Genomic DNA, 115,343 nt, shown 5'->3' with positions numbered 1-115,343 from the left:
CGGTCCGACCAGCATGATATCTGTTGCCCGCATCGAGTGTTCCCACGACAGAAGCGTGGATAGTAATGGAGTAGTTACGCCGCGGTCGGACGAATCGACGCGTCTCGCGCGCCGTCGGCCGAGCGTTCGGTCGTCGTCCGGCGAACGAACGGCGGCGTTACAACCGCGGTAACGCCGCGCGGTCGGACGAACTCAGTCGGTCGTGTTCACCAGTCCCTCTTGGTCGACGTAGTACAGACGGTAGTCGCCGTTCGTCTGCACGCGGGAGAGTCGCGGCGTGACCGCCCCGTCTATCTCTCGGAAGTCCTCCCGCTGATAGCGGATGCCGTGGAACCCTTTCACCTCGCGGCCCTTGTCGCGTTCGGAGACGACGAGGTAGTATCCGGGGTGGTCCGTCCGTTCGTTCTCCCGATACTTCGTCAAGTTCTCGATGCTGTCGAACTCGGTCTTGTTCGGACTCCACAGCAGTCGGCCGGGAACCGTCGTCGTGAGCGCGTCGGTGAAGCGCGAGGCACCGATGCGCACCTTCGCCACGGGGACTTCTTCGGCTTGATGTTTGAACGTGGCGTCGTAGCCGACGAACTGCGATTCGGGCGTCTCCGAGGAGGGGAGGTAGATGTACGGCGAGGGGTAGAACGCCACGAGCGACCCCGTCAGGACGAGAACGGCGAGGAGGACGCTCGCGACGCGCGCACCGCCGCTCAGGGCGGATCCGTACTCGGTCACCGCCTTGTAGAGGGCGATAGCGCCGAGAACGCCGATGAGAACCATCGCGAAGCCGAGGTGGCGGAAGAAGTACGACGACACGTTGCCGACGAACTGCGCGGCGAAGAACGGCCCGAGGGTTAGCGCCGAGAAGCCGATGTACGTCACGGCCATCTCGGAGTCGTCGCCGCTCCGGTCGCGGAGGACGCCACCAAGTACCTCCTTCAGCACCAGACCGCCCGCCAGCAGGGTGTACAGGAACGAGATGCCGAACAGTTTGACGAACAGCACCTCGAGGCTGATGTTCAGCGAGTCGGCCGATTTCCCGCGGTCCTGCGCTATCTGTCCGGCGCCCTCTCCCGTCTGGAGGAACCCCGTGACGGAGTTCGTCAGGTTCTCGGCGAAGATGAACGTCTGTTGGTGCTGGACGGCCCACGCGGTGAATATCACCGCGAGGGCGAGAACCTGCCCGGTGAGCAGTCGATGATCGAACGTCCTGGTGGTCCCGGTGGCCCCGGCGGCCCCGGCGGTCTCCGTGCGGCGGCGCAGGACGTACCCCACGGCGAACACCGTGAACAGTAGGATGAGCACGTCGATGGCCACCTGCGGGTGGTAGAACACCGTCGCGCCGAGTGCGATGGGCGCGACGAGACTCACCGCCGACGCCCACTCCGGGAGCGTCTCGTCCTCCGCCCCCCGCGTGATGTGTTTGAACGTGAGATAGAGGACGAACGGGAAGTACAGCGTCGTCAGCGTGTAGCTGTGGAAGCCCGGATGGGTGCTGATGTTGTTCATCGGCAGCATCAGCATCGCCGTGAACACCGCCAACCCGACCGCGCGACCGTCGGGGACGACGGCCCACACGGCGAGGGGGACGAACACGAGGCTGACCACCGACGCGGTCATCATGGCGTACATCAACCCGTGACGGAGCGGAACGCCCATCGCCTCCGAGAGGAAGATAGCCAGCGAGTGCCCGCCGGGATAGATGAGGTCCATGAACGCGAAGTCGGTCCGCAGGAGCGACTTCGCCAGTCCGAGGTGGGTCAACGCGTCGCCGGACCCGTAGAAGTACGTCCCTCGGAGGAACGGCAGACCGAGGAAGGTGAGCATGGCGAGTCCGGCGAGTGCGACGCCGAGCGCTCGCGTCACTCGTCGGCCGAAGACGGCGACGCCGAGGCCGAGTGCGACCGCGAGGCCGAAGCCGGCCCAGTAGACGAACGGCGTCGAGGCGTATATCGACGCGTCGTACCCGGGCGAGGGGTTCACCCTCGCTACGACGACTCCCGCGGCGAGAGCGAGGTAGCCGACGACGAGTGCGAGGCGCAGAGCGTCGTCGCTCACCGCCCGTGACTGCGACCACCCCGTCCGAGTCGCACTCATCGATCGAGGGACGGACAGCAACCGTGTCTGTCCGCCCCGATAGTGCGTACCGCTGTCGATACGAATTTCACACTCACCACCACGAATACCGCTCCTTTCGTTATGTCTAAAGTAACGCCCGCGAACTCCTGACCGTCGGCGCGAAAGACCGGAGGCCGACGGCGTCCGCCGGAAGGAATCGCAGACGCAGACGCGGCGCGGATGGGTGATCGTGGAACGGCCTTCACTTCGGGCAGAATAACGATAATGGTTCGAATCGTACGGGTACTCATGAACCGACGTACCGGAGTGGGCGCGACCCGCCCCTCCCGACGGGACTGCGCACTGACCGACTTCGCGGACTCGAACGATGAGTGACGACGCGCCGGTGGAAGGCGACGAGTACAGCCACACGGACGGGACGACCGAAATCGTCTACCTGACCGAAGACGGCCGGGTGCTCACGCTCCGGGAGTACCCCTCGACGAACGCCTTCGAGGACGCCGTCGAGACGGCCGCGTACCGCGGCATAAACGAAGCCGTGGCGGCGCTCCCCGGCCGAGAGGAGTTCTTGGACACGGAGCTTCCGGGGGACGCCGACGAGGACGACGGACCGGCCCGAAACGACGCTCCCGAGGAGTGACACCGATGTCGGCTGCTACTTCGTCTCGCGTCGACGAACTCCCGGCGCAGTACCGCGAGATGGTCGGCAGTTCGACCGAGCGTCCCCTGTCCGCAGCACCCTCCGCGAGCGTCGTCATCGTCACCTACGGGACGCCGCGGGCGGTGCTTCGAGAGACGCTCGACGCCCTCGACGAACAGACGGCGGACGACTTCGAGGTGATCGTCGTCGACAACGGCGTCCGGTTCGACCTCGACGAACTCGTCGAACGGACCGAACGAGTGAGCGCCCTCGTCCACCTCGACGGCAACTACGGCGTCACGGTGGCTCGGAACGTCGGTGCCGAGGTGGCGGCCTCCGACCTCCTGATCTTCCTCGACGACGACGGCATCCCGGACGGCGACTTCGTCGCCGCGCACCGCGCCGCACACGACGACGGGGCGGTGGCCGTCCGCGGCCGGGTCCTCCCGCGGAGCGACTCGCTGTACAACCGCCTGCAGACGTGGTACGACCTCGGCGACGAGCGGGTTCCCTTCACGCTGAACATCGAGGGCAACGCCTCGATCCGACGCGCGGCTTTCCGGGAGGTCAGCGGGTTCGACGAGTCGCTCTCCGGGCGGGCGGGCCACGAGGGAATCGAACTGACGTACCGACTGCTCACAAGCGGCTACGACCGCGAGGATATCGTCTACGACCCCCGTCCGGTCATCTACCACGATTACGCGACGGACGTGCGGTCGTACCTCCGAAAGCGCGCCGCCGGACGGCGGCGTCGGCGACTGCTGGCGGCGACCCGCCCCGAGGTGTCCAAACTGGCGAGGGAGTACTCGAAACCGACCTCGTCGCGCTCAGACCGGGCACGAGGCGACCGGTTCGCGCTCGTCTGTCTGGACGCGATGGTCCGACTGACGCTCGCGTTCACGTCGCTCCGAAAGAAGGTGAATCTCCCCGGCGGCCGCGCGGGCGGCGGCAGAGCGTAAGAGCGGATTTTCCGCGCGAAAACGGGTTTACGGCTCGGTCTGCGTCGCCGTTTCGGTCGCAGTCTGCGTCGTCCCGTCCGTCGCGGCTTGGCTACTGCCGTTCGCCCCGTTTCCGTTGCCGACCGGAACCACGTCGAACCAGATGTTGACCGAACGGTACGCCGTCTCCTCGCGCGCGTCGGCCGGCGCGTCACCGCGGTAGACGAGGTAGACGAGTCGGAGGTCCTGCCCCTCCATCGTCGGCGTCACCCGGTGCCCGTACTGCCACGATTGGCCGGGGTAGAGCGTCTGAGACTCCCGATTCAGCTCCTCGCGCTCGACGACTTGGCCGTCCTCGACGCGCTGAAGTTGGACCACGGCGGTGTACTTCGTCCGCTCGTGTTCGTAGTTCTCCACCAGCAGAACCATCTCCGAGGACGTTCCGCTGGTGAACTGCTCGGGGTACCCGCCGGCGGTGAGGTTCCCGTTCTCCTGTTCGGTGAGAATCGACACCTGCGTGAACTCCGACCCGTCGGCGGGCGCGGCGAGACTGAACGTCACCGCCCCGACCGCGAGGAGTATCGCCACCGCGAGAGCGGCGTTCACGGCTCGGTTTCCGTTCGATCCGTCGAACGCGTCTCGGACGCCGGCGACTCCGTGAGCGAACGGAACGACGTACCGCGTCCCGTCGGGGGTTCTGGCGCGCCGAACGGCGCCGAGAATCGTCGCCACGGCGGCCGTTCCGGTCGCGATGCCGATAATCGCCGGTCGCTGGTACTCCAACATCCCGACGTCGAGCGTCCACGCGAACACGGGGACGAACGCGACGCTGAGTCCGAACCCGAACGCGAGGCGTTCGAGGAACGGAAGCCCCGCGCGTTTCGGTCCGCTGCCGCCGCCGAGTTGCCACCCGGCGTTCCCGCGTCTCGACATCACGTCGGACGGAGACCGGCCGGACTCCGTGGCCGGAAACACGAGCGTCGAAACCGCGTACCCCGGAAGGAACAGCACGAGAACCGCGCCGGCGACCACCTGCAACGGACCGCCGATGCCCGAACTGACGACGAAGGCGGTCCCCGCGACGAGGGCGAGGGTCACAATCGCGTCCGCCGCGAGTCCCTTCCGACTCACGGCTCCCTCCCCTGCCTGACGGCTTCGAACGACACTCCCCCTCGGATGGTCGAGTTGCGGGTCACTACCGGCTGTCTACTCCGTATCACCTTCGTTACTATCAGAATAACAGACATCCCGACCGGAGACGCCGCCGCCTCGGCTCTCCGACCGGTTCCGAAATCGCGCTTCTCGCCCTCGGTTCGAGCCGTCGTCGCGGAACGCTCCCTATAACAAAACCCGCTTCGGTGAATGTTCCGACAATGGACGCGACATCCGAGTACGCCCCCGAAGTGAGCGTGGTCATCCCGACGTACGGCCGGCCGGACTACCTCCCCGACGCCGTCGAGAGCGTCGCGGCGCAGACGTACTCGAACGTCGAACTCGTCGTCGTGGACGACCACTCGCCCGAACCGGTCGAACCGGTCCTCGAGGACCTGTCGCTCGACGGCCTCTCGTGGCGGTGTCTCCGCCACGAGGAGAACCGGGGCGCGAACGCCGCCCGTCGAACCGGCATCGAAGCCACGGACGGCGAGATAGTCGCCTTCCTCGACGACGACGACTACTGGGAACCGAGACTCGTCGAGCGATACCTCGAGGCGTTCGACGCGGGCGGTTCCGAGGTGGGCGTCGTCGCCGCCGGCGTGCAAATCGTGGACGCCGACGGCGAACAGATCGGCAGCGTCGTTCCCGAGTACGCCGGCGACGTGACCGAACGACTCCTCCGCGGAACCCTCCAAGCGGCGACGTTCTCCCGATTTGCGGTCCGCCGCGAGGTTTTCGACGACGCGGGCTACCCCGACGAACGACTGCCGAGTCTGCAGGACCGCGAGTGGCACATCCGCCTCTCGCAACACGCCCGCTACGCCTCAGTGCCCGAGGCGTTGGTCGTCCGGCGCGTCACCGACCACGGCCAGATAACCGACAACTTCGAGAAGAAACGCGACGAGTCCGTCCCCCTCATCGTCGAGAAACACGAGTCGCTCGCGGCGTCGTACGGCGAGGACTGCCGCCGGGAGTTCCTCTCCAACTTCGACCGCACGCTCGGGTTCTCGGCGCTCAGAAACGGCTACTACCGCGACTCGGTTCGACACCTCCTCCGGTCGATTCGGCGCGACCCGACGCAGGTGTCCGCGTACGGCTATCTGGCGTTGGCCATCGGCGGTCCGTTCACCTACGGGTCGGCGCGCCGCGCGAAGCAGTGGCTCTCCGGGCGAGTCTCGGTCTGAAGCGTCGGAAAAACGTTCTCTTAGCGGAGGTCGTTCCGAGTCCCTCGCGGGACTACTCCCGCGTCGCGTTCAGTCGTAGTTCGTCTGAAGCCACTGCTCCAGCGTCGTGAGTCCGGACACCGCGCCGATGTGGTCTACCTCTTGGGTCTCGAAGTGTTCCTCCGCGATAGTCTCGACGGCGTCGGCGTCGAGGAACTCCCTCTCCGCGGCGTCGTCGAGTAGGTCCACCAGCATCGACCGCATCTCGTCGTCGGAGATGGACCAGACGCTCTGCATCCGGCGGCCGCCGTACGCCGTCGTGCCGCGGAGGCGTTGCACCGACGTGCTGGTGACGAACCCGGCGACGTGCTTCCAGAGGGGTTCCTCGGGCGGCATCTTCGTCCGTTCGTACGGGACTTCCGCCATCCCGTAGCCGATTTCGCGCGCGAGGTCGAGTTTCGCCTCGGCGGTGCCGGAGGGAATCTTCCCCCTCGTCCCGGGAATCCAGCCGACGCGCTGTTCGAGGGGCATCTGGGTCACCGCGCGGAGGAACTCCCCGTGGGCGAACGGGACGCGCGTCCCGGCGCGACTGCGGACGAGTTTGTTGCTGGCGAAGTCGCCGCGGGGGAAGTAGTTCCGGTAGTACGCGTCCATCACCGTCTCGGCGTAGCCGTCCTGTCCGCTCTTGGCCACCTCCTCCTCGTAGGTTCGGTCGAGGTCGATTTCGCCCGAAAGCAGGTCCGACACCGTCCCCTTGTCGGTCTGGTGTTTCGCGCGGTAGAGGGCGTCCTCGCGGGAGTCGCTCAGTTCGATGGAGGAGCGTCCGATGCCGTCGCCCATCATCCCCCCCTGCCCGCACGCTTCGAGGAGGATGTCCGTCGGTTCGGGGACGGAGAAGGTGGCGGTGAGGTTGAGGAACGTGTTCCACCCGAGCATCCCGTCGGTGATGGTCACCGCGTCCTCGAAGTTCTCGACGAACGGTCCGGGGGTGAGGTCCACCTCCTCGTTCTCCAATCCGAGGATGTCGCAGATCTCCCGCGCGAGTTCGATGTTGCCGCCGCCGGCGGGGTTCGCGTCGTACGTGTACGTCCGCATGTCCGGGACGTACTGGCTGAGTTCGCCGGCCATCGTCCGACTGTCGAGGCCGCCCGAGAGCCACAACCCGACGGAACTGTCGTCCATGGTCGCCGCCGAGTCCCGAATCGCGGTCCGGTACGCCGAGACGAGGTTCGGCGTGAACGACGACTTCGGCCGGGTGTCGAACTCGAAGTTCCAGTAGCGCCGCACCCTGGGGTCGTCGCCCTCGTACTCCAGCGCGCTCCCGCTATCGAGGAACGTCACCTCCTCTAAGAGCGTCTTGTCGCCCCAGACGTGCCCTATCATCAGCAGATCGCCGACGGCGCGTTCGTCCACGGTGGGGTCCTCGACCGTCTCTGCGACTTCGTTGAGGTTCGACCCGAACACGAAGTCGTCCCCGTCTTCGGCGTAGTAGACCGACCGGGTGCCGAGTTTGTCCGTCGCGACGACGAGTCTGTCGCCGTCGGTGCAGGCCAACACGAACGGTCCGTCCACGTTCGGGAGGGTGTCGGTGGGGTTCTCGAAGGCGCGTTCGAACAGGTCCTTCGCGTCCCAAGAGAGCGCAGAGAGGTTCGAGACGGCACCGTAGACGACGCCGGTCAGGCCGTCCTCGTCGTACGTCTCCCACCCGCCGGGGTCCCTGTCGGCGAGGTGTTCGACGCCGAGCGCGTAGTCGCCGCGAGAGAGCGTCACAGTCTCGCTCTCCGCCTTCGTCGGGGTCTCCCCGAGGAGGCGGCGGAGCGTCGATTCGGAGTAGCTTCCGCCGATGAGTCCGGTCATAGTTTGAGAGCCGCGCGTGCTACGTGCGCGTTATCTTTCCGTCGCCGTACGTGATATTCGTTATAGTGAAACTAAGGGCCTCAGGAGGCCGCGAACGCCGGTTCGGCTCACCGAGACCGGGACGGATTCCCGTCACGTCGGCGCTCGTACCGCCGCGTTCGAACGCCGCGCCCGCCCGCGTCCATTATCACTCTAATAACAATGTCCACGGAGTGGTTCTCTCCGCTCGATACACGCATGTACTCTCTCTCGCAACTGAAGCGAGGACTCGACTCGCCGCACCTCCTCGTCCGCGAAGCGAACCGTCTCGTCCACACCCGCGGAAACCGTCGGCACAACGACGGTATCGACGTCTTCTCCGAGGACTGGGACAACCTCTTCATCCTCGACGCCTGCCGCTACGACATGTTCCGCGACCAACACGACCTTCCGGGCCGGCTGGAGTCTCGCGTCTCGCAGGGGGCGCACACGAGCGAATTCCTCGAGGCCAACGTCGCGGACCGCGACCTGCGCGATACGGTGTACGTGACCGCGAGCCCGATGTACTACCGCAAGCGCGACGAACTGGACGCCGAGTTCCACGACGTTGTCAACGTCTGGAAGGAGGGCGGGTGGCACGACACGTACCGCACGGTGATGCCCGAGACGGTCGTCGAGTACGCCCAGACGGCGGCCGAACGCTACCCGAACAAGCGCCTGTTGGTCCACTTCCTCCAACCGCACTACCCGTTCGTCGGCGAGACGGGGCAGAAGTACTTCGACCTTGACGACCTCGCATTCGAGTGGGACGCCGCCTTCGGCGACGAACTCGGCGTCTCCGACGAGATTCTCTGGCGGGCGTTCCGCGAGAACCTCGACGTGGCGCTTCCCCACGTCGAACGACTAATGCAGTCGCTTCCGGGAAAGACGGTCGTCTCCGCGGACCACGGCCAGATGATCGGCGACCGGTCGCGTCCCGTGCCGAACCGGGAGTACGGCCACCCGCCGGGCATCTACACGACCGAACTGACGAAAGTGCCGTGGCTGGTGTTCGAGAACGGGCCGCGAAAGACGATTCACCACGGCGCGGCCGAGGGCGAGGCGGAGACGGACAGAGAGGCGTCGTCCGAGGATATCTCTCTCGGAGACGGAGAAGAAGAAGAGACGGAAGCCGACGACCTCGTCGAAGACAGGTTAGAGAGTCTCGGCTACCTGTGAGCGTGAACCGAGGAGCGGTGACCGAAACGGGTGCGTCCGGGTTTACCCGTCGTTGTCCTCGAAGGAGACCGACGCCTTCCCGTTGACGTTCAGCATCTCGATGTCGCCCGAGAAGCGGAACCGGTCGATACCCTCGTCGACGACGCCGACGACGGTGCTGCCGTCGACTTCGTCCGTGAGGTCGTCCCAGGAACTGGCCGACACGCTGTTTGCGGTGTCTTTCTCCAACTCGCCGGTGACGGTTATCTCGTAGCCGGTGACCCGCTTCGTCTCGCTTCCGTCCATGGTGATGACGTTCGGGAGCCCAGTCGTGTCCGTGCTGCCGTCGGAGGTGGAGTCGTCCGTGGACCCGTCCGACGTGCCGTCGTTCGACGTCTTGGAGACGAGCGTCGAGGGATCGACCTGTTCGCCGTCGAGGTAGAGCGTCGCGCCGCCCTCGACGAAGGAGAAGGCGGTCACTTCGCCGGAGAACTGCACGCCGTCGCTGTCGTTCGTCACCCATCCGTCGAGGACGTTCCCGTTGAGGGAGTCGTACTGCGTGAGGGGGGTGCCGAGGTCGGGGTGGTCCGCGATTTCGCCCGACACTTCGAGGAGGTAGTTCGTCGAGGTACCGTCGGGGACTATTTCGAGCGCGTAGTCGTAGGCGCTGTCCGTGGTACTGTCGTTGGTCGTGTCGTCCGTGGAGCCGTCCGACGTACTGCCGTCGGAGGTGCTGGAGACGAGCGTCGCGGGGTCGACCTGTTCGCCGTCGAGGTAGAGCGTCGCGCCGCCCTCGGTGAAGGAGAAGGCGGTCACCTCGCCGGAGAACTGCACGGCGTCGATGTCGTTGGTCACCCAGCCGTCGATGACGCCGCCGTCGATAGCGTCGTACTTCGTCAGCGACGTGCCGAGACCCGGGTGGTCCATGACGCCGCCCGAGACTTCGAGGTGGTAGTTCGTCGAGGTGCCGTCGGGGACTATCTGGAGCGTGTGGTCGCACGCGGCGTCGGCGACGAGCGTCGCGGGGTCGACGACCGTCCCGTTGACGGAGATGTCGGCGTCCCCTTCGAGGATGTTGACGGGGCCTAACGCCTTCGAGAAGGCGTAGGTGTCCGTGTCGCCGTCGTTCGTGATCCACGCCGAGACGTTCCCGGAGTCGACGCTGTCCCACGACTCGACGTCGCTCTGCCCTTCGAGGCCCCCGGTGGCGGAGAACTCGTAGTTCGTCTTCGTTCCCTTCCCCGTCACGGTGAGGGTGTTGGGGTGCGAGGAACTGCCGTAGGTGTCCGTCGAGGGACTCGTCGTCGTCCCGTCGCCGACCGTGAACGAGTCGTCCGGCACCGGGCACGAATCGGAGTGCGTGATGCCCGAGGTGGAGACGCTCGACCCGTCGAAGATGGTCGCCTGTCCGGTGACGTTGATGTTCGTGTTCTCGATGACGCTGTTGTCCGAGTTGCGGAGGTAGATGCCGTCGCGGTTCCCCGTCAACTGGAGACAGCTGTTTCGGATGGTCGAACCGTTGCGGTTGTCGATGCGGATGGCCGGAGCCGACCCGGACGACGACCCGGTGACGCTCACGCCGTCGAGGGTGACGCCCCACGGTCGTTCGCCGGTGGTGCCGAGGCGCGGGTCGCGCGGGTTGTCGATGCGGACGGCCGCGATGCCGTCGACGTCCATCTGGAACCGGCTGTTCCGGATGGCCATCTCGCCCGCGGAGCCGTCGACCCAGACGGCCGCCGTCGTCTTCGAGGGCGCGGACTTGTAGATGAAGTCGCAGTCCTCGATGTAGCCGCCCTTGTCGCCTCGCCTGCCGGTCTCCCACGTGATGGCGTGGGGGTTGATGAACTCGCCGCCGTTCTCGTCGGTCGCGTTGTCCGTGTCCACGACGAACCGGCAGCCCTTCACGTGGCATCCGTCGCCGCCGATGCGGAGCGACGTCTGGTTGTTGTTGACGAAGAGGCTGTCCTGTATCTTCACGGCGCCCTGCGCCGCGCGGGCGTAGATGGCGTTCGTCCCGGTGTTCTCGATGTGGGAGTTCCGGATGACGAGTTCGCCGACGTGCTTGCTCCCGAGCCAGATGCACCCCTCGTTCGCGTCACCGTCGAGGTGGCCGTGCGAGGTGATGTCCGTCGGGCCGGTGCGGACGAGTCCGTCGACGACGACTCGGCCGTCCGAGTCGAGGGCCTGCGGACTGAGGTTGTCCACCGCGCCGTTCCCCTGCGTCGGGTTGAAGCCGACGAAGTGGATGTCCTGCACGCGCATGTTGTCGTTGGCCTTCAGGAGCATTCCCAGGCTCCCCTGCCGGTCGAAGCCGTAGTCGATCGCGAAGTTCTCGACGAGTATGCCGCGTCCCCCGTTCACCTTCAGGAGGAACTGCGAGGCCCCCTCGTCCGAGACGAACTTGACGTCGGTCGGGTGGTCGCCCAGTCCCCGGATTCCCCAGTTGTTGACCCCCGATTCCGCGATGGTGTCCTTCCAGTAGTACGTGCCCGGCGGGAACTCGATGAGGGTGTCCCCTCGGTCGATGGCCCGGTTTATCGCGGAGTCGATGGGCTCGTTGCCGTTCGGGTCGAGACCCAGGTCGTCGACGGCGTTGACGACGCGGTTGAACGAGATTCCGTATCGTTCGCTGGCGGCGGCGGCCGAACCAGCTATCGTCCCCACACTGCTCAGCCCGACCGCGGCCGCGGCCGCCCCCATCTTCAGCGCGTCGCGTCGGTTAAGGAGACGTTTACTCTCCTCCGTCCCCCGGTTTTGGTCATCCCCGTTCCCCTTTTCGGTGCGAACCGTGTCTTCTGCCATTCCGGATGATTCACACCACCTCCAGAATATATACTTTTCGTATATTTCTCGATATTAGTACAGAAATGTGCTGTGGGACAACAAAAAATAAACGAATGTACTCTTTTCCTGAATGTATTTACTTCCTACTTGTATCGACGATTCTCGGCTCTAAGGCTCTAAAACGGCCGTTAATGGGTAATTTACGGACGTGTTAACCGAGTGGGAACGGGAATAACGGCGTATGAAAGTGTAGTCCGGCCGTCAGTTCGCCCCGACCGATTCGGTCAGCGACGCGCAGACGTTCTCTCTCGTGACGTTCTCCGTAACCAACTTGTTCGTCTTGGCTTTCAGCCAGTTTCCGGAGCCGCTCACGTTGATGTTCTTGAACGAACTGCCGGGCGACCCGACGAGCCTGACGATGCCCTCCTGGTCCGGGACCGAGAGACAGCAGTCCGAGAGAATCGAGTTCGGTCGGCCCTTTATCTCGATGAGGGGCGTCGTACTGGTCGCGACTTCTCCCTCCACGACGATGTTGGTCAACTTGACGCCCCACGGTTTCGCCGCCGTCGTTCCGAGGCGCGGGTCCTTCGGGTCGTCGACGCGAATCGCGCGGGCGTTCGGGACGTTGATGACGAACCGACAACTCCGAACCTCGAACGCGCCCGCGGACCCGTCGGCCCAGATGCCCGAGAGGATGCGGCCCTTCGGTGCGGATTCGAATACGAACGTGCAGTTCTCGATGTATCCGCCTTTCAGCCCGAGGTTACCGGTCTCCCAAACGATTCCGTTCGGGTTTATCAGCTTCCCCTTGTTTTTCCTCGCGGCGTTCTCCGTATCGACCTTGAAGGTGCAGTTCTTGACGAACGACCCGCGTCCGCCGATGCGTATCGACGCCTGGTTGTTGTTGACGAACTCGGAGTTCCGTACCTCGACGCCGCCGGGGGCGCGCGAACAGTAGATGGTGTTCGTCCCGGTGTTCTTGAACAGGCTGTTTCTGATGACGAGGCGTCCGACGTGGTCCTCGCCGAGCCAGATGCATCCGGCGTTGGCCGTCCCGTTCAGGTGGCCGTGCGAGACGATGTTCGTCGGTCCGGTCCGGACGAACGTATCGACGATGGCCGTCCCGTTCTTCGAGAGTATCTGCGGGCTGAGATTATCGACCGCGCCGTTCTGCCTCGTCGGGTTGAACCCGACGTGCTCTACGTTCTGGACGCGGAGGTTGTCGTCCAACCGGAGGATGTTCCCGATGGATCCCGGGCCGTTTCCGTGGTCGAACGTGACGTCCGCCAACAGAAACCCGTTACCGCCGTTTCGGACGTTGATGAACTCCCGTCCGTCCTTCGCGGGCGTCCAGAAGGTGACCTTTCCTCTGTCCTCTCCGATGCCGCGAACGCCCAACGTGTTCGCGCGTTCGACCTCGTGGGAGTTCTCGAAGCGGTAGCGTCCGGGCGGGAACTCGAGGAGGGTGGACTTCCGGCCGAGAAACCCGACGAACGCGTCGTCTATGGGTTGTTCCCCCGTCGGGTCCATCCCGAGGTCGTCGACGGCGTTGAGGACGGTATCGAAGTCGAACCCGTACGGTTTCGACTCCGTCTCGGACTCACCGCTCGGAGTTCGAGCCGATTCGCTCGACGGCGTGGAGGTACCGGTGGGCGGCGACTCGGTGGTATCTTCGCCGCCGCACCCCGCGAGTGCACCGGCGGCCGCGGTCGCACCGAGCAGTTTGAGATACCGACGGCGGTTCATTCTATCTCGTTCCTTGCCCGCTTGTCGGTATGGTTATATTCACCGTAAAGACACAATCTGGGAGTTCGACACCAACGGGGACCGTCCGCGGCGCGCGGAGAGGGGACGCCATCTCACTCGAGATATCCCAAATCGCGGAGTCGTTCGGTCGCTTCGTCGGCTGACTCTCCGGTTTTCGATTCGTCCGACCTCTCCTCGGCGAAGACGGTCCGGCGACTCTCGCCTTCGACGACTAACCACGGCACCTTCACGAGGTTGTCGGCGTACACGCCCGGCGGGTGGCCGTACATCTTCATCGGCACCGGACAGGGTTCGGGACGTTCGCCGACGAGGTTCCCGTGGTCGGAGGTGACGACGCTCTTACCGCCGAGTTCGTCGATAAGCCGTTCGACGTGGGGGAGGGCGATGCGGAGGTTCTCCTCGTACGCTTCCCAGAGGGTAGACTCGTCTATCTCGCCGCGTTGGAGCATGTCCCACACGTTCATGTGGTCGCTTTTGGCCTCCTCGCCGTCGGCCATCCGCCGCGAGAGTTCGATACCGGCCTGTTCGCCGAACAGTTCGCGGCCCCGCGGACCGATGAACGGGTAGTGCGGTTGGACGAAGTGGCTGACGATGCGCTTGTTGGGGTACTCCTCCTTCGCGCGGAGGGTCGCTTCCACCATCGCCTCGGGCGTCACCGTGTTGAACTCGTCGTCCCACGCGTCGCGCCACACGGAGACGGTGTCGTGGAACGGCGAGTCGAGTCGGACGTCCACCTGCGGGTTGGCGGTCACGTACACCACGTCGTCGAACTGCCCGCCGCGGAAGTTCCGCTTGAGGAACTCCTCGGTGTTCGACCCCTTCGAGATGCGGTGTTCCAACTCGCCCTCGATGGTGTTGTTCTCGGCGAACATGTCGTAGCGGCAGGCGTCGAGGATGACGAGGTTGTCCCAGTCCTCGTCGAAGTACTCGACGCCCTCCTCGCGCGGTTCCACGTACTCGAAGTACGGTTGGACGACGCCGGCGCGGACCCCGAACGGGAGGGCGATGTCGCGCCACCATTCGGGGTCGTTCCAGTACCGCTTGAGGTTGTTGAGTAGTATCGATGTGTCCATTTAGATTCCCTCCGTCGCGGGCGTCTCCGCGGTGTTTCCGCTCGTCTCCTCGCTCTCCTCGGCTCGCGTTCCGGCGGCGATTGCTCCGTCCGCGACCGCATCCGAGTCGGCGGTCGCAGAGAGGTACTCCGCGAGGGCGTAGGCCATCCACGCCTGACACCACCGCATCAGCGTGAAGTTCTTGGTGTAGAGCCGGCGCTTCTGGTAGTAGAACTGTCCCTGACCGCCGTAAAGGTTCGCGAGGGTCCAGTCGATGATGCGCCGCGCGAACGCGGTGTCGCCCGACTTCGAGAAGACGATGATGCCCTGCGTCGCGTGGTGGATGTCCTTCGGGTACGACTTCGACTCGTCCCAGTTCGGGCCGCCGTCCGGGTCGAAGAGGACGGTGCGGTAGAACTCCAGCGCTTTATCGAGCGTCTCTTCGTAGCGCTTCTCGCCGGTGACCTCGTGGTAGTGCTGGTACGACTCGATGATGAAGCCGTTGTGGTGGTTGTCCATCGAGAGGTGCGACGCCGACGGCGGGTCGCGGTACTTCCACCCGCCGAGGTCCGTCTGCTTCGTGGCGATGTAATCGAGGAGTGCGGCGGCGCGTTCGCGGTACTCCTCGTCGCCGAACTGGTCGTAGAGGTCCACGAGGAGGCGCGCGCCTATCGCGCCGCCGTTGAGCGTGTAGAACTCCCCGTCGTACTCCGGTTGGTAGACGATGCGCGCGCCGCCGTCCACCTCTTGGTACCGGAGGTCGTCGACGAGGAAGTCCGCCGCAGATTTGGCCGCCTCCTCGTACCGTTCGTCCCTGTCGGCGAGTCGGCAGAGCGCTTTCACCGCGAAGGAGGTGGGAATGACGTTCGGCGTCTCCGCCTCGCGGAACTCGCCTATCTGCTGCATCGCGTGGCGGTGACCGCCGCAGAACCCGCTGTACCCCTCGCTTTGGTTCTCCAGCAGCCAGTTCGCGAGGTAGTCGGCCTCGTTCGCGTACAGTTCGTCGCCCGTGAACCGGTGGGCAGTCTGATTCGCCATCGCGAACAGCGCGCTCCCTTTGAAGTTCTGACGCTGTTCGACGAGGAAGAAGGGACGGACGTTGACCGGCGCGCGCTTGATGCTCTCTTGGACGGCGATGTTCACCCACTGGTCCTCGACGGGGAGCGCTCGCAGGAGTTTGCTGCTCATCCCGTCGAAGTAGTCGTACCCGGTGTAGTCGCGGGCCCTCGCGTACGCGAGCGTGTCTTCCAGCAGGCCGACGATGAACTCCCGGTCGTCGGCGCCGCGCCGCGAGTCGAGAGAGAGACGATGCGCCCGCTTCAGCCGACGCCGCCGGCGTTCGCGCAGCGGTTCGAGAACCGATGTGACGATATCTGATGAGGGAATCATTGGTTTGAAATCCTCGCCGAGCGACTCGCTCGGCCGTTTGCGTTCACGAGCAGAGACAGGTCACCGGGGCTTTGTTATACGGCGTATGACCGCCGCCGTCGCGTCGTTCCGCCGACTCTCCGCCGACGCCCATCGCCCCGTCCGCCGCCCGCGGCCGTCCGCCGCACTCCGCCTCCCTCCGTCCCTCTCGCGCTCCGCTCGGCCGCCGGATTCAGAGGATTCGGTCGGTTAGGACGGGTGTAATCGGCGTCTGCGCGCCGAGCGTTCTCCTCTCGTTCGGGCGCGCGCCCGTCCTCCGCGTCCCGCGCGGCGCGACGATTCTCCGCGTCCGTTCTGCTTAATAGATACATAACAAACTTTGAGAGTAGCGTCGAAAAGGGCAATGGACGAGGATACGCCCCTCTCGCGACGATCGATGCTGGGAACCGGCGCGGTGGCGCTGGCGACGCTCTCCGGTTGTCTGGGGGGCGGCGACGAGTCGACGCCGACGCCTATCGTCGAACGTCCCGCGGGGCAGGAGATAGGCGGGACGACCGACGAGACGTGCGAGAGACCCGAGACGCGGGACTCCGACGACCGCCTCGTCGTCGAGTTCGACAGTCGGGAGGCCCTCCGCTGTCAGGGACGACTCCTCGACGGGTTCGAAGAACTCTCACAGTGGAAGACGTACGAGGGGTCCGTCGGCGGCGACCTCTCGACGGTCGCCAGCGGGACGCAGTCCGCGCGCCTCACCTCGAAAGACGGGTCCCGCGCGTGGATGTACCGCCGGTTCGAGGACGGTATCGACCTGAGCGACCGGGACGTGTCCCTCGCGGTCCACCCCGGGCAGGGCGACACCCGCGTCGCGCAGTTCCGCCTGCAACTTCTCGCGCCCGACCGGGAGAACCGCGTCGAGATGTGGCACGGCGTCGACGGCGTCGCCGGATGGGTGCGCCTCGACTCCGGTCCCACGGAGTTCGTCGGCGACCCCGACCTCGGCGACGTTCGAGAGGTGCGCATCCAGTCGCTCGCCGGGGAGGCGGACGCGGTGTCGTGCAACGTGGACGGACTGCGGACGACGCCGAAACTGTCCGACCCCGGTGTCGTCGTTACCTTCGACGGCGTGCACACCACGCAGTATCAGCACGCGTTCCCCATCATGCGGAAGTACGGGTTCTCGGGGGCGGTGGGAGTGACGCCGCGACTCCTCGGGACGTTCAAACACCTCGACGAGTCCAGACTCCGAGAGATGCAGGACGAGGGGTGGGACGTCGTGAGCAACCCCCGGCGCGAGAAACCGCTCCCGAACTACTCGCCCGAGAAACAGGAGGAGGCGCTCAGGAACGTCAAACGGTGGCTCCTCGACAACGGGTTCGAAGAGGGCGCGCGGTTCGTCCACTGGCCGGGGGGTCGGGCCGACGCGGCGACGCTCGATTTGGGCGCGAAGTACCACTACATGGGCTTTCTCGACGGGCAGTCGCCGACCGGACGCGTCACCGGCCCGATGACCGTCGGCCGCGTCAACGGCGACGACGTGGAGCGAACGCTTCAGGCGCTCGAACGCGCCGAGCGAAGCGGTCAGGTCGTCGTCGTCGAGTACCACACCGTCGGCGCAACGAACGACAACAGGGCCACCGTCGAGGAGTTCTCCCGGACGATGCGGCGAATCGACGAACTGGGACTCCGCGTTCTGACGCCGTCGGAACTCTGGGAGATGCAATCGACGGGCATGTAACGTCGACTTAGCCCGTAAACGACCGAAATCGGTTCTCTATTCGAGGATACGCGGTGTCAGTCTGCACTCGAAGAATGTCACGTGTTCTCACTTAACACGCATATAACAACAGTCGGTACCGCACTCTATACTATCGATGGACGGGAACACGTCCTTCTCACGGCGGTCGGCCCTCCGGGCGGGAGCACTCGTCGTCGGCGGCCTCGGAGGGTGTCTCGGGGGATCGGGTGAAACGACTCCGGAACCCGTCGTCGACCACCCCGCGGGGCAACAGATAAACGGGACCACCGACGACTCGTGCGAGACGCCCGAGAAGAGGGACTCGAAGGATCCCCTCGTCGTCGAGTTCGACAGCCGGGAGGCCCTCCGGTGTCAGGGGAAACTCTTCGACGGGTTCGAGGACATCTCGCGGTGGAATACCTACGACGGCTACGTGGGGGGTGACCTCTCGACGGTGGTGCAGGGGGTGCAGTCCGCGCGCCTGACCGCCAAGCCGGACCAGTCCCGTGCGTGGATATACCGCCGGTTCGAGGACGGACTCGACCTGAGCGACCGCGACCTCTCGCTTGCGGTCCACCCCGGAGAGGGGCAAAGCAGGGTTACGCAGTTCCGCCTGCAACTCCTCGCGCCCGACCGGGAGAACCGCATCGAGATGTGGCACCCCGTCGGCGGCGTCCGCGGGTGGGTTCGCCTCGACTTCGGCCCCACGGAGTTCGTCGGCGAACCCGACCTCGGCGACGTTCGGGAGGTGCGCATCCAGACGTGGGTCGGCGCGGAGCAGGCCGCCTCCTGCAACGTCGACGAACTCCGGACGACGCCGAAGTTGTCCGAACCGGCCGTCGTCATCACCTTCGACGACATCAACGTGACGCAGTACCGGAACGCCTTCCCCATCATGCAGAAATACGGGTTCTCAGGCGTCGTGGGGGCGATTCCGTGGGTCGCGGATCAACGGGGCCGAATCGGCCCGAAGCGACTCCGGGAGATGCGGGACGCGGGGTGGGACGTGGTGAGCCACCCACAGGACGAGAATCCTCTCCCCGCGTACTCCCCGGAGCATCAGGAGAAACTGATTCGAGCCTCCAAGCGGTGGCTCGTCGAGAACGGGTTCGAAGAGGGCGCGCGGTTCGTCATCTGGCCGTTCGGCCGTACCGACGCGAAGACGCTCGATTTGGGCGCGAAGTACCACTACATGGGCTTTCTCGGCGGCAGATGCCCGTCCGGACGCATCACCGGCCCGATGACCGTCGGCCGCGTCAACGGCGACGACGTGGAGACGACGCTCCGCACGTTGGAACGGGCGAAGCGGAGCGGTCAGGTCGCGGTCATCATGTACCACACCGTCGGCGGGGGCGGTGACCGAATCACGACCGGGGAGTTCGAGCAGACGATGCGGCGAATCAAGGAACTGGGCCTCCGCGTCGTGACCGCGTCCGACCTCTGGGAGATGCAATCGACGGGCATGTGACCCCGAACCGGTCGGCGAGGGCGTTCTCGCCCGACGCACCCACGCCTAGATTTTTGTACACTGCCGAGTCGATTGTCCCTATCAGATGCCCCGGCATCGCCGTTCGACCGCGCCGGAACCCCTCTTCTCGCCGGCCACGCTCAGAGTCGACCTCCCGGCGGCGGTCGAACCCCGGCGCGACGCCGCCGACCCCGATTCGTCGGGTGACCGAGCCACCCTCGGCGACACCGCCGAACGGGTAGCGAACGCCGTCGAACGGGCGAGTCGGGCGGAGGCGGTCGAATCGGTCCGGGGCGCACTCGGGTACGACGACACCGCGGACGGCGCGCCCGCGTCCGTCGCGTTCGAGAGCGTCGCCCCCGGCGAACTCGAACCGCACGGGCGCGGGCGGACGACGCGACGCCTCGTTTCCCGCCTCGCGTCCGACGGCGGCCCCGAGTGGGGCGTCGCGACGGACGGCCGGTACTGGCGACTCCACGGCGGGACGCCCGACGAGGAACGGTACCACGAAGTCGACGTGACCGCCCGGGCGGCCGCCGGTCCGGAAGCGCTCGAACCGTTCGTCGCGCTCTTCTCCCCCGAGGCGTTCGCGGGGGCGGCCGACGGAACGGGCGGGGGAGCGTCGGGGGCGGCGGACGCTCTCCTCGCCGCGGACGGCGACCGGCGGCGCGCGGTTCGCGAACGCCTCCGCGCCCGAACCGTGACCGCCGTCGAGGAAGCGTCCGAATCGGACCGCCTCGGGCCCGCGGCGGCACTCGTCGCGCGCCTCTCGTTCGACCTGTTCGTCGCCGACCGTACGGGACGGTCCGCCCTCGTCGGCGCGGACGAACTCGTCGCCGCCCGGCGTGCCCTTCGTGACGCCGCGGCCGCGGCGGGCGAAACGGAGGACGCACTCGCCCGGACGCACGCCGAGACGTTTCGCCGGTGGACGAGGGCCGCCGCGCGGGCGGACCCGATGGACGCGTTCGGCCTCCCGGAACCTCTGCCGATACTCTCGGCCGACGAACTCGCCCGCGTCGCCGACGCCGTTCGCCTCGCCGCACTCCTCGCGGCGGTTCCGGTCGAGGGGGCAGTCGTCGAAGCCGACTACCGGACGGTCGACGCCCGCCTCCTCGGGGCCGTCTACGAGCAACTCGTCGCGCGCGGCGCGTTCACCGCCGAGTCGGACCCGTCGGTCGCGGGTCGCCGGAAGGACGAGGGGTCGTTCTACACGCCGGATCCGGTCGTCTCGTACGTCGTCGCGCGGACGGTTCGCCCCCTCGCGGCGGCGGCGCACCGAGACGCCGAGGCGGCCGGCCGCGACTCCCGGAGCGACCCGGATTCGGACCGAACGTTCGAGGAACGCGTCCGCGAGAGGCGGGTTCTCGACCCGGCGATGGGAACCGGGAACTTCCTCGTCGCCGCGGTGGGGTGTCTGACCGACGCCGCGCGCGAGGCGGCGAGAGACGACGACGCGCCGGTCGTCCCGCGCGCGACGCGGCGCGCCCGAATCGTCTCCGACTGCGTCTACGGCGTCGACCGGGACCGGCGGGCGACCGACGTGGCGAAGTTGACGCTCTGGGCGGAGACGCTCGGCGAGGGACTCGACCGGACGGAGCGTCCCTCCCTCTCGGACCGACTGGTGACCGGCGACTCCCTCCTCGGGTCGGCGTCGGAGTTGTTTCCGGACGCCGTCGCGGCGGCGGGCGACCGAGTCGAGTTCGACGCCGTGGTCGGGAACCCGCCGTGGAAGGGCACCGCCGGCCGCGCCGACATCAGCGCTCGTCTCTCCGAGGACGTTCGGTCGTCCATCCGCGAGGCGTTCGAGTCCGCCGAGGGTACCCAACCGAACCTCGCCGCGGCGTTTCTCGAACGCGGGCGGCGACTCGCGCCGGGGGGCCGCCTCGGGTTCGTCGTCCCCGACGCCGTCCTCGTCCGCCTCGGCGCGGAATCCCTCCGGCGGTATCTCCTCCGCGACGGCGGACTCACCCACCTCCTCCGCGTCGGGTCGGTGTTCTCGGACGCGAACGAGGGGGCCGCTATCGTCGTCGGCGCAGACGAGGGACGGGACCCGATTCTGACGTGGCACGGCGACGCCGAGGAGTTCGCGGCGGCGGCGGCGACCGACTCGTTCGAGTACCGTCGCCTGCGGCGGTCGGTGGCCGAAGGCGAACGCTACGCCCGGCTCCAACTCCTCCGCGACGACGGCGCCGACGAGATACTCCGCGAACTCGAAGGACTCGACGCCGTGTCCGCGCGCGCGTCGGTGGGCCGCGGCGAGGAGTTCGGCAAGCGCGACGACCGAATCGCCGACGAACCGGGCGAGGGGCGCGTCCCCATCGTCTCCGGGGCGGCGGTCAGACCGTACGGAATCCGCCCCGACGCCGTCCGGTACGTCGAGGCGGACGCGGTGGCGAAAGACGTGTACGACCCGCCGAAACTCGTCGCGCGACAGACCGGAAGTTTCCTCGTCGCCGCCGCGGACGAGGCGGGGCGGACGAACCTCAAGTCCGTGTACGACCTGCACGTGGACCACGACGACCCGAAGGCGGCGTTGCATCACCTCCTCGGGGCGGTCAACTCGACGGTGTGTAACTACTACCACTACGTCCGGCGGAACGCCTACCCGGCGCAGTTCCCCCAGCAGAACCAACGGAACTACGAGACGCTTCCGGTGTGGTCCGGCGAGACGGATTCGGAACTCGTGGCGTTGGTCGAGTCGCGCGTCGAACTCGCGCGGACGCGACTCGCACTCGATTCGGACGTTCGTTCGCACGTCGCGTTCGAGGAGGCGGATGTTCCCCTCGCCGCGTTCGACCCGACGCCGGCGGACGACCCCCTCCTGTCCGCCCACCGCGGGACGACGCCCGGACTCCGAATCGACTCGCTCTCCGTCCGCGCGGACGGTTCCGACGCGGTCCTCTCCGTCTCCTACGGCCGGGAGGGCGGCGGGGCGACGCCGCCGCGCGAGGCACTCCGGTTCTCGGACGCCGCCGCCGACGTTCGAACCGTCCTCGACGCGTGGATACCCGCCGTCTCCGGGGCGTCGTTGGCCGACCGGCGGGCGACCGGACTGCGCCGCGTCGGACGGAGCAGTCGGACGACGCCCGCCGCGCGTCTCGGTTCGCTCCGCGTCCCGGACCCCTCGAAGTACGCCGAGACGATGGCCCGCTATCTCGCCGTCCGCGACCGGCACTCGTCTCTGACCGACCGCGCCCGCAGACTCGACGCCCGCATCGACCGGCGGGTCGCGGAACTGGTCGGACTGACCGACGACCAACTCGCCGCAGTCCGGGCGACGATGGCCGACGTGGACGGGTGGTCGTCGCTCCGCCCGTGACCTCCGGCCGGTTCGCTCCCCGTTCTCTCGACGGCGATCTCCACTCGATAGAACAAATATTCTTGGACTAACGCTCGTGGAGGACTGGAGTGACTGACTCCTACCGGGATCAAATACAGGGGTTATCAGGCTCTGTGGGTTAGAAATTCCAAAAATTCTAGAATCTTTGCAAATTCTACTCGCAGAGCACCGGTTTCCGCAGTTAGCGGCCTTTTTCGCGCGTGGATTCGCGTATAGGAGCGTTCTATTCCGGGATGTGATATCGGATACACGAAAAAGTGCATTACGATTATTTATATTCATTTTCTCTCCACGACGAACGTCGCTTCGCGTTTCGTCGGGGCGCCGAACTGTCCACGCGGGCTATAGGCGGCCCCGCAGTTTATGCACGAGAGCGAACAAGCCCGATGCGATGCCCACGAGCGACGCGGACGACTCGTCCGTCCGTCCCACGCCCCTCGACGATATCCTCGTCCCTCACGACACGAAAAAGGAGTCGGTCGCCGCCGCCGGACACGCCTTCCGAATCGCGCAGATGTTCGACTCGACGGTTCACGGACTCTACGCCGTCGAATCGTCGAACGTCCTCGACGGTCCGTCCTCCGACGACGCCGAGTACTCCCACGAGGAGATAGACGCCATCGTCCGACAGGAACTCGAACGACAGGGAGACGCCGCCCTCACGCAGATGGCCGACCGCGCGGAGTCCCGCGGGGTTTCGTTCGTCCGGGAGATACGGACGGCGTCGGCCACGCAGGCGATTCTCGACTACGCGGAGGAGAACGACATCGACATGATAGTGATGGGGAAAGGTCGGCGGAAGATAGACGGCCCGTCGACTATCGGCGGCGACCTCCTCCACGTCCTCCAGTGGACGGACATCCCGGTTCTCACCGTCTCTAACCCCGTCAAACTGTAGCGTTCCTCCGAGAACGAGAGGAGACTTCCTCGTAAAAGCCGATGGCACCCTGCCGGTCGGAACTAACCTGATGCGCGGAGACGTGTCGAAGCCCGCACCGACGAACTGCTGTCTCGGCTCGGCTTCTCACAGGACGGCCCGGCTAGCGGAGTAAGAGGCTACTGCCTGCAGTTCGGACGACGGCGGCGGCGTCACCCGTGCGCTTAATGGGCCCAACCACCAAGCACGAGTAACGGAATGACCGACGAAGCCGCATCCCTTCGCGGCCCCTCTCCGAGGGTACACTGCGGTTGTAAGGTCGGTAGCGTCGCCGACCGATACGGTCTCGGGGACGTGTCGCGGGAACTGGGTGTTCTCTGGACGACCGACGAGGAGGACCGCTACAGTCTGCGCGAGTTGGCGGACCACTTCAACCAGCGAGTGGTGGAGTCCGCCATGTTCGACGCCGGAATGAACCCCCTCGAAGGCGAGGTGGAGAACGTCTACCGCCTCCTGACCGACGAGGAGTCGAGCGCCGGCCACCGCGTGCAGGCCGAGAATCGACTGGAGTTCGAGGGCGTCTCCGTCGCGGAGGTTCGGGACGACTTCGTCACCCATCAGACGGTGTACCGCCACCTGAAGAACTGTCTCGAGGCGGAGTACGAACGGGAGACGGGCCCCTCGTCGAGAGTCGAACGCGACGTGGACCGAATCGAAGCGCTCCGGAACCGAATCCGGGTCATCGTGGACGAGACGGTTCGGAGACTCTGCGACGCCGGTCTGTTCTCGATAACGAGTCCGAGCGCGTACGTCGAAATCCGGATTCTCTGCGAGGAGTGCGGCGCGCGGTACTCCCCGCGGGAACTCCTCGAACGTGACCGCTGTGACTGCCCGGTCGAACTCGACCGGTAAGGGGGTGAGGCGTTGCGCCGACGCCGTCACCGTTCGGTGACGGACGACGAGGTTTCGACCGAGTCGGTGGTGTCGATATCGACCGTGTAGTACTCCGCTTCCTGCGGAACGTCGGTGATGAGCGTGACCGTCTCCTGTACGTTCGCGCCGAGGCGTATCGACTCGCCTCTCACCCTCGTCACCTCCTCGTCGTCGCGGTAGAACGGTATCTCGACGGTGACCGAGCGCTCTTCGCCGTCGTTGGCGAGGACGACCCAGAACTCGACTTCCTCGCCCGCCGCGTCGTCCTCGATTTTGTCCGTCCCGGCGTCGGCGAACCGCGTCTCCACGTCGATGACGGAGACGCCGTCGACCGCCCCGGACCGCGCGTTCCGAAAGAGGTGAATCCGATTGCGGGCGGCGTGTAACTGCTCTTCGACCGCACCGTCGGCGCGCGTCTCCAACTTGAGGAGGCGGTTGTCTACGGTGTCGAGGACGCCCTCCTCGTCGGTTCCCTCCGTCTCCGTTCGCTCCGTGTACTCCGCTATCTGTTCTTCGACGGCGTCGAGTTCGTCGTCGATGTCCCCGTCGCTCTCCTCGCGGGCGCGTTCGAGGTTGTCTCTGATGTCGATAATCCGCGGTACGGTTGCCATCGCTGTTCCGCGTTCGGTCGGTAACGTAGGTAGTTGTTGTGGCCCGAACGGTCGATTTCGGCCCGGTGCCGGTCGCGGACGCGTCCGTCTCCGCCGGACGCTCTCCCCTCTCGTTCCGACGTCGATTCCTCCGGAATTTTATCGGTAGCGGCTTTGAAACGTCCGGAACGGCTCGGATTGGCCCCCGCGCATAAGGCAGTTCGCACCGAACATGAGTGTGAGTGTCTTATGTCTAGAGAAAACGATACCGGTCGCGAGAGTCGAATGACAAGAGACCACGACACGGTACGAGGATGGATAGAGGAGGAGGACCACGACGCCATCCCGGTCCGTTACTCCGGCGTCGAAGGCGAGTCCAACGAACTCCGAATCGTCCCGGAGTCCGAGGTGACGGACACGCACGAGGAGATGACGTGGGACGACTTCGGACGGGAACTGGAACAGTCCGAACGCGTCGTCGTGTACCACGGTGAGGGCGACTTCGAGGTCATCGACCGCGACGAGGCGGCCACACGCGCCACGGTCGACAGCGAGGGCTTCGAGGAAGCCCTCCTCGAAGGCGAGACGGTGACGAGCGAAGTCACCGAGACGAAGGTCGTCGAGCGAACCATCGTCGAAGAGGCGACCATCGAGAACAAAGTCGTCGACAGGCGAATCATCGACGAGGAGATCGTCGAGGCGGAACTCCTCGACCGCGAACTCGTGGAGTTCGGACTCCTCGTCGACGATCCCGAGACGATAGAGGTGAGCAACATCAACCGGTACGACGCCAGCTTCCCGCCGAACGAGGACATCGGCGTCGAGGCCACCCTCGACGAGGAGTGGCGACTCACCAAGGAGCGAACCGAGGAGTTAGTCGTCGAGAGTCGAGTCGTCGACACCGAAGCCGCCGAGACGGACGCGACCGTGTCCGACGATATCGAGGCGAGCGTCGACACCGAACACGTTCAGCGGTCGGTGCTGCAGAGCGGTATGTTCGGCGACGAGGTGGGGGCCAACGAGATAATCGAACGCGGCGACATCCGAAGCGAGTACCACGAGGGCGCGGTCGTCCGCACCCAACTGCCGGTCCGGACCATGGTCGAGGAGGATATCACCGTCCAGAAACTCCTCACCGGGACGTTCACGGAGGGCGAGACCCTCGAATCGGCGACCGTCCGAGAGACGGAGCTCTCGAGCGAAGTCGTCTCCAACTACGAGTTCCAGTCCGACCTCCTCGCCGCCCAAGAGTCCCGTGAGGGGACCGAGGTCGAAGGAACCGGAACCGTCGAGGGAGGCATGACCGAATCCGAAACCTCCCGCGAGGGAATCACCGGGTCGGAAGGCTCCCGCGAGGGAATCACCGACGACTCCGACGCGGGGATGACCGAGTCCGAAGGCTCCGTCGAGGGCATGGTCGGGTCCACCGACGAGGGGTCCGGTCAGCGTCCCGACGACTCCGTCGCCGCGACGCCCGAACGGTACCCCTCCGAGGAGGACGAGGGCAAGCAGGTCGTCAACCAAGACGGCGAGAACGTCGGGAAGGTCAAAGACGTGCGGGGAGACACCATCTACGTCGAACCCGACCACTCGCTCACCGAGAAAATCGCCGAGTCCCTCGGATGGAGCGACGAGGACGAGGACACCTACCCCGTCGAAGCCGAGAGCGTGACGAGCATCACCGACGACCACGTCTACGTCTCGACGTCCTCGTCGCCGTCCACCGCGACGTAAGCCCGTCCGTCCGCCGAGTATCCCGTTTTCTTTCGCCGTCCGCACCGACAGCCCCGGGTACGGCGTCGGCATCGAGGGAGCCGGAGTACCCAAGTGCGTTCCGTCCCATCCCCCGCACACCATGTCGAACGAACCCGACGACGCCGACGTGAGACGCACGACCGAACCGACGCTTGCACGGACGGTCATCGAGAATCACGGCGGGTATCCGGCCCACGAACCGCAGAGCGAGGGGCAAGGCGACGGCGGACTCCTCCGGGTCGGCATGCGCGACGAAAACGAGGACCTCAAGGAGATAAGCTGGGAGGCGTTCGAAGACGAGTTCGAGGAGAAGGACCTCGAGTTGGTCTACGCCGAAGACGCGGAGACGGACGTCGGCGGCGACAAACCCCTCCGACTCGTCGAACGCGAGAGCGACCAGGAGTGAGCGAACGGCCGGTCCGTCGCACCTCCGTGCGATATCTCTCGACGGACGCGGCGGGCCGTTTCGAGTCGGTAGTCGTCGCGGCCGTCTTCTTCTCGGCGACCGTCAAAAAGAGAGGTCGCCCGTTTCGTCCGCTTCGATCCCCCGTCAGTCGTCGTCAGACGGTTGCGTCTGCGGCGAGGGCGTCGAGTTGGACGCTCGACTCATCCAGCGGTCGATGTTATCCGAGACGTACTCGTGACCGCCCACCCCGACGGAGATGCCGACGCCGAGGGCGATTGCCGCGGCGAGTCCCCACGCCAGTGCGCGGGCGAACAGGTACAGTATCTGCACGTCCACGCCCATCGTGTCCAGGCCGATGACGACGACGGTGAAGTAGAGGAACATCCTCGTTCCGAGGGCGAACCACGAGGTGTAGGCCGTCTCCGTCGCCGCCCGCGTCCGCATTATCATGTCGCCGACGAAATCGGCGAAGATGAACCCGAACAGGATGATGAGCAGTCCGGCCACGAACGTGGGCAGGAACGACACCGCGCGCGAAATCCACTGCGAGAGCAGCGGGATCGCTAACACGTTGGACATCGCCAGCACCGCGAGTGCGACGATGAACCACTTGGTCAACGAACCTAGCGCCGATGATATTCCCCGTCCGCTTCTCGTCGTGTCGCCGTCGCCGAACATCCGTCCGAGAGGCGTCCCGCGCGCCCGTTTGTCGAGGTCCGCCCCGTCGGCGAGTCGCTGTACCGCTTTGCCCACCACGATGCCGATTAGCCACCCGATGATGAGGATGACTATCGCGCTGACGAGTCGCGGTAGGAACGCGACTATCTGCGATATGGTCTGTTGCAGGAACTCCGGTACCGCTTCTAACTGTAGTACTGTCGGAATCATGTTGCACCCTCCCATTGCTATTCGCTCATGATCGATTAACTTCGATGCCTGTGTGTGCCGGGACGCGCAGTCCGGTGTGCGACGAACGCGCGTTACAGGGATACCTCCGTAACAACGCGGGGGGAGAACCCGCCGTCCGCACGGCTAGCGATTTCGGACGCCGTTCGACGAAAAGACGGTCCACAGTGGTCGAGATGGCGTGTGCTCGCGGCGGCCGGCGGCACGCCGGACTCGGTCAGGAACCGAGAACGCCGGTCGCGCCGGGCGCGATGAATCCGATGGTGGCGAGGACGTACAGGATGACGAGCGAAATCAACCACGCGATGAGCGCGATTCCGCCGGCCTGCATCCAGCCTCCGGGGTAGCGCCAGTTGATGACGCCGATGTACGCCACGAGCGCAAGTAGCGGCCCGAGAAGCGGTATCCACCCGACGAAGAAGGCGACGACGCTCCACACTATCGACGCGATGAGGGCCGAGACGATAGCGTACGTGAAGTCGCTTTCGTCGACGATGATGCGCGCGCCGACGTAAATCGCGGCCGCGCCGATGAGCAAACTGACGACGAAAACGATAGCCGTGTCGATGAGCGCCATGCCATAATTGTTAGACCCGTGTCAACTATGCGCTGTGCCTTCCTATTCAGGTACGCTCCCCCTCCCCCAATCGAACTCCTTCGAACGCTCTCTCTCCACCCAACCGGCGCGTTCGACCCCCAGACGCCGTTTTCGCCCCGCGTCCGCCGGGACCACCCTCCACTAAATGCAGGCACTATCTTGGTAACCCCTCGGGCGGAAGTGACAACTGCAATGCCTATCGGTAAACTCGCAACCCAAGACGCAGTCACAGCAAGCAAAGACACGAATTTCAAGGAAATCGCCGGGAAGATGGAGTCCGAGATGGTCGGGTCGATAATCATCGAGGAGGACGAGAAACCGGTCGGCATCGTCACCGACCGCGACATCGCCTTCGCCGCCGCCGACGGGATGGACGTGTCGTCCACCGCCGCCGAGGAGATAATGAGCGAGGACGTACAGACCATCGACGCCGACATCGAAGGCTACGAGGCGATAGAGCAGATGAGCGACACGGGCGTCCGCCGGTTCCCGGTCGTCGACGAGAACGACGAACTCGTCGGAATCGTCACCGTCGACGACGTCGTCGCGACGGTCGGCCGCGAACTCGAACAGATAGCCGACATCATCGAGAAGCAGTCGCCCGAGTACTCGCCCGCGTGAGGCGACCGGCCGCGGACGACTGCGCTGTCCCTCGGCGGAGACGCGCCGTCGGTGCCACCCGGACCGCCCGAAGATACTCCTCTCTCCCGGCGGTACACCGCGTATGGCGCACCGTTCGGGGCCGACCGTAACCGACCGCCACGAGTACCTCCTGACGCGGTTTCTCCAACTCGCTCTCGCCGGACTGGCGGTCTTCGGCGTCGTCCGCGGTAACCTCGGCGTCGCGTTCAACGCGGGCGTCTCCTTCGCCGTCAGTTGGCTTCCCGCGGTCGTCCGCCGCGAAATCGGTCTCCGGATGGACCTGCACATCGTCCTGTTGATAACCGCCGCCGCCACCCTGCACGCGATCGGGACGCTCGGTCCGTACCGGAACATCTGGTGGTGGGACTACGCGACGCACGCGTTCTCGTCGTTCACGGTCACCGGCGTCGCCTACGCCGTCGTGGTCACGGCGAACCGCCACGCCGACGGCGTCTCCCTCCCGCAACCGTACCTCTCCGTCGCTCTCGTCCTGTTTTCTCTGGCGGCGGCGGTCCTGTGGGAAGTCGTCGAGTTCGCGGCGACGAAACTCGGGCACGCCTTCGGCACGCAGTCGGTGCTCGTCGTCTTCGGCGTCTCGGACATCGTCACCGACATCGTGTTCACCGCCCTCGGGGGCGTCGCCGTCGCAATCGGGGGGACGCGGTACTTCCGAACGCTCGCGCGGAAACTCGTCGCCCGCCGCCCCTTCTCCTGAGTCCCCTCGGCCGTCCCGGACGCGTCGTTTTCGAGTGCTCGTCCGAAACCCCTCTGTCGGATTATCGTTCGAGTCGGCCGTTCGACCGCGCTGTAATGCGCGTAACCGGGAGAAAAACGAACATCGTGTAATCCGTATTAGGAAATTAAAACCAACAAGAACTTATACCAGAACGCGTATTTCGCGACAAGAGATAACACATGGACGAAGAAGATTTCACGTGGCTGATTCAGGAGTTCAACATCACCGCCGAACGGGCCAGCGACCGGGGAATATCGCCGAAGGAGTTCGTCGTCGCTCTGGAAGCGTACGGCGACCGCGCCCGAAAGCAGTGCGAGGAACCGATTCCGGAGTGACGCCGTTCGGCCGGTAGGGACGCGACCCTCGGCCGCCGAGCCGTCCGGCGAACACGTATTTAGGAGTCGGTTCGGAACTGTCTCTCGATGAGGGAGACGCACGCATCGCTCCTCCGGGACCAAGGGCGAGGCATCGCTGGAGCGCTTCTGGTCGTCGGCCTCTCGCTCCTGTACACGATGGAGACGTGGTGGCTCGCCGCCACGCTTCCGATGAGCTACCTTCTCGTCTACGCAGTCGGCGGGCTCGCGGTGGTCACGGTCACCACCAGACACGTCAACTTCCGCGTTCAGGGCCGGGACCCCTCCGAGCGGAGGTGGTGGGGAGTCGTCGTCGACTTCTCCGAGTTACTGCTTCAGAGTTTCGTCACGGCGTACCTCGTCTTGCTCCTGTTCGGCATCCTCACGCTCAACGACCGGCTTCCCGTCGTCGTCAGGCACGGTCTGATTCAGGTCGTTCCGCTGGGGTTCGGAGCCTCCGTCTCCAACCTTCTCGTCCAAGAGGGGGAGACGTCCGGCGGCGAGGCGGACTTCCCGAAGAACGTCGCCGTCTTCACGCTCGGGGCTCTCTTCGTGGCGTTCCCCGTCGCCCCGACGGAGGAGATGGAGAAGATAGCGAGCCACATGGGGTGGGCCCACGCGCTACTTCTCATCGTCGTCAGCCTCCTCGTCTCGCAACTCATCCTTCACGAACTCGGCTTCCGAGACCAAGAGGGGCGCGTCTCGACCCGTTCGCGCGTCCACCAGTGGGGAATCGCGTTCGTCGCCTACGCCGTCGCCGCAACCGTCTCCGTCGCCCTCCTCGCCGCCTTCGGACACTTCATCGACACGACGCTCTCGGAGGCGGTCCAACAGGTCGTCGTCCTCTCGTTTCTCGCCTCCGTCGGGGCCAGCGCCGGGGAGGTGGTCATCTGATGAGCGAGTCGGCCGACGGCGCGAAGGACGGCGGACCGGACGGCGGGATGTCCGCCGTCGAGAAGGCGATAATCCTCGTCAGCGTCGCCTTCACCGTGTCGCTGTTCGCCTTCGCGGCCGTCCAGATGGTCTCCACGCACTCGGCTACCGCGCCCACGGTGGACGTCGTGAACCGACAGACGATGGAGAACGGCGACGTCGTCTTCGTGGTCAAGTTCGCCAACGACCAAGACGCCGGCATCGAGTCGGCCACCGTCGAGGCGAACTGCACGTCGCCGCCGACGACGTTGGAGTTCACGAACGTCCCCTCGGACGGGACGCGATACGGTCGAATCGTCTGTCCGCCCGGAACGGAGGACCCGGGGGTGTCCGTCGCCGCGTGGAAGGAGTAACGGAGCGCGCTCGTTCGTCGATACCTGAGTGACGCCTCCCGTTACCCGTTCCCGTTACAGATATATCGGTGTAATGGAATACCCGGACGTTCGGACCGACGAGGGACGGGCGAGAATCGCCCGACGGGGACGCCGCCTGCTCGAAGTTCGCTACGGGGAGTCGGCCCAGTTGTACCGCATCACTAAGTCGTCCTCGTCTATCTCGTCGGCCAGGCCCTGCACGACTTCGTCGCGCGAAAGGTCGCCGAACTGTTCGAGTTCGTACGGTTTGACGACGACGGGCGAGGACTCGCCGTTGGCGATGCGCTCTTGGAGTTTGGCGACGCCGTAGACGAGCGCTTCGGGGCGCGGCGGGCATCCCGGAACGTGGATGTCCACGGGGATGGCTTCCTCCGCGCCCTTGACGACGTTGTAGCCTTCTTGGAACGGGCCGCCGGAGATGGTGCACGACCCCATGCCGACGACGAACTTCGGCTCGGGCATCTGGTCGTACACGCGCTTCATCCGCGGTGTGAACTTCGAGACGATAGTACCGGGGATGATTATCACGTCTGCCTGTCGCGGCGACGCCCGGGGGACGCCCGACCCGAAGCGGTCTAAGTCGTGTTTCACCGCGTACGTGTGCATCATCTCGATGCTACAGCAGGCGATACCGAACTGCAGCATGAACATCGAGGACCCGCGAACCCACTCCATGAACTTGTCGAACTTCGTGAGGATGAACGGCGTCGAACCGAAGGCCTTCCGAAGCGGCGAGTTGAAGCGGGTATCGACGCCCGTGTTCCCTTTCCGGGCGTCCTGCGTTCCGGTCATTACCTCGTCTTTGTCCGGCGTAACGAACGGTTTCTCTTGTTTCTCGCTCATGATTAGTCTGGTTGGTAGGAGGAACGCCCCGCCGGTGACGGTGCGACTCCCGAAGCCGTCTCACTAGGGGTAGTGGCCTCGTCGTACATAGGCTTACGGCCTAACGAGGACGTCGTGACGGTGCGGGCCGCAGACTTTTGTGGCTTTGCCGAGAACAGAGTTGGTGATGACCGACGACCTCGAGACGACGGGAGAGCTTCGCTCTCTGGAGATGAACCGAATCAACGAGATGTTCAGCGAACAGGAGTTCCCGGTGACGACGGAGGAACTCCTCGAGGAGTTCGACGACGTGATCGTCAACTACCCCGGCGGCGACTCCGAGATGCTCAGACCCATCCTCGAAACGTCGGGAAGCGAGACGTACGACACCTCGAAGGACCTCCAACTGGCCGTCCTCAACGGCGTCAGTCGGAACGCGGTCGGCCGACCCCGGTACAGCGACCGGGACCCGCCGACCGTCGGCGACGAAGAGGACTTCCAACAGTCGTTCTGAACGCTCTCGATTCTGTCGCCTCGTTTCCCACAATAGTTAACCGAATTCCGTCCGACTTCGTACCGTACATGAACATCGAAGACGCCGGAGACCTGTTCTTCTACGAACTCAAAGGCGCGTACTACATCGAGACGAAAGTCGCCGAGGAGTTGGCGGAGTTAGCCGACCAGGCGAACATCGAGACGCTGGACGAACAGGCCGACGAGTCGTTCCGCGAGGACGTCCACGACGCGTTCCGGACGCACCACGACCAGACGGAGACGCACGTCGGGCGGTTAGAGGAGGTGTTCGACGCACTCGACCGGCAACCCGAGACGCACGAGATTCGGGCGGTCGACGAGATATTCGCGGAGAAAGAGCAGTTCAACAACGTCGTACTCAACGACGCGGCGCGGCCGCTTTACTACCTCGACGTGGGCGCGAAAGTCGAACAACTCGAAGTGCAGTGTTACGACTCGCTACTGCAACTCGCCGAGGCGTTGGACCTCGACGACGGCGTCGTCGATACGCTGGCGGCGAACCGCGAGGAGGACGAGGAGGCCCGCAGACGCATGACGGAACTCGCGGAGGGCGACGGGGCCGACGAGGTTCTCGCCCACCTCGTAGACGAGACGACGGTCGTGTAGGCGGCGAACGCGCCCCCTCTCCGACTTGTGAGTTTCCTCGACGAATCTGCCATATCGTTTAACAATCGATAGGAGATATACTCATCCATGGAGTTTCCCGAACTGACGTCCCCGGACGGTGCGTTCACGTACCTCATGGCGGCGATTATCGCTGTCGCCCTCGTCATCGCCGTGTACATCGTCGCAGTGTACGCCGGCGTCGCCCCCGCCGTGTGAACAGCCGTCACGATTTTGTCGGTGGTGGCGGTAGAAGCCCTCAGACGAACCTCGAAACTCTCCCATGACACTCACTATCAACCACTGTACGGTCGGGGGCGAATCGGTCGGAGAGAGCGGTCTGCTCGGTTTCCCGGCGGTCAGACCCGAACGATGAGGAGGGACGAACGCGTCCCGCACGGGTGGCAGACGAACCCGTCGAACCCCTCGAAGCGACGGCGGAGCGTCGCGCTCTCGATGCTCGGTCTGGCGACGACCGTCTACCTCGCGTCGTTCCAACTCGGCGTCGTCTCGTCCGTCTGGGACCCTCTCTTCGGAACCGCGAGTCGGACGGTTCTGACCTCGTCCGTCTCGTACGTGCTCTCGGTACCCGTCTCGGCGTTCGGGTCGCTCGGGTTCGCCGCCGCCGCCGCGACGGCGACGCTCGAAGGACCGGAACGATGGCGGACGCAACCCTGCGTCGCCATCCTCTTCGGGGCCACCGCGCTGATTCTCGGGGCCGGGAGCGTCTCGCTTCTCCTCGCGCAGTCCGTCTTCGTCGGCGCGTGGTCCGCGCCGTGTCTCCTCGCGGCGGCGGCGTCGCTCGCTCTCGTCGGAACGGCCACGGACGAGACGCTGGCCTCCCTCCAGTACCTTCGGCAGGTGTACGACTACCGAGGGTCGCTCTGGCGCGCGTTCTGGAAGGGGTCGCACGTACGCTCGCGGGCGAACGAGTCCGAGGGGTAGTCGTGGTTCCGAAGGTTCGGAACGCGTGGGCCCAGTCTCTGAGCGTTCTCGTCGGCGCGTGGTTGGTCGCCTCGCCGCGTCTCGTCGGGTACGACGGTTTCGCGGCCGACGTCCACCACGTCGTCGGCGTCCTCGCGGCGAGCGTTTCCTTCGTCGCCCTCTGGGAGCACGTGCGACCGCTCAGGCTGGTGAACGCGCTACTCACGCTACCGCTCTTCTCCGCGCCGTTCGTCGTCCCCCACCCGCCCGCCGCGACGGCCAACGCGTTGTTCTCCGGCGCGTTGCTCGTCTGTCTGGCGTTCGTCCGCGGGCGCACCTCCGAGTCCTTCGGCGGCGGGTGGTCCTCGCTTTGGACCGGCGACGTCGGCGACCGGTCGAGAGACGAGTGACTGACGCGCGCTGTCGCGTTAGTGTGTAACACATTTGCAAGCACGTCCAACCAGCTCATACCGCTAAATATGGCGTATTTCGCCACGTGAGGCGGTATCTTCGGCAGTTACCGCTCTCGGCGAACGCGCTCACCCTACACATACAGGCACAGGGTGTATCACCGAGGCCGTTCCCATTTGGAGTACCACAACGATGTGTCCCCCCCCTTCCCGACTCCGACCGGAGCGTCCGTCAGTTCGTCTCCGTCTGCTCTCCTCCCTCGGTGAGCGACGCTTCCCCGCGAACCCGACGACGAGACGCGCCGGTCGGAGTCTCTCCCCCGGTCACCGCAGCCGTCACTCGGCGACTTCCGTGTCGCACGAACATCACCGTTCCCTCACCCCACTAGCCCATGTTATTCGACGAACCCGAGCGTAGGATCGAACTGCCGAAACGACGCTCCCGGCCGCTCCTCTCGGCCGAGCGACGTGTCGCCGACTACTGCTCGATACGCGCGACGATGCGCGAGGTGAACCGACACCTCACGCTGGACGACGAAATCGAGTCGATGATGCCGATGCACGGCTAACGAGTTCGGCATCGATACGGCCTTTCCACCTCTTTTCGCACGTCACACCGACGGTTCGGACGCGACGGCGAGTCACCGACCGTCTCAACCAGCTCGAAAACGAGAGAGCGGCTCGTCCGCGGTGTCAGGGCGTCTCGGTCGTCTCAGCCGCCTCGTCGTCGTCCTCTTCGGTGCTCGAGCGTCCGCTCTCGTCCGTGTCGACGCCTTCGGGCGATTCCATCCCTTCACCGTCCGTGGTACCGTATCCGGTGTCTTCGTCGTCCGAGAGGGTGCTCTCGTCGCTTTCGCCCCCGGAGGACTCGTCGTCTCCCTTCCACTCGGTTATCGACTTCTGGACGCCCTTCTCGCCCGACATCTGTCGCCGCCAGAGGTAGACGGCGGCGACGCTGATGCCGAGAGGCACTATCCACGAGAGCTTCGAGGACGAAGACGAGGACTGATCGGACCCGGACGATTGGTCCGACTCGGTCTGTTCCGTCTGGTCCGCGGAACTGCTCTCCTCGGGTTCCTTTCGTTCGTAGCGGTCGGCCTCCTCTATCGCCTCGACCATCGCCTCCTTCAGGACCTCCTTGAGCATCGTCCGCCCGCGGTCTTTCACCACGTCCGTGGCGATAGACTTGCCGCGGGATTTCAACGAGGGACTCTGTCCGCTACTCGATCCGTCTGCCGACTGCGACGCTCTACGAGATGCCATCGAGTGGGCTACGGACACACCGTCCAAGAGGCCCATGCTTGCAAACTAAGGCGGAGATGCCCGTCCGCGCCGCCACTCGACGCTGACGGTCTGCGAACTGCCGAACTCGACTTCCGTTCACCTCGAAAAGCAGACGGTTCGCCTCGCGCCGTTCAGTCCTCGGTCCAGTACATCAGGTTCTCCTTCTCCGTCCCGCAGTTGGGGCAGGTCCCGGGGAGGCCCTCGTCTATCTGTCCCATCTCGCCGCAGTCCGTACACCGCCACATGAGTTCCGCCATCCCGAAGTTGTGGCCCGAACGGGCGTGTTCGACGGAGAGTTCCTCCGCACCCTCTCGCACCGTGACGAACACGCCCGCGTTCGTCATCCCGCGAATCGTCCCCACCTTCGTTCCGTCCTCGGTGTACAGAGCCGTACCGAACGAGAGTTCATTGACCTCTGCCCGGTCTTCGTCGTCGGGAGTCTCACCGTAACTGCTCATGGCCCTCTGTTGGACGCTTTCGTACTTAGTCCCACCTGCCGTTCGCCGAACCGCCGCGAACCGCCTCCGAACCGCCGAGACTGTCCGTTCGAGCGTCTCACCCTCGCAGGCACGATACTTTTGAGCCGATGGTGAGACGCCCCGACTAGCTTTCACGGTCGAGACTCCTATCACCATGAGCGACACAAACGCACCGGACGACGCCGAATCGCACCCGACCGAATCGGTCTGGATGTCGACGACCGAGCCCACGTCGTACCCTCCGTTGGACGGCGACGGAGAGGCGGACGTCGTCGTCGTGGGCGGCGGCATCACCGGACTGACCGCGGCGACGAGACTCTCGGAGGAGGGCGCGGACGTCGCCGTCGTCGAATCGGGGCGCATCGTCGAGGGAGTCACCGGGCGGACGACTGCGAAGTTGACCCTCCAGCACGGACTCATCTACGACCACCTCCGCTCCGAATTCGGCGCGGAGAAGGCGCGACGGTACGCCGACGCGAACCAAGAGGCCATCGAGACGGTGAAAGAGAGGGTCGACCGGTACGACATCGACTGCGACTTCGACCGGACGGCGGCGTACACGTACACCGAATCGACGGAGAAACGCGCGAAAATCTCCGACGAGGTGGACGCCGCGACGGCCCTCGACATCCCCGCGGCGTTCGTCGAAGACACCCCCTTGCCGTTCGACGTGGAGGCGGCGATTCGCGTCGAGGACCAAGCGCGCTTCCACCCCCGAAAGTACCTGCTCGCACTCGCGGAGACCGTCGAAGACGCCGGAAACGACATCTTCGAGGGGACGAAGGCGACGGAGATAAAGTCGGGCGACAGGAACCGCGTCGTCACCGACCGCGGGACGCTGACCGCCGACGCCGTCGTCGTCGCGACGCACTTCCCCATCCTCGACCACCGCCTGTTCTTCTCCCGCCTCTACCCGCACCGCTCGTACGTGGTGACGATTCGTACGGACGACGCGCCGACGGAGGGGATGTACTACCGCGCCGAGGAGCCCGAACGGACGATCCGGACGAAAGTCGCCGGGGAGGACGACCTACTCATCGTCGGCGGCGAGGGACACAAGACCGGCCACGGCGACAGCAAAGAGCGGTACAGACGCCTCGAACGGTACGCCGACGAGCAGTTCGAAGTCGAGTCGATGCCGTACCGGTGGTCCACGCAGGACTACGGGACCCCCGACCGGATTCCGTTCGTCGGACGCGCCGGCCCGGGAACCGACGGAGTTTACGTCGGAACCGGGTTCGGCGGGTGGGGGATGACGAACGGGACGGCGGCGGGCGAACTCCTCGCCGACCTCGCACTCGGTCGCTCGAACCCCTACGAGGGGGTGTACGACCCGACTCGCGTCTCGAAGTCGAGCGCGAAGAAGGCGGTCAAGGAGAACACCCAGGTCGCAAAGGAGTTCGTCGAGGGGTGGGCCGAGGGGCTACTCGGTTCCGGGACGGTGACGCCGCCCGCGGGGGAGTCCCGAATCGTCCGCCACGACGGCAAACCGTACGGCCTCTACCGCGACGAGGACGGCGAACTCCACGCCGTCTCCGCCGTCTGTACGCACATGGACTGCATCGTCAAGTGGAACGCTGCGGAGAAGTCGTGGGACTGCCCCTGCCACGGGTCGCGGTTCGAGGTGGACGGCGACGTCATCGACGGCCCCGCAGTCGAGGGCCTCTCGAACCCCGGTACGCAGGAGTGAACGTCCCGGCCGCGTGACCCGGCCGGACGACTTTTTCCCGGGCCGAGCGAACGTCCCAGCATGGCCGAGAACCACTCCATCGAGGCCGTCGAAGAGGGTGACGACTACTACCACGTCCGCTACGCCGACCCCGACGAGTTCGACGAGATTCGGACACCTGATTGGGCCGAGAACGCCGCGGGGTCGGTCCTCGACGGGAGCGAGGTCCGCACCGGTCACCAAGAGGGCGGCGGCGACGACGACTGGGAGACACAGAGCGTCCTCGTGCCCGTGGACGGGGTAGACGGCGAAGACGAGGCACGGAGCGTCGCGGACGACATCGTCGCGAAAATCAGCGAGTGAATCGGCGAACGCGCGAAGTAGGCGCGGGCGAGGCGACGAGGTGAGACGGTTACCGGGACCGTCTCCGCGTCACCGGTCCACGCTTCCGAGGACGATGTCGAGGCTTCCCAGCGACGCGATGAGGTCCGGCAGGTACTCCCCGTTCGACATGATGGGGAGCGCAGAGAGGTTGTGGAAGCAGGGGCTCCGAATCTTGAACCGGGCGGGCGAGTCCGTCCCGTCAGACCGGATGTAGACGCCCAACTCGCCCTTGGCGATTTCGACCGCTCGGTAGATCTCCTTGTCGTTCTCCGGGCGGAGCGTCCGCGGAACGTTCGCCTGCAGGGTGCGGTCGTCCTCCGGCCAGTCCTGCAGGAGGTCCACGCACTGTTCGACGATTCGGGCGGACTCCTCGACCTCGCGCATGCGGACGAGAACCCGCGCGAAGTTGTCGCAGGTGTCCTCCGTGACGACGTTCCAGTCGAGTTCCTCGTAGTAGCCGTAGGGGTCGTCGCGGCGCAGGTCGTAGTCGACGCCCGACCCGCGGGCGACCGGTCCGGTCACGCCGTACTCCTTCGCCACGTCGTACGGGAGGACGCCCGTGTTGACCGTCCGCTTCTGGAATATCTCGTTGTTCGTCATCAGGTCGTGGTACTCCTCCAGCGTCGGCGGGATATCCTCCATGAAGTCCCGAATCTTCTCGAAGAACTCCTCGCGGGGTTCGGGGATGTCCCAGACGACGCCGCCGACGCGGAAGTAGTAGAACATCATCCGCTGGCCGGTCAGGTCCTCTAAGATGTTCTGAACCTTCTCGCGGTCCCGCATCGCGTACTGGAAGATGGCCGTGAAGTCGCCGTACACGTCCAGCGCGAACGTGCCGAGGGCGAGGAAGTGACCGAGCATCCGACCGAGTTCGACCGACATCGTGCGCAGTACCTGCGCGTACTCGGGCACGTCTACGTCCACGAGATCCTCTATCGCGCGCGCGACGGCCCACTCGTTCGGCATGTTCGCCGTGTAGTCCCAGCGGTCCGAGTACGGGATTATCTGGTGGCGGTACGTCCCCTGTTGAGCCATCTGCTCCTCGCAGCGGTGGAGGTAGCCGATGTCGGGTTCGACGTCCACGACCTGTTCGCCGTCGAGGACCGTCTTCAGGTGGAGGACGCCGTGGGTCGCCGGGTGGTGCGGCCCGACGTTGATGAACAGGGTGTCGTCGTCCTCGGTCTGCGTCTCGGACTCGAAGAGCGCCGCGTTCTCCCGAAGCGAGACTATCTGCGGCCGGTCCTGGTCGTAGTCCATCGACAAGGGGTGGCCCTGCCACGTCTCCGGGAGGAGGATGCGGCGCAGGTCGGGATGCTCGTCGTACCGGATGCCGACGAGGTCGTACGCCTCCCGTTCGTGCCAGTTCGCCGTCTCGTAGACGGGCACCGCCGTCTGACTGTGCGGGTCGTCCTTCGCCGCCGGAACGACGATGCTGACCTCGCGGGTCCGGTCGTCGTAACTCGTGAGGTGGTAGATGGACTCGTAGCGGTCGCCGTACTCCTGCGGCGTCAGACAGGAGAGGTGGTCGAATCCGGCCTCGTTCTTGAGCGTCGAGAGAACGTTCTGCACGTCGTCCGGGCGGATGACGTACGCGGGCGCGTTCACGTGGTCCTCTCTGTCGATGACGTACTCTTCGAGTAGCGCCTCTACCTCGCTCTGACTGGCAACTGCCTCCTCTCCGGTAGTCTGTGTGGGTCGTTGTGAACTCATGGTGTATCGTCCTCGTCGGACCGGATGCGCCCGACGAGTAGTTCCGTGCCGGGAGTCGTCCGTCGGCGCTTCAGTCCCCGCTCTACCCGGCGTATGTAGGTAGCTCCGTGGACGAAGCTATTCAACCTTCGGCCGATGGACTGAAACGGACGCGGATGCGGACGGGTCGCCGAACGCTGCTCGGCCGACCGAAGGGGCCGGAAACGTTTATCGGATACGACGCGAACTCCCGGTCGAGAGGTACGCCCCGAGTACGATGACTTCACCAGAACGCGCGCAGGCGACCGACTCAGACGACGAGGACGCGAAACTGTTCGAACCCACGCTCACGAGCCTCTTCGAGCACCGTCGAGTGAGAGGGGGCGTGAAGGGCCTCGCCGCCGGCGGCGTCGCGACCGTCGTGATGTCCTGCTTTCGGATCTCGATCTCGCAGTCGCCGCCGCCGACGTCGTGGTTCTGGGCGAAGTACGTGAGCGGGGGCGAACCGGAGGACCACCTCGTCCCGGGGGCGATACTCCACCTGTTCTACGGCATCGTCGCCGGGGGGGTGTTCGGCGCACTCGTCTCCGCGCCCTCGGACTCGTCGGACCCGCGGGACGGCGGGGAGGCCGACGAACGGAGTCAGGTCACTACGGAGCAGAAGACGACGGCGTTGGGCCTCGTATACGGTATTCTCATCTCGGTGTTCGGCACCGCGACGCTGATCCGCCGGGTCCTGCAGTTGGACCTCGACGAGGACGAACGGTTCGTCTTCCACGCGAGTCACGTCGTGTACGGACTCGCACTCGGCGCGTGGTTCGGTTCCGATCGGTGACGGGGGGTCCGCCCGGCCGAACTCCCGGCGGCCTCCGAACGTGCACATCGCAAACCGATTTTTCATTAGCCTCGAATCGAGTACCCGCCCGTCGGCGGAATCGTCTTGCGCCTATTTGCCTCGTAGACTGTGTGGTCCGGTGGGAATAACGCATATACGCGAGCCGTACGTTGGTCCGAAAAACTACTATGAGTCTCGTGACAGTCCGCATCCCTGCTTGCGATTTAGCCTTCGAACACGCGTTCGAGGTAGTACCGAACCTCCGGTTCGAGATGATTCAGTCGGTCGCCGCCGACCGGTCCGTCTCGATGGCGTACGTTCGGGTGTGGGGCGCACCCCGGGAGGAAATCGAGGCGGCGTTCGACGGCGATCCGACCGTCGACGACTTCGAGGCCGTCTCGCAACGCGCCGAGAGCTGGCTCTACGAGATAGACTGGGACTCTCCGCGCCTGTTCGTCCTCCGGGAGATAATCTTCCAACGGGACGGACAGATTATCTCCGCCTGCGGCGAGGACGACGAGTGGGTCCTCCGACTGTTAGTTCTGGACCGCGACGACATCTCGAAGGTCGTAGACGACACGACGGACCACGACTTCTCGGTGGACGTCGCCCGAATCACGAAGATGGACTCACAGACCGCGAGTCCGGGCGAACTCACCGAGGAACAGTACGAGACGCTGCTGAAGGCCGTCGAGAAGGGATACTTCGAGATTCCGCGTCGGACGACGATGGAGGAACTCGCCGAGGAGTTCGGAATCAGTCACCAAGCGCTCTCGGAACGCCTCCGGCGGGGCCACCGGATGCTCATCGAGTCGGCGCTGGAAGGCCAGACGCTCAACTTCGACTGAACCGCCTCACTACGCGAGACTCGCGACACTCGACGCCCGTCGCGGCGTCGGGAGGGCCGACGAATCTATCCGCGGGTGCGCCGAACTACGACCGTGACCGACGAAATCGCTCGCGCCCGAGAGGAGATGGAACGCGCCGGCGACGAAGCCGAGAGCAACGTCAGAGAACCCCTCATGTCGCTCTCCGAGGGACTGATGGAAGTCGTCGGCGGCGACAAGACGCAGGACACCCGCCCTCACGACGACCGCCTGCGCGAAGTCGAGCACCGGTTGGATGAACTGGAGGAGGAAGCGGAGGGGTCGCCGCGAGAGCGAATCCGCAGAGCGAAGGCGCTCATAGCGGACTACCGACAGGACGCTCCGACAGAAGAATAACGGGCGGTGACTCACACCGAAACTGAACAGTACGTTACAGACATAACACTGTAACACCAACGCGAAGCTGAGAATCGGGAAAAAACGACGGCGTCCCGTCGCCGGCCTCTCGAACCGACGACGGGGGAGGTAGCAGCGTACTGGCACGCGAGATGGCGACGAATCGAGATACCCCCGGCAGACGGGTCCGTCTTACTTCGGTCGCAGACGAGTTCCTTCTCTCCGTCCGCTATCTGCGAACCGACGCTCTCCGTCCGGTGGTCGCCGCGGCGAACGCCGGTCGGTCACACGTTCGCGTTGCGTCGTCTCCGTCGGTTCGGTCGTTCCTGATGCAGTATGTTACCACCCATCACCCCTAGACGCTCGGTTCGCTTTACCTTGACGGCCACCTGCGGGGTGGAAACGGTCCCCCTCGCCGAAATCTCTCGCCGGGCGCTCGGGTCTCGATTTCAGGCGTGTTGGTCGCGACTGATGACCCTGGCCGAGACGTAGGTGACCAAGACCAACATCAGGAGCGGGAATATCGTCAAGAAGTGGCTCACGACGGTGAGAAAGAGGTTCTCCTCCCACGGCATGTATAGGAGAAACAGCACGACGAAGAAGAGGAGGATGCCCATCGGTACGATGTTCACGACGATGTCGAGAAGCGTCTCTCGGTCGATCCCGGTGGCGCCAAGCGAAACCATACCCTTCCATCGTTCGAGACGGGACAAAGTAATTCCGGCCGGCGAACTCCCGAGTTTCGGCTCTTTCTCGGCATCTCCGCAGTGGTTTCATTCCTATACCGTCTCCCCGGACAGTGCTTATCGCGATCGAACAGAACTCTCTGTACAGTCATCCGAGAAAGATACTATACTATCATCTTTGCCATGAATCGAATATATATGGACTTACATCGTTAATCTCCCGTTCCAATATGAGACTGTAGAGAAAAATCGAAATATGGCTTTGAATAGTATTTGGGAACTATCGGACGGTAGATACGAGGATACCGGCTAGAGAAACACACGTAGGTAGATATTCGGGTAACCGGCTAGAGTTCTCCGTATCTGTCTTGTCTAAGCTATCTGCTCGGGGGCACGTCCGACGATACTGCACTCTCCGATAGGCGACGAACGCGCGATAGAAGGTGTCGCAAAAGGAGGACCGTCGAACCGACGGTGTTCGTGCGGAAGGCGTCTTCGCTCGGTGCTGCGCTCAGTTCACCTGCGACGTTCCGTTCGCCACCATGCTCAGGAAGAACGAACTGAACACGGTTTGGACGCCGATGATGAGCACGGTCATCGCAAACAGGTTCGGCATCGGTGCCGGCAGTTGGGTGTAGCCGGTACTGGCCCACCGGACGAGGGCGGCGACGACGTACAACGCGCCGACGCCGAACAGGACGAATCCGAGCGTCGCGCCGTGTTCGAGGCGGAAACTATCGCGAAGTCGCTTCGTGATGGGGTCGCTCGGTTTGCGGATGGGGTCGGTCGTGTACGAACTGAACAGCGCGAACGACCCGACCTGATGGCCGATGACGGTGAGGACGCACCCCGCGAAGGCGGTCTGCATCCCGAAGTTGACGCCGTATACCTCTGCACCGAGGAGAGACCCGAATATCGTCAGTAGGCCGACGACTGCGAATCCGATTGCCGGGGCTGAGAAGAGGTACCCCGGCGCGTTGACCAGCATGAATCGGACGTGTCGCCACCCGTCGCGGAAGCTATCGAGCGTCGCTTCTCCGGTTCGCTCGTGGTACGTGATGGGTCGCTCCGCGATTTCTAAGTCGTTCGCCCCCGCCTGCATTATCATCTCGCTGGCGAACTCCATCCCGGTCGACTGGAGGTTCATCTGCTCGAGGGCGTCGGCGTCGATGACGCGGAATCCGCTGTGAGCGTCGCTGACTCCCGCGTCGTAGAACGTGTTGAGGAACTTCGTCAGGAGGGGATTTCCGATATACTGGTGAAGCGGCGGCATCGCTCCGGGTTTGATTTCGCCGCCGAGGCGGCTTCCCATCGCCATGTCCGCGTCGCCGTCCGCGACGAGTTCGTACAGTTTCGGGAGTTCCTCGAAGTCGTACGTCGTGTCGGCGTCGCCGATGGCGATGTAGTCGCCTCGGGCGTGTTCGAAGCCGTGGAGGTAGGCGGCGCCGTACCCCCCTTCGGTCGGTTCGACGACGTGTCCGCCCATCGACTCCGCGATTTCGGGCGTCCTGTCGGTCGAACTGTCGCTGACGACGATTTCGGTCGGCACCTTCATCGTCTCCACCGCCGACTGTACGCGGTTGATGCACTCGGCGATTCCCTTCTCCTCGTTCAACGTCGGGATGACGACCGAGAGCGTCGGTTCGAGATCGCTCTCCGGCGTGACGAGGTATCCTTCGTCCGAATCGCGTCGGACTTCGGATTCGCCGTTCGCGTACTGTTGCTCTGCCTCCGCTCCGTTCTCGGGGATGCTCGGTCCGGAAGTCGAGTCCGATACTGCCGTGGCATCCGTCGCCAGGTCCCCCGCACTGCGGACTGTTCCTCCGTGGCCGTTTGCCCTGTCTCCGTTTGAGTCTATCTCTGACATATCTTCGTTTTGCTTACTGGACGCACTATCCGCTGTCTGGTGGTTTGCCCCACCCTTTCTCTGCTCTTCACGCTTCCTCCTGCCGCTTATTGTCAACTAATTAACGTTGGTGTGTACGACATCCCACATTAAAATCAAAGTTTTGGTACCACAGGTTGACTGTCTCGACGTACGAACCGATTTCGGGCCGTTTCGCCGTCGTCGTCGGTGATCGTCTGTTATAGTTCTCGCCGCGGTACCCTGCTTCGAACCCCGTTCGGAACTCGCCCGCGGTCGCCGCAGTCGTACGAGAGCGGAACGCGGACTGTCCGAACAGCCGACACCTACTCGGCATCATCCTCTCGGAACTGCCGGACGAGTCGCTGTGCGGCCTCCACCGCCTCGTGGACGCGACCCGCGTCGTCCGTCTGTTCGCCGTAGACTGCCACCTCGTACGTCTCTATCAGCGTGTCGAGGTCGTCCTGCGGAGCGATGCCGGACCGCCGACACGCCCGGTAGAACTGCCGGTGGGTCTGTCTCCGACGCGACCCGTCGAGCATCGGCGTCACTGCGGTCTGCACGGAGCGATACGCCAGCCGAATCGCCTGTTCGACCCTGCCGCGTTCGAGGAGTTCGTCGGCCGTGAACACCGCGGTCGGCGACTCCGTCTCGGAGGTGTCCTCCGATTCCGTTTCCTCTTCGACATCGTTCGTCTCGTTCTCTCGGCGGGACCGAAGCCGGCGGACTAGGAACCATCCCGAGGCGAGTACGACGGCGACGATACCGACGCCGGTGAAGTCTCGGGGTTCGTCTCCGAATTCGGAGCCACCACCGCCTCCCCCCTCGGATCCGAACAGCCAACCGAAGAGCGAGTTCATGAGTCTGTTCGTACCGCTGGGGGCTTCTTCCCCTCCGATGCCTCCGGAGGCGTTCGCTTCGCTTTCGTTGCTCCACGAACCGTCGGCCAGTCGGGCGGTCGCGCGAGACGATTCGAGGTTCGACCCCGACCCGTCGAACGCCGCCGCCATCGTCGGACTGCCGACGTCCCCCGACCCGACTCGAATCTCGTACCGCCCGTCGGCGTCGGTTTCGACGCGCTCGACCGTCTCCCCGCCGACGGACAGGCGGACGGGTTGTCCTTCGATAGCCTGCCCGTCTTCGGTGGTCAGCCGACCGGTAGCGACGGCGCTCGACCCGTTCTGTCGCACCGAGAGCGTCAGGTTCGTCGGCGTCGATTCGACGACGAAGTCCTCGCCGCGCGCGGAGACGGCGACTGCGGCGTCGGAGCGAGTCGACTCGACTTCCAGCGGTCGTTCGCCCGACGGGACCGACGCCGGGAGCGACCCGTTCGCCGAGAACGACCCCTCACCCGTCGTTTGACTCGTCACGAACGATTGCCCGCCGGTCCCTATCGAGAGCGGATAGTTCGGAACGGGGCGGCCGTCTACCGAGAGCGTCCCGCGCGCGACCACCTGTTCGCCGTACGCGGCGCGGTCCGTTCGCTCTTCGACGTCGACGGTGGCGGTCACCTGTTCGACGGATATCGGGAGCGTCCCGTTCGACGCGGTGTAGACGGACGCCCCGTCGGGGACGTACCGAACCGTCACCTCGGACGCGTTCACCGAGAGCGTGGTCGGGCGGTAGTCGAGTTGGAACCGCCCCTCGGAGTCCGTTTGCGTCCGATAGCGTCTGTCGCCGACCGCCACCGTAATCTCTCGCTCGGCGACGGCGCTCCCGTTCGGAAGGGTGAGTCGGCCCTCAACCCGCATCGGGTCTACGAACGAGGCGTGCGAGTCGTCGGTGGTGAGCGTCAGCCTCGTCGCCCGCAGTTCGGCCGCCACGATTTCGTTCCGGGTGCTGGTGAGGTTCTCCTCGACGGCCGCGACGCGGGTCCGCGCCTCGGAGAAATTCTCGTCCGTCTCCCGGCTCAGATTCGTGTACGCCTCTCTGACGCGGTCCTCGGACACGTTCGCTCGCGTCGAGATGTTGTTCAGTCGGTGGGCCAGTCGACGGGCCTCTTCCTCGTCGCCCCGTCGTTTGGCTTCCTGATACGCTTCGAGTGTCTCGTTGAACTCCTGTGCCGCCAGAGTGAGGTTCCGCTGTTCTATCGCCGCGCGCTCGAACTCGCTCGCGAGTTCTTCGTTGCCCCGTTCCGCTTCGATTTCGGCGTACTTGCTCAGCAAGTCGGCGTACTCCTCGTCGAGTTCTCCCTGCGCGCGGTTGTACTCGCCCTCGCTGAGTCGGGCGGCGCTCTCGTTGAGACGGCCGGAGAGCCGTTCGGCGAGAACGCGTTCGAGTTCCGAGATCGTCTCCTCGTCCGTCGCGTTGTCTGGGTTCACGTGACGGGCGGTCGAGTTGTTGGCGGCCTCGGCCGTACCGGTGGCGTTCTCGGGCGTCGACTGCTGTGCGAACCCGTCGGAGTCCCGCGGTCCGGCGTCCTGCGTTTGCGCCGTCACGGGGCCGGCGACTCCGCTCACTACGACGGCGAGGGCGACCAGAAGGCTGACCGCGACCCATCGGTGAGAGCCTTGCACAGTGCTATCCTCGCGGTCACTGCACATATGTTCTTCCGTTGTCGAGAGCAAAACATTCAATGGAAGACGCTCAGATGAGTAGCCATGGAGTTGACCCGACGAGGACACGCAGTCGTCGGTACGGCCGGAACTTTGCTTCTCGTCGGCGCGCTAGGCGATAGGCCGTTAGCCGTCGCGGGCGCGGCGACTCTCTGTGCGTGGCTACTCGTCGCTCAGCATCGTGCCGCGGCGCGCTTCGTCGAGTGCGACGACTCCCTGTCGGTGACGGTGACGCCGGCGCGTCCCACGCTCCGCCCGAAGGAACCGGGAACGGTGGCGGTCACCGTCGAGTCCGACGAAGCGTCGGACCTGCCCGTCTCGGCGGCGGTCGGATGGCCCGTCGGCGTCAGCGGCGAACATCCGACGCTGACGCTCGGTTCGGGAGACGAGCGGAGAGAGACGACGTGCGAGTTCTCCGCGCCCCTCGGGGGTCGCTACGAGATACCCGAAGTGACGTGTACCTACACGGACGGGAGCGGACTCTTCGAACAGGCGGTCGAACGCCCCGAACGCGCGAGCGTCGTCGTCGAAACCGCGTCGCCGTCCGACCTGCAGGTCGGCGGCGAGGACTTCGCGGCGAAGATGTACGGCGACCACCCCAGCGGACAGAGCGGGGCCGGAACGGACGTCGTCGGCATTCGACAGTACGTCCCCGGCGACTCCGTGAGCCGAATCGACTGGAATTCGACCGCTCGACTCGGCGACGCGTACGTCCGGGAACTCGAAGACGAGACGGCCCACCGAACGCGGATGTTCCTCGACCGCCGCGAGTCGATGGCCGACGGTCGGCCCGGGCGGCGGAAGTCGGACTACCTGCGCGAAGTCCTCCTCGGTATCGTTCGGTTGCTCGAACGCAACCGCGACCCGGTGGGCCTGACGCTCATCGACGAGGACGGCATCCGAGTCGATACGGAGATGCGAGAGGCGCCGCGCCACTACGGCCGATGTCGCCGGATTCTGAACTCCGAGGGCGGAGGCGACGCCCGAGTCGGTGCAGTGCGAAGGTCCGAGGGGTGGACGGGGACGCCCTCGAACGCGGCCCGGCGCATCGAGGCGAAACTGAGCAGACGGGACGACGAGTTCGCCGCGGCGCTGCGACCGTTCTTCGAACCGTTCGAGTCGTACACGCGGCGGTTCAACTCGGACCCGCTGTTCAACGGGCTCCGGGTGAAGACGACGGCCGAACCGGCGCGCGGGTGGACCGTCCTCTGTACGGACGACACCCATCCGCAGGAGACGCGGGAGGCGGTGAAAGCGACCGTCCGAGAGGGAACGCTCGTCACCGTCTTCCTGACGCCGACGGTCCTGTTCGACGGCAGTCACCCGGCCGACGACCGGACGTACGAGCGCTACGCCGACTTCGAGCGCTTCCGGAAGCAACTCGACGCGATGCCCGGCGTCCGGGCGTACGAGGTTGCGCCCGGGCGGACGCGCGAGGCGGTTCTCGAAGTCGGGCGGAGCCGACGCGACACCGGCGGTCAGAACGGAGGCGAGAGCCGTGCCCGGACGTAGAGAACGGGCGGTTCGATTCGTCTCCCTCGTCGGCGGCACGGCGAGCATCGCGGTGGCCTGCTGGTCGCTCGCGGGCCTCGGCGGCGTCCTCCTCGCGGTGACCGTCGGCATCGCAACCGCGGCGAGTACGCGGTACTACGGCGTCGCGTTCGCGCATCTCGTGATCCTCGGGCTGACGATGGAGCCGACGATAGCGACCGTAACGCTCCTCGAAGCGGGGTCGTTCGCGTACCTCGTCACCGAACTCGACGCGAGTCGCCGCGCGAGGGACGGAGCGCCGTTGGCCGTCGCCATCTTCGTCTTCACCGCGGGCGTCTCCGTCGTCGCCCGTGACTTCGGTACGCTCTGGGCGGGGGCTGGGCTCGTCGCCGTCGTCGGGGGTATCGGCTATATACTGCACCGTCACGGCGCACTGCGACTCGGTTTACTAACGGAGGAAGGAACGTGAGCAACGACAGCGACAGAGAACGACGAATCAGAAACGGCGCGTCGGAGTGGAACCCCGACCGACGGACGACGACGGACGGGGAGAGTACCCGCGGCACTCGACGGACCGAGGGCCGAAACGGCGAGGCCGACGGCCTCGTGGACCCCGCCGAGGTGCGCAGACTCCGCGCCGAGAACGAACGCCTCCGGGAGCGGTACGCCCAGACTCGCCGGTCGAAACACCGGCGGACGGCGCTCGGTCTGGCGGTCGTCGGCCTCCTCGCCGGCGGCGTCGCCGCCCTCGTTCCGATGGTTCGCGGCCCCCTCGTCGCCGTCGCGGCGACGGGCGTCTTCGCCGCGGTGTTGACGTGGTATCTCACGCCGGAGCGGTTCGTCCCCGCGGACGTCGGCGAGGCGGTGGTTTCGCCGCTACTGCGGAACGAACGCGCCATCGTCGACCGGTTGAACCTCTCGGACCGGCGGACGTACGTTCGGACGGAGGACGGCCCGCGCGTGTACGTCCCCCGAACGCCGGTCGAGGGCGTCCCCTCCGACGCCGAACTCGACGGCCCGTTCGTCGTCACGGACGACGCCACGACGTCCGGCGTGGCACTCGTCCCGAGCGGTGCGGAACTGTACCGCGAGTTCGCCGAGACCGATTCGGCGGACGGGGTGACCGAACCGGAGGCCGTCGTCGCCCGCCTCACAGAGGCGGTCGTCGAGACGTTCGAACTCGCCCGCTCCGCCGAGTCATCGATCGAAACTACGGCGGACGGCGCCCGCGCCACCGTCGAACTCTCCGAACCGGCGTTCGGCCCGTCCGCCGACTTCGACCACCCCGTCGGTTCGTTCCTCGCTATCGGACTCGCGACCGAGTTCGGAACGAGCGTCACCGCCGAGACGTCGCAACACGACTCCGGGATGGTCGTGCTGAACTACCGGTGGTCCGTCGACCGACGGGCGACGGACGACGCGGCGAACGAGTCCGTCCGGAACGAGTGACGGCCGGAACTAAACATCGAGGTAGATTCTCCCGATCGACCGTCTCCATACTCGATGTAACCGAGCGGACATTTACGAACGTAACACTGTAACGCCAAGTGTGAATTAAGAAACATTACATACCTGAATGTCTCTTCGGCGGCCAAATCCTTTACTAGGAGGTTAATCGGAGTATGCTCCACTTACGGTACCGGTCGTTACGAGGGGGTGCATTCGATTTGCAGCGGCTGCAGAAACTGTCCCGGGGAGCGTAGAGTGAGACGACGCGACGGGTTCGGCGCGGCCGAACCGGCGTTACTGCTCCTCGGGGACGCCGATACTCACTTCGGGCGGGTCTACCGATTCGACGACGGTTCCGAGGACGTCCGCGGGGTCGCGTTCGTTCAGTTCGGCGTCCGTCGTGAGGATGATGCGGTGGACGAACGCGGGTTTGACCATCGTGAGAACGTCGTCGGGGATGACGTAGTTGCGCCCGTGAATCGCCGCGTACGCCTTCGTGGCGTTGAGAAGCGAGAGCGTCGCCCGCGTGGACGCGCCGTGCAGAATCTCCTCGGACTCCCGCGTCGCGGTAACCACCTCCAAGAGGAACTCGCGGACGGGTTCGGCGACGTGGACCGATTCGACGGCGCTCTGGGCCGCCAGTAAGTCGTCGACGCTGACGACGCGTTGGACGTCGCCCGCGCCGAGTTCCGGATTGGCGTGGAACCGGTCGATGAACTCCCGTTCGTCGTCCCACTCGAGATGTTCCATCGTGTACTTCAGTTGGAACCGGTCGCGTTGGGCCTCCGGGAGTTCGAAGGTCCCGTCCATCTCTATCGGGTTCTGCGTCGCGACGACCATGAACGGGTTCGGGAGCGAGAACGTCTCCCCGCCGATGGTCACCTGCCTCTCCTGCATCGATTCGAGGAGTGCGCTCTGCGCTTTCGGCGTCGCGCGGTTTATCTCGTCTGCGACGACCAGATTCGAGAAGACGGGGCCGCGGCGTACCTCGAACTCGGCGGTCTGCTCGCGGTATATCTCCGTGCCGGTGATGTCCGCCGGGAGGATGTCCGGTGTGAACTGGATACGATTGTAGTCGAGTCCCGTCGCCCGCGCGAACAGGTTGGCGGTCATCGTCTTTCCGATTCCGGGGACGCCTTCGAGGAGGAGATGGCCGCGAGTGAGAAGCGAGACGGTCAGTCCTTCGAGAATCCGTTCGTTCCCGATGAGGACGGTACTGACCTCTTCGCGAATCGAGTCGTAGAGCTCTGCGGGGTCACTCATGATTTCCCCCTTCTCTCCGATGGGTGTTAGGTTCTGCTATCGATTCCGCCTCGCCGTCGCCTCCTCCGTCTCCCGGAGACGCCGGTTCGCCGCGTCCGGACGAGAGCGTCGGGAGGTGCAGACGCCCCGACTGCCGAAGGCCGACGACGAGCAAGCCGAAGAGGCCGAGGCCGACCTGCGCGGCGGACGAGTCCCGGAGGTGGATGAGAGCGACGCGAATCGGGGGTTGGGACTCCGAGTGGGAGTAATCGAGGAGGACGGTCTCTCTGTCGCCGACGAGTCCGGAGACGAGGCGCGGATTGTCCGCGCGCTTCTGCATCGTGTTGATGAACAGACTCGGGTCGCTGACGGCGACGACGCGGCCCGAACCCACCTCTTCGGCGGCGACGACCGGATACGACCGGAACGGTTCGCCCTCGTCGGCCTCGCCGTCGTCGTCGGTATCGAGGTACGCGTACGAGGACGTCCGCACCAACACCGTCCCGTTCGCGCCGGTGAGGACCGTGCCGTAGTTCAGCATGATCGACTCGACTCCGTCGGTCGTCTCGGCGTCGCTGACGTTCGTCGCCTCCGGCATCGCCGTCGTCGGTCCGTGGTGACGCAGGTCGCGGACCGTCCGTCCGTCGAAGCGCGTCTCCGCGCCGATGTCGGCCAACAGGTCGTTTCCGACGGTCCCGTAGTCCTCCGCGACGACGAGCGTTCCGCCCTCCTCGACGAAGGTGCGGAGTCGCTCCGCCTCCGCGTCGGTGTACTCGTCGTCCGGCGCGACGACGAACGCCACCGTCTCGCTCGGGTCGGCCTCGGCGTACGCGGTCGTTTCGAGCGCGACGGTCGGCGTCGCACCGGCCTCCTTTGCCGTGTCTCGAACCGTCGACGAGCCGTCCCATCCCGCGTTGAACGCGCCGAACGCGGCGGACGACATCGTGCCGGCGAAGAGGAGCGAGACGGCGCAGACGGCGACGAGAGCGACGAGGAGCGCCCGCGGAGTGTCGACGTCCGGGCGGCGCACTCAGAGCACCCCCGGCGGGAGGAGGTCGAGAATCCTGCGGACGATGACGTAGCCGAAGCCGACGAGTCCGAGAGCGATTATCCACCGCAATCGGCGTCGCCACCGCGGCGTGACCGAGAACGGGGCGGTGAGTTCCGTGACGACGAGAAAACCGATGAGGGCGACGACGAAGAACAGCTCGTACGAGAACGCGTCGAGAACACTCAGTGCGAACGTACCGGCGAGCATCCACCCGAGTTGCGCGTGGACGAACCGCTCGCGTCGTGTGACGGCCATGGTAGTCGATGGCGGCCCCCACCTATACGTAACTTTCGGGTCGCGGAGTTGACAGGCAACACGAGCGAAGCACCTATGCACGTCGAAGAGGCAGGGGGAAACGATGCTTCCGTGGGCTCACGCCGCGTTCGGCTACCTCCTCTACTCGTTCGGGTCACGAATCCGCACGCACCGTCCGCCGTCGGGCGTTCCGGTCCTCGCGCTCGTTTTCGGGACGCAGTTCCCGGACCTGATAGACAAACCCGCCGCGTGGACGTTCGGCGTGTTGGCGTCGGGGCGAAGTTTCGCTCACTCGCTTTTCACGTTCGCGCTCGTCCTCGGCGTCCTGTGGTCCGTCTTCGACGACGTTCGCTCCAGAACCCTCGTGACCGCGTTCGGAGTGGGGTACACCTCTCACCTCGTGGGCGACGTGTTAGGCCCCGTGTTGCACGGGAACTTCGGAAAGGTGGGCTTCCTGCTTTGGCCCATCTTCCCGGGCCCGAGCGGTCACCACACGAGCTTCCTGCAGTTCTTCTTGACCCGGCGGTGGTCCCCGATGCTGGCGCTCGGAGTCGTCCTCACGGCGTTCACGCTCGCGGTGTGGGTGTGGGACGGGATGCCCGGCGTCGCCGACGTGTTCTTCGGGAAGTCGCCGGAGAGAGACGAAGTCGGGTACGGGAATCGGTAGTCGATCCCGCGCTCCGCCGCGGTCAGGGCTCCGAGACGTTTATCCAGAGGTGCGTCTCCCGGTAGGCGTTCTCGACTGTCGGGTCGGCCGGCGCGTCGCCGCGGTAGACGAGGTAGACTAATCGGAGACGGTCCCCCGACATCGTCGGCTCGACCGAGTGTCGCTGTCGCCACGTCTCGTTGTGTTCGAGCGTCGGTTGGAACTCCTGCAGTCGCTGCTGTTCGAGTACCGTCGTCGTGTTGTTCTCGACCGAGACGCGTTGCAGTACCGAGACGACGGTGTACGATTGAGTCGTCCGTTCGTGGTTCTCGACGCCGACGACGAGCGGTTTCGACTCCCCGCGGGTGAACTCCGTCGGATAGTCGTCGGCGACGAGTTCGCCCGACTCGTCCTCGGTTAGGAGGTACAGTTCGCTGAACGTCGAACCGTCCGGTGTCGTCGCGACGGAGTATCCGACGCTTCCGGCCGCGAGGAGGACGCTGACGGCGAGGAGGACGTTCAGCCCCATGTCGGTGCGAGTGTCGGGACGAACTAGTCCGTCTCGCGCCGAGGCGACCCACCGACGGTACGGGACGTAGAAGCGGTCCTCGGGGGATAACTCCGACCGTCTCTGTACCGCGACGAACACCATCACGGCGATGAACGCGGAGAGCGTCGCCACGATTGGTGTCAGACGGAGTCCCAACAGGGTGAAGTTGAGTGCGAGGCCGACGAGGGGAGCGATTGCGATACTCGTCCCGAACGAGAGGGCGACTCGTTCGAGCACGTCGATACCCTCGGCGTCGGTTCCCTCGTCGTCCGAATGCAACTCTGGCCCCCGTTCCGGGAAGAGGGCGGCGACGAACGCGTACCCCGGGACGAAGAGGACGAATCCGAGGCCGACGACGATTCGAATCGGCGTCTCCCGAACGGTCGGGAGAAAGACGACCGCGACCGTGAGGAGGGTTACTCCGAGAACCGCCGCCAGGTCCGCGGGAACGCTTCGCACGGACTTCGGGAGGAGGAGCGACCACTCGTTCGAACGGGACATACAGAGTGTGGCAGAACCCACGGACAAAAAAGAATCGGGTGGAGAACCGACACGTTCGACCGACTCCGACTCGCGGCGGCGAAGTCGCCACTACCGAGGGAGTCGGTAGCGTGCGGGACGAAAGAAAAACGGAAGGTTCGTCAGTCGACCCTAGGACAGGTTACCGAGCACCTGCGTCGTCCACTCGACGAAGTCCGACTCCGACGTCGAGTTTCCGTCCGAGTCGTCGGTCGAGTTATCGTCGGAGTCGCCGCCGCCGGGCGTGAACACGTCTACCGTGCCGACGCCGTAGAACGACGAGGCGCTTTCGACGTCGAACTCGCCCGCGAGTACGAACTTGCAGTCCTCGCCGGTTCCGAGGAGGTCCGGAATCTTCGAGGCGGGGAACTTCGCGGTGAGTTTTCCGTCCTCAACCGTCACCTTACGGGCGGGGATGCCGACGTCGACCGGTGGTGCCACCGACTGGAACGGGGCGATTCTGACCGACTTCTTGATGACGTCCTCGAGGTCGAGGCCGGCTTCGTCCTGTTGGAGTTCCGCGGTGACGGTGAACGCCCCGCTCTTCTTGGTGTTGAGACGGTCCGACGCCTTCACGTTAGCCGGAACCGTCGCCGGGAAGTCGAACGTCGCCGTCTTGGAGTTCCCGTCTGCGGAGTACTTCACCATCAGGTCGTCGTAGTACATGTCGAGGACGGACTGTCGGGTCGTGTACCCGAGACCGAACCCGACACCGACGAGCTCTGCGTCTTCGCCGTACTGGTCGACGAAGTTGCTGAAGGTCTCCCGCTCGTCGCGGAGTTGGAAGGCGATCTCCTCGATCGCGTCGGTCGACATCAGGTTCTCGCTGGAGACCGGTACGGCCATCCAGTTCGTTTGGCCGCCCTGTAAGGCGTTGGAGACGTTGAACGTGTTGAACTCCTTGTCGCCGTTCTCGGAGGAGTCCGACGACGAGTTCGCGTCGCCGTTGTCGTCGACGTGCGTGACCGCGAGGTACCGCTGGGTTCCCGCGTTATCGTCCGAGCTCCCTTCGACGGTCTGAGCCGCGTACAGGCTATCGACCTGACTCTGGTGCGTCGACGAGAGGGTATCGTAGGACTGATCCCAGCGTATCTGCGCGAGTTCGTCCTTCGACAGCTTGCTGTCGTCGAACTGGTTGACGTACACCCTGGCCGTAATCGACGACCCGAGCGTCTGTCCGCTCAGTTCGAGGTAGCTGTGACCGAACGCGTCCTGCGAAATCTCGTCGAGCGACTGGTAGTCCGCGTCGAACTGCGCGCGGTACTTTTCGTCGACTTTCAGTTGCTGCTCGGGTTCGAGCTTGAGGAAGTCGTCGCCGTACAGCTTGTTCGCGAGTTCGTCGATCGTTTTTCCGGCCGTCTCGACGATGACGTACACCTCGTCGGGGGCGGCGCCGGTGTTCTGCGACCCTTCGTAGTAGTCGAAGGAGACCGCTTGGTCCGCCGTCGCCTCCGCGAGGGTGAACGGGTCGGACAGACGCCGACCGACGTTGACCATCCCGAGGGCGTAGTCTCCTGTCTCCGTCCCGTTGGACGTGACGTGGACGACGCCTTTCCGGTCCGAAGAGTCGGATTCATCCGAGCCGCCGCAGGAACACGGCGTTCCGTTCGACTTCCCGACGACGTGCATCTCCGCGTTGTACGCGGAGTTCATGTCGCCGTCCCAGACGAGGGCTCGACCCTTCGGGAGTTCTTCGTTGTCTATCTCTTCGTCACTAGTGGACTGGGCCGCGACTGAACCGACACCGGTCGTGGAACCGGCGACGACACCTGCGGCAACTAGTCCCCTAAGATACGTCCTCCTGTGTATACCCGCCATTGTGTATCTCGTCTAAACTGACAACGACCTCACATTTATAGTATTTTGTCAGTAATCGTGTATTTACTGTAACCGAACGTAAACGTATGTTATTACCAATTGTCTGCCTCCCGGGAGGTTCACACCCGCTTTCTATTCACATCACGATCCCGATTCGTAGCCGTCGAACGCGGTCGTTCGCGGCGTTTGCGGCGCGAGATGGCGGCGGTCCTCCGGCGAATCACCGCCGGAGGTCGACGTACGCCGGGATGCGAGACAACTGCCACCCGACGGCGGCGGCGCTTCCGGTGCCGATCGCGAGCGCTATCGCGCCGCCGACGGCGTAGACGAGGGGCGGCGTCCGCAGGAGCGATTCGAGGCCGACCAACCGTATCACGAGCTCGTTCGTGAGACCGGCGGCGACGGGCGTCGCGAGGAGTCCGGCGGCGCCGCCCGCGAGACAGATGAGCAGCGCTTGCACGGAGACGACGCCGACGAGGAGTCCGCGGGAGATACCCATCGCTTGGAGCGCCGCGAACTCCTCGCGTTGCTGGTAGACGACTATCGCCAGCAGGTTCACCGTGAGGGCGAGTCCGACGACGACGGCGAGGCCGACGAGGACGAACCCGCTCGCGAGGACGAGCGCGTTCTTCTGGATAATCTGTTGGAGCTGTTCGCGGTTCGTTCGGAACTCGTACTCGGGGTACTCCGCGGCGAGCTCTTCGCTGACCGCCTTCGGGTCCGCGCCGTCCTCAAGGCTGAGCGTGAGGAACGTCGCCGGGTCCGTTCCGGCCGTCCCGGTGACCGTCTGGAGCTCGCTCAGGTGGATAGCCACCGTCGGGGTTCCGAGGAACTTCGAGAACGTCGGCGAGATACCGACGACGGTGAACCGGTTCTCGGAGACCGTCTCCCGACTGCCGCCGACGTAGATGGTGTCCCCGACGGAAACGTTCAGCAGCTCGGCCGTCCGCGGGTCGATGATCACCTCCCGCGTCATCGGACCGTCGTAGGACCCGTTGGCGTAGTGGACGTCGGCGCGAGAGAACTCCGACCCGTTCTGAATCGCGACGCTGCCGGTGTTGGGGATGCCGACCCCGGTCAGGAGTTTCGGCTCCGTGTCGTTCGACGACGCGTACACCGCGTGGAACAACACCGGCGCGGACGTCTTCACCTGCTCGTGCTTCCGGAACTGATTGCCGAGGCGGTGGGCGTTGACGAACTGGCTCTCCAACGAACCGCCGCCCTCGGCGGATAACTCGACCGGACCTCCGGTCACCCAGATGTCGCGCCCGGCGGCGTCGAACTTCTGTTCGCCAGTGTCGATGACTCCGAACCCGACGCTGGCGAGGAGCGTCGTCAGGAGCACCGCCAGCGCGATGCCGAGGACGGCGAGCGTCGTTCGTTCGGGGGCGCGGCGCAGTTGCGTGAACGCGATGCCCGCGACGGCGCGGATTCGACTCCCGAGCATCACTGCAGCACCTCCGTGACCGAATTCGTGCGCCACGCGACGACGAGCGGATACGGCGTCGCGGCGACGCCGACGACGACGGCGACGAGCATCGCGTACGCCGGGAGGAGCGGCGGGAACAGCGCGAGCGACTCGACGCCCATCTGCGCGAGGACGAGTCGGTTCAGGACGACGATGCCGACGCCGCCGAGGAGACAGCCGAACACCCCCCCGACGACGGCGACGGTCAGCGTCGAGAGCGCGACGAGCGCGAGTCGCGTCCGCGTGGCGAACCCGATGGAGGCGAGAACCGCGTAGCGGTGGCGGTCGGCGTCGATTTCGAGCGCCATCGTCGTCGCTAAGAACAGCGTCGAGACGACGAGCGCGATGACCAACGCCGCGGCGCTGACGGCCAACGGCACGTCCGACTCGAACAGGTTCCGCGTCGCGAGACCGGAGCGAGCGACGACGCTCGCCCCGGGGTAGGCCTCCTCGATTTGGGACTTCGCCGACGGGTCGTTCGTCCTGACGAGGAACTGGTCCGCGAGGTCACCCTCGTCGGCGCCGGTGAGCGTCTGCAACTCGCTCAGGTGGAAGACGGCGATGGGAACCTCGCCCTGCGGTGCGCCGCTTCCGGTTCCGTTGACAGCGGTGACCGAGAACTGCCGGTCCGTCCGCCCGGACGACAGTCCGAGGACCGAAAGCGAGTCGTTCTCGGAGGCCTGCAACGCCTCGGCGGCCCCCGGCGAGAGGACGACTTCGCCCGTGAAATCGCCGTCGTACGACCCGTTCGCGTAGTAGGGGTCGCCCGGCGACAGCGCCGCGGTGGAGACGCCGGAGACGGCGGTCGGATTCTCCGAGGGGACGACGCCGACTGCGAGGACGAACTCGGGTTCGGGACTCTCCTCGCCTCGCATCCTGACCAGTTCGACGAGGACGGGCGTAGAGCTCGTGACGCCCGCCACCTCCTGCATCTCGGTTTGCTTCGCGTGGACGCCGCCGAGTTGCGCGCTCTCGGCGCTGAACACCGTCGTCTGCGTCGTCCCGCTCTCGGGGACGACCCAGTAGTCCACGTTGCCGCCGTAGACGGTGGACTCCGTGGCGAGCCCGAAGCTGAGGCCGGTGACGACGACGAGCAACGCGACGGTGATGGCGACGATGGAGACGGTCAGCGCCGTCCGGTTCGGCAGGTCGGAGGTGAGACGGCCGAGGATGCGCCGAACCGCGAGCCCGACGACGCCGCGCCACCGTGCGAGTCTGGACCCCGACCGAGCGGGGTCGTCGAGGGCGGACGCGTCCGTCATGGGGCGTCGTCCCTGCGTCCGTCCACGAGTCTGACGCGGCGGTCCGTTCGATCGAGCACCTTCTCGTCGTGGGACGCGACCACCACCACCCGGTCGTCGCTGAACTCGATGACGTGATCGAGGATGTTCGAGCCCGTCTCCCTGTCGAGTTCGCCGGTCGGTTCGTCCATGAGCAACACCGGCGGGTCGGTGACGAGGGCGCGCGCGATGGCGACGCGTTGCTGTTCGCCGCCGCTGAGTTGGCCGGGCGTGTGCGTCGCTCTGTCGCCGAGGCCGACCCGTTCGAGGAGGTCGAACGCGCGCTCTCGGCGCTCTCGCTTGGAAACGCCCGACTGAACCAAGGGGAGGGCGACGTTGGCGCGCGCCGACAGCGACGGCAGGAGTTGGAAGCGCTGAAAGACGAGTCCGACGTTCCGGTGGCGGAGACGACTTCGTTCCCGCGCCGACCGGTCGCTGATGTCGACGCCGGCGAGTTCGACTCGCCCGCTGGTCGGCGTCAACAGCCCCGCCAAGAGGTGAACCAGCGTGGACTTGCCGCTTCCGCTCGGCCCCTCGATGCCGACGAACTCGCCCTCGCGGACGCCGAGGGAGACGCCGTCGAGGGCGCGGACGGTGACGCCCGCCCGTTCGCGCCACGGGAGGAACGACCCGTCGCCGCCCCGGCGATACTCCTGCACGACGTCGACACAGCGGAGGAGCGTCTCTCGCTCCGAGGCGGTGTCGGACTCGATAGTACGCGCTCTCGTCTCGCGTTCCATGGGCTGGTTACCGCGTTCAGCGGCCGCATGTATATGGTTTGTTCTCGCCCGGAGCGACACCCGTCCGGTGATTCGGTGCGGCGGACACCGCGAGACGACGCGTCGCTACACGTATCCCAGCGCTTCCAACTGCTCGTTTCTGCTCACGTCGTGTGACACCCGTTCCTCGCTGGGAACCGACTCGCCCGTGTCCTCCGCGCTGGTTCGGACGACGGGAACCGTCCTGAGGCTGTTCAGCGGCATGTCGGGCGGATGGCCGTAGATACCCCACTCGCCGAACCCGTTTCCGTGGTCCGAGGTGATTACCACCCGCTCGGCGTCGACGTTTTTCAGCAGTCGCTCGATGTCGTCCAGCACGTGCCGAAGGTTGTCCAGATACCCCTTCCAAACCTCTCCTTCCGTTAGTTCTCCGCGCTGAAGCGCCTCCCAGAGGTCCCCCTCGGTCTGCTCTCGGAAGCCGTCGAGCTGTTTGCCCGGCCCCATATCCGGTTCCGGGATGAACGGCGCGTGCGGCTGCATGTAGTGGGCAATCATCCGGTCCGGAGAGTCGTCGCGGCCGCGTCGAATCACCTCGTCAGTTATCGGTTCCGGAGGGACAGTTCCGGGTTCTACCCACGCGTCCTCCCAGACGTGGTCCACGTCGTCGAACGCCTCGTCGTTCACCTTCTCTTTCGACCACGGGTTTCCGGTGATGTACGTCGTCCGGTGGAGCTGGTTCGCGTACTTCTCGTCGAAGTTCTCCTCCATCCAGAGTCGGGTGACGCTGTTTACGGACCGAGTCGAGTCCACGGAATCGATGAAATCGTACTCGTCCGCGACCGCTCGCATCAGGTCGAACCGACAGGCGTCGACAACGAGGAGGAGGTCCCACTCCAGAGACCAGATTGGCGTTCCCGGCGGGCGAAGCGTGGACGAAAACTGAAGCAGTTTGTGGTATCCTCGCTCTGCACCCCACAGTACGCCTGGAATTCCCTCGTCCTGCGTCCTCGAAACGGTCTCGGAGACCCACCACTTGAAATCCATAGAGTGAGATAATATGTTACCGCATAAATAGTTTCACGGGGTCGTCACTGCCTGCTTCGTCAGACGACCGAGCGGTACACGTCGACGTACTCGTCGGCGAGCACCTCCCAGTCGTAGTCGGACGCGTTCTCCTCGGCGCGTTCGGCCATCGTCCGCCGCCGCTCCGGGTCGTCCAGTAACGTCCTGACCGCTTCGACGACTCCCTCCTCCGTGGGAGCGGTGATAATCCCGTTTTCCCCGTCTTCGACGTACTCTCGGAAGCAGGGGAGGTCGCTGACCACGGGGACCGTCCGACGCGCCGCCGCCTCCAGCGGCGTGAGACCGAACGATTCGTCGGTCGACGGGAGGCAGACGACGTCGGCCGCGCGGTACCATCGCAGCTTCGTCGCCTCGTCCACGAACCCGAGCAGTCGGACGATGTCGGAGAGGCCCCTCTCCTCGATTGTCCGCTTCAGCGAGGACCGCATCGGTCCGTCGCCGATGATGACGACTCGGAGGTCGGAGTACTCGTCTCGCAGTTCCTCGGCCATCCCGAGCAACAGGTCCGGTTGCTTTCGCTCCATGAGGTTGCCGACGAACAGGACGTGCGTGGCGTCCGCGTCGGAACCGACCCCCTCCTTCGCGTCGCGAACGGGGACCGCCTCTCCGTCCTTCGATACTCCGTTCGGGATGACCCGCACGTCGCCGTCGTACGCCGAGAGGTACCGGGACGACTCTCTGAATCCGGACGTAACCGTCGTCACGCGGTCCGCCCGCGAGAGCAACCACGGCGAGACGAGGTTGAACCCGCGTAGCAGGACGCCCTTCGCCGAGAAGAGCGGTCCGGGGTCCATGTTGCCGTGGACGGTGAAGACGGTCGGCGTGCCGTGCCGGAGCGAGTAGAGGGTGCCGGCGAGTGCGGCGGACGGGAGGCCGCGGTGCAGGTGCACCACGTCCAAGTCCACCGAGAGCGGTCCGTGCAACACGTCCGCAGAGAGGTACGCCGAGCGCATCTCTACGTGTTTCTCGAACCGATAGACGGTCACGTTCTGGTGTCTCTGAACCGCCTTCGGCCCGTTAGAGGCGCTGAATACGAAGACGTCGTGCCCCCGTTCGTTCAGTTCGAGGGCGAGTTCGTAGACGACTTCCGCAACTCCGCCCCACTGGTACGAGTCGTCGAACTCGAAGGGAGGCTTAGACGGGAAGAGGGTCGTAAACAGTCCAATTCGCATCGTGCGGAGATATCAGCCGTACGACCTAAATATTCACTCTAGGCGCATTTCCTTACCTGTCTGACAAGAACAATGTTCCACCGTCCACCCACTCATCGCCCGAAGACGGTGGCTAGAGATCCTAAAACTGAATTTCGTGAGATAGCATCAGCCGTGACTCAGCCTGTAATTTAGCGATAAGGTTAACCTGAACGCGAACACGGCAGTAAACAGATAATGCCGAATTCGCCAAACATCGTTCTTATCGTGATGGACACGGCTCGGTCCGATTTCGTCGACACGGCGGTCAACGGGAGAGAGGTCACGCCCTTTCTATCGGGGTTAGCGGAGCGCGGAGGGAAGTTCTCGGAAGCGTACAGCGCGTCTCCGTGGACGCTCCCCTCGCACGCGTCGCTGTTCACGGGGACGTACCCCTCGAAGCACGGTGCCCACGCGGAGAGCAAGCACCTCAGGGACGACATTCAGACGCTCGCCGGGACGCTCTCGGAGAACGGGTACGAGACGTTCGGTATCTCGAACAACATCTGGGTGAGCGACAACTTCGGGTTCGAGGCGGGGTTCGACACGTTCGTTCGGAACTGGCAACTTCTCCAGTTCGACAACGACGTCGGCGGCGTCGGACTCACGAACCAAGGGAGGGACAAGTGGTTCGCCGTCGCCCGCACGCTGATACAGGGGAATCCGGTAGCCAACGCGGTGAACGCGGCGTACACGAAGTTTCGGTACAGCAACTACTCGCCCGACGACGGCGCGGGGCGGACGAACAAACGGGCCGAAGGTCTGCTGTCCGACCACGACGGCGACGACCCCTTCTTCCTGTTCATCAACTATCTGGAACCCCACCTCGAGTACAGACCCCCGAAACGGTTCGCCGAACGGTTCCTCCCGGAGGGCGTCAGTTACCGCGAGGCGAACGAAGTCGAACAGAACGCGTGGAAGTACGTCACCGAACAGGCGGAGATTTCCGACTCCGAGTTCGAGATTCTTCGGGCGCTGTACGCGGCTGAGACGGCGTACCTCGACCAGCGAATCGGGGAACTCGCGGAGACGATTCGGGAACGCGACGAGGAGACGGTGTTCGTCGTCGTCGGCGACCACGGCGAGAACCTCGGCGACCACGGCCTGATGGACCACCAGTACTGCCTCTACGACACGTTGCTGCACGTCCCGTTCGTCGTCGGCGGCGGCCCGTTCACCGACCACGGCACCGACGACCGGTTGGTCCAACTGCCGGACGTCGCCCCGACGCTTCTCGACGTCGCCGGGGTCGAAGCGCCGTCCTTCAGGAGTCAGTCGCAGGGGCAGTCGGTGCTCTCCCCGGAGTTCGACCGAGACACCGTCATCGCCGAGTACCTCTCTCCCATGCCCTCGCGGGACGCTATCGAGAAACGGGTCGGCGACCCGCACGACGTTATCGACTCCTACCTCCGTTCGCTCCGGTGCATCCGGCGCGACGGCTACAAACTCGTCGTCGGTTCGGACGGGGAGAAGGAACTGTACGACGTGGAGTCGGATCCCCGAGAGCAGACGGACCTCTCCTCGGAGCGACCGAAAGAGGTGACGAGGCTCGAAACCGAACTCGACGAGTGGTTGGACTCGTTCGAGCAACCGGACGGAGTCGACACGGGCGAGATAAACGACGGCGTCAAGGACACCTTAGAGCAGTTGGGGTACATTCAATGAGAACCGACGCCGGGACCCGCACCCAGCAACGCGAGGCGGACAGGACGCGCACGAAACGGATACTGATTCGGTCCTCGATACCGCTTCGGAGCGAGTTCGAGGGGGGTGCGGACAGGTTGATGGTGAAGGTCGGAGAGGCCCTCCGGAACGTGGGGTGGGACGTCCACTTCCTCTCGCCGGCCCCCCGAGGGTCCGCGGGGGACAACGACCTCTCGACGGAGAGCGACGTTACGTTCCACGACTTCGACTACGCCGCGCCCGACTCTTCGGCCGCGAAGATACTAAACTCCGTCCGCGGTGCGAGTTTCTTCAGGAAGTTAGTGCGAGAAGTCGAGTTCGACGTCGTCCTCGACGACATCTCCCACATCCCGTTCTACCCGGCGCACTTCCTTTCGCCGGACTCCGTCTCGAACGCGCTGTTCGTCCACACGCTGTACTTGGAGTCGGCGAACCGGTTCCTCGGGGAGAACAAGGGTCGAATCATCCATCTCATCGAACGCACGCTCCCGTACTTGGACGACCCGACCGTCGTCTGCGCGGGCCCGAGTACCGCCTCGCGGGTGCAGGGCGGACTCGGCCACGACCGGACGGCGATACTGAACCCCTGCATCGAACTCGACGCGTTCGACTTCAACCCGACTCCCGAGTCGAAGACGGTGCTCTATCTGGGGCGGTTGACCCGCCGCAAGAACGTCGGGACGCTACTGGACGCGTGGCGTCGCGTCGAGGCCGAGTCCGACGAGTACGAACTCGTCGTGGCCGGAACCGGATACAAGGAGGACGAACTCCACGAACGGGCCGCGCGCCTCGGACTGCAGAACGTCGATTTCCGGGGCTACGTGAGCGAACGCGAGAAGCGTCGCCTCCTCTCGGAGTCCGCGCTGTTCGTCATCCCGTCGCTGATGGAGGGTTACGTAACGACCGGGTTGGAGGCGCTCGCGTCCGGAACGCCGATCGTCGGCACGGACACATACGGCGTGCACGATTACGTCGTCGACGGGGACAACGGGAGACTCGTCGACCCGGAGGACGCGGGAGAACTCGGGTCGGTGCTGATAGAGACGTTGGGGTCGCCCGACGATATTTCTCGGATGGCGGAGCAGGGACGAGAGACCGCCGAGGACCACTCGTTCGCGAAGTTCACGGAACGGGCCGACGAACTGTTCACGTCGATAAGCGCCGGAGACAACATGTGAAGATGGTGCGACACCCCAACACGTCCGGAGCGTTCCCGTCATTGTCCCCGTCCGCGCAGACGGTCCGGCCGTGATACGAGACGAGAATCGTAATCGCGCCGCACTACTTCCACCCGCACACCGGCGGTATCGAAATCGTCGCCCAACAACACGCGACGCGGTTAGCCGACCGCGGTCACGACGTGGTGGTGGTTTCGAGCGACGTCGAGGCCGAATGGCGCACGGCGCGCCGAGACGGCTACCGAATCGAACGCTATCGGGCGTTCAACCCGCTCGAAGGACTCGGAATTCCGTATCCGCTCCCCGACCCGGCCGACCTGAAGCAGGTCGTCGAGAGGGAGGTGAACGGACGCGGTACCGACGTACTGCACGTCCACGGGATGAACTACATGACGGCGGGACTCGTTCAAATGTTTAGTTCGGACGCCGTCCCCGTCGTACTGCAACAGCACACCCCGTTCGTCGAGTACCCGTTTCCGTGGTCGACCGTAGAACGGGCCAACGACCGATTGGTCGGTCGGAAGAACGTCTCGTGGGCGGACAAAACCGTCTGCGTCAGCGAAAACATCTCGGAGTACGTCACGGACATCTGCGACGGGTGCGACCCCGAGGTACTGTACAACGGCGTCGACGTGTCTCGCTTCGCCCCGGAACGCGGCGACGTTCGACCGACCGGCGTCGACGACTCCCGGCCGACGTTCTTCTGCCTCTCCCGACTCCTGTACAAGAAGGGCGTCGACGTCCTCCTCGAAGCGGCCCGCGAACTCGAACGGCGGGGCGTGGACGCGAAGATTCTGATCGCCGGGACCGGCCCGGACAGGTCCGAAATCGAGTCGCAGGCGCGCCGATTACCGAACGTGGAGGTGCTCGGGTACGTCGAAGACGATCTACTGCCGAGTTACTACGCCGCCTCGACCGCGTCCCTGTTCACCTCGAAGAGCGGGGAGACGTTCCCGACGTTGACCGTCCTCGAAGCGTTGGCGTCCGGAACGCCGGTCGTCGCGACGAAGATAAACGAGCGTGCGGAGGGAATCACCGACGGGTACAACGGGCTGCTCGTCCGACCCGACGACGCCACCGAACTCGCGGACGCCATGGAGCGGTTGGCGAACGACCCGGACCTCGTCGAGGAGATGAGCGAGAACGCGCGGACCGTGGCGGTCGAACAGTTCGACATCGAGGACAACGTCGACCGCTTGGAAGACGTGTACGGGGAGCTAACGTAGGCCGCCGAAACCCCCAACTGGAATCTAACCGACGTGACTCCCCATAACTAGGGTTGAGAGGTAAGTCGGGTACCGACAATTGTTCTTGCGAACAGTGCGAGGACGCTGTTGAAAATCAACCTACAGATAGATAACAATCACTTCTGGTGATAGCGACTGTGACGAGCGGCGCTCTCCCACATATCGTTTCTTCACAGGATGGGCGTACTAGCTCGATTTATCCTTTCGAAAACCGATTGAGAGCTCCTCGAATATACGGAATCTCTCTGCCGAGGTTTTCCTCCAGCCGTCTCACCAGATCTATGTCGTTCTCGTCGATGCTTCGGGTGACGAGCATCGAGACGAGGTGGAAAGCGGAAAGAAACATCCCGATTGCGATGAGGCCGGCGAAGCCGACGGATCCTCCGAAGAACCACTTCAGGAGGAGCGCGGCCCCAACGGTCGGAGCGAGTGGTTTCAGTTGGTTGGCTGAGAAGGGAAGGCAACCGATCGACCGGCGGATAAACGTAATCTCCATCGTGTTGTAGGTTACGAAGCCAGCGACGGTCGCGACGGCGGCACCCATGATCCCATACCGTGGGATGAGTATGATATTGAGCCCGAGATTGACTACGAAACCGACTGCGGCGGAGACCAATTCGATTCGCGGGCGGTCGATGGCCTTCGCGGTTGCCCCGTTTGGACCGACAAGGACATTGAAAAACAACCCTCCGACCAATACGGATAGTACCTCCGACACGGGAAGATACGCCGGACCGAAAAATACTTTTACGATATCGGCAGCGAAGACGGAGAATACAAGCACTAACGGAAGTGTGAGTGCCGTGATCCACTTCGTCGTTACCTTGTAAAACTCTGCGAGGGTATCGAAATCACCGTTCGAGAAGTACTGTGTTGCCAGCGGCAAGTAGAGAAAGGTGAACGAACTGAGCACGAATCCGGTTACCTGACGAAGCGGTTGGATAGACCGGTAGTAGCCCACCGCCTCCGAGGCCAAGAAGTACTCAATCATAAGGACGTCCATATTCGAGAAGAACAGGAGCAACGAAGAACTGAACGCGAGCGGCCACGAGAACGACCAGAGGTCGCGAAGTGACGACCAGTCGATCGTTGATTTGAGGACACCACTAACGCTGAGTCTGCGGTTGAGAAGGTACACACTCGATACCATCGAGATTATCGGAAGAGATACCCAGTACGCTACAGCACCGACTTCAGTAATCCCGACACTGGCTAGCCCCGCGAATAGGACTATCCCCCCGGCTCTGGAGAGAAGATCCTTTGAGAGCCCCGCATAGAGAGTTTCCCCCCGCGCTCGTAGGACGGCGATGATCACCCTGCTAATTGGGAACGCAACGACGAACAACGCGAAGACTGTGAGATACTGTTTGATACCCTCGCTGTTCATCAACTCCCCGAAGGATGCGGGAAAGACGATGAGCACGAGGCTTGCTGTGACAGTCAACGGAGCTACAATCAAGAGTCCGTGCTTAACAACCGTCCACTGCTCCTCTTCAGATGATTCGTCGGAAATGAAACGTGTTACCCCCGCGGGGACGCCGAACAGCGAGAGACGGCCGAGCACTAGCGCAACGGTGTATGCGACTGCGATAGTACCGAACACATCCGGCGAGAGCGAACGAATTATGAAAACTTCAGCACCGAGAGCAAGCCCTCGAGCGACTACCGTACTGACGAAGACGATCCCTGCGCTCTTGAGTAACTTCGTTAACGAACCCTGGGTTTTACTCACACTCAAGTGTGTGAGAGTGAAGTAAATTAGTGTTTACAAAGCTTCATGAGATGTGGTACCAGCACCAGTATTCTACATGATTGAAGAAATGAGTTGTCCAAACTCATTCCGTAACGAATCAAACGGTTGATGATAGCATCTACGGTGACGGGGCATGATTTAACGATGAGGGGTTCCAATTTAACCATGCATAGTTAGTGCATTCGACTAAGACAACCCTCTACGCTCAACTTCCAAACACTGAAAATGTCTGAAGAGGTAGTTGAAGTTGATAAATGAATAATCAGTCACGTCAACTGTTCTTCGAGGCGCTTCCTTTTATCTGCCTAGCGGTTGCCGTAGTAGCACAGGCAATACAGCCGCTTCCTAGCGGACCTTGGGATGGTATCTACACTAACTTCGAACTCTATTGGATTCTTATCGGATTTGCGTGTGCGAGCATGCTCGCTGCAATTCATCAGTACCAACTATCGTGGACAATCGTTGGAGGATTCGCTGTTCTGCTCTTATTCGCTGTTATCTCTCACTCGTTCCTTTGGGCGACTCCCTGGGGAGTGCACGATTCTTGGCGACATCTCGGTGATATTCATGACCGACGACTCGCATTCACAGAGAACGTATATCCCCTATTCCATATTCTCATCATCGAGATTTCACTAATAACTGGGTTTGATAGTCACACAGTTCTCTCAGGGCTCATGCTTCTTGTCGCTCCCGTCGGAGTGATGTTCACGATTGTCGTTGCTCGTTATACTGATACCAGTACAACTGCTCAACAAGCCGCAACGATCGTTATTCTACCGGGACTATTTGTTGGATTCATCCCCCGTCCATTCACATTAGCGTATCCGTTCCTCTTGGTCGGCTTCTGGCTTTCACAGTCACGCTCAACGGGGATGAAAATCGCGTCTAGTCTACTTCTCGTAACTTTGGTTCTCTTTCATCCGTTCATTGCCCTGCTCACGGTCAGTATTGTACTCGTCGCGATGGCCCTGAAACGTTCACTACAGTGGAGGAGCTTCGGTCAGCTGTCGATAGGCCGTCCAAGCGTCTCAATATATATCTTGATTGCCGTCGGGCTTGAGCTCTCGTACGTACTGTTCGTTGCATCTGGCTTCTCTAACAACCTGATATTTGGCTTTAGTGAGATGTTCTTTGGACCGTCTGTTACTGGTCCGGGTGGGCCTGCAGGTGTTGGGTTGATTGCGGAAGCATTCAGCGACCCGAAGAAGTTCCAAGAGTTGCTCTTGCGCTCATCCTTTTTACTTTCACTTGCTCTTGCATCTACCATCGCATTAGTCGTTCAGTACCGGAGACGACACTTTGCTTCTGAATCCGTTGTCGCAGTCCTTTCTGGGCTATGCGTTTTCGGCCTCTTCTTGATCCTTTCATTCCTTCCTACAGGCGTCGGTGTGACTCGGCTGTTCATCCTCGCGCCACTATTCTTTCTTCCTCTTATCCCGTACGCTTTCAGCACACAGACACCAACTCGGAAGTTCGCTTCGATCGGACTTGCAGTTCTTATTGTCACGAGCGGTCTCTTGACAGGATTCCTCTGGCCAGGAATTGGTGGTGTTGAGTATAGTGCTACGGAACCACAGGTGGTGGGTGTCGAATGGGCCACCGAACACGTTGCAACTGAAATTGTCGGAACGTCAATGACACACTGGATCGTTGTCGGAAAGTACGGTCGAGAGACGAGTACGGAACTTTCCGCGAGAGACGTAAACGGAATGCTAGCGACGAGACTTCAGAACGGATCATACTCGTGGGAGGTTACTGACCGACCACCATCGGCCCTCTATGTAATTGACGGTGCCGAGCGGGCTCGAGCGAGACAGTCAGCGTCTGAGTCAGATGATAGACCGATTCAGTGTTTACACGCATTTCAATTGAATCAAATGAAGGTGTACAGTAACGGAGATACGAACGCTTTCGTCCTTTCACAGCGGCCAGCCTGCGGGGCTACTAGTTGAGTACCAGCCATGTTATCTCAATTATAGGGAATAAATCAGGAGTACCCATCCCATCAATGATTTGACCCAAAAGAGGTTCCCCCCTATCGTAAAAGCGCTGACTCCCAAGCAGAGACTCACCAGAGGATTGTCGATAGACTAGATTACTCGATCTCTTCTTCGTCCTTAACTTCGAACCAGCCTTCTCCATATTGCCCACGCAGGGTTCGTCGCACCGTACATCCTGAAGCGATACCTCGACAAAAAGGCAGACGTCGCGAAGAGTTATCGCCTTCTTTTCGAGGAGGACGCTTTGCAGTTCTCTTGAGTACTCAGCGTCCTCTCTGCTGGAGCACCGGTGCTTCGGGGGACCGCACTCCCCCGTCCAAATCCACTTTGGCTTATTGTCTTAAGGAAATGTGGGATGTCCCAGACTACGAACAACCGGGACAAGCCGTCACTATCGCGATATCAGCAGAGGACTACAGCAGGCGGAACTGATATATCATATATCGCTATACAGAATATCCATACCACCAAGTTCACAGTTTCTGAGGATGACCATTTTTCGGTTCTTTTCATTTGCAAGTGGACCGATTCACTCAGTTCAATAGCGTGCAGAGTGGATTGCCGAACCAAACTCGTAGGGAGGAGAGGTCAGTACGAACTTCCCCGCTCAGAGAGCGTTTCCACTCACGGAAAGCAACCGAATGGATCCACCGACTAATCAGCCGAAATCAGCGTAGCGGACGCTAACTCGTCACACCACCGGCGGTTAGTACAGACCGTAGTCTCTGTCACCGTCAACTTACGCTTCCAAGAGGAAATCAGTGAACCGCAAAATCGTGCGGCAGGACAACGAATACGAAGGAGAAGAGCCTGACGCGGTTGTCGTTCGAGGACGTTCTTCGCCAGGAAGCCGTTCTTGGTACTCTTGTGCTCGTTCTCGATCCTCCTCAAGGGTTACTACTTTAGGGATGACCATCTACTAGACTGTATGAATAAGCGGGAGGAGAATCGAATACTTCTCACTTCGGATTATTTACCCCCGAGCGACGGCGGCGTTGAACAGGTGGTACAGAAATTAGCGCTTCATCTCGTTGACGAAGGATTTACAGTCGGGATTTTTACGTTAGATGACGGCTCCCGGGACTTCGAGTTGGAGGATGTTCCTGACATCTCATTCTATACCGCTTCGGCTCTCGATCTCACCGATACTATCGGGTTACAAAGTATGTTCTCGGTTTCTGCTTTGCGTGAGTTCAGGAACGTCCTTCGAGAGTTCCAGCCCGACATCGTACACGCCCACAACCGGTTCTTCTACACCTCAGTACTCGCTGCGCTCTACTCAATTCGCGCGGATTACAAACTGGTGACTACGCTTCATCTCGGAGATATTGGGATGATATCCGGTCTTGGAGGTGTCGCAGCGAAGACGTTTGAGCAGACAGTAAGTCAATTCGTAATCTCTCGGAGCGAACAGGTGATCTGTGTCAGTGCTGCCGCCGAGCCGATCGCGCAATCACTCGGCGCGAAGCGAACGGCGGTGGTTCGGAATGCAGTAGATATCAATGAATTTTCACCGAGCCAAACAAACGGGAAATCCCTCTTGTATATCGGTCGATTCGTTCATAACAATGGGATCCAGGATCTACTGACTGCACTCCCATTGATCCTGGACTCTCATCCGGATGCGGAGATCCATCTTGTTGGGAGTGGTCCCTTGGGAGATAAAGTCCGGAAATCGATTCAATCGTCCGGGCTCTCCGAGTCTGTGACTATCTACGATTACGTCGATGACATCTCTGAGATGTACGATCTTGCGAGCGTGCTTTGTCGGCCGTCTTACTCTGAAGGACTACCACTTACAATGCTAGAGGCTATGGCGTCTGGTGTCCCTCCCGTCGTTACGGCAATTGCTGGCGTTCCTGAGGTGGTCACCGATCACGAAACAGGTATCCTCCTGGAACCGGGCAATCCAGACGAAGTAGCGCAGGCAATCATCGAGTTGTTTGATGACGCGGAGTTACGAACGAGACTCTCAAAGAACGCTCGTGACTATATCACAGAAAACCTCACCTGGGAGCAGCGGACGGACAAAGTGATACGTATCTACAGTCAGGTAGTCACTACTGACTAGAAAATACGAAGCGGATGTGTGGATGCGGATCAGTCGCTAAGAACGTCATATTCCCGCACTACAGGCAAATTGTCGTGTTTTTTGCGTCTACAGTCTGCGGCCATCACTGGTCTAATGTGGAAAAGCTCTGAATGTATCGATATCACAAACTTGCGTGATGACTGAGAATAGTTTCTTGCTTCGGATCTGAATTTAGTCACGGTCAGCACACCGCCGTTTACCCACGCAGAGTACACGAGGACGACATGGTGCTGTGTTGTCTGCTGGCGTTCTGGACCGGTGACGACCGGATAGCGTAGAACCCAGGACAGGCGTACTTACAGATAGCCGAGTTCTTGGAGTCGTGACCGCGCGCCGGCGTCAATCTGGGCGCTCACCTCGGGAACCGCTTCAGGGTCCGTTTTGGCGGACTGACATGCCGCCCGAAGTTCGTCGGGGGCATCCTTAACGGAGTGAGGGCTGTGCTCGCCTCCGTTGTTCGGTGGGAAAAACCACCACCCCGAATCGGTCGACTGATCAGCGTTAGTGTAGACTGTCCCGGCCGGGCTGTGTGCGACGACTGTATGGCCGCGGTCAGTCAACGAATCGGAAACGACCGGCTGAGCGGGCTCGTACGCGGTGAGTGGGCCGGGGTCGCTCCCACTCGTGTTCTGGAAGTCGCCACGTGGAAGCGACACGGCATCGGCGATGAGTTCGTGCAACCAACACAGCGAGACGGGCTCGGTGACAGCCCCCGATGCGCCACCCGGCGGCTTCACGATGAGCGGGACGTGCAGTAGGTCGTGGTGGAGGTAGTCGCGGTCGGAGTAGCACAATCGTTGATTGGCCCCAGCGTGGTGGCCGTAGTAGCCTCGGTCGTGCATCGATTCGCCGTGGTCGGCGGTCACGATTACGAGCGCATCGTCCCATCGGCCTTGCTCTTTGAGCCGAGTTACGAGGCGGTCAAGTTGGGTGTCGACGTACCTCACCATGCTGTCGTAGGCGCGTTCATATCCCGGGGCGGGGGTGTGCTCAACGCGCTTGGCGTCGTCCCAGAACTGCCGCATGTTGCCCGCGTCAACGAGGCCACCCGCGCGCACCCGCTCGGGGTGTAGCGGCGTGTGAAGGTCGTTGAGATGCGTCCAGGCGAAGACAGGGGTATCGGCGTGCTCCACTTCGGAGAGAAGGTCATCGATGACGGCTGCGCCGTCAACCGTTGGCCAGTCCGCCAACTGTCGGAGCCGATAAACGACATAGGCAACGCGCGTGGGGTTGAGCGGAAGAGGGGAGTCGTTGAGGCGTTGGAGGAGTGCCCGCGCGGTATCGAGAACGTCATTTCCACCGGCCGTCGCATCGCCTGCATCGGTGAAGCGGTCGCCCTGCTCGTTGATACGGTGATTTCGGAAGGTATCGAACCCGTAGTCGAAGTTACGAGCGGGCGAGAGCTGCGGATTCGATAGGATGGCCAGCGTCTCGTAGCCGACTTCACCCAACCACTTCGCGAGTGTCTCGGTATCGTGCGGAAGCGCCGTATACGACTCTTCGTCAATGTACCCACAGTCGGCGCTCAGCCGCGACGAAATAATTCCCGGGACTGACTCGCTTGTCCGCGGGCCGGGGGCCATTGCGCGGGTGAATGTGACGCCCTCAGCGGCAAGCGCGTCGAGAGTTGGGGTTGTATCGTATCGATAACCGGCGAACCCACACCGATCGTATCGAAGGGAATCGACGGTGACGAGGAATACATCTGTCATTTAACAATCAAAACACCGACAGCGAATGTAATATATCTATTCCTACAGGGGAGTCGAGTCAATGAGATTACCAGACATCGGGCGGGGTATCCTCGTACAATAGACCGGCCAGGACGAGTAACAGACTCTCGTATGTTTTCAAGACGGATCACTTCACTCAACAATCAAAAGGAATAGCTTCGACGATCCCCATAGATGTCAGATCAGCGTTAACAATCCGGCTCTCACGACGGATCGTTCGCCCGCCTGTGTCCACTCTTCGAGACAGGAGAGACAGTGCTGGCGAGGACAGACACGATTTAACGGAGGAGTCATCGACTGCGAGGACGACAGGAGCGGTTACTGCCGTCCCAGATATTCTATGAGGTAGTAAGCGCCCTTCTCAGGTATCCCTCCGACGCCGCATCCCCGCCCATCCGGCGAGGGTGACGAGGGTACCGACGGTGATGCCGAACCCGAACCCGGGTACGGACCCGGACGTCTCCTCGCCCGAGGTGGACTCGGTTACGGTCTCGGTCGCGGCCGACGCGGGGGACTCCTCCGCGGACGTCGCCGTCGCAGACTGGGTCACCGTCGAATCCGCCGTTTCGGGTGACGCCTCCGTCGCCGTGGACGAGGGAGTGTCCGTCGCGTTCGCCGCTTGGACGCTCACGTTGCCGACGGAGGCGTTACCGACTGCGACGGTGTGCGTCCCGGGCGAGTCGAACTGGAGCGAGAAGTTCACCTCGCGCTGTTCTCCGGCCGCCACCTCGACGGTCCGGTTCGCTTCGGTCGCGTTCTCGTCGACGTACACCTGCGTGTCGAGTTTCCCGTCGGCGTCGCCGGTGTTCTCGACGACGGCCGAGACGGTCACCGGGCGACCCTCGACCGGCGACGACGTGTTGAGAGTCACGTTCGTGACGGCAAGCGAGGGTTCGCCGGTGGAGACCGAACCGCTGTCTCCGCCGCCCCCGGCGTCTCCGCCGTCGTCGTCGTCATCGTCGTCTCCGCCGCTGTTGACGTCGCCGCCGCCTCCGCCACCGCTGTTCACGTTGTCGTTACCTCCGTTTCCACCACTGTTCGCCTCGTCGGCGACAGCGTCGCCGTCACCGCCATCCTCCGAAGTCTCCGTAGAGGTCGGGGTGGAAGAGGGCGTATCGGTCGGGGTGGACGTGGCCGTAGACGTCCCGTTCGGCGTAGACGTCGTGTTCGGTGTAGACGTCACGTTCGGCGTGGCGGTCGTGTTCGGCGTAGCAGTACCGTTCGGGGTGGACGTGACCGTAGACGTCCCGTTCGGGGTGGACGTCGGCGTCGAATCGTCGACGGTCACCTCCACGCCGTTGTACGCCTGCGGCGAGAACGTCTCGCCGCTTCCGTCGGCGAACTTCGTGTCCTCCTCGACGAACGAGATTTCGGTGGAAGCGCCCGCGTCGCCGGTCACCGTGAACGTAATCGTCGCCAGTGCCGGGCCGTCAGTTTCGGACGAGCGGATCTGATTGAACGAGACCCAGCCCGCCTCGTTGTTCACGTTCGCGACCGGTTTCGCGAAGTCCTCGCTCTTCGAGACCGACTGCACCTGTACGACGCTCGGGTCGAAGGTGACGTTCGCCTGATAGCCGCGCACGCCCGTCGCGTCCGCCCGGACGGTCATCGTTACCGTCTGTTCGCCGGAGTCATCGGTGACGGTGGCGCTGTCTCCGAGCGTAATCGCCGTCGTCGACGCGGATCCCGCCGAGGTGACCGCCACAGGTAGGGCACCCACCAGAACGACGAGGGCGCAGGCGACCACGAGCGCGTTCGCGCGTTTCATTTGCCACCCTCCGTCGCGTCCCGAATAGAGACGACGTCGCCGATATCGACGTCTCCGTCGCCGTCGACGTCCGCCGCGCTTTCGTCGATACCCACGTCCTCGCCGGCTACCGACCGCTGGACGAGTTCAACGTCGTCGTCGTCGACGTCGCCGTCGCCGTCGACATCGCCGCCGGCGGCGTCGCCGCCGGACGTTCCGAAGCGCTCCTCGAAGGAGAGGTCGAAACCGTACTCGCTGTCGCCGTCCTTCTCGAACTCGTCCCGAGAGGGCGAGTAGGTGCGCACCTGGATGCGGTCGGGGTCACCGCCTCCCGGTCGGAACTCGACGCGTTGGAGGAGACCGTACCCGCCGTTCGTCCGGTCCTGGTAGTTAGCCAGTATCTCGTAGACCTTCCCTCCGGAATCGTTCGTCGAGACCCGGTGTGATTCGCCGTCGTTTCCGCTGTGCCAGTGGCCGCCGACGACCATGAACACCTGCGGGTTCGGCGCGACGAGTTCCTCCCAGACGGTCTGACCGGCGTTACCGTACCCGTTCTTCTCCTGAACGCTCTTCGCCCGTTCGCCGCCAACTTTGAGGTACGAGTGCGTGGTGAGTATCGTCGGTCGGTCCGGGTTGTTGTCGAGTACCTGCTGCGCCCATCCGAGGGGCGTCGACGGGTCGTCCGTGCTCCCCGGCGGTTCCCACTCCAGTCCGAGGTGGAGGAAGTCGTGCCCGCCCGCGGAGAACAACTGGTAGGTGTTGAGGTTCTCCCGGTTCTGGTTGTCGGTAGTCGGTCCGGCGCCGCCGAACCAGCTTCGACCCTGGTACCGCGAGGGGCCGAAGTACTCTTTGTACTTGGCGCTTGAGGAAGTCCGGTCCGCCATAACGGCCCAGTCGTGATTCCCCGGAACCACGGAGTACGGAACCGTCCCGTCGAGGGCCGAGAACGCCTTGTCCATGTGCTTCCACTCCGCATCGACGTCGCCGTGGTCGACCACGTCGCCGGCGTGAGTCACGAAGGCGATGTTCTCGGAGTCGCGGTTGTCGGCTATCCACTGCGTTTGGTCGCCCGCGTACGGGGACTGGCGCTTGGCGTAAATCTGCGTGTCCGGTAGTACGACGATGGTCCAGTGGTCCGAACTCTGAGCGGAACCGAGCGCCGAACCGAACGCCGTCAACCCGGCACCGGCCCCGAGCGCTCCGAGAACCGTTCGTCTCGTCGGGGCCAACCGGGCGGTATCGGAATCACTGCTCATCCGTTCACACCCTCACGCGACCGTACGGCCGAGCGGTTAGCGAGGGACTCCCCGAGAGACCGTCCGTCGCTCGCTCGGACGACCGTCTGCAGTCTGGAGAGAGCTCCCGAGACAGTTCTATTTTCTTACTGGTAAGACGAGATTCTATCTTATGCATCGCAAGTAGTTCTGATGAGGCGGTATTCCCGGAGCACCGATAGTTATATATCTGTTAAATTACAGATGAGGGTGGGAAAACCGGAGTGGGCGTCGCAGTTCGGAACGAAGTGAAAACGACGACGCGACGGCGTCGCGGAACCCGACGAAGAGTCGGACGGCCGCCGTCTCACGGTCGTATCCCAGAGACCGGTTTCCGGGTTAGTGTATCGTTTGTACCGCTTCGCGCGTTTCGAGCGACTGCACCGTATCCGCCATGGCGGCGTGAAGACCGCGTTCGTCCCAGTTACGCACCCGGGGGATGTTCGCTCGGTAGATGGGCACGTCCTCGAACAGTTCGCGGAACACCGCTCGCTCGCCTTCGATGACCTGTTCTAACGTCTCGACCATGTTGCCGCCCTCGACGAGGGAGTCGTAGGCGTGGAAGTACTCCCGGAGTCGGCCGTCCCACTCGAAGTTGGAGATGGCGGTGGCGTCCGCCATCGCCTCGTCGGTCGAGATCCGTTCGACGGCTACCGTGTCGGTGTCCGGTGCCGCCTGCAGGAACATCACGTTGTCCACGGTCGACTCCTCGACGAACTCCGCGCCGGGGTACACCGACGCCACGTCGTTGAACGTCCGGTCGTCGTCGGCCAGGAGCATCTCGTTTAGGTAGGCGATGCCCATCTCGGGCAGGGACCCGCTCTTGTCGAACTGCTTGTCGAGGAACTCGTACACCTCCTGACGGACTCTGTCCTCGAGGCCGTCGTGCTCCTGTTGGCGTTCGAGTTCCGGGAACGAATCGAAGTTGTACGGCCCGAGGTTCACTCCGAGGGGGTAGCCGTACGCGGACCCGTCCGCGCCGACCCAGAGGCGGTCGTCCGACAGGAACCCCGCTCCCTGCCGGATGAGAGAGAGGAGCGTGTTCGTCTTGCCGGCCCCGCGCCACGCCGGAAACAGCGTCGTCTGTCCCTCTATCTGAACGCCGGATGCGTGGATGAGCGCCTGCTCCCGTTCGACTCTCTGCTGCCGAATCTTCAGCTCCATCGGGTAGATGAGGTAGAACGGTTCGAAGCCGGTGGTCACGTCCACTTGGTTCCACCCGGGTCGCGCCGCCATGTAGTCGGAGCCGTTGCAGACGACGAACTTCTCGCCCGTCCACCCGTAGTAGTCGTTCGGGAGGCCCAGAACCGTCTCCGGGTCCACGTCGTCCGTCGTCTCCCGAATCACCATGTCCGGTTCCCGGTCGGGCGAAGAGACTTTGAAGTGGTCGAACATCCGCCGGTACTGGGTGGCCGTGCGGCCGTCGCGTCCGACCACCTCCACCAGCAGGTCACCGAAGAAGTCGTAGTAGTGTCGTGTCATTCGTTCGTTCTCCTTCCGTCGGTATCGAAGACCGCAGACTGCCTCTGAGAACGGTACATTGTGGGTTCCGATAGGCCAGAGCCACCTATTGTTATATTACCCAAAATAGGTCACATATCGAGAGATGAATGTGGGTTGAGAGATGTATTCTCGGGACCCGTACATTACTCAATCGACTCTCGGCGACGTTTTCACCCCGTTTGCCCGGCAGATCGTTCATGTGTCGTGTCAAGTCACTCAGACCCTAATATATCTATCAGAATAGTGTCTGAATTGGGGTGTCGCATCGAGGAGGGGACGGAACCCACCAAAATCGCAATTAACGCGGGAGTAAACGTATCGGGGAGGAAGAGATAGTCTCGAAACTGGATTTTTGAGCGGGCGCGGCGCTCACTCGTCCTCGGCGAGAGTCGAGAGGCCGTCGCCCAACGAGACGGTCGGTTCGTAGCCGAGTTTTCGCCTCGCCCGTGCGATGTCGGCGCAACTTCGCCGGATGTCTCCGTCGCGGGGGTCGGTGTGGACGACGGACGAGTCGGACCCGACGGTGGCTTTGACCTCCTCGGCGAGTTCGGTTATCGTGACGGAGGTGCCGGTGCCGACGTTGTACGCCTCGCCGACGTCGTCCGTCGTCGCGGCCAGCAGGTTCGCCTGCACGATGTCGTCGACGTGGACGAAGTCGCGCGTCTGTTCGCCGTCGCCGTGGACGGTCAGCGCCTCGCCCGCGCGCGCCTGTTCGAAGAACACGTCGATGACGCCCGAGTAGTCGCCCGCCGACTGCCCGGGCCCGTAGGCGTTGAAGTACCGGAGTGCGACCGTATCGAGTCCGTACAGGTCGTGATACCGGCGCGTGTAGTAGTCCACCGCGAGCTTGTCGATGCCGTACGGGGACGCGGGGTCGGTCGGTTCTGACTCGTCTATCGGCGTACTCGTCGGCGCGCCGTATATCGCCGCACTCGACGCGACGACCGTTCGAGCGTCGTGTTCGCGCGCCGCCTCCAACACGTTCAGCGTCCCGTCCACGTTCACGTCGTGACACGGACGCGGCGTCTCGACGGACTGGGCGACGTCGACGATGGCCGCCTCGTGGAACACCACGTCGCGCCCCGCGACGGCGTCCTCGACGGCGTCGGCGTCCCTGACGTCGGCTTCGAACGTCTCGACCGACGACGGAACCGCCCCCTCCGTACCGGTCGAGAAGTCGTCGAGGACGGCGACGTCGGCCCGGTCCGCCAGCGTCTCGGCGATGTGGCCGCCGATGAACCCCGCGCCGCCGGTGACGAGAACGGACGCGCCCTCCAGTTTCGATTCGAGCATCGTATCGGACGGACAAATCAGCGACACTTGCGTCTTCGGGCCGTCCGCCGGGACTGCGAGGCACCCCCAACTCGCGGACGTACGGCGTTCGGTGACCCGTCTCGCGCGCGGGACGACGCCGGCGCGGGACGACGTGGACGGCGACCGCGTTCGCTTTTAAGGCGGCGTTTACCGGGCGACCGGGCGGCCGTCGGCCTCCGCCCCTCCGTCGGCCCCTCTCGCGGGACTCGTCGGTGTCAGTTCGACTGTCCTATCCTGCAGTTCAAGTAGGAGGAGTGCAAATCCCCTTTTATGCCCGTTGTCGAAGTGTCGCTCCCCGACGAACTGCTCAGCGAATTCGAACACCTCGTCGACGAGGAGTTCGTGACAGAGGAACAAGCGGTAGAGGAACTGATAAGCATGGGTATCGACGCCTACAACGTCGACGTCGTCGACGACTCGCCCCCCGGTGACGACTTCATGGAGGGAGCCGAGAACAACCTGTTCGACACCGCAGACGACCCCGGAAACATCGAAGACGACCGCCTCTGAGTCGCCGCGGCGACGGCGACTCCTCGGCGGAGACCGACGGTTCGGGAGGTCCCCGTTCGCCGTCGGCCGGTTCGGGATGAGCGACCGACGCGACGGACGCGGCGGAGAGGGCGACGTCCGGGACGCGGACACCCGCCTCGAAGCGACTTACACATCGTTCAGAACATAACCAGTAGGAGACTCTTCGCCGCCGTTTTCGGCTGATTCGATTATACGAGATATAACAATCGCCCTTGCGCGGGGTACGTCACACTCACTACCTCCATGCGCGACAGAGTGCGAGTCACCGTCCGGCGGTTCGAGGGGTCGAAACACCGGTCGGTGAGTCCGCGTTCCGGGCCGGGCTTCTCCGACCGTTCGGCGAACCGCGCGTCGAGGAAGCGTTCGGAGACGAGTCGGGAGCCAACGCCGTGAGTCGGAGCATCGTCAAGGGCTTTCTCTCGATATTCAGCGGGAAGATGCTCACCTCCGTCATCTCCATCGTCGCCCTCCCCTTCGTCGTCCGCGTTCTCGGCCCCGACGGGTACGGGGACTACGCCTTCCTGCTGTCGGTGTTCTCCGTGATGATGATATTCTTCAGTTCGGGCGTCACCGAGGGGGTCCAGAAGTTCGCCGCCGAAGAGCGAGATTTCGAGGAGTGGCGGTCGAACGTCGTCGGGTTCTACCTGAAGCTCGCGACCGGACTGGCCGCCCTCGGCGTCGTCTGCGTCGTCGGCGTCACGCGACTCGGCATCGTCGAACGGCAACTCGGCGCGCGCTTCGACCTGTACTTCTACCTCCTCGCCGCGTTGGTCGTCGCCGCGCAGTACCGCGCGTTCGCGCGACGGACGCTCATGGGGTTCGGCTTGGAGGAGTACTCCGAACCGCTCCGCGTCGTGGGCAAGATACTGCTCTTCGGCACCGGACTCGGACTGGGGTACTTCTTCGGGTTCGGCGTCGAGGGGTTCCTCCTCGGCAACATCCTCGGCGACGCCGTCGTCGCCGTCATCGGACTGTGGATAATCCTCAACCGGGTGTCGATCCGGGAAGTCGTCTCGCGAACCGCCGAGTCGGTGTCGCGGAACGAACTCCTGACGTTCAACGTCCTGAACATCGCGCTCGTCCTGTTGGTGATGTCGCTGTACCACACGGACATCATCATGATGCGGATGTTCCTGGGGAGCGAGGAGACGGGGTACTACCGCGCCGCCCTCTCCATCGCCGAGTACATCTGGTTCGTCCCCATCGCGTTGCAGGCCCTGTTGCTCCACTCCGCATCGACGCTCTGGTCGAACGAAGAGTACGCCCGAATCAGCTCTCTGACGACCCGTATCATCCGGTACACGGCGCTTTTGGCCGTCGTGATGTCCATCGGCGTCGCCGTCCTCGCGGACCGGTTCGTACCCTACTACTACGGTGCCGACTTCGTGCCGATGATTCGACCGCTCCTGTTCCTGCTTCCGGGCGTCGTCGGGTTCGCCCTCGCGCGGCCGATTTACGCCGTCAGTCAGGGGAACGGCGACCTGAAGCCCATCATCGTCGCAACCTCCGGGTCGGCGGCACTGAACCTCGTGTTGAACTACCTGCTCATCCCCCGGTTCGGGATGATAGGCGCGGCGACGGCGACGAGCATCGGGTACGGGTCGATGCTCCTCATGCACGTCGGGTGCGCCCGACACCTCGGCTACTACCCCCTGAAGGACTTCCGCGCGCCGCGCATCCTCGCGGCGGGCGCTATCGCCGCGCCCGTCATCTACGCCGCCGACTGGGTGCTCGCGAGCGATATGGCGGCGCTCGCCGTCGTCCCCGTCGTCGGATTCGTCGTCTACGCCGTCGCGTCACTCGCCGTCGGCGCGGTCAGCGTCGAGGAGGTGCTGAACGTCCTCTCGTACTTCCCGTCGCCCATCGACAACTGGTCTCAGAGCGTCCAACAGTGGCGCCAGGAGTAACAGGTAAGTTAAATGACTAGTAAAGCCGTTATCACGAGAAAAACCATGTATCTGTCGCCGTAAGTGGCAGTCACTTCCGAGGAATGTTCGGCGCGCGTCGATCCGAACTCCTCGAAAATTGACATAATGTTCGTATCTACCGAACCGACTGTTCGTCTCCGTTGGCTCGACGGCCGGGACCCGGGGGTTCCGTCGTGGTTCGCCGACGACGAGTGGGTCCCGGCGGGTCGAAAAGAACTGTACGCGTACGGGCGGACGGGCGCGTACGCCTTTCTGGAGAATCTCGACCTGAGCGAGGGGACGGCTCTCGTCCCGGCGTACGTCCCGGAGAGCGCGGTCTGGCCGTTTCGGAAGGCGGAGTTGGACGTGGAGTACTACCCGATTTCGGAGTCGTTGTCGTACCCGTTCGACGAGGTGGCCGACAGAATCCGGGAGGTCCGACCGGACGTCGTCCTGTTCGCCCACTACCTCGGCTTCGCCGACCCGAACTTCCGGCGACTCGTGGACGTCTCCCGCGAAGTAGGTGCCGCCGTCATCGAGGACTGCTCGCGGGCCGCGTTCAGTCGGGACGCCGACGGACGGCTGTTGGGGTCCACCGGCGACGCGGCGCTCTACAGCCTCCACAAGACGCTTCCGGCGCCGAACGGGGGGCTCCTCGTGACGCGCGACGCCGCGCCCGTGCCGCCGACAGATCAGGTGTCGGAGATGTCCGACCTGCTGACGCTGGCGGCGACGACGGCCATCGACAGCGTCGACGCCCGGCCGTTCGTCAGGTCGCTCAACGGAAACGGCGCGTACCACACCTTCGAGTACTACTACGGCAAGATATGCGACCCGCCGGCGGAGGCGTGGCCGCCGAAGCTCCCGGGGTGGATATCGAACGTCGGCTTCACCCACACCTCGCCGCCGGACGTGCAACGGACGAGGCGCGACCTGTACGAACGGCTCAGGACACGTCTGGAGGAGATAGAGGAACTGACCGTCCTGACGCCCGAAGCGCACGAGGGGGCCTGCCCCTTCGGCGTCGCGGTACGACTCCCGGGCGGACACGAGCGTCGAGAGAAGCTGTATCAGTCGCTTCGGAAGCGCGGGTTACCCGTCACTCGGTACATTTGGCCGCTCGAAGAAGGAAGACGCGTTCTGGAGGCGTACTCGGCGACGAACGTCCTCCGCACCTCGACGCTCGTCTTCCCCGTTCACCACCAGATGCCCGACGGAACCGTTGACTGCCTCGTCTCGGCTACCGAGTCCGAACTCTCCTCCGTCGGTCGGTCGAACGTCGGTCCGAGCGCGGTCGAACGCCCGTAAGCGGCGTTACCGCGGGTGGCCGATGTCCGACGCCGGTTCGTCGGAACCGTAGTGGTTGTTGTTGAACTCGACGTTCTGCCAGCTGTCCGTGTGGACTTGGATGATGGCCTCGTCGGTCCATCCGCTGGGACTGCTGCGCGGTTTCTTGTCGTTGAAGAACCAGTTGTCGTGGATGTCCGCGACGTCGTCCGGGACGCCCCGGATGGCGACGGCCGGCGCGTTGCCCGAACCGCTGCGCCCGCCTTCGTCCTTGACCACGCGAACCGTGTTGTGGTGAATCTTCATCGTCTTCCCGCCCGGGCGGTGCTGGTCGAACACGTGGCTGATAGCCGGCACGTCGACGACGTTGTACCGGATTTCGTAGCCGCCGCCGTTCCCTTGGACGCTGTGGCGGTTGTGCTCGAACTTGTTGTACTCGATGATGGGGTAGTCGCTACCCTCGGTTGCGATCCCGTACCCGTGGCCCATGCGGGAGCAGTGGTGGAGGTGACAGTGGTGGACGTGCGTGTCGTCCGCGGTTCGGACGACGGCGTAGCCCCACCCGTACCCTTCGATGTTGTCGACTTCGACGCCGGAGCCGGCCGCGTCGAGTCCCAGTTCCGTGGTCTCCGTCTCGTCGACCCAGTCCCACCGGGGACCGGCGATGCGGAGCCCGGTCACGCGGGAGTTCGACTGGAGCGTGAGCATACCCCACGGGTGGCCCTTGGTGTAGAGTCGGGCGCCCTTCGCGCCGCCGATACCCCGGTTCGAGGCCAGCGTGACGCCGCTCGGGACGGTGAGCTTCGACTCGCGCATGTTGATTTCGGCGTCGCCCGCGACGTAGACCACGTCGCCGCTGGACGCGCCGTTGAGCGCGCTCTTGAGGTCCGAGAGGCTCGAGACGACTTCCGTCGCCTCGGACTCGGGGACCACGTTCGAGTAGCCCTCGCCGCCGCCGATGTGGGCCTCGTTGCTACCGCTGGAACTACTGCTGGAGTCGGAGTCGGAGCCGGAGTCGTTCGAGACGTCGCCGAAGTCCTCGGGCGACACCTCCTTCCCGTTGAGGAGGAGCCTGAAGTCGTCCGAGTTCGGGCTGAACGCCTTCAGTTCGCCCTCGAACTCGAAGCCGTCGCCGTAGCCGTTCCCGGTGAATCCGGACGCCGACCACGTCCCGTCGTCGTTCTCCGTGACCGAGTCGTTCTCCTTCTCGGCGCTCTTCTTCCCGTTGTCGAAGAGCTTGGTTATCTTCCCGGAGGTGGTGAACTCGTACGTTATCGACCCGTCGCTCACGACCTCGATCTTGTTCTTGCTCGTCTCCTCCGGCACGAGGTCCGACGAAACGTCCTTCAGCGTCGGTTTCGTGGTCACCTTCGCCGAGCCGTCGAAGTCGAACTCGGTGATGTGGCCGGTGTACTCGAAAGCGTCGACGCCGTCGGCGACACTCCCTTCGACCTTCGTGTCCGAAACCGAATCGGACAGCGTGTCTGCGACCGAAGTGTTAATCTTCTTTATCGAATCACTCACTTCGATGACATAGTGAGTTTTGTCGGTTCCCCCCCGTCCATCAACGACGACGACGGACGTATCTGCCGCACTTGCACTCGAACTCCCGAGGGCAATTGCCCCGACCGCCGCACCCGCGAGTTTGAGATAGGGTCGACGGCCCATGAGAGAGCCTCCCTCTGTATCGTCCGTGCTTCGCGCCGCGTCGGTTTCACGCCTCATTACACCCGTTTAGGATGAGCATTAGGTTATAAATTTTCCCATCCATGAATACTTCAGAACCTAGTATAGTAACTAAAAATAGACTGTGATTCAAATAAATTTTCGCCAAAACATTAAAATTCCAATGTACGAATTTGCGGCTCGGAACCCCCATCGGCGAACCCTTAACAGGGAGTTATCGCAGGACTGTGGCGACCCGTCACGCTCGCCTCGATGCGAGTTGTGTCGAAACTACATATCTGATAAATTGAACACACCTACCGGATTAATTACCATTTCCTACATTCATAATGACATTACTTCGAGGCCGCGTGCGGCGTATTTTCGACCGGCAATATTTGCCAATACACTGTATTCGTCTGACACTAAAGGGTGGCTTAGAACCGAAAACGGGGATGAAGGGGCGGGTCGAACCCGGCGCGCGGCCTCGGTGCGAGGCGGGGTTAGGCGAACCGCCGGTAGAGGTCGACCAGCACCGTCGCCGGTCGGGAACCGTGCTCGATGTCGTAGAACAGTTCGAGTTCGGGTCCGAACTTCGATTTGTACTCGTTGAGTCGCGGGTTACCCGCGCCGACGAGGTCGTACTGGTCGAGGCCGCGGTCCATCGCGTCGCTCATGATGTGCCAATCGAGCAGGTCGTTGGTGGGGATGTCCACGTCGAAGTCGGGCTTGACGCCGCCCTGCCAGCGGTGGGTCCGCCCGTCGTACTCGAACGCGAGGATACCCGTGAGGTACTCGCCGTCGGAGCGACAGACGTAGGGGCGAATCTGCCCCTCCGGGAGCGCCTCGTAGAGGCTCCGGCCGAACCCGCGGACCATGTTGAACGCCTTCCCCTGCGCCTCGTACCGGTCGCGCACCTGTTCGAGGATGCGGTCTACGTCCTCGACGGTCCCCTCCTCGACGGTGTAGGAGTCCTCGTCGGTGTTGCGGATGTTGCTGCGGGCGTCGCTGCTGAACTGCCCCAGCAGGTCGTCCTCGCCGACGGTCAGGTCCACGACGTACGTGTACTCGGGTGTGACCTCGCTCCCGTTCCACTTGAACGGACGAGCGTCGTGGTAGTCGCCCGCGGTTCGAATCTCCGCGTAGTCGTGGTCGACGTTCTCGTCGAGCCACTCCACGCACCCGTCGATGAAGCGCTTGAGGCGGCGTTCCTGCTTCCGGCGCTTCAGTTTCTGCATGTTCAGAAGCGCGGGCCCCTGACGGGGAATCCACAGCTTCGGCGGCGGTGAGAACACCGCCGTGAACGGTCCCTTCTCCATCTCGAAGAGGGGGAACAGACCGACCGGTTCCTGTCCCTTGTACCCGACGAGGGCGTGCAGTTCGGCCCCGGAGAACTCCGATTGGAGCTCCAGCGCCTTCGACTGGTGAAACAGGTTCGAATTCGGCGACTGCTCGACGTAGCTATCCCACGTACCGTACTCGTCTCGGCCTATCTCTTCGATTTCGATGCTCATTGTCAGTATGCTTTCTTCCGGTAGGCGCTCCGCGCCAGCTTGTACGCGCCCCAAAGCAGCGGCGACTGTCCCTTCTCCCACTGGAGCGTCGGAATCGGTCGCCCGCCGTACTTCTCCTTGTACCGGAACACGCCGTCTTTGAACGTCGATCCGGTGCTCCCGAAGTCGTAGTAGTTGTACCCCCGCTCTTTCCCCCACTTGATGGCGTGTTCGTGAAGGCGTTCCGAGGGGTAGTGCTCGAAGTTCGACTCGTCGCCGATGGCCGGGAAGTAGTAGTGGAGCGTGTCGCGTTCGTCGTCGAGGAAGTAGACGTACCGACCCACGTCCTCACCGTCGGCTTCGGCGGCGAATATCTTCGTGCGGTCGGGAATCTCCTCCGCCAGTCGCTCGAAGAACTCGAAGGGGTAGACGTGGCCGCGGACGCGCGTCATGTTCGCCCGGTACTGGCGGTACGTCTCTCTGAGTTCGTCGGTCGTCAGGTCCACCTCCCGGACCGTCGTCCCCGACTCCCGGCCCTTTCTGACCGCCTTGCGCCGCTCTTTGGCCATGTTCGCCTCGATGTCGTCCCAGTCGTACGTGAGGTCTATCTCGAAGCGGCAGTCGGTCAGTTTGGGCTGGTACCCCTGCTTTGCGAGGAACTTCCCGTACCGCATGTACTCCGTCTCCTTGGCCTTGATGACGTGGTTGAGGACGTTCCCGTCGCAGATTTCGTCGACGCTCTCCATCAGGAGTTCGAGGACCTCCTCCTCGTTCGTCGTTATCGCCGGGCCGCCGTACCCCGGCGTCGCGGAGATGACCCGCCTGAGCGGTGCCTCTTCGAGCGACGGCATCGCCGTGGCGGCGTCTCCGACCGACGAGAGCGGCGTGTTCTCGAACAGCGACGAGACGGACGGTAAGTCGATGTCCGTGACGAAGTTCGGAAACACCGCGACCGGATTCCCCTTCTTCTCGACGGTGACGTGTCTCGGTTCGTAGTCGAGGCTGTCCTCCACCGCTTTCAGCCACTCGTAGCGGTGGAACACGCTCCCGTTCGTCGAGTGTTCGACGACGTGGTTCCACTGGTTTTCGTTCACCGCGTCGATGCTGTCGTGTGCTCGGAACGCTAAGTCTGCCATTGTTCTGTTAGTTGTCGAGGTACCCCAAGTCGGAGAGACGCTTCTCCACGGCGTCGTCGTCCGTTTCGACGGTCTCGCGGGAGTCGAAGTCGGGGTACTCCGTCTCGCCGGCGGCCTCCACCGCGTCCAACGGGTCGCCGTCCATCCGCACGTCCGCCGGAAGCCCGAACGTCGCCAGAACCGTCGGTGCGACGTCGAACAGGTGCGCTCCGCGCACCCCGGCCGACTCGTCCACCGCCTCGCCCCGCGCGGCGACGATGCCGAACCGCTTGTGGTTCCACGGTTCGGTCGGGTCGCCGAACTGCTCGCCGTACAACTGCGCGCTGAGATAGTGGTCGAAGTTCGAGGGGACGGTCACCACGTCCACCGCGTTCTCCGCTTCCGGGCCGTAGAAGTACTTCTCGCGGCGGGCCACGTCCTCGAAGACGGGGTCGCCGTCGGGCGTCCGAACCGAACTGAGGGCCTCGATCAGTTCGTCTCTCACGTCCTCGTACCTCTCCTGCGGGACCGTTCCCTCGGGCTCCCGGCCTTCCAGGTTGATGCGGACGCCGAGTTCGATCAGGTCGCGCATGTACGCCTTCGACTCGGGAAAGGAGACGTGGGACATCCCTGCGCTCTGGACGCCCTCCGGGACGACGCGCGCTACGACGGAGTCGAGGCCCACCTTGCGCAGGGCGGTGGCGACTCGTTCCGTCGTGAGTCCGAACCTCGCCGCCGTCGAAACGGCGACTTCGAGCGGACTCCGGCCGTCTTCGTCGTCGCCCGCGGCCGGTTCCTCCTCCGAACCGCCGTGGAGGCGGTTTTCGCGTATCTTCACCCACGAGGGCATCCCCTCGCCTCCCTGCGTCGCCTCGACGTAGCCCTCGTCGCGGAGGAACTCGTTGACGCGGAACTCGTAGCGGTCGTACGGTCCCATCCCGTGGTCGCTCGCCACCACGACGTTGTCCGGGTCGCAGGCGTCGAGGATTTGGCCGACCTGTTCGTCCACCGCGCGGTACACCGCGCGGACGAGTTCCTCGTCCCCCGGGTGTTCGTGGAACACGGAGTCGGTCTGTTGGAACTCGACGAAACCGAAATCGGGGTCGAACCGGTCGGCGAGGTAGCGGAACGCCTCGCCGCGCGACCGGACGAGAGAGCGGTACGTCGCCTCGTCTTTCGTCTCGTCTACGTCCGCGTACACCCGGTACTCGCCGAGTTCGTCGCGGACGTCTTCGAGGAGGCCCTCGGGGTGACACGGCGGGTTCTCGGGCGCGACGTAGCCCGGAACGAGTGCCCCGTCGAACGACTTCGGAGGAGAGGTCACCGGAACGTTGACGACGACGCTCGTCAGCCCGTGGTGGTCGAGGAGTTCCCACAGGGACGGTTCGCGGACCCGAGTCGCGTTGACGACGTCCTCCTCGTAGCCGTCGAAGTGGAGGAATCCGAAGATGCCGTGCTTACCGGGGTTCTTCCCCGTGTACATCGAGGGCCACGCGCTGGCCGTCCAGGGCGGAATCTGGGATTCGAGCGGTCCGCCGACGCCGCCCCGAAACACCGACCGGAGGTTCGGAAGGTCGCCGGCCTCGAAGAGCGGTTCTACCACGGACTGACAGCCCGCATCGATACCGACTAAGAGCGTCGTCAGGTCGGTTCCGCGGCTCCCATCCATCACTCCTTTCCATTGCCGTATTTCGCTTTGTTATAGCGTTCCTATGGTCGATCAGGAATATTCATGCCAGCCAAATCGAGCGTCGCGCGAACGCGTCCCGAAACGGTGACCGCGGCGAAGCGGTCCGCCGTTCCGCGGATGCTCGCGTCGATGTCGTCGGTGCGAGCGGCGACGTTTGCGACGAGGAAGAAACTCGCCGCAGAGTGACTCACAGTCGCGGACACACGACTTCGAGTCGGTTCAGGAGACTGTAATCGGAAGCGTTCGCTACCGCGCGACTACTATGAGATGGCTAACAAAACACCGTCGCGAGGAAGACACCGAATCGAGCAGTTCATGTTGCACAACCGGAGAGGCGTCTGATATCTATGTTCCCACACACTCATGAGCGATAGCAACGTCGGAAACGTCGGCTCGGAACCGGTCGCGGGAAGCGGCGCGTCGCAGTCCGAAGACGTTGCCGAGGGAACCTCGGCAGCCCGCCGGATCGAACCTGGCGACGACGACGCGGCGAACCCCACCGTCTCCGTCGTCGTCGTGACGTACAACGAGGCGGACCGCATCTCCCGGTGTCTCGACTCGGTGTTCGAGCTGTGCGAGGGGATGCCGTTCGAGGTCATCCTCGTGGACTCGAACTCGTCGGACGGTACCGTCGATATCGCGCGCGAGTACCCAATCACGGTGTTACAGATACCGTCGGACGACCTCTCGACGCCCTCGGCGGGGAGGTACGTCGGAACGCACGCCGCGGACGGTGAGTTCGTCCTGTTCGTCGACGGCGACATGGACGTCACCGACGGCTGGTTACCGCGGGCGTGCGACCTTCTCCGGGAGCGCCCCGACGTGGCCGCCGTGGACGGCCACCTCAACGAGAACCGCGACCACGACGAGGTAGTGACCGTCGGCGCGGTTCGGGGCGTGGCCCTGTACGACGCGCAGAAGCTCCGAACCGTCGGCGGGTTCGACCCGTTCCTCCGGTCGCTCGAAGACATCGACCTCGGATTCCGACTCGGCGAGTCGGGGTACCGCCTCTGTCGCCTCCCCGTCGTCGTCGCGGAACATCCGGTCGCGTCCGGGCCGACGGAACCCCTCCGGAGGCTTCGGAACGGGTACGTCACGGGGGCGGGACAGGCGATTCGAAAGTCGACAGACTCGCCGCGGCGGTTGGTGCGCCACCTCCGTCGGATGCGGAACAAACTGCTCGTCGGGGCGTGGGGTGCGCTCGGCGCGTTCTCGCTCCTCTCGCCGCCACTCCTCGTCGGGTGGCTCGTAATGACGGCGGCGGGGTTCTACGCGCTCGCCTCGGAGAAGGGGTTCACCGAGGCCGTGAGTCTCATCCTCGGACAGATGCTGACGCTGTGCGGAATCATCTGGGGATTCCGCGACCCGCCGCGCCCGGCGATCGAGTATCCGCTGGACCGTATCGAGACGGTTCAGGTCGCCGATCCGTCGGTGCACACGCCCGCGGGCGAGTAGACGAAATCAGAGTCAGCGAACTGCTTCCGCGACGGAGTTCATCGTCTCGACGGTCAGCGCGGAGTCGCGGCGGCGTTCGTCCAGGTACTCCAGAATCGCTCGCACGCGCTCTCTGGTGTACTCCCGCCAGACGTTGTTCGGGTGGAGCCAGACGTGGAAGACGCCGTCTCCGTCGGCCGCTTGATCGATGCCGCGCCTCGCCGCCCGGACGATGGGGTCGCCGAGAATCGGGTCGGCGATTCGCTGCGCCGTCCCCTCGAAACTGAACAGGTACAGCGACGCGGGGACGTTCACGAGTCCGTGGTCGTCGGTTCGCGGCGCGACGAGCAACGACCGCCGGTCGAGGGGCGTCCCGCCGGTCAACGTCCGGAGGGGTTTCAGCGGCGAGTCGGCGTCGACGACGGGCGAGACGCCGCGGTAACAGGTGAAGCCGTGCTCCGCGAGCACGTCCCTGTGGCCGACGCTGTTCCGCGGGAAGGCGAAGGAGTCGAGGTCGTAGCCGCGTTCGTCGGCGAGTTCGACGCACCGCGCGACTTCGGCGTCCGCCCACGCGCGGTCGATCCGGTCGAACTCCGGATGCGAGAAGGAGTGCGAGCCGAGTTCGTGGTCCGCCGACGCGTCCGCGACGGCCTTGACGAGTCCGCCGCCGAATCGCTGGTCGGAGCCGAACCGCCCGGAGTCGCGTTCCTTCGAGAACCACCCCTCCGAGGCGGGCACGTCCGCGTGTTCGCCGTCGCAGTCTTCGAGCATCAGGTGACCGACGACGGCCCACGTCGCGGGAACGTCGTACTCGTCGAACATCGAGAGCAGCGTTCGCCACCCGGAACGCGCGTGCCGGACGCGGGCGGGCGGGTCGTCGTAATCGACGTACCCCCACCCGAGTTCGGCGTCGAGGGAGATGACGACGGAACCCATGGTACGTTCTCACCCAATCGAGAGATTGTTATTGGGCGCGTATTCCCCTAAATATACAGCATTATTGAAACGACGTATCGGCCGTATCGGAGCGCTACCGACCGCTGCGTCCGTTTCGCCGCGCGTGAAATCTACCCGTTGTATAACAAAGGACGCCGGCCGACACCGAGTCTACGAGCGCGCTCTAACGCGCAACAGGAGAGACACATGATTCAACGAACGGACGTCGGGCGAGAGTCTCCTCCCGCGGACGGACCGCTCGCAACCGGGCGAGGGAGTCGCCGTACCGGGGCGAGCGGTCGAAACGACCGCGCGGGGAGCGGGAGCGTTCGCCGACGGCGGCGAGAACGGTCGGAGAGAGCGAATCGAGCGGTGAACGACCGATGATGGGGGAGTTCACGTTCGAGAGGTACGAGGAACTCCTGCGGGCGGGTCTCGACGCCGGGTACGACCACCTCACCGTCCGCCAGTACCTCACGCGGAAGCGAGCGGACGAGTTGCCGGAACGGTTCGTCGTCCACCGCCACGACGTGGACCGGAAGCCGGAGAACGCGCTCGCGATGGCGCGTCTGGAGGCCCGACTCGACGTGCCGAGCACCTACTACTTCCGGACGATAGAGAAGGTGTTCCGCCCGGATTTGATACGCCAAATCGACGCGCTCGGCCACGAAATCGGCTACCACTACGAGGACATGGACCGGGCGGAGGGCGACGTGGCGGCGGCCCACGATAGCTTCCGGAGCGAACTCGAACGCCTCCGCGAACTCGCGGAGGTTCGGACGGCGTGCATGCACGGCAATCCGCTCACGTCGTACGATAACCGCGACATGTGGGCATCCGCCCCCGAAGGGCAGTTCGAGGAGTACGGCCTCCTCGGGGAGGCGTACCTCTCGATGGACTTCGCCGACGTCATCTACTTCTCCGACACCGGCCGGACGTGGGAGGACGGCGCGTTGAAGATAAAGGACCACACCGTCGGCGAGGACGGAAAGCAACGGCAGGTCGGGGAGACGAGCGAACTCATCGGCCTCCTCGAAAACCGGGAGATACCCCGACTCTGTCTCCTCACGCACCCGAACCGCTGGGCGAAGGACTCCACCGAGATGGTCGTCGAGAACGCGAAGGACTTCACGATGAACGCCGGCAAGCGCGTGCTCAACTTGGTGAGATGAGATGAGAGTACTGTTCGACGTCAACCACCCGGCGCAGGTTCACCTGTTCAAGAACGCGTACTGGGAACTCGAAGCCGACGGACACGGCGTCCACGTCACGTCCCGCGAGAAGGAGATAACGACAGACCTCCTCGACCAGTACGGCATCGACCACACGCCCCTCACCGCCGAACGCGACGGCGGCGCGCCCGCACTCGCCGCCGAGTGGGCCAAGCGGGAGGCGAAGATGTTCTCTCTGGCCCGGTCGTTCGACCCGGACGTGATAGTGAGTCGCCTCAATCCGCCCGCGGTACACGTCTCGCGGATGACCGGCAGTCGGAACGTCATCTTCAAGGACACCATCCTCCGCTCGCGGGCGATACGGGCGCTCTACCACGGCGCGACCTGTCCGTTCGTGGACAAGATATGCACGCCGCCGGGATTCGACGTGCCCGTCCCCGCCCGGAAACACGACATCGTCGGCTTTCAGGAACTGTCGTACCTCCACCCCGACTGGTTCGAACCCGACGCCGACGTGCTCAGGGAGTACGGCGTCGAACCGGACGACCCGTTCTTCGTCCTCCGATTCGCGGGGTGGGACGCCTACCACGACGTGGGGAGTCAGGGGCTCTCGCCGGAGGGGAAGCGAGAACTCGTCGAGTACCTCGCCGAACGCGGCGACGTGTACATCACGAGCGAGGAGGAACTTCCCCCGGAGTTCGAGGAGTACCGCATCTCCGTTCCGGCCCACCGGATTCACGACCTGCTGTACCACGCGGACCTGTACGTCGGCGACTCCCAGACGATGCCCACGGAGGCCGCACTCCTCGGCACGCCCGCGATACGCGCGAACTCCGTCGTCGGCGACGGCGACATGAACAACTTCGTCGAACTGGAGGAGGAGTACGGACTGCTGTTCTCCTACGCCGACGAGGACGCCGCGATGCGGAAGATTTCCGAGATAGTCGAGAACCCCGAGAGCGACGGCGCGTGGGAGGAACGGCGACGGCGACTCGTCGAGGACAAACCGGACGTGACGAACACCATGCTGGACCTCGTCTACGACGCCGCACACCGATGAGCGACGCTACCGCACCCGCCGAGGAGACGGCCGCGCCGCCGAACGAAGCGAACGAACCGCGGAAGCGCGACGCGCCGCCGACGGTGATGATTCTCGGCAGACACCACGTGTACGCCCTGCAGATAGCCGCCGAACTCTCCCGCGACTTGGACGCGAGAGTCGTCGGCGTCGGCGAGGAGGAGACGAACCCCATCGTGCAGTCGCGGTACTGCGATCGGGGAGTAGTCGTCCCGCCCGCCGAGGAGGACAGAGCGAAGCACGCCGCGTCGGTGCTCCGCGCCATAAAGCGGTTCCACCCCGACGTCGTCCTGCCCGTCGGCCACCTCACCGTCGAGGTGTTAGACGAGATTCGAGACGAGATTCCCGACGGCGTGGCGTTCCGCCTTCCGTCTTCGGAGGCTCTGGAGACGGCCTTCGACAAGGGCGACACCGCCGCCGTCGCCGAGAGCGTCGGCATCCGGACGCCCGAGGAGTACGGCCGACTGCCGACCGGCCCGGACGCCGACCCGCAGTTGGACGCGAGCGAACTGCCGTACCCCGTCTTCCTGAAAGCCGAGAAGGAGGCCGGCCGGAACATCGTCTCGAAAGTCGAGAGCGAGGACGACCTCTGGGAGGCCTACGAGGAGTTGCGCCACCGCGAGGAGGGCGGCGACATCATCGTCCAAGAGTACGTGGAAGGCGACGGTCACACGTACGCGATAGGTCTCCTGTTCGACGACGGGACGCCGGAACTCGAATTCGGACAGGACGAGGTTCGCTCCATCCCCCGCGAGGGCGGTACCGGAACGAGAGTGCGGATTCTGCGGGACGAGGAACTCGCCGCCAAATCGAAGGCGCTCCTCGAAGCCCTCGATTGGAACGGCGTGGCGTTGGTCGAGTACAAGCGCGCGGCGAACGGCGAGTGGGTGCTCATGGAGATAAACCCCAAGTTCTGGGCCTCCTACGCCCTCGCGAGTCGGTACGGCTATCGCTTCGCGAGCACCCTCGTCGCGAGCAGTCTCGACATTCCCCGGGAGTCGTTCGAGGGGTCGCCGTCGGAGACGGGCGAGATGGTGTTCCCCCTCCGGGAGGTGTACTTCTCGCTGAAACACGAGGAGGAGTCGCTTCCCCGGTCGCTGGCGTCGTTGGCGTGGCCGCCCGCGCGCGTCGATATCGACCCGAGGGACCTGCGCGCGTGGGTCGCACCCGGCGGACTGGCGACGTCGATGGGGTGGGCGCTGAACCTCTGGAGGGGCGGCGATGACCCGTTCTGAGGGGGAGTCCGACGGCCGAACGCTCGTCCTCCTGATGCCCGCGGACGCGGTGAAGGCGACGGTGACGTTACAGAGTCTCCTCTCGAGTGCGTCGTTTAAAGAGCGGTACGACCCGCGGGTGGTCGTGGACGACTCCGAGGGGCGACTCGTCGATTCGCTCCGGCGGCGAGGCGTCCGCTACGCCGTCGCCGAGGACCCGGGGTCGCCCGCCGCCGCCGTCGAGACGGTGACGGACGAGGAGTCGTTCGCGTATCTGGTCTCCTGCGGGTGGACGAAGTTGATTCCGGGCGACGTGATCGAGATGCCCGAGACGGCGGCGCTGAACTGCCACGGGTCGTACCTGCCGGACTACCGCGGGCCCGCGATGCACAGGGTCCAGTGGGCCAACGGCAAACGGTGGGGCGGCGCGTCCGTCCACTTCCTCACCGAGGAGTTCGACGACGGCCGAATCCTCTGTCGCGACCGGTTCAAAATCGGGCTGTTCGACACGCCGAAGGACATCCTCTGGCGGTCCGCGGAGACGACGGCGACGCTCCTTCGGGAGGCCCTGCTCTTGGTCGAAGACGGCTACGAGGGCGTCGAGAACGCCTCGGGCAGTTACTACTCCCTGACGCCGTGGAAGACGGTGCTCGTTCGCGGCGCGGTCAATCGAGCGCTGTGGGCCCTCGGGTCGGACGCCCGGTGGGAGATTCCGCCGGAGTGAACGTGAACCAATCGTTCTCACCGACTTTCCCGGCAGAAGGACTATTATACGCCCGTTAGCGCGGGGGAGACGGTGTAGCCCGCTATTAACAAAACCTCCGGAAACCGCTATCTTCGGTTATGTTTAGAGAAGTCTCCGCCGCTCACCGCCCCGAACGGCAGGTGAGAACGTGATGTCCGCGGTTCGTCACCGCCGCCGTCCGTCCAGAGAGCACGACGCTGCGGAAGAGACGCCGCGTTCGCGGGCATTCGACAGATGATACGAACGCTGCAACTCGTCACGACGCGGAGACCGTTCTTCGAACAGCAGGTGGACGTGTTGGAGGACGAGGGCGTCGTCTGCGACGTGGTGACCGTCCCGCGCCCGCCGGAGGGCACCCGGTCGCTCCGGCAGTACGCCTCGTTCTACCGGGACACCCTGCGAGAGGCGTGGAACGGCGACTACGACGTCGTACACGCGAACTACGGGCTGACCGCCCCCGCCGCCCTCGCGCAACCGACCCGTCCGGTCGTCCTCTCGCTTTGGGGGTCGGACGTGATGGGGCAGTACGGCGCTCTCAGCGAGTGGTGCGCGCAGTTGGCCGACGCCGTCATCGTGATGTCCGAGGAGATGCGCGAGGAACTCGGCGTCGAGTGCACCGTCGTCCCGCACGGCATCGACATGGACCTATTCTCGCCCGCGCCGAAGGGACCGGCGCGGGAGGAAGTCGGGTGGACGCGCGACGAGAACCACGTGCTGTTCCCGTACGACACGGCGCGCGACGCGAAGGACTACCCCCGGGCGAAACGCGTCGTCGAACGCGCCGAGAGACGACTCGGCGAGGATATCGAACTCCAGACGATTTCGGGCGTCCCGCACGAACGGATGCCGACGTACGTGAACGCCGCCGACGCCCTCCTTCTCACCTCGAAGTGGGAGGGGTCGCCGAACTCCGTCCGGGAGGCACTCGCCTGTAACCGCCCCGTCGTGACGACGGACGTGGGCGACATCGCCGAGTACGCCGCCGATATTCCGGGCGCCGTCGTCAGCGACGACGACGAAGAGTTGGCCCGCGGCGTCGCAGACGCAGTGACCGACGGCGACGCGTTCGACGGGCGCGAGCACGTGCGGGAGTACAGCCTCGAACGGATGGGAGAGAACATCATCGCGGTGTACGAGAGCGTCCTCGGAGCCCCGAGAACGGAGGTGGGCGCATGAAGCACACCCACGACCTGTTGAGCCGCCAACTCGACGTTCTCGCGGCGGCGGTCGGGCTGATAGTCGCCTTCCTGTTGTTCTTCCTGCGCTTCTACTCCTCGCAGATTTACATCACGACGATTCCGGTCCTTCTCGGCGTGGCGTGTCTGCTCTACCTGTTCGTCACGTGGTACGACAGGCGAGAGACGGAACTGCCGCGCCTCGGCGTCGCGTTCACGAAACTCTCCGTCGCGGCGGTCGCGGTCGGTATCTCGGGCTTGCTCCTCCTCGCGATTCAGGCGGGGACGCGCTCGCCCCTGTTCCTCGTTTCCAGCGGCGTCGTCGCCTCGCTCATCCTCTGTCAGGCGCTGTTCACCGACGAAGCCGAGTTCAGGCCGTGGCTGTTGCTCGCGGAGATAACGGCGCTGGCCGTCGTCGTCCGGTTCGTCGGCCTGTACACCACGCCGGGGTTCATCGGCATCGACAGTTGGACGCACATCGGCGAGTACGCCGCCTCGATTCTCCGCGCGGGGTCGCTGTCTGCCATCTCCGACGTGAAGTACGTCGCCGCCCCGTTGTACCACCTCCTCGTCGTCGTCGCCACCGAGTTCCTCGGCGTCTCGATGCGACAGGCCCTGTTCCTCACCGTCGGCACGGTCATGTCCGTCTTCTTCGTCCTCGTCTACAGCATCTCGCGGTTCTTCGTCACGCCCCGGTGGGCGGTGTTCGCGGTGGGCCTGTTCGCCGTCGGCGACCACGTCGTTCGGTGGGGACTGCACCTCATCCCGACCAGCCTCGGTCTGGCGCTGTTCCTCGGCGTCGTGTACGCGTTGGTCCGCATCTTCCACCTCGACGCGACGGCGCGCGACTACGGGCTGGTGTTGTTCTTCGGCATCGGCGTCATCCTCACCCACCAGGTGTCGGCGTTCGTGACGCTCGTGCTCCTCCTGTCGGCGGCGGCGGCGACGCTCCTGTTCGCGTACGACGTGATTCCGCGGACGGGGTGGTCGAGCGTTCGCGCGACCGACCCGAAGAAACTCCTCGGCGTCGTCGGCGTCTACACCGTCGTCCTCGTCGTCGACTGGATGCTGACGCCGATAAGCGGAACGTCGTTCGTCACGCGGATGCTCGTCCTCGTTCAGGTGACGCTCGCTCGCTCCGCGGGCTTTCTCAACCTCGCCGGCGGGAGCAGTTCGGCCGCGGCGGCCGGGGCGCAGGGTCCGCTGGCGCCGTACATCCCCTACATCAACGAACTCGGCTTCTTCCTCCTCTTTTTCCTCACGGTGTTCGGCTCGCTGGTCGTCCTCAACCGCAGTCGCCTGCGCGAGTCCGGCGTGACGCTCATCGCCGCCACCGTCGGGATGATGGTCTTCGCGTACATCCTGCCCGTGTTCGGCATCCGGACGTTCCTCCCCGGTCGCTGGATAGCGTTCATGTACGTCCCGATGGTCGTCATCGGGACCATCGGACTGTACGCGCTGGCGCGCAACCTCCCCTCGAGGGGCATCGTCGCCGCAGTCGTGGTGTTCGCGCTGGTGTTCCCGGGCGCGATGCTCGTCGCGGACAAGGCGACGATAGACGACCCGGTGTTCGATAACTACAACCCGCGGTACTCGAACACGGAGTCCGAACTGGCGGCGATAAACACCATTCGGGCGACGAACCCGTCGCCGAGCGCACCGCTCTACACCGACCACCCCTACCGAGCGATGATAACGCGCGCCGGGGGGCACTTGGCGGTGCCGATAGAGTTGAACGACCGGGGTGAACCCGTCGCGCAGGGCGTCACCGTCTACAGGGAGTACCAGTCCTACGGCGCGTCGATGTACGCGACCGGCGAGGAAGACTCCGTCGTGGTACGCGACTTCTCGTCGCGACAGATCTGTCCGCCGGACCAGCACATGCTGTACGACAACGGCGACGTGCAGATGTGTTCGATCGTAGTGGGGTAGTGGGGTGATGACGCACTGACCCCCGCTCTCGGACGCCAATAAGCCCGGCGTCGGGCGCTATGCGTCGTATAACAAAGCCTCCTCCCGAATCACGCGACTGTATGGCAGAGAAGCGAACGCCGCAGGCGTCGCGCGCGGGTCGTCCGTGGGACTTGGTCGTCGTCGTACTGGCGACGCTACTGGCCGCCGCGATGGTCTTCGTCCCCTTTTTCTCGGGGTCTCCGATTCAGGTCGTCTTCGTGTTACCGCTCCTCGTCTTCCTACCGGGGTACGCCTTCGTCTCCGCACTCTACGTCAGGCGGGCCGCGGTTCGGGAGGCGAACGGCGAAGAGGTGATTCCGCGGTTGGCGCGGGGACTCGACGGGCCGGCGAGAGTCGTGCTCTCGGTCCTCGCCAGCGTGATACTCGTCTCGGCGACGGCGCTGGCGGTGAACTTCACCCCGTTCGGCGTCCGGCGCGTCCCGATGGTCGTCGCGGTGACGGCGCTCACGTTGGCGTTCGCGGTAGCCGCCGTCGCGCGCCGGTCGTCGGTCCCCCGGCGGGAGCGCTTTACCCCCGCCGTCCCCTCGGCCGTCGCGGGCGGGTGGTCGTTCCGCGGCGACTCAACCGTCGGGACTGCCCTGAACGTCGTCTTGGCGGCGAGCCTCTTTCTCGCACTCGCCACGACGGCGTACGCCCTCGCCGCGCCGCCGTCCCCGCAGGGCGACTCGTTCACCGAGTTCTACGTCCTCTCGGAGAACGAGTCCGGCGAACTCGTCGCGAACGACTACCCGCGCGACCTCACCGTCGGCGAACCGACGCAGTTGACCGCGGCGGTGGCGAACCACGAAGGGCAGTCGCAGGAGTACACCGTCGTCGTCCTCCAACAGCGAGTCCGGACCAACGGAAGCGGAAACGACACCGAGGTGGTCGCGAGCGAGGAGTTGCGGCGCCTGAACGCGAGCGTCGAGAGCGGAGAGACGGCGTACCTCAACCACTCGGTGACGCCGGCGGCGAGCGGTGAGGACGTCCGCCTGACGTACCTGCTGTACCGCGGCGACGCTCCGGCCGACCCGACCGCCGAAGACGCCTACCGGACCCTCAGACTGTACGTCGACGTCTCGGAGGGAAGCGCCTGACCGCTCGCGCCTTCTCGACGCGGAACACCGTCTTCGCACGCCGTTAACGCCGTGTTAGCCGTTGGACGGTACGCGGGACTCGCGCACGCGAGTTGTATGTAGAGTATAACAATGCCCCGAGGAGGGGTACGAAGACGGCATACGGGACATCCGCCGCGCGGTCTGACGGAGACGGCGGCGTACTTTCACGACAATGTACAAGGAACACACAGTCGGCGTCGTCGTACCAGCGTACAACGAAGAACCGTTCGTCTACGACGTCCTCGCGACGGTTCCCGAGTTCGTCGATAGGGTGTACGTCATCGACGACGCCTCCACCGACGGGACGTGGGACGAGATTCGGCGATTCGCCGAGGAGGACGACGAGGGGCGAGTCGTGCCGATTCAACACGAGGAGAACCGCGGCGTCGGGGGAGCCATCAAGACCGGCTACCTCCGGGCGAGAGACGAGGAGATAGACGTGACGACGGTGATGGGGGCGGACGGACAGATGGACCCCGACCAGTTGAGCACCGTCATCGACCCGATAATCGAGGGCGAGGCGGACTACGCGAAGGGCAACCGACTGCTGGACGCCGAGGACAGGGCGGACATGCCGACGTTCCGGTTCGTCGGCAACGTCATCCTCACGTACCTCACGAAGATATCGAGCGGATACTGGGGCATCGGCGACCCGCAGAACGGCTACACGGCCATCTCGCTGGAGGCGTTGGAGGCCGTCGATATCGAGGAGATGTACGAGTTCTACGGCTACTGCAACGACCTCCTCGTGAAACTCAACGTCGCGGAGATGCACGTCGCGGACGTGCCCGTTCCGGGCATCTACGAGGACGAGGAGAGCCACATCCGGTACTCGACGTACATTCCGAACGTCTCGGGGATGCTACTGCGGAACTTCCTGTGGCGCATCACCCTCCAGTACCTCCCGGCGGGCGTCTACGCCCCGGCGGCCCTGTACGGCCTGAGCCTGTTCGCCGGACTCGCCGGCGTCGCGAGCGTCGCGCGTTCGGCCGTCGAACGCGACGGCGAGTCGAACGGCGGCGTCGTCAGATTCGCGCTCAGCGCCGCACTCGTCCTCGTGGCGATGGTGGCGGACAAACGCGTCAACGACCACCTCGACGCGCGCTACGACCGCGAGGAAGACGCCTAGCGGTCGGTCGTCGCGTCACTCCTCGGCGCCGTCCACCTCGAACGACGACGCGTCCGGCAGGTCGGCGATGTCGTCTTCGACGCCCACGTACGTCGCGTCCGCCACGCCGTCGTCGAACGACTCGTCGTCGGGATACTCTTTCACCGTCAGAACGCGCCCGTCCGCGAGAGCGAAGACGACTTCGCGCGTCCCGTCGGGATGGCGGTACTCGTCACCCTTCGAGGTGTCCTCGGGGTCGTACGTCATACGAACTGTTCGCACTCTGAAATATATAGTCTTTTGCGCCGCGCAATTCGACGCCGGTCTGTCGAACGACACCTTCCGAGCCGAGACAGTCCGGAGAAACCGACGGCTCGGGCGCGTTCGCTGGAATGGTCGGAAACCCGAAACTAATCGTCGAAACGTCGCGTTTTTCCGACCGGAAGAGGGGACATAACGATTGGCTTCGTGGGGGAGAGTACAGACCATGTTGGAGCCGCAGGTGTGCACCGGCGTCGAGACGAGTTTTACGCGCGAGGAGGACGCGGAATGAACCGCCGTCAGTTCCTGAAGTACGGCGGACTGTCCGCCCTCGGCGTCGCTGTGGCCGGATGCGGCGGCGACACCGGACCGGAGCCGACCGGCGAAACGGGGGGACCGACCGACGCGAACCCCAACATCGAACGGCCGGAGTCGCTCCAGAGTCGGTTCGGCACGGTGAAGAACGTCGCCGACGCCGGGATTACGCCGGGCGGCGACGAACCGATAGACGAGCAACTCAACAATCTGCTCGCGGACGACACGCTTCTGGTCTTTCCGGGCGGTAAGTACCCGGTTCAGAAGCTGGAATTCAACGGATACACGAACACCGGGCTGATTTCGGAGAAGGGGGCCGCGCCGACTATCGTCCCCACCGTCCCGGCCACGGAGATAGACAACCTGTTCGTTCGATTCCTCGAAGTCGAGGACTTCTACATCGACGGGATGAACTTCGACTTCACGAAGGACGGCCACGGGGGCGTCATCCAGATTCTCGGCAACGGCAACTTCGTCGCGCGCAACCTCCGCATACAGGGGAAGATGCCGGACAAGCGACTGCCGAGCAATCCCGCGGCGTTCCACTTCGACGTCCACGACGGGTCGAGTCGCGGCGTCGTCGAGAACATCGTCGCCAAGGACGGCGGCCACAACGGCGGGAACGCCATCGGAATCTACGTCGGAAAGGAACACGCCGGAGAGATCGTCATCCGGAACTGCAAGGTCGAGAACTTCCCGAACAACGGCCTGTACGCCTCCGCGCCCGGTCGGAGCGAACCCAACTTCCAAGGACAGGACGGCCCCGTCCACGTCGAAGGAGGGGTGTACAAGAACAACAACATCGCGAACATCCGCATCGGTTCGACCGATTCGACGGTCAAGAACGCCCGCGTCGTCGTAGACAAGGTGCCGCCGCACCCCGACGGGTTGCTGAACGTCCGCGGCATCCGCCTCAGAGGGAAGCACGGACAGGTCGTCGAGAACTGCAAGATACGGCTGGGCAAGAACGCCGGCACCGGGTTCGGCGCACTCGTCTTCCACCCCGACACGGGCCGGGCGACGGTACGCGACACGAACATCGTGGTGGACCGAAACGGCATCCACGCCATCAACGCGCTTCCGGTTCAGCGGTCCGGCGCGCCGACCGGTTCGAAGTTCCAGAACGTCGAAGTCAGCGGGGCGGCGGCGTACGGGCGCGCCGTCGCCATCAAACAGCGCGACGGTACCTCCTTCGAGAACTGCCGCGTCGTCCAAGAGGGCCAGCAACGAACCGGGTTCAAGTTCGTGGACTCGAAGGACTGCTCGGTCGTCGGAACGACCATCAAGGTGACCGGACAGCCCATCTCGAAGGTGAACTCCTCCATCAACACGGAGAACCTCTCTATCGAGCAGTTGGACGTCGGCGGGTAGCCGCCGAGAAGGGAGGAGTCGCCGAGCGAAGCGGCGTTACAGAGCAAAGAGAGACCACGGAGCGAAGAGAAGTCGGAACGCGAGAGACGGTCGCGGCGGGCATCACCCGCTTCCGATCGTGTAGACGCGGTGGCCCGTCTCGGTTTCGCCGAGAGCGTCGCGCCCGTCGATTATCACCAGGTCGTCGAAGGCGTCCCAATCGAGCGTCAGGAACTCCTCGTGGGGCGTGACGAGGACGACGGCGTCGGGGTCCGTCTCCGTCACCTCGTCGCTCTCGACGGGCGTGGCGTCGAACTCCTCGAAGTCCGATCCCGACAGCATCGGGTCCGCGGCGAGGACGCTCGCGCCGAGGCCGGAGAGTCGCTCGATGATGGGTTTCGCGGGCGTCGCCGCCGTCTCCGCGACGCCGGGACGGTAGGTGAGGCCCAACACGAGGACGGTGGCGTCGGCGGCGTCGCGACCGGTCGCGTCGAGTTCCTCGCGGACCTTCCGGACGGTGAACTCGGGCATGCTGTCGTTGACCTCCCGAGCGGTGTGGATTAGCGGCGTCTCGCTCTCCACCCGTGTGGTGACGAAGTACGGGTAGTAGGGGATGCAGTGGCCGCCGACGCCCGGTCCGGGGTCGTGGATGTCGCAGAACGGTTGCGTGTTGGCCGTCTCGATGGCCTCGTTCACGTCGATGTCGAGTTCGTCGCGGATGCGGGCCAACTCGTTCGCCAAGGCGATGTTCACGTCGCGGTAGAGCCCCTCGAACAGTTTGACGGACTCCGCCGTCGTCGCGTCCGAGACGGGGAGCACCTCGTTCGTCGTTATCTCGCCGTAGACGAGTTCCGCGACGCGGGTGCTCTCGTCGTCGATGCCGCCGACGACCTTCGGGTGCGACCCGCGGATGTCCTTCAGCGCTCGCCCGCTAGAGGTCCGCTCCGGGCAGAACGCGACGCCGTACTCGCCGGGTTCGAGGCCGCCCTCCTCGCGGACGAGGGAGGTGACCATCTGCTCGCACGTCCCCGGCGGGACGGTGCACTCCACCACGACGGTGTCGCCGGGGTCGATGCCCGACCCGATACCGCGGACGACCGCCTCCAACGCAGAGAGGTCCGGGGTCCGGTCGTCCGTCAACGGCGTCGGGACGATGACGACGTGGTGGGCGGCCTCGGCCGCCGCCTCGTCGATGGCCGTCGTCGCGCGGAGGTGGCCGCGTTCGACCTGTTCTGCGACGAGTTCGTCCAGTCCGGGCTCTCGGTCCACGTGGCACTCGCCGTCGTTGATACCGCGGACCACGTCCTCGTCGATGTCCACGCCGAGGACGTTGCCCGTCGTCTCCGCGTAGACGCCCGCGAGGGGAAGTCCCATCTTCCCGAGTCCGTAGACGGCGACCGGAACCGACCCATCGAGGAACGCCTCGCGCCGTTCCGCCTCCGAGAGGGGGGCGTCGTAGAGTCCCGTCACGCTACCACCGCGCCTCTATCTGTTCGGGGCGCTTCCCGGACGCCTCGTCTCGAATCCGCTGTGCGACTTCGATGGCGCGGATGCCGTCCTCGGCGGTGACCACGGGTTCGTCGCCGTTCACCGACGCCTCCACGAACGACTGGAGTTCGCGCTTCAGCGGTTCGCCCGTGTTCACCATCGGGCGTTCGGTGACGCTCTCGTGTCGGTAGCGGATGGTGCCGTCGTCGCGCCTGTACTCGGGGTGCGACTGGCGGTGGATGCGAACCGACTGGTCGATGTAGTCGATGTTGACGAGGCACTCTTCCGCCGTGATTTCGAGCGTTCGAATCTTCCGCTGCGTGATCCGACTCGCCCGGAGCGTGCTGACGAGTCCGTCCTCGAAGGCTATCTGGGCCGTCGCGTACCGTTGGTCCTCCGTTCCGGTGGCGGACAGCGACGCTATCTCCGACCCGGCCATCGCCAACAGCACGTCGATGTCGTGAATCATCAGGTCCATCACGACGTCGTCGCCGCTCTGACGGCCCTCCAACGGCGGGCCGAGGCGGTTCGCCGTGACGGCGACGGGTTCGATGTCCGACAGCAGGTCGAACAACGCCGAGACGGCGGGGTTGAACCGTTCGATGTGTCCCACCTGCAGCACCACGTCCCGTTCGTCGGCGTAGGCGGCGAGTTCTCTGCCCACTTCCACGTCGTCCACGAACGGCTTCTCCACGAGGACGTCCACGCCCGCGTCGATGCAGTCGCGGACTATCGGCGCGTGGTACTTCGTCGGGACGGCGATGGACACCACGTCCGCCCGTTCGAGCAGTTCCACTTGAGAGAGCGCCGACGTGCCGTACTCCTCGGCGACGGACCGCGCCCGTTCCCGGTCGGCGTCCGCCACGCCCACGAGGTCGGTGCTCGCGAGTTCAGAGTACACCTGCACGTGGTTCTGCCCCATCGACCCGACGCCGACGACGCCTGCGGTGACGTCCGGTGCTCTCATCGAACCACCTCCCGAACCGCGCCCGCGACGTCGCGGGCGTCGTCCGACGAGACGCCCGGATGGACGGGCAACGAGAGAACCTCCTCGGCCGCCCGTTCGCTCTCCGGCGCGTCGGCGGTCACGTGCTCGTACGCTTCCTGCCGGTGGAGCGGAACCGGGTAGTAGACGGCGGCGTCCACGTCGCGTTCGGCGAGTTCCGACTTGAGCGCGTCCCGGTCCTCGTAGCGAATCGTGTACTGGTGAAAGACGTGCGTTCGGCCGTCCGGCACCGTCGGAGTCCGGACCGGCGAGTCGGCCAGTTCCTCGGTGAGAGTTTCGGCGTTCTCCCGGCGTCGCTCCGTGTACGTCGGCAGGCGGTCGAGTTGGACGCGCCCGATGGCGGCGGCGATGCTCGTCATCCGGAAGTTGTGGCCCACCTCGGCGTGTTCGTAGCCCTCGGTGCGCCCGTGGTCGACGAACTGGGCGGCGTTCGCGGCGACGTCGGGGTCGTCCGTCGTTATCATGCCGCCCTCGCCGGTCGTCATGTTCTTCGTCGGGTAGAAGGAGAAGCACGCCGCGTCGCCGAAGGTGCCGACGCGTTCGCCGTCCACCGTCGCGCCGTGCGCCTGCGCGGCGTCCTCGACCAGCGAGAAGTCGTACTCGTCTGCGAGTTCCCGGAGTCGCGTCACGTCCGCCGGGAGGCCGTACAGGTGAACCGCGACGACGGCGTCCACCCGTTCGCCGTCGCGGAGGCGTCGCTCCAGTCGGTCGGGGTCGATGTTGTACGTCTCGGGGTCGATATCGACGAACGCCGGTTCCGCGCCGGAGAGCGTGATGGCGTTGGCGGTGGCGATGAACGTGAACGGCGTCGTCACCACTCGGTCGCCGGGACCGACGTCGAGCGCTTCGAGCGCAGCGTGGAGCGCCGTGGTCCCGTTCGCAGTCGCTACCGCGTACTCCGCACCGCAGTACGAGGCGAACTCGTCTTCGAAGGCCCGGACCTCCGGACCGTCGGCGAGCATACCTCCCTCGATGACCTCTGTTACGCGCTCTATCTCGTCTTGCCCGAGTTGCGGGTTGGAGATTGATATCGTCATTACCGGATGTGGTTTTCTTCGTCGAGTGGTTCTGGTAGGGGGCGCTGTTCGGCGGGGACACCGACTGCAAGCGTCTCCGGGGGCACGTCCTCCGTGACGACGGCCCCGGCGGAGACGAACGATCCCTCGCCGACGGTCACGTCGGGGAGAATCGTCGCGTTCGCGCCGACCGAAACGTGGTCTTCCAGCGTCGGCCCGGATAGCTCTACGTCCTGCCGAACGGGGTACGGGTCGTTCGTCAACACCGCGCCGGGGCCGACGAACACGTCGTCGCCTATCGTCGTCTCCGCCGGAACGTAGACGCGCGTCTGGAGACTCACGCCGGAACCGATGGTCGTCCGCCCGTCGACGACGGTGGCCGTGCCCAGCAAGACGTCGTCACCGATGGTCGTCTCCTCGCGGACGAGAACGTTGTGGCCGGTCGTGAATCCGTCACCGATCTCGACGTCCGAGTAGACGATGCTCCCGGAGCGAATCGTCGCCTCGTCGCCGATTACCGGATCCTCTCCCGCTCCCACTCCGAGCGTCACCCCGTCGTGTATGTCTGAATCCCTACCTAATTGATCAGTCATCACTCACTACACTCAGGTCCGGAATTCATGGGTATTTGGCCGTGATTCACACATTTCTAAATTTCATCGAGTCCGCAACATCTCTTGAAGTGATATTGCTCTGACAGACATACAAATCCACACGTCGAATCCGCTTAGTTACCCCGAATGTAATAGGAGCGTCGAGGAACGGCGTCAGAACTCCCAAGATTTGCCGTCGTGGAGCGCGTACCGCGCCGTGTCGGCCGATAAACGGAGAAGTACCTTATTTAAAACGTGAATTTAATACCAACAACGGACCGAACCCGAGCGGCCGACTGACAGGCGTTTCGGGACTCGTAACGTTCTTTTCCCGCGGTCACCCAGTGAATCGGCGTGGAAGTTACTATCCGGTGTTACGGGGGCGTCGCGGAGGCGGTGGGGGAGCGTTCGCTCACCCGCGTCCTCGAACCCTCCTCCACCGTCGGCGACGTGGTAGACGGCCTCGCCGCCGAGTTCGACGACTTCGAACCCCGGGCGTTCTCGGACGAGTTGACCTACCGGGTGAACGGCGGGCGCGCGGACCGCGGGACGTGTCTCAGCGACGGCGACGCCGTCGTCCTCTCGGACGCGCCGCGGGAGAGATGAACGACGTACGACCGGAGAGACACCTTCTTCGTACAACGTGAGTCAAATTTATTCGACAATACGTTTAAACTCTACTTTCTATAAGAAATATTCTAAGTATATGTCAACTAACAAATCTGCGACAGTTCGTGGGTGCGGTGTGGTGCACGACGACCAAAACGAGGACCGAGAATCGAAGCAAAGCGCGGAAACGAACGACAGTCGCCGGCGATTCCTCGCGGGGTCCGCAGGCACGATTGGTGCCCTCACGCTCGGCGGTGCGTTCGGCACCGGATCGGTGCTGGCCACCGACGACGAGAGCGACGAATCGGCGCCGCAAGAGACGATGGACCACGCCTTCGAGGACGACATCGCGATTCTGAACTACGCGCTCACCCTCGAATACTTGGAGGCCGCCTTCTACCGGCGGGCTCTGGAGAACATGGACCAAGACGAGTTGCTGTGCGACTACCTCGATAAACTGCCCGAGTGGGTTCGAGAGCGGATTTACGACGAAATCACCGTCATCCGAGACCACGAGGAGACCCACGTGGAGTACCTCACCGAGGTCATCAACGACTTGGGCGGCGAACCCGTCGAAGAACCCGAGTTCGACTTCGGGTCGGCCGTCGAGGACCCGGCCGAGTTCATCCAGACCGCCGCGGTACTCGAAGACACCGGCGTCGCGGCGTACGCGGGTGCCGCACCGTCCATCGAGGACGAGAGCCTCCTCCCGCCCGCACTGAGCATCCACAGCGTCGAGGCACGTCACGCCTCGTTCGTGCGCGAACTCGGCGGAGAGATAGGGTTCCCCGAGGCGTTCGACGACCCCCTGCCGAAGGACGAAGTCCTCGACGCGGCGAGCCAGTTCATCGTGACGGAGTAAAGCGGGAACGAACGCGACGATAGCGAGTACCGTGACGTCCCCTCGGTCCTCCCTTCCACCCTCACGACGAACCGTCCCCGCAGGTAGCGGGATACCCTAGAAAACCGGGTTCGGTCGAGCGCGAGACCCGGAATCGACCGCGTTCTCGGAATCATCTCACGTATCGTCAGCGCCGCGAACCGCGTTCGAACGCTCGGCCGACGCCCTCGACGGACCGCGTTACTCTTCGTCTTCCTCGTCGTCGCGCATCTCGCCGAGTCGACTCACCAGGTCGTCGGTCGAAACGTCGGACTCGACGCTGACGGATCCGTCGTGGTCGTTCTCGTGGACGCTGACGCCCTCACCGTCGTCATCGTCGTTGTCGGTCGGTTGCTGTTGCTCGGACTCGTCGTAGCTTCCAAAACCCATACGACAACATCGCGGGGCACACAAAAAAGAAGTCCGGTACGGCGGCGACGGCGGGTTCTCAGTCGTCCGCCGGGGTGGGACGGGTGAGAGAGCCCTCCTGCCACGTCCCCCGCCGGTACCACGCGACTGCGATGACCGCGCCGACGGCGTTCGAGACGGCGAAGGCGAGCCAGATACCCGACGAGCCGAACTCCTGAGCGCCGAACCACGCGACGGGGAGGCGGATGAAGCCGAGCATGGTGATGGAGATGGCCGCCGCGGTGAGCGTCTCGCCCGCGCCGCGGAAGCTCCCCGTGTACGAGCGCATGATGCCGATGAAGCCGAACGTCGGCGCGACGTAGCGGAGGAACGACGCGCCCACGTCCACGACTGCCGGGTCGGTGGTGAAGACGGCGATGACCGGCCGCGCGCCGAACCACGCGCCGACGCCGAGCAGACTCAGCACGACGAACATCACCTTCGCCGCGAAGTTCGCACTCTGTTCGGCCCGGTGTTCCTTGCCCGCGCCGATGTTCTGGCCGGTCATCGTCTCGACGCCGCGGGCGACGGCTATCGCGGGGAGGAAGATAACCGAGAACACCCGCGTCCCGATGCCGTACGCGGCGACGACGGTGGGCGGGAACATGGCGACGATGACCAAGAGCAGGTTGATAGAGAGCGCACGTCCCGTCCCCTCGACGGAGGCGGGAGCGCCGATGGCGAACAGCTTCCGCGCGAACGAGAAGTCCGGGCGCATCTGCGGGAGGCGGATCTGGACGCCGCGAGCGCCCCGAAACATGATTGCGAGGCCGACGACGAGCGCCAACGCGCGCGAGAACACCGTGGCGATGGCCGCGCCTTCGATGCCCGAGCCTGTGAAGCCGGTCATCGCCAACAACTGCGACTCGACGCCGCGGAGGCCGAGCATGCCGAACAGCGGGTTGTTCTCGAAGCCGAAGATGAGGAACGGGTCGATGAAGATGTTCAGCACCACCGACCCGAACATCACGAGCATCGGCGTGATGGTGTCGCCGTACCCCCGCATCAGCGAGATGAACACGAGGAAGCCGAACATGAACGGCAACCCGAGCGAGATGACCTCCATGTAGTCCGTCGCGAGGGGGAGCACCGCCTCCGACGCCCCGAGAAGGTCGAGAAACGTCCCGACGGCGAAGAAGCCGGCGACGCCGAGGAACACCGACCCGACGAGCGTGATGCTCACCGTCTGGGAGGCGGCGTACTCCGCTTCGCTCTCCTCGTCCGCGCCGACGTGTTGGGCGACGAGGACGCTCCCGGCGACGGAGAGGCCCATCCCGAGCGAGATGAGCAGGAACACCATCGGGAAGCCGAAGCTGATGGCCGCCAAGGCGTTCGTGCTGTACTGGCCGAGCCAGAACGTGTCCGCGAGGTTGTACGCCGTCTGGAGGAGGTTCGTGATGACGATGGGAAGCGAGAGGTAGAACAGCGGCCACCCGATGCCGCCCTCGGTGAGGTCGAACTCCTCGCGGCCCTTGAACACGCTCCCGAGTCGGTCTCTGAGGCTCATTCGGGGGTCACCACCGTCGTCTCTCCGGCGACGAGACGGTCGTCGATGTGCCGGTGGATGACCGTCGCGCTCCGTTCGAGGGAGTGGCCGGCGGCGACGTGCCGCATCTGGACGCCCTTGAGGTACGTCGCCAGCAGCGACGCCGCCTCGTCGGGGTCCGCGTCGTCGCGGAACGTGCCGTCCTCGACGCCCGCGGCGAGGAGCGAGCGAAGCCGCGAGACGAACGCCTCGTCGAAGCGTTCGAGTCGTTCGCGGTAGTCCTCGTCGTGGGGAGCCTGCGCCTGAATTTCCAGCAGCGCCGTCTGAAAGCCGTCGCTCCGCGGTTCCGGCGGTGCCACCATCGTATCGACGAGCGAGTGGAGACGCTCTGCCGGGTTCTCGCCGTCGGGGTCGGCGATTCGTTCCTCGAACCGGTCGAGGAGGTGTTCGAGAAAGGAGACCAGAAGGTCGTGTTTGCCGTCGAAGTGGTAGTGGAGCGCCGACTTGCTCAGCTCCGACTCGTCCGCGATATCCTGCATCGTCAGCTCCGCGTACCCGCGCTTGCGGAGCGCCCTGTGCGTCGCAATCATGATTTCGTCAACGGCGTCTGTCGTCATTCTCTCTCTGACTGACCGGTTAGTCAGTATTCGTGCTAACTGACCGGCCGGTTACTGAAAAGCCTTGCATCTTCGGACGACCGGTCGCTCTCAGACGAACGGTCTGCCCCTTCGTCAAGCGTTTTGGTGACGGCCCGCACACCGATTCCGCATGGACCTTCGACTCGACGGAAACGCGGCGTTGGTGACGGCATCGAGTAGCGGCCTCGGAAAGGCGGCGGCGCGGGCACTCGCCGCGGAAGGGGCGAACGTCGTGATGAACGGGCGCGACGAGGACAGACTGGACGACGCCGTCGCGGACGTCCGGGCGGACGCCGCCGAGGGCGCGACGGTGGTCGGCCAACCCGGCGACCTGACCGTCCCCGAGGACATCGAGGCGTTGGTGGACCGGACCGTCGAGGAGTTCGGCGGCATCGACCACCTCGTCACCTCCGCGGGCGGGCCGCCCAGCGGACCGTTCCTCGAGACGACGGACGAAGACTGGTACGACGCGTTCGACCTCCTCGTGATGAGCGTCGTCCGCCTCGTCCGCGAGTCGGCGGACCACCTGCGCGCCGACGGCGGCGGTACCATCGTCAACATCACCTCCCGGAGCGTCAAGGAGGCCATCGACGGCCTCGTCCTCTCGAACTCGGTCCGGATGGGCGTCATCGGACTGGAGAAGACGCTCTCGAAGGAACTCGCCCCCGAGGTTCGCGCCAACGCCGTCCTCCCGGGTTCCCACGAGACGCCGCGCATCGAGGAACTCATCGAGCAAGGCGTCGAACGCGGCGACTACGACTCCTACGAGGAGGGACTGGACGACTGGGGCGACGACGTGCCCCTCGGCCACATCGGCGACCCGATGGATCTCGGCCGGACCGTCGCGTTCCTCTCGTCTCCGCTCTCGGAGTACGTAGACGGCGTGGCCGTCCCCATCGACGGCGGGTCGGGCGCTTCGAACCTCTGAGCGGGCGAAAATCGTCGGACGCGACGCGGAAATTCGACGGGGTTACTGCACGCCGCGGACCTTCTCGCCGAACTTCTCTTTGACCTTCTCCAGTTTCGGCGGAATCTGCACCGCGCAGTAGGGCTGGTTCGGGTTCTTCTCGTAGTAGTCCTGGTGGTGCTCCTCGGCCTCGTAGAACGCGTCCAACGGTTCGACTTCGGTGACGATGCCGTCGTAGACGCCTTCGGATTCGAGTTCCTGGATGGTCTCCTCGGCGACGCGCCGTTGGTCGTCGTCGTGGTAGAATATCGCAGAGCGGTACTGCGACCCCACGTCCGGCCCCTGCCGGTTCTCCGTCGTCGGGTCGTGGATGGCGAAGAACACGTCGAGCAGTTCCCGGAAGGAGATTTCGTCGGAGTCGAACTCGACCTGTACGACCTCCGCGTGACCGGTCGTCTCCGAACAGACCTCCTCGTAGGAGGGGTTCTCCACGTGGCCGCCCGCGTACCCCGAGGTGACGGACTCGACGCCTACCAACTCCTTCATCGGGGCTTCGACGCACCAGAAACATCCGCCGGCCAGCGTGGCGGTTCGAGTTTCGCTCATACCCCTAAATTGGTCTCTGAGGCGAAAAGCCCCGCGACACCGGAAGGCGACGGACGGGCGAACGGCGGGCGGCGGCCGTCGCGCGCGGACCACCCGACGGCCGCTTACCACCCCGCGTCGTCCAACGCGTCGAGGAGACGGTCGACGTCCTCTTCGGTGTTGTAGACGTGCAAAGACGCCCGTACCGCGCCCTCCGGGGCCGGAATCGACCGCAGGACGAACCCGCGCTCCTTCAGGGCCTCGACCGTTCGCTCGGGGTCCTCGACGGTGAACGAGACGAGTCCCGACTCGGGCGACGCCGGACTGACGAGGCGGTCGTCGGGGACGCCCTCGGCGAGGCGCGCGGCCAGTTCGTCGATTCGGCGTTCGACGGCGTCCAGTCCCACGTCCTCCATCGTCCGAATCGCCTCTCGAAGCGCCGCGTACGGGGCGAGGTTCGTCGTCCCGACTTCGAACCGGGGCGCACCCCGCTTGAACTCGTACGACTCCGCGGTCGGCGTCTCGACGCTCCGATAACCGACCGCGCCGGGGTGGAGTTCGTTCGCCACCGACTCCTCGACGTAGAGGAAGCCCGCGCCCCACGTCCCGAGAAGCCACTTGTGCCCGGCGGCGGCGACGGCGTCCGCGCCCCAGTCGGTCACGTCGAACCGGGCGTGGCCGGGAACCTGCACGGCGTCCACGAGGACGAACGCCCCCGACTCGTGGGCGATGTCGACCAACTCCGAGACGGGGAGGTGGGTGCCGTAGTTCCACGTGAGGGCGCTGAGACAGACGAGTTTCGCGTCGCGAACCGCTTCGGCGTACGCCTCGCGGTCGATTCGGCCGCCCTCGCTCTCGACGACGCGCGCGTCGACGCCCTCGCGTTCGAGGGCCGCCCACGGCAGGACTCCCGCCGGATGTTCGAGGTCGGTTCTGACCACCGTATCACCCGGCTCCCACTCGATCGCGGAGGCGATGCTGGTGATGCCGTCGGCGGTGCTCTGCGTCAGCGCGATTTCCGAGTCGCCCGCGCCGAGAAAATCCGCGACGACGCCCCGAACCTCCTCGTACGTCTCGGACGCCAGCGGGTACGGTCCCTCCTCGGCGTGGGAGTCGAACTCGTGTCGCCGGAGCATCGACTCCGCCGCTTCGACGACGGGTTTCGGACTCGGTCCGCTGGCACCGGCGTTCATGTACCGAACCCGGTCGAGCGTCGGAATCTGCGCGCGCAGGTCGGCGGGCGAGGTCATGGCCGCCCGTTCGTCGCCCTCGGTTATAGGTCCCCGCGCGGACCGGTACTCCGTCACCGGCGGGGGCGTGAATCGCCTCGAACGCCGACGTACGCCGAAACCGTAGCGTATTTCATGTCTATGAAACGACCATTGTTCCGTGCCGTCTCTCGCGCCCTCGCTGTTCGGCGGCGGGTTACTCGTCCTCGCGGCCGTCGTCGTCGCGTTCAGTCTGCGCCACGCGACGCGCGGGATTCGCCTCGCCACCGCCGACTCGCTCACCTCGGCGTCCGAACCCGGCGACTTCGTCCGCGCGTCCGGGGCGGTAGTCACGACGGACGAACGACTGACCGCCCCGTTCACCAAGACGGACTGCGTCGCAGTCCGCTTCGACGTAGAGGAGCGACGGGTCGGGGCGTACTACCTCCCGCGGTGGGAGCGAATCGGCGGCGGACGGGCGAACACCGGATTCGAGGTTCGCGGCGACGGACGGCGCGTCACCGTCGGCGACGACCCCTCGACCGTCAGCCTCGACCGGTCCTCGTCGGTCACGGTGGAACGCGGCGAGGACCCGCCCGCGGGTGTCCGAGACTACCTCCAGACGTCGGAGCAGGTGGCGGCGAACGCGGCTGCGACGCCGCCGAAACCGCTGGACGGCCTGTTCTCGTTCGGGGACCGTCGCTACCGGGAGCGTCGGTTGGACCCCGGCGACGACGCGACGGTCTTCGGGCGCGTCGCCGAGGCGACCGACCCCGACCGGCACCTCGACCCGGTGGTCGTCTCGGACGCCTCGCCCCGCAGGACGGCGTTTCGGGTCGCGCGCCAGTCCACCACGGGCCTCGCCATCGGCGTCTGCTCGGGCCTCGTCGGCCTGTTAGTTCTTCTCGTCTGAGTCGATTCGGCGGCGACCGACCGGAGAACCGGCGGTGAGCGTCGCCACTCGAAATCGTTGGTCCATGAAATTAGGGGCGGGCGGCGGACACGTTCGCACTAAGTACCCCTACCCGTGCGCCCGACGTCCGACGCCCGAAACCGTAGGAGAATGGTACGTGAGGTTGAATAAAAGTCTTGTGTCGTTGTCCGCCG

Annotated in this window: 103 protein-coding genes (1 of these 103 cut by a window edge); 54 read left to right on the top strand and 49 right to left on the bottom strand. The window is 64.4% G+C overall.

Annotation, left to right across the window (positions count from 1 at the left end; genetic code table 11):
* Positions 1-33: the beginning of a glycosyltransferase family 4 protein gene (locus BLS11_RS18335; protein WP_092539254.1), read on the bottom strand. 1,035 nt of this gene lie to the left of the window's left edge; only the first 33 of its 1,068 coding nucleotides appear in the window; the start codon lies at positions 31-33; the stop codon falls past the left edge of the window.
* Positions 34-192: 159 nt separating this feature from the next.
* A complete protein-coding gene (locus BLS11_RS18330) occupies positions 193-2,049 on the bottom strand; it encodes a hypothetical protein (protein WP_245699015.1) in 1,857 nt (618 codons plus the stop codon).
* A 388-nt stretch (positions 2,050-2,437) separates the two neighbouring features.
* Here BLS11_RS18330 and BLS11_RS18325 point away from each other — a divergent pair, with 388 nt between their 5' ends.
* Positions 2,438-2,710, top strand: coding sequence for a hypothetical protein (locus BLS11_RS18325; RefSeq protein WP_092539252.1), 273 nt, complete (start codon positions 2,438-2,440; stop codon positions 2,708-2,710).
* Between the two features lie 5 nt (positions 2,711-2,715).
* Entirely contained in the window at positions 2,716-3,669 is a 954-nt protein-coding gene (locus tag BLS11_RS18320; RefSeq protein WP_092539251.1) for a glycosyltransferase family 2 protein, read from the top strand.
* 27 nt (positions 3,670-3,696) lie between these two features.
* On the opposite strand, the gene BLS11_RS18315 is transcribed toward BLS11_RS18320, so the two are convergent.
* Positions 3,697-4,779, bottom strand: a complete 1,083-nt coding sequence (locus BLS11_RS18315) for a DUF1616 domain-containing protein (RefSeq protein ID WP_092539250.1) — start codon at positions 4,777-4,779, stop codon at positions 3,697-3,699.
* Between the two features lie 242 nt (positions 4,780-5,021).
* Between BLS11_RS18315 and BLS11_RS18310 the strand changes: the two genes are divergently transcribed.
* Complete coding sequence (locus tag BLS11_RS18310) at positions 5,022-5,987, top strand: glycosyltransferase family 2 protein (RefSeq protein ID WP_092539249.1); 966 nt, start codon at positions 5,022-5,024, stop codon at positions 5,985-5,987.
* Positions 5,988-6,056: 69 nt separating this feature from the next.
* On the opposite strand, the gene BLS11_RS18305 is transcribed toward BLS11_RS18310, so the two are convergent.
* Positions 6,057-7,823 (bottom strand): asparagine synthase-related protein, encoded by a 1,767-nt coding sequence (locus BLS11_RS18305; RefSeq protein WP_092539248.1) that lies wholly within the window; start codon positions 7,821-7,823, stop codon positions 6,057-6,059.
* Between the two features lie 237 nt (positions 7,824-8,060).
* On the opposite strand from BLS11_RS18305, the gene BLS11_RS18300 reads away from it, so the two are divergent.
* A complete protein-coding gene (locus BLS11_RS18300; RefSeq protein WP_092539271.1) occupies positions 8,061-9,020 on the top strand; it encodes a hypothetical protein in 960 nt (319 codons plus the stop codon).
* Positions 9,021-9,062: 42 nt separating this feature from the next.
* On the opposite strand, the gene BLS11_RS18295 is transcribed toward BLS11_RS18300, so the two are convergent.
* The 4 genes from BLS11_RS18295 to BLS11_RS18280 all read right to left on the bottom strand — a co-directional run bounded on the left by BLS11_RS18295 (position 9,063) and on the right by BLS11_RS18280 (position 15,925).
* Positions 9,063-11,801, bottom strand: coding sequence for a DUF1565 domain-containing protein (locus BLS11_RS18295; RefSeq protein ID WP_092539247.1), 2,739 nt, complete (start codon positions 11,799-11,801; stop codon positions 9,063-9,065).
* Positions 11,802-12,044: 243 nt separating this feature from the next.
* Positions 12,045-13,529, bottom strand: a complete 1,485-nt coding sequence (locus tag BLS11_RS18290) for a twin-arginine translocation signal domain-containing protein (RefSeq protein ID WP_092539246.1) — start codon at positions 13,527-13,529, stop codon at positions 12,045-12,047.
* Between the two features lie 113 nt (positions 13,530-13,642).
* Complete coding sequence (locus BLS11_RS18285) at positions 13,643-14,623, bottom strand: hypothetical protein (RefSeq protein ID WP_092539245.1); 981 nt, start codon at positions 14,621-14,623, stop codon at positions 13,643-13,645.
* Positions 14,624-15,925, bottom strand: a complete 1,302-nt coding sequence (locus BLS11_RS18280) for an antibiotic ABC transporter permease (protein ID WP_394327409.1) — start codon at positions 15,923-15,925, stop codon at positions 14,624-14,626.
* 448 nt (positions 15,926-16,373) lie between these two features.
* Between BLS11_RS18280 and BLS11_RS18275 the strand changes: the two genes are divergently transcribed.
* The 5 genes from BLS11_RS18275 (at position 16,374) to rdfA (ending at position 24,302) form a co-directional block, all read left to right on the top strand.
* Positions 16,374-17,705 carry a polysaccharide deacetylase family protein gene (locus BLS11_RS18275; RefSeq protein ID WP_092539244.1) on the top strand — a complete coding sequence of 444 codons (1,332 nt, stop codon included), beginning with the start codon at positions 16,374-16,376 and terminating at the stop codon, positions 17,703-17,705.
* Between the two features lie 136 nt (positions 17,706-17,841).
* Positions 17,842-19,173: a polysaccharide deacetylase family protein gene (locus tag BLS11_RS18270; RefSeq protein ID WP_092539243.1), complete on the top strand. Its 1,332-nt coding sequence runs from the start codon at positions 17,842-17,844 to the stop codon at positions 19,171-19,173.
* Between the two features lie 85 nt (positions 19,174-19,258).
* Positions 19,259-22,492: an N-6 DNA methylase family protein gene (locus tag BLS11_RS18265; RefSeq protein WP_092539242.1), complete on the top strand. Its 3,234-nt coding sequence runs from the start codon at positions 19,259-19,261 to the stop codon at positions 22,490-22,492.
* A gap of 412 nt (positions 22,493-22,904) precedes the next feature.
* On the top strand, positions 22,905-23,411 hold the full coding sequence (locus BLS11_RS18260) for a universal stress protein (RefSeq protein WP_092539241.1): 507 nt from the start codon (positions 22,905-22,907) through the stop codon (positions 23,409-23,411).
* 237 nt (positions 23,412-23,648) lie between these two features.
* On the top strand, positions 23,649-24,302 hold the full coding sequence (gene rdfA, locus BLS11_RS18255; RefSeq protein ID WP_092539240.1) for a rod-determining factor RdfA: 654 nt from the start codon (positions 23,649-23,651) through the stop codon (positions 24,300-24,302).
* A 26-nt stretch (positions 24,303-24,328) separates the two neighbouring features.
* Here the strand turns inward: rdfA and BLS11_RS18250 are convergent, their stop codons facing one another.
* Complete coding sequence (locus tag BLS11_RS18250; RefSeq protein ID WP_092539239.1) at positions 24,329-24,934, bottom strand: DUF7553 family protein; 606 nt, start codon at positions 24,932-24,934, stop codon at positions 24,329-24,331.
* A 264-nt stretch (positions 24,935-25,198) separates the two neighbouring features.
* Here BLS11_RS18250 and BLS11_RS18245 point away from each other — a divergent pair, with 264 nt between their 5' ends.
* Together BLS11_RS18245 and BLS11_RS18240 are read left to right on the top strand one after the other, a co-directional pair.
* Complete coding sequence (locus BLS11_RS18245; RefSeq protein ID WP_092539238.1) at positions 25,199-26,647, top strand: DUF2171 domain-containing protein; 1,449 nt, start codon at positions 25,199-25,201, stop codon at positions 26,645-26,647.
* A gap of 121 nt (positions 26,648-26,768) precedes the next feature.
* Entirely contained in the window at positions 26,769-27,074 is a 306-nt protein-coding gene (locus tag BLS11_RS18240) for a hypothetical protein (protein ID WP_092539237.1), read from the top strand.
* Positions 27,075-27,218: 144 nt separating this feature from the next.
* Here BLS11_RS18240 and BLS11_RS18235 read toward each other — a convergent pair whose 3' ends face one another.
* Positions 27,219-27,962, bottom strand: a complete 744-nt coding sequence (locus tag BLS11_RS18235) for a mechanosensitive ion channel family protein (protein WP_092539236.1) — start codon at positions 27,960-27,962, stop codon at positions 27,219-27,221.
* Positions 27,963-28,197: 235 nt separating this feature from the next.
* Positions 28,198-28,557, bottom strand: coding sequence for a hypothetical protein (locus BLS11_RS18230; RefSeq protein WP_092539235.1), 360 nt, complete (start codon positions 28,555-28,557; stop codon positions 28,198-28,200).
* 213 nt (positions 28,558-28,770) lie between these two features.
* On the opposite strand from BLS11_RS18230, the gene BLS11_RS18225 reads away from it, so the two are divergent.
* The 5 genes from BLS11_RS18225 to BLS11_RS18210 all read left to right on the top strand — a co-directional run bounded on the left by BLS11_RS18225 (position 28,771) and on the right by BLS11_RS18210 (position 31,595).
* On the top strand, positions 28,771-29,199 hold the full coding sequence (locus tag BLS11_RS18225; protein ID WP_092539234.1) for a CBS domain-containing protein: 429 nt from the start codon (positions 28,771-28,773) through the stop codon (positions 29,197-29,199).
* Between the two features lie 103 nt (positions 29,200-29,302).
* The gene (locus BLS11_RS18220; protein WP_092539233.1) at positions 29,303-29,935 is read left to right on the top strand and encodes a DUF2238 domain-containing protein; all 633 of its coding nucleotides are present in this window, start codon (positions 29,303-29,305) and stop codon (positions 29,933-29,935) included.
* 200 nt (positions 29,936-30,135) lie between these two features.
* Positions 30,136-30,291 carry a hypothetical protein gene (locus BLS11_RS19580; protein ID WP_175454502.1) on the top strand — a complete coding sequence of 52 codons (156 nt, stop codon included), beginning with the start codon at positions 30,136-30,138 and terminating at the stop codon, positions 30,289-30,291.
* Positions 30,292-30,378: 87 nt separating this feature from the next.
* Entirely contained in the window at positions 30,379-31,203 is an 825-nt protein-coding gene (locus BLS11_RS18215; protein WP_092539232.1) for a DUF2391 family protein, read from the top strand.
* On the top strand, positions 31,203-31,595 hold the full coding sequence (locus tag BLS11_RS18210; protein ID WP_092539231.1) for a hypothetical protein: 393 nt from the start codon (positions 31,203-31,205) through the stop codon (positions 31,593-31,595). The genes BLS11_RS18215 and BLS11_RS18210 overlap by 1 nt, the downstream gene beginning before the upstream one ends.
* Positions 31,596-31,745: 150 nt before the next feature.
* On the opposite strand, the gene BLS11_RS18205 is transcribed toward BLS11_RS18210, so the two are convergent.
* Positions 31,746-32,459: an NADH-quinone oxidoreductase subunit B gene (locus BLS11_RS18205; protein ID WP_092539230.1), complete on the bottom strand. Its 714-nt coding sequence runs from the start codon at positions 32,457-32,459 to the stop codon at positions 31,746-31,748.
* A 166-nt stretch (positions 32,460-32,625) separates the two neighbouring features.
* Here BLS11_RS18205 and BLS11_RS18200 point away from each other — a divergent pair, with 166 nt between their 5' ends.
* The 6 genes from BLS11_RS18200 to BLS11_RS19575 all read left to right on the top strand — a co-directional run bounded on the left by BLS11_RS18200 (position 32,626) and on the right by BLS11_RS19575 (position 35,478).
* Complete coding sequence (locus tag BLS11_RS18200) at positions 32,626-32,952, top strand: DUF5789 family protein (RefSeq protein ID WP_092539229.1); 327 nt, start codon at positions 32,626-32,628, stop codon at positions 32,950-32,952.
* A gap of 68 nt (positions 32,953-33,020) precedes the next feature.
* Positions 33,021-33,578, top strand: a complete 558-nt coding sequence (locus tag BLS11_RS18195) for a YciE/YciF ferroxidase family protein (RefSeq protein ID WP_092539228.1) — start codon at positions 33,021-33,023, stop codon at positions 33,576-33,578.
* 87 nt (positions 33,579-33,665) lie between these two features.
* A complete protein-coding gene (locus tag BLS11_RS19905) occupies positions 33,666-33,794 on the top strand; it encodes a hypothetical protein (protein ID WP_258555553.1) in 129 nt (42 codons plus the stop codon).
* A 153-nt stretch (positions 33,795-33,947) separates the two neighbouring features.
* Positions 33,948-34,520, top strand: a complete 573-nt coding sequence (locus BLS11_RS18190) for a vitamin K epoxide reductase family protein (protein WP_092539227.1) — start codon at positions 33,948-33,950, stop codon at positions 34,518-34,520.
* 2 nt (positions 34,521-34,522) lie between these two features.
* Positions 34,523-34,909, top strand: a complete 387-nt coding sequence (locus BLS11_RS18185; protein WP_092539226.1) for an SPW repeat domain-containing protein — start codon at positions 34,523-34,525, stop codon at positions 34,907-34,909.
* 392 nt (positions 34,910-35,301) lie between these two features.
* Positions 35,302-35,478: a hypothetical protein gene (locus BLS11_RS19575; RefSeq protein WP_175454501.1), complete on the top strand. Its 177-nt coding sequence runs from the start codon at positions 35,302-35,304 to the stop codon at positions 35,476-35,478.
* Between the two features lie 124 nt (positions 35,479-35,602).
* Here the strand turns inward: BLS11_RS19575 and BLS11_RS18180 are convergent, their stop codons facing one another.
* Together BLS11_RS18180 and BLS11_RS18175 are read right to left on the bottom strand one after the other, a co-directional pair.
* On the bottom strand, positions 35,603-36,172 hold the full coding sequence (locus tag BLS11_RS18180; protein WP_139172828.1) for a hypothetical protein: 570 nt from the start codon (positions 36,170-36,172) through the stop codon (positions 35,603-35,605).
* 152 nt (positions 36,173-36,324) lie between these two features.
* Complete coding sequence (locus BLS11_RS18175) at positions 36,325-36,651, bottom strand: TFIIB-type zinc ribbon-containing protein (protein ID WP_092539224.1); 327 nt, start codon at positions 36,649-36,651, stop codon at positions 36,325-36,327.
* A 175-nt stretch (positions 36,652-36,826) separates the two neighbouring features.
* On the opposite strand from BLS11_RS18175, the gene BLS11_RS18170 reads away from it, so the two are divergent.
* Together BLS11_RS18170 and BLS11_RS18165 are read left to right on the top strand one after the other, a co-directional pair.
* On the top strand, positions 36,827-38,362 hold the full coding sequence (locus BLS11_RS18170; protein WP_092539223.1) for an FAD-dependent oxidoreductase: 1,536 nt from the start codon (positions 36,827-36,829) through the stop codon (positions 38,360-38,362).
* Positions 38,363-38,422: 60 nt separating this feature from the next.
* Positions 38,423-38,704, top strand: a complete 282-nt coding sequence (locus BLS11_RS18165; protein WP_092539222.1) for a hypothetical protein — start codon at positions 38,423-38,425, stop codon at positions 38,702-38,704.
* A gap of 69 nt (positions 38,705-38,773) precedes the next feature.
* Here BLS11_RS18165 and BLS11_RS18160 read toward each other — a convergent pair whose 3' ends face one another.
* Positions 38,774-40,435, bottom strand: coding sequence for an NADH-quinone oxidoreductase subunit D (locus tag BLS11_RS18160; protein WP_092539221.1), 1,662 nt, complete (start codon positions 40,433-40,435; stop codon positions 38,774-38,776).
* 256 nt (positions 40,436-40,691) lie between these two features.
* Between BLS11_RS18160 and BLS11_RS18155 the strand changes: the two genes are divergently transcribed.
* The 3 genes from BLS11_RS18155 to BLS11_RS18145 all read left to right on the top strand — a co-directional run bounded on the left by BLS11_RS18155 (position 40,692) and on the right by BLS11_RS18145 (position 42,472).
* Complete coding sequence (locus BLS11_RS18155) at positions 40,692-41,249, top strand: hypothetical protein (RefSeq protein ID WP_217629045.1); 558 nt, start codon at positions 40,692-40,694, stop codon at positions 41,247-41,249.
* Between the two features lie 188 nt (positions 41,250-41,437).
* Complete coding sequence (locus tag BLS11_RS18150; RefSeq protein WP_092539220.1) at positions 41,438-42,097, top strand: helix-turn-helix domain-containing protein; 660 nt, start codon at positions 41,438-41,440, stop codon at positions 42,095-42,097.
* Positions 42,098-42,190: 93 nt separating this feature from the next.
* Positions 42,191-42,472, top strand: coding sequence for a DUF7553 family protein (locus BLS11_RS18145; protein ID WP_092539219.1), 282 nt, complete (start codon positions 42,191-42,193; stop codon positions 42,470-42,472).
* Positions 42,473-42,921: 449 nt separating this feature from the next.
* On the opposite strand, the gene BLS11_RS18140 is transcribed toward BLS11_RS18145, so the two are convergent.
* The 3 genes from BLS11_RS18140 to BLS11_RS18130 form a co-directional block, all read right to left on the bottom strand.
* On the bottom strand, positions 42,922-43,158 hold the full coding sequence (locus tag BLS11_RS18140; protein WP_092539218.1) for a DUF6684 family protein: 237 nt from the start codon (positions 43,156-43,158) through the stop codon (positions 42,922-42,924).
* Positions 43,159-43,669: 511 nt separating this feature from the next.
* Positions 43,670-45,025 carry a glycosyltransferase family 2 protein gene (locus BLS11_RS18135; RefSeq protein WP_092539217.1) on the bottom strand — a complete coding sequence of 452 codons (1,356 nt, stop codon included), beginning with the start codon at positions 45,023-45,025 and terminating at the stop codon, positions 43,670-43,672.
* A 323-nt stretch (positions 45,026-45,348) separates the two neighbouring features.
* A complete protein-coding gene (locus tag BLS11_RS18130; protein WP_092539216.1) occupies positions 45,349-47,538 on the bottom strand; it encodes a hypothetical protein in 2,190 nt (729 codons plus the stop codon).
* An 84-nt stretch (positions 47,539-47,622) separates the two neighbouring features.
* Here BLS11_RS18130 and BLS11_RS18125 point away from each other — a divergent pair, with 84 nt between their 5' ends.
* Genes BLS11_RS18125 through BLS11_RS18115 form a run of 3 tightly spaced genes read left to right on the top strand, consistent with a single transcriptional unit; the run spans position 47,623 to position 50,517 of the window.
* Entirely contained in the window at positions 47,623-49,089 is a 1,467-nt protein-coding gene (locus BLS11_RS18125; RefSeq protein WP_092539215.1) for a DUF58 domain-containing protein, read from the top strand.
* Complete coding sequence (locus BLS11_RS18120; protein ID WP_092539214.1) at positions 49,076-49,537, top strand: DUF8163 family membrane protein; 462 nt, start codon at positions 49,076-49,078, stop codon at positions 49,535-49,537. The genes BLS11_RS18125 and BLS11_RS18120 overlap by 14 nt, the downstream gene beginning before the upstream one ends.
* On the top strand, positions 49,534-50,517 hold the full coding sequence (locus BLS11_RS18115; protein WP_092539213.1) for a DUF7982 domain-containing protein: 984 nt from the start codon (positions 49,534-49,536) through the stop codon (positions 50,515-50,517). The genes BLS11_RS18120 and BLS11_RS18115 overlap by 4 nt, the downstream gene beginning before the upstream one ends.
* 294 nt (positions 50,518-50,811) lie before the next feature.
* On the opposite strand, the gene BLS11_RS18110 is transcribed toward BLS11_RS18115, so the two are convergent.
* From BLS11_RS18110 to BLS11_RS18100, 3 genes are read right to left on the bottom strand one after another with little or no spacing between them, the layout of a single operon-like run.
* Entirely contained in the window at positions 50,812-51,780 is a 969-nt protein-coding gene (locus tag BLS11_RS18110) for an AAA family ATPase (protein ID WP_092539212.1), read from the bottom strand.
* Complete coding sequence (locus BLS11_RS18105) at positions 51,773-52,789, bottom strand: DUF4350 domain-containing protein (protein WP_092539211.1); 1,017 nt, start codon at positions 52,787-52,789, stop codon at positions 51,773-51,775. Before BLS11_RS18105 ends, BLS11_RS18110 begins: the two co-directional genes overlap by 8 nt.
* Positions 52,790-53,065, bottom strand: a complete 276-nt coding sequence (locus tag BLS11_RS18100; protein ID WP_092539210.1) for a DUF8044 family membrane protein — start codon at positions 53,063-53,065, stop codon at positions 52,790-52,792.
* Between the two features lie 103 nt (positions 53,066-53,168).
* Here BLS11_RS18100 and BLS11_RS18095 point away from each other — a divergent pair, with 103 nt between their 5' ends.
* A complete protein-coding gene (locus BLS11_RS18095; protein ID WP_092539209.1) occupies positions 53,169-53,732 on the top strand; it encodes a metal-dependent hydrolase in 564 nt (187 codons plus the stop codon).
* 22 nt (positions 53,733-53,754) lie between these two features.
* Here BLS11_RS18095 and BLS11_RS18090 read toward each other — a convergent pair whose 3' ends face one another.
* The 7 genes from BLS11_RS18090 to BLS11_RS18060 form a co-directional block, all read right to left on the bottom strand.
* Complete coding sequence (locus BLS11_RS18090; protein ID WP_092539208.1) at positions 53,755-54,762, bottom strand: DUF1616 domain-containing protein; 1,008 nt, start codon at positions 54,760-54,762, stop codon at positions 53,755-53,757.
* A 150-nt stretch (positions 54,763-54,912) separates the two neighbouring features.
* Positions 54,913-56,433 carry a hypothetical protein gene (locus BLS11_RS18085; RefSeq protein WP_092539207.1) on the bottom strand — a complete coding sequence of 507 codons (1,521 nt, stop codon included), beginning with the start codon at positions 56,431-56,433 and terminating at the stop codon, positions 54,913-54,915.
* Between the two features lie 385 nt (positions 56,434-56,818).
* Positions 56,819-58,045, bottom strand: a complete 1,227-nt coding sequence (locus BLS11_RS18080; RefSeq protein WP_092539206.1) for an ABC transporter permease — start codon at positions 58,043-58,045, stop codon at positions 56,819-56,821.
* Entirely contained in the window at positions 58,045-59,328 is a 1,284-nt protein-coding gene (locus BLS11_RS18075) for an ABC transporter permease (protein WP_092539205.1), read from the bottom strand. Before BLS11_RS18075 ends, BLS11_RS18080 begins: the two co-directional genes overlap by 1 nt.
* Positions 59,325-60,086 carry an ABC transporter ATP-binding protein gene (locus BLS11_RS18070; protein ID WP_092539204.1) on the bottom strand — a complete coding sequence of 254 codons (762 nt, stop codon included), beginning with the start codon at positions 60,084-60,086 and terminating at the stop codon, positions 59,325-59,327. The genes BLS11_RS18075 and BLS11_RS18070 overlap by 4 nt, the downstream gene beginning before the upstream one ends.
* A 105-nt stretch (positions 60,087-60,191) precedes the next feature.
* Complete coding sequence (locus BLS11_RS18065; protein ID WP_092539203.1) at positions 60,192-61,109, bottom strand: alkaline phosphatase family protein; 918 nt, start codon at positions 61,107-61,109, stop codon at positions 60,192-60,194.
* A gap of 59 nt (positions 61,110-61,168) precedes the next feature.
* Complete coding sequence (locus tag BLS11_RS18060) at positions 61,169-62,320, bottom strand: glycosyltransferase family 4 protein (protein ID WP_092539202.1); 1,152 nt, start codon at positions 62,318-62,320, stop codon at positions 61,169-61,171.
* A gap of 216 nt (positions 62,321-62,536) precedes the next feature.
* Here BLS11_RS18060 and BLS11_RS18055 point away from each other — a divergent pair, with 216 nt between their 5' ends.
* The 3 genes from BLS11_RS18055 (at position 62,537) to BLS11_RS18045 (ending at position 66,425) form a co-directional block, all read left to right on the top strand.
* The gene (locus BLS11_RS18055) at positions 62,537-64,003 is read left to right on the top strand and encodes a sulfatase (RefSeq protein WP_092539201.1); all 1,467 of its coding nucleotides are present in this window, start codon (positions 62,537-62,539) and stop codon (positions 64,001-64,003) included.
* Positions 64,000-65,199 carry a glycosyltransferase family 4 protein gene (locus BLS11_RS18050; RefSeq protein ID WP_092539200.1) on the top strand — a complete coding sequence of 400 codons (1,200 nt, stop codon included), beginning with the start codon at positions 64,000-64,002 and terminating at the stop codon, positions 65,197-65,199. Before BLS11_RS18055 ends, BLS11_RS18050 begins: the two co-directional genes overlap by 4 nt.
* An 86-nt stretch (positions 65,200-65,285) precedes the next feature.
* Positions 65,286-66,425, top strand: a complete 1,140-nt coding sequence (locus tag BLS11_RS18045; protein WP_342701728.1) for a glycosyltransferase family 4 protein — start codon at positions 65,286-65,288, stop codon at positions 66,423-66,425.
* A gap of 217 nt (positions 66,426-66,642) precedes the next feature.
* Here the strand turns inward: BLS11_RS18045 and BLS11_RS18040 are convergent, their stop codons facing one another.
* Positions 66,643-68,178 carry a flippase gene (locus tag BLS11_RS18040; RefSeq protein ID WP_175454500.1) on the bottom strand — a complete coding sequence of 512 codons (1,536 nt, stop codon included), beginning with the start codon at positions 68,176-68,178 and terminating at the stop codon, positions 66,643-66,645.
* A 725-nt stretch (positions 68,179-68,903) separates the two neighbouring features.
* Between BLS11_RS18040 and BLS11_RS19145 the strand changes: the two genes are divergently transcribed.
* Entirely contained in the window at positions 68,904-70,154 is a 1,251-nt protein-coding gene (locus tag BLS11_RS19145; RefSeq protein WP_139172826.1) for a hypothetical protein, read from the top strand.
* Positions 70,155-71,130: 976 nt separating this feature from the next.
* A complete protein-coding gene (locus BLS11_RS18035; RefSeq protein ID WP_092539197.1) occupies positions 71,131-72,273 on the top strand; it encodes a glycosyltransferase family 4 protein in 1,143 nt (380 codons plus the stop codon).
* Between the two features lie 317 nt (positions 72,274-72,590).
* On the opposite strand, the gene BLS11_RS18030 is transcribed toward BLS11_RS18035, so the two are convergent.
* From BLS11_RS18030 to BLS11_RS18010, 5 genes are all read right to left on the bottom strand, one after another.
* Positions 72,591-74,006, bottom strand: a complete 1,416-nt coding sequence (locus BLS11_RS18030) for a sulfatase (RefSeq protein ID WP_092539196.1) — start codon at positions 74,004-74,006, stop codon at positions 72,591-72,593.
* Positions 74,007-74,388: 382 nt separating this feature from the next.
* A complete protein-coding gene (locus BLS11_RS18025) occupies positions 74,389-75,795 on the bottom strand; it encodes a cohesin domain-containing protein (protein ID WP_092539195.1) in 1,407 nt (468 codons plus the stop codon).
* Positions 75,792-77,030 (bottom strand): metallophosphoesterase, encoded by a 1,239-nt coding sequence (locus BLS11_RS18020; RefSeq protein WP_092539194.1) that lies wholly within the window; start codon positions 77,028-77,030, stop codon positions 75,792-75,794. Before BLS11_RS18020 ends, BLS11_RS18025 begins: the two co-directional genes overlap by 4 nt.
* A gap of 357 nt (positions 77,031-77,387) precedes the next feature.
* Positions 77,388-78,530 (bottom strand): hypothetical protein, encoded by a 1,143-nt coding sequence (locus BLS11_RS18015; protein WP_092539193.1) that lies wholly within the window; start codon positions 78,528-78,530, stop codon positions 77,388-77,390.
* 390 nt (positions 78,531-78,920) lie between these two features.
* Positions 78,921-79,844, bottom strand: coding sequence for an NAD-dependent epimerase/dehydratase family protein (locus tag BLS11_RS18010; protein ID WP_092539192.1), 924 nt, complete (start codon positions 79,842-79,844; stop codon positions 78,921-78,923).
* 291 nt (positions 79,845-80,135) lie between these two features.
* Between BLS11_RS18010 and BLS11_RS18005 the strand changes: the two genes are divergently transcribed.
* The 3 genes from BLS11_RS18005 (at position 80,136) to BLS11_RS17995 (ending at position 83,611) form a co-directional block, all read left to right on the top strand.
* The gene (locus BLS11_RS18005) at positions 80,136-80,375 is read left to right on the top strand and encodes a DUF7120 family protein (protein WP_092539191.1); all 240 of its coding nucleotides are present in this window, start codon (positions 80,136-80,138) and stop codon (positions 80,373-80,375) included.
* A gap of 410 nt (positions 80,376-80,785) precedes the next feature.
* A complete protein-coding gene (locus BLS11_RS18000; RefSeq protein WP_092539269.1) occupies positions 80,786-82,303 on the top strand; it encodes a flippase in 1,518 nt (505 codons plus the stop codon).
* A 126-nt stretch (positions 82,304-82,429) separates the two neighbouring features.
* Positions 82,430-83,611, top strand: coding sequence for a DegT/DnrJ/EryC1/StrS family aminotransferase (locus tag BLS11_RS17995; protein ID WP_092539190.1), 1,182 nt, complete (start codon positions 82,430-82,432; stop codon positions 83,609-83,611).
* Between the two features lie 6 nt (positions 83,612-83,617).
* Here the strand turns inward: BLS11_RS17995 and BLS11_RS17990 are convergent, their stop codons facing one another.
* The 4 genes from BLS11_RS17990 to BLS11_RS17975 form a co-directional block, all read right to left on the bottom strand.
* Positions 83,618-85,258, bottom strand: coding sequence for a hypothetical protein (locus BLS11_RS17990; RefSeq protein ID WP_139172824.1), 1,641 nt, complete (start codon positions 85,256-85,258; stop codon positions 83,618-83,620).
* A gap of 500 nt (positions 85,259-85,758) precedes the next feature.
* Complete coding sequence (locus BLS11_RS17985) at positions 85,759-86,769, bottom strand: lipid II:glycine glycyltransferase FemX (RefSeq protein WP_092539188.1); 1,011 nt, start codon at positions 86,767-86,769, stop codon at positions 85,759-85,761.
* A 2-nt stretch (positions 86,770-86,771) separates the two neighbouring features.
* A complete protein-coding gene (locus BLS11_RS17980; protein ID WP_092539187.1) occupies positions 86,772-87,884 on the bottom strand; it encodes a lipid II:glycine glycyltransferase FemX in 1,113 nt (370 codons plus the stop codon).
* A gap of 7 nt (positions 87,885-87,891) precedes the next feature.
* Positions 87,892-89,532, bottom strand: coding sequence for an alkaline phosphatase family protein (locus tag BLS11_RS17975; RefSeq protein WP_092539186.1), 1,641 nt, complete (start codon positions 89,530-89,532; stop codon positions 87,892-87,894).
* Between the two features lie 63 nt (positions 89,533-89,595).
* On the opposite strand from BLS11_RS17975, the gene BLS11_RS19570 reads away from it, so the two are divergent.
* Together BLS11_RS19570 and BLS11_RS17970 are read left to right on the top strand one after the other, a co-directional pair.
* Positions 89,596-89,739, top strand: a complete 144-nt coding sequence (locus BLS11_RS19570) for a hypothetical protein (protein WP_175454499.1) — start codon at positions 89,596-89,598, stop codon at positions 89,737-89,739.
* Between the two features lie 177 nt (positions 89,740-89,916).
* The gene (locus BLS11_RS17970; protein WP_092539185.1) at positions 89,917-91,008 is read left to right on the top strand and encodes a glycosyltransferase family 2 protein; all 1,092 of its coding nucleotides are present in this window, start codon (positions 89,917-89,919) and stop codon (positions 91,006-91,008) included.
* A gap of 12 nt (positions 91,009-91,020) precedes the next feature.
* On the opposite strand, the gene BLS11_RS17965 is transcribed toward BLS11_RS17970, so the two are convergent.
* Positions 91,021-91,923 (bottom strand): polysaccharide deacetylase family protein, encoded by a 903-nt coding sequence (locus tag BLS11_RS17965; RefSeq protein ID WP_092539184.1) that lies wholly within the window; start codon positions 91,921-91,923, stop codon positions 91,021-91,023.
* A 383-nt stretch (positions 91,924-92,306) separates the two neighbouring features.
* Between BLS11_RS17965 and BLS11_RS17960 the strand changes: the two genes are divergently transcribed.
* The 8 genes from BLS11_RS17960 to BLS11_RS17925 all read left to right on the top strand — a co-directional run bounded on the left by BLS11_RS17960 (position 92,307) and on the right by BLS11_RS17925 (position 101,507).
* Complete coding sequence (locus BLS11_RS17960) at positions 92,307-93,095, top strand: polysaccharide deacetylase family protein (RefSeq protein WP_092539183.1); 789 nt, start codon at positions 92,307-92,309, stop codon at positions 93,093-93,095.
* A gap of 1 nt (position 93,096) precedes the next feature.
* Positions 93,097-94,155: a DUF354 domain-containing protein gene (locus BLS11_RS17955; RefSeq protein WP_092539182.1), complete on the top strand. Its 1,059-nt coding sequence runs from the start codon at positions 93,097-93,099 to the stop codon at positions 94,153-94,155.
* Entirely contained in the window at positions 94,152-95,408 is a 1,257-nt protein-coding gene (locus BLS11_RS17950; RefSeq protein ID WP_092539181.1) for a carboxylate--amine ligase, read from the top strand. Before BLS11_RS17955 ends, BLS11_RS17950 begins: the two co-directional genes overlap by 4 nt.
* Positions 95,395-96,111, top strand: a complete 717-nt coding sequence (locus tag BLS11_RS17945) for a formyltransferase family protein (RefSeq protein WP_092539180.1) — start codon at positions 95,395-95,397, stop codon at positions 96,109-96,111. The genes BLS11_RS17950 and BLS11_RS17945 overlap by 14 nt, the downstream gene beginning before the upstream one ends.
* A 255-nt stretch (positions 96,112-96,366) precedes the next feature.
* Positions 96,367-97,308 carry a glycosyltransferase family 4 protein gene (locus BLS11_RS17940; RefSeq protein WP_092539179.1) on the top strand — a complete coding sequence of 314 codons (942 nt, stop codon included), beginning with the start codon at positions 96,367-96,369 and terminating at the stop codon, positions 97,306-97,308.
* A complete protein-coding gene (locus tag BLS11_RS17935; RefSeq protein WP_092539178.1) occupies positions 97,305-99,239 on the top strand; it encodes a DMT family transporter in 1,935 nt (644 codons plus the stop codon). The genes BLS11_RS17940 and BLS11_RS17935 overlap by 4 nt, the downstream gene beginning before the upstream one ends.
* 101 nt (positions 99,240-99,340) lie before the next feature.
* Positions 99,341-100,357 carry a DUF1616 domain-containing protein gene (locus tag BLS11_RS17930; RefSeq protein ID WP_175454498.1) on the top strand — a complete coding sequence of 339 codons (1,017 nt, stop codon included), beginning with the start codon at positions 99,341-99,343 and terminating at the stop codon, positions 100,355-100,357.
* A 193-nt stretch (positions 100,358-100,550) separates the two neighbouring features.
* Positions 100,551-101,507, top strand: a complete 957-nt coding sequence (locus BLS11_RS17925) for a glycosyltransferase family 2 protein (protein WP_092539176.1) — start codon at positions 100,551-100,553, stop codon at positions 101,505-101,507.
* 15 nt (positions 101,508-101,522) lie between these two features.
* Here the strand turns inward: BLS11_RS17925 and BLS11_RS17920 are convergent, their stop codons facing one another.
* Positions 101,523-101,753, bottom strand: coding sequence for a hypothetical protein (locus BLS11_RS17920; RefSeq protein ID WP_092539175.1), 231 nt, complete (start codon positions 101,751-101,753; stop codon positions 101,523-101,525).
* 282 nt (positions 101,754-102,035) lie between these two features.
* On the opposite strand from BLS11_RS17920, the gene BLS11_RS17915 reads away from it, so the two are divergent.
* On the top strand, positions 102,036-103,433 hold the full coding sequence (locus tag BLS11_RS17915) for a twin-arginine translocation signal domain-containing protein (protein WP_092539174.1): 1,398 nt from the start codon (positions 102,036-102,038) through the stop codon (positions 103,431-103,433).
* A gap of 102 nt (positions 103,434-103,535) precedes the next feature.
* Here the strand turns inward: BLS11_RS17915 and BLS11_RS17910 are convergent, their stop codons facing one another.
* The 4 genes from BLS11_RS17910 to BLS11_RS17895 are packed head-to-tail and all read right to left on the bottom strand — an operon-like array spanning position 103,536 to position 107,515.
* On the bottom strand, positions 103,536-104,882 hold the full coding sequence (locus BLS11_RS17910; RefSeq protein ID WP_092539173.1) for a nucleotide sugar dehydrogenase: 1,347 nt from the start codon (positions 104,880-104,882) through the stop codon (positions 103,536-103,538).
* A 1-nt stretch (position 104,883) separates the two neighbouring features.
* Positions 104,884-105,867 (bottom strand): Gfo/Idh/MocA family protein, encoded by a 984-nt coding sequence (locus BLS11_RS17905; RefSeq protein WP_092539172.1) that lies wholly within the window; start codon positions 105,865-105,867, stop codon positions 104,884-104,886.
* Positions 105,864-106,943 carry a DegT/DnrJ/EryC1/StrS family aminotransferase gene (locus BLS11_RS17900; RefSeq protein ID WP_092539171.1) on the bottom strand — a complete coding sequence of 360 codons (1,080 nt, stop codon included), beginning with the start codon at positions 106,941-106,943 and terminating at the stop codon, positions 105,864-105,866. The genes BLS11_RS17905 and BLS11_RS17900 overlap by 4 nt, the downstream gene beginning before the upstream one ends.
* Positions 106,943-107,515, bottom strand: coding sequence for an acyltransferase (locus BLS11_RS17895; RefSeq protein ID WP_092539170.1), 573 nt, complete (start codon positions 107,513-107,515; stop codon positions 106,943-106,945). Before BLS11_RS17895 ends, BLS11_RS17900 begins: the two co-directional genes overlap by 1 nt.
* 354 nt (positions 107,516-107,869) lie before the next feature.
* Here BLS11_RS17895 and BLS11_RS17890 point away from each other — a divergent pair, with 354 nt between their 5' ends.
* Positions 107,870-108,121 (top strand): MoaD/ThiS family protein, encoded by a 252-nt coding sequence (locus tag BLS11_RS17890; RefSeq protein ID WP_092539169.1) that lies wholly within the window; start codon positions 107,870-107,872, stop codon positions 108,119-108,121.
* Between the two features lie 142 nt (positions 108,122-108,263).
* A complete protein-coding gene (locus BLS11_RS17885) occupies positions 108,264-108,986 on the top strand; it encodes a ferritin-like domain-containing protein (protein WP_394327408.1) in 723 nt (240 codons plus the stop codon).
* A 219-nt stretch (positions 108,987-109,205) separates the two neighbouring features.
* Here the strand turns inward: BLS11_RS17885 and BLS11_RS17880 are convergent, their stop codons facing one another.
* From BLS11_RS17880 to BLS11_RS17870, 3 genes are read right to left on the bottom strand one after another with little or no spacing between them, the layout of a single operon-like run.
* Positions 109,206-109,394 (bottom strand): DUF5786 family protein, encoded by a 189-nt coding sequence (locus BLS11_RS17880; RefSeq protein ID WP_092539167.1) that lies wholly within the window; start codon positions 109,392-109,394, stop codon positions 109,206-109,208.
* A 58-nt stretch (positions 109,395-109,452) separates the two neighbouring features.
* Positions 109,453-110,919, bottom strand: coding sequence for an MATE family efflux transporter (locus BLS11_RS17875; protein ID WP_092539166.1), 1,467 nt, complete (start codon positions 110,917-110,919; stop codon positions 109,453-109,455).
* Entirely contained in the window at positions 110,916-111,515 is a 600-nt protein-coding gene (locus BLS11_RS17870; RefSeq protein ID WP_092539165.1) for a TetR/AcrR family transcriptional regulator, read from the bottom strand. Before BLS11_RS17870 ends, BLS11_RS17875 begins: the two co-directional genes overlap by 4 nt.
* A 151-nt stretch (positions 111,516-111,666) precedes the next feature.
* On the opposite strand from BLS11_RS17870, the gene BLS11_RS17865 reads away from it, so the two are divergent.
* A complete protein-coding gene (locus tag BLS11_RS17865) occupies positions 111,667-112,464 on the top strand; it encodes an SDR family oxidoreductase (RefSeq protein WP_092539164.1) in 798 nt (265 codons plus the stop codon).
* Positions 112,465-112,506: 42 nt separating this feature from the next.
* Here the strand turns inward: BLS11_RS17865 and msrA are convergent, their stop codons facing one another.
* On the bottom strand, positions 112,507-113,049 hold the full coding sequence (gene msrA / locus BLS11_RS17860) for a peptide-methionine (S)-S-oxide reductase MsrA (protein WP_092539163.1): 543 nt from the start codon (positions 113,047-113,049) through the stop codon (positions 112,507-112,509).
* Between the two features lie 104 nt (positions 113,050-113,153).
* Positions 113,154-114,278, bottom strand: coding sequence for an aminotransferase class V-fold PLP-dependent enzyme (locus tag BLS11_RS17855; RefSeq protein WP_092539268.1), 1,125 nt, complete (start codon positions 114,276-114,278; stop codon positions 113,154-113,156).
* 139 nt (positions 114,279-114,417) lie between these two features.
* On the opposite strand from BLS11_RS17855, the gene BLS11_RS17850 reads away from it, so the two are divergent.
* Positions 114,418-115,149 carry a hypothetical protein gene (locus BLS11_RS17850; RefSeq protein WP_092539162.1) on the top strand — a complete coding sequence of 244 codons (732 nt, stop codon included), beginning with the start codon at positions 114,418-114,420 and terminating at the stop codon, positions 115,147-115,149.
* Positions 115,150-115,343: the final 194 nt, after the last annotated feature.

The sequence above is a fragment of the Halopelagius longus genome (assembly GCF_900100875.1).
Classification (GTDB): Archaea; Halobacteriota; Halobacteria; order Halobacteriales; family Haloferacaceae; genus Halopelagius; species Halopelagius longus.
The sequence above is the reverse complement of the archived record's forward strand: the minus strand, read 5'-3'. Positions and strand labels throughout refer to the sequence as shown.

Coding starts and splice junctions, on each gene's coding strand:
- BLS11_RS18135 (WP_092539217.1), bottom strand. CDS start 45,025: ATGTCAGAGATAGACTCAAACGGAGACAGGGCAAACGGCCACGGAGGA.
- BLS11_RS17855 (WP_092539268.1), bottom strand. CDS start 114,278: ATGACCTCGCCCGCCGACCTGCGCGCGCAGATTCCGACGCTCGACCGG.
- BLS11_RS17975 (WP_092539186.1), bottom strand. CDS start 89,532: ATGGATGGGAGCCGCGGAACCGACCTGACGACGCTCTTAGTCGGTATC.
- BLS11_RS17990 (WP_139172824.1), bottom strand. CDS start 85,258: ATGGGCCGTCGACCCTATCTCAAACTCGCGGGTGCGGCGGTCGGGGCA.
- BLS11_RS18165 (WP_092539222.1), top strand. CDS start 38,423: ATGGCCGAGAACCACTCCATCGAGGCCGTCGAAGAGGGTGACGACTAC.
- BLS11_RS17935 (WP_092539178.1), top strand. CDS start 97,305: ATGAAGCACACCCACGACCTGTTGAGCCGCCAACTCGACGTTCTCGCG.
- BLS11_RS18325 (WP_092539252.1), top strand. CDS start 2,438: ATGAGTGACGACGCGCCGGTGGAAGGCGACGAGTACAGCCACACGGAC.
- rdfA (WP_092539240.1), top strand. CDS start 23,649: ATGACCGACGAAGCCGCATCCCTTCGCGGCCCCTCTCCGAGGGTACAC.
- BLS11_RS18180 (WP_139172828.1), bottom strand. CDS start 36,172: ATGGCATCTCGTAGAGCGTCGCAGTCGGCAGACGGATCGAGTAGCGGA.
- BLS11_RS17915 (WP_092539174.1), top strand. CDS start 102,036: ATGAACCGCCGTCAGTTCCTGAAGTACGGCGGACTGTCCGCCCTCGGC.
- BLS11_RS17945 (WP_092539180.1), top strand. CDS start 95,395: ATGACCCGTTCTGAGGGGGAGTCCGACGGCCGAACGCTCGTCCTCCTG.
- BLS11_RS18125 (WP_092539215.1), top strand. CDS start 47,623: ATGGAGTTGACCCGACGAGGACACGCAGTCGTCGGTACGGCCGGAACT.
- BLS11_RS18075 (WP_092539205.1), bottom strand. CDS start 59,328: ATGACGGACGCGTCCGCCCTCGACGACCCCGCTCGGTCGGGGTCCAGA.
- BLS11_RS19145 (WP_139172826.1), top strand. CDS start 68,904: ATGTTCACGATTGTCGTTGCTCGTTATACTGATACCAGTACAACTGCT.
- BLS11_RS17980 (WP_092539187.1), bottom strand. CDS start 87,884: ATGGCAGACTTAGCGTTCCGAGCACACGACAGCATCGACGCGGTGAAC.
- BLS11_RS18210 (WP_092539231.1), top strand. CDS start 31,203: ATGAGCGAGTCGGCCGACGGCGCGAAGGACGGCGGACCGGACGGCGGG.
- BLS11_RS17940 (WP_092539179.1), top strand. CDS start 96,367: ATGATACGAACGCTGCAACTCGTCACGACGCGGAGACCGTTCTTCGAA.
- BLS11_RS18150 (WP_092539220.1), top strand. CDS start 41,438: ATGAGTCTCGTGACAGTCCGCATCCCTGCTTGCGATTTAGCCTTCGAA.
- BLS11_RS19905 (WP_258555553.1), top strand. CDS start 33,666: ATGGAGTTTCCCGAACTGACGTCCCCGGACGGTGCGTTCACGTACCTC.
- BLS11_RS18110 (WP_092539212.1), bottom strand. CDS start 51,780: ATGAGTGACCCCGCAGAGCTCTACGACTCGATTCGCGAAGAGGTCAGT.
- BLS11_RS18050 (WP_092539200.1), top strand. CDS start 64,000: ATGAGAACCGACGCCGGGACCCGCACCCAGCAACGCGAGGCGGACAGG.
- BLS11_RS18245 (WP_092539238.1), top strand. CDS start 25,199: ATGACAAGAGACCACGACACGGTACGAGGATGGATAGAGGAGGAGGAC.
- BLS11_RS18160 (WP_092539221.1), bottom strand. CDS start 40,435: ATGAGTTCACAACGACCCACACAGACTACCGGAGAGGAGGCAGTTGCC.
- BLS11_RS18055 (WP_092539201.1), top strand. CDS start 62,537: ATGCCGAATTCGCCAAACATCGTTCTTATCGTGATGGACACGGCTCGG.
- BLS11_RS18190 (WP_092539227.1), top strand. CDS start 33,948: ATGAGGAGGGACGAACGCGTCCCGCACGGGTGGCAGACGAACCCGTCG.
- BLS11_RS17920 (WP_092539175.1), bottom strand. CDS start 101,753: ATGACGTACGACCCCGAGGACACCTCGAAGGGTGACGAGTACCGCCAT.
- BLS11_RS18290 (WP_092539246.1), bottom strand. CDS start 13,529: ATGAACCGCCGTCGGTATCTCAAACTGCTCGGTGCGACCGCGGCCGCC.
- BLS11_RS18140 (WP_092539218.1), bottom strand. CDS start 43,158: ATGGTTTCGCTTGGCGCCACCGGGATCGACCGAGAGACGCTTCTCGAC.
- BLS11_RS18195 (WP_092539228.1), top strand. CDS start 33,021: ATGAACATCGAAGACGCCGGAGACCTGTTCTTCTACGAACTCAAAGGC.
- BLS11_RS17895 (WP_092539170.1), bottom strand. CDS start 107,515: ATGACTGATCAATTAGGTAGGGATTCAGACATACACGACGGGGTGACG.
- BLS11_RS18310 (WP_092539249.1), top strand. CDS start 5,022: ATGGACGCGACATCCGAGTACGCCCCCGAAGTGAGCGTGGTCATCCCG.
- BLS11_RS17905 (WP_092539172.1), bottom strand. CDS start 105,867: ATGAGAGCACCGGACGTCACCGCAGGCGTCGTCGGCGTCGGGTCGATG.
- BLS11_RS18085 (WP_092539207.1), bottom strand. CDS start 56,433: ATGAACTCCGCGTACAACGCGGAGATGCACGTCGTCGGGAAGTCGAAC.
- BLS11_RS17880 (WP_092539167.1), bottom strand. CDS start 109,394: ATGGGTTTTGGAAGCTACGACGAGTCCGAGCAACAGCAACCGACCGAC.
- BLS11_RS18250 (WP_092539239.1), bottom strand. CDS start 24,934: ATGGCAACCGTACCGCGGATTATCGACATCAGAGACAACCTCGAACGC.
- BLS11_RS19575 (WP_175454501.1), top strand. CDS start 35,302: ATGTTATTCGACGAACCCGAGCGTAGGATCGAACTGCCGAAACGACGC.
- BLS11_RS18095 (WP_092539209.1), top strand. CDS start 53,169: ATGCTTCCGTGGGCTCACGCCGCGTTCGGCTACCTCCTCTACTCGTTC.
- BLS11_RS19580 (WP_175454502.1), top strand. CDS start 30,136: ATGGACGAAGAAGATTTCACGTGGCTGATTCAGGAGTTCAACATCACC.
- BLS11_RS18025 (WP_092539195.1), bottom strand. CDS start 75,795: ATGAAACGCGCGAACGCGCTCGTGGTCGCCTGCGCCCTCGTCGTTCTG.
- BLS11_RS17900 (WP_092539171.1), bottom strand. CDS start 106,943: ATGACGATATCAATCTCCAACCCGCAACTCGGGCAAGACGAGATAGAG.
- BLS11_RS17985 (WP_092539188.1), bottom strand. CDS start 86,769: ATGAGCATCGAAATCGAAGAGATAGGCCGAGACGAGTACGGTACGTGG.
- BLS11_RS18060 (WP_092539202.1), bottom strand. CDS start 62,320: ATGCGAATTGGACTGTTTACGACCCTCTTCCCGTCTAAGCCTCCCTTC.
- BLS11_RS18205 (WP_092539230.1), bottom strand. CDS start 32,459: ATGAGCGAGAAACAAGAGAAACCGTTCGTTACGCCGGACAAAGACGAG.
- BLS11_RS18010 (WP_092539192.1), bottom strand. CDS start 79,844: ATGCTCGAATCGAAACTGGAGGGCGCGTCCGTTCTCGTCACCGGCGGC.
- BLS11_RS17995 (WP_092539190.1), top strand. CDS start 82,430: ATGTTCGTATCTACCGAACCGACTGTTCGTCTCCGTTGGCTCGACGGC.
- BLS11_RS17865 (WP_092539164.1), top strand. CDS start 111,667: ATGGACCTTCGACTCGACGGAAACGCGGCGTTGGTGACGGCATCGAGT.
- BLS11_RS18215 (WP_092539232.1), top strand. CDS start 30,379: ATGAGGGAGACGCACGCATCGCTCCTCCGGGACCAAGGGCGAGGCATC.
- BLS11_RS18080 (WP_092539206.1), bottom strand. CDS start 58,045: ATGCTCGGGAGTCGAATCCGCGCCGTCGCGGGCATCGCGTTCACGCAA.
- BLS11_RS18155 (WP_217629045.1), top strand. CDS start 40,692: ATGACTTCACCAGAACGCGCGCAGGCGACCGACTCAGACGACGAGGAC.
- BLS11_RS17870 (WP_092539165.1), bottom strand. CDS start 111,515: ATGACGACAGACGCCGTTGACGAAATCATGATTGCGACGCACAGGGCG.
- BLS11_RS17965 (WP_092539184.1), bottom strand. CDS start 91,923: ATGGGTTCCGTCGTCATCTCCCTCGACGCCGAACTCGGGTGGGGGTAC.
- BLS11_RS18225 (WP_092539234.1), top strand. CDS start 28,771: ATGCCTATCGGTAAACTCGCAACCCAAGACGCAGTCACAGCAAGCAAA.
- BLS11_RS18240 (WP_092539237.1), top strand. CDS start 26,769: ATGTCGAACGAACCCGACGACGCCGACGTGAGACGCACGACCGAACCG.
- BLS11_RS18270 (WP_092539243.1), top strand. CDS start 17,842: ATGGACGGGAACACGTCCTTCTCACGGCGGTCGGCCCTCCGGGCGGGA.
- BLS11_RS19570 (WP_175454499.1), top strand. CDS start 89,596: ATGCCAGCCAAATCGAGCGTCGCGCGAACGCGTCCCGAAACGGTGACC.
- BLS11_RS18300 (WP_092539271.1), top strand. CDS start 8,061: ATGTACTCTCTCTCGCAACTGAAGCGAGGACTCGACTCGCCGCACCTC.
- BLS11_RS17925 (WP_092539176.1), top strand. CDS start 100,551: ATGTACAAGGAACACACAGTCGGCGTCGTCGTACCAGCGTACAACGAA.
- BLS11_RS18305 (WP_092539248.1), bottom strand. CDS start 7,823: ATGACCGGACTCATCGGCGGAAGCTACTCCGAATCGACGCTCCGCCGC.
- BLS11_RS18260 (WP_092539241.1), top strand. CDS start 22,905: ATGCCCACGAGCGACGCGGACGACTCGTCCGTCCGTCCCACGCCCCTC.
- BLS11_RS18100 (WP_092539210.1), bottom strand. CDS start 53,065: ATGGCCGTCACACGACGCGAGCGGTTCGTCCACGCGCAACTCGGGTGG.
- BLS11_RS18285 (WP_092539245.1), bottom strand. CDS start 14,623: ATGGACACATCGATACTACTCAACAACCTCAAGCGGTACTGGAACGAC.
- BLS11_RS18065 (WP_092539203.1), bottom strand. CDS start 61,109: ATGGATTTCAAGTGGTGGGTCTCCGAGACCGTTTCGAGGACGCAGGAC.
- BLS11_RS17955 (WP_092539182.1), top strand. CDS start 93,097: ATGAGAGTACTGTTCGACGTCAACCACCCGGCGCAGGTTCACCTGTTC.
- BLS11_RS18175 (WP_092539224.1), bottom strand. CDS start 36,651: ATGAGCAGTTACGGTGAGACTCCCGACGACGAAGACCGGGCAGAGGTC.
- BLS11_RS18275 (WP_092539244.1), top strand. CDS start 16,374: ATGGACGAGGATACGCCCCTCTCGCGACGATCGATGCTGGGAACCGGC.
- BLS11_RS18070 (WP_092539204.1), bottom strand. CDS start 60,086: ATGGAACGCGAGACGAGAGCGCGTACTATCGAGTCCGACACCGCCTCG.
- BLS11_RS18090 (WP_092539208.1), bottom strand. CDS start 54,762: ATGTCCCGTTCGAACGAGTGGTCGCTCCTCCTCCCGAAGTCCGTGCGA.
- BLS11_RS18005 (WP_092539191.1), top strand. CDS start 80,136: ATGCCCGTTGTCGAAGTGTCGCTCCCCGACGAACTGCTCAGCGAATTC.
- BLS11_RS18035 (WP_092539197.1), top strand. CDS start 71,131: ATGAATAAGCGGGAGGAGAATCGAATACTTCTCACTTCGGATTATTTA.
- BLS11_RS18320 (WP_092539251.1), top strand. CDS start 2,716: ATGTCGGCTGCTACTTCGTCTCGCGTCGACGAACTCCCGGCGCAGTAC.
- BLS11_RS18030 (WP_092539196.1), bottom strand. CDS start 74,006: ATGACAGATGTATTCCTCGTCACCGTCGATTCCCTTCGATACGATCGG.
- BLS11_RS18200 (WP_092539229.1), top strand. CDS start 32,626: ATGACCGACGACCTCGAGACGACGGGAGAGCTTCGCTCTCTGGAGATG.
- msrA (WP_092539163.1), bottom strand. CDS start 113,049: ATGAGCGAAACTCGAACCGCCACGCTGGCCGGCGGATGTTTCTGGTGC.
- BLS11_RS18015 (WP_092539193.1), bottom strand. CDS start 78,530: ATGACACGACACTACTACGACTTCTTCGGTGACCTGCTGGTGGAGGTG.
- BLS11_RS18265 (WP_092539242.1), top strand. CDS start 19,259: ATGCCCCGGCATCGCCGTTCGACCGCGCCGGAACCCCTCTTCTCGCCG.
- BLS11_RS18170 (WP_092539223.1), top strand. CDS start 36,827: ATGAGCGACACAAACGCACCGGACGACGCCGAATCGCACCCGACCGAA.
- BLS11_RS17930 (WP_175454498.1), top strand. CDS start 99,341: ATGGCAGAGAAGCGAACGCCGCAGGCGTCGCGCGCGGGTCGTCCGTGG.
- BLS11_RS18220 (WP_092539233.1), top strand. CDS start 29,303: ATGGCGCACCGTTCGGGGCCGACCGTAACCGACCGCCACGAGTACCTC.
- BLS11_RS17960 (WP_092539183.1), top strand. CDS start 92,307: ATGATGGGGGAGTTCACGTTCGAGAGGTACGAGGAACTCCTGCGGGCG.
- BLS11_RS18020 (WP_092539194.1), bottom strand. CDS start 77,030: ATGAGCAGTGATTCCGATACCGCCCGGTTGGCCCCGACGAGACGAACG.
- BLS11_RS17875 (WP_092539166.1), bottom strand. CDS start 110,919: ATGAGCCTCAGAGACCGACTCGGGAGCGTGTTCAAGGGCCGCGAGGAG.
- BLS11_RS18230 (WP_092539235.1), bottom strand. CDS start 28,557: ATGGCGCTCATCGACACGGCTATCGTTTTCGTCGTCAGTTTGCTCATC.
- BLS11_RS17950 (WP_092539181.1), top strand. CDS start 94,152: ATGAGCGACGCTACCGCACCCGCCGAGGAGACGGCCGCGCCGCCGAAC.
- BLS11_RS18295 (WP_092539247.1), bottom strand. CDS start 11,801: ATGGCAGAAGACACGGTTCGCACCGAAAAGGGGAACGGGGATGACCAA.
- BLS11_RS17970 (WP_092539185.1), top strand. CDS start 89,917: ATGAGCGATAGCAACGTCGGAAACGTCGGCTCGGAACCGGTCGCGGGA.
- BLS11_RS18235 (WP_092539236.1), bottom strand. CDS start 27,962: ATGATTCCGACAGTACTACAGTTAGAAGCGGTACCGGAGTTCCTGCAA.